Raw genomic sequence first — 110,375 nt, 5'->3', positions numbered from 1 at the left:
GCCCGCAGCCCAGGACGCCGACGGTGGGCCCGCCGGCGGCCACGGCCCCGCGGTGGGCGGCGCCGTCGGTCCCCAGGGCCAGGCCGGAGACCACCACCAGCCCCGCCCGGGCCAGCTCCCGGCCGAGTTCCTCGGCCAGCTCCCGCCCCGACGGCGAGGGACGGCGACTGCCCACGACGGCCACCCCGGGCCAGGCGAGATAATCGGGGTCGCCGACGACGAAGAGCGCCAGGGGCGGGTCGGTGGTCTGAAGCAGGGCCGGGGGATAGACATCGTCCGCCGGGGTCACCACGAGGTGGTCGGAGCGCTCCAGCCACGCCTCCGTCCGCTGGCGCAGCTCCAGGGGGACCGGCTCCACGAAGCGCTGGGCCCGGTGCCGGGAGAGACCGGCCTCCATGAGGGTGGGGATATCGGCCCCGGCCGCCGCCGTCGGCGAGCCCAGCTCCCGTACCATCGCCATCACCGTGCCGGGCCCGGCCGCCGGGCGCAGGGCCAGTTCCAGCCAGGCCCCGGCGTTCATGAGTCCGCGCCCCGTGCGGGGGCCACCGCGCGATCGCCGGCGACCACCGCCTCCTCGGCCCGGACCAGCAGGGCCAGGGCGAGGTCCTCGTCGGTCCGGTAGACCACCGCCCAGGCGATGGAACGCCCGGGCAGCACCACCTCCTCGCCACTCTCCGGGTCCCGCGTCGTTCCGCCCTCGCGGCGGAGGCGGTAGATCGAACCTCGACGCGCCCCCTCGCCGTGGAGAACCACCGTATCGTGAGTCCCCGCGTGGGCCAGCCGGCCCGGAATGGCGACCACCGTAAAATCGGCGCCGGCCGGGGCAGCGCGCAGACGGCGTGGGGGCTCCGGCTCGGTGACCGCCAGCACCCGCTCGCCACCCCGCACCGGGCGCCGGACCCGGTTCAGGCGCACGGTGGCCGGATCGCCGTCGGCTACCCGCCGGCCCTCCGCCACCGGCTGGAGCCAGTGGGCCAGGGTCCGGTCGCTCCCCGGATGGGTCACCGCCTGGCCGCGTGCGGCCAGACGGAGGCGACCGGCCGGCGTCCCGCCGCGGACGAAGACCCGCTGGCCCGGCGTCCCGACCATGAGCCGCTCGCCCTCCGTGGCCACGACCCGGGGGGCACGGGCCCACTCGTCCGGGCGCACCAGGCGGGCGTGGCGGAGGAAGGGCTCGAGGCGGTCGGGGTCCACCGCCGGGATGGCCGCCGGCAGCGGCTCCTCTCGCACGCGAGGCGAGAGCCGGGTCACCGGCAGTCCGCGCTCGATCGCCAGCTGGCCGTCGCGCAGGACCAGCGTATCCCCGGGAAAGATGAGGTGGGGGTTGGCGACCTGCTCGTTCTTCGCCCAGATCCCGGGCCAGCGCCAGGGATCCTCGAAGAAGCGGCTGGCGATGTCCCAGAGGGTGTCGCCCCGACGAACGGTATAGCGCCGGGGCGCATCGGCCGCCGGTCGCGGCGAACTCTTCCCGGTGACGTCCGTCGACGGCTCGGGGTCGGCTCCGGCGTCCGGGTCGGGCGGCGTGTGGCCGCAGGCAGTCAGCAGAAGGGCGGCCAGCAGGCCGAGAAGGGGGGTAGAAAGGGGCGCCATGGGTCCTCCGTGACCCCGCGGCAGTGGCCGCGGTTGGCTTGAATCCAGTATGATCGGGACCAATACTCATATCGCAACCCGGTGGCTCAACGCAACGCACTCATGGCCCTGTTACCCGTACTCCACTTCCCCGATCCCCGCCTGCGCACGGTCGCTGAACCCGTGACGGAGGTGGATGACGCCATCCGCCAGCTCATCGACGACCTCTTCGAGACCATGTACGAGGCCCCCGGGATCGGCCTGGCGGCCACCCAGGTGGATGTCCACAAGCGGGTCCTGGTCATCGATACCTCCGAGAGCCGGGATGACCCGAAGGCCTTCATCAATCCCGAGATCATCCAGCGCGACGGTATCGAAACCATGGAGGAGGGCTGCCTCTCCGTACCGGGGATCTACGAGAAGGTGGAGCGGGCCGACCACGTGCGCGTGCGCACCCTGGATCGCGACGGCCAGACCCGGGAGGAGGACCTGGAGGGGCTGACGGCGGTCTGTCTCCAGCACGAGATGGACCACCTGGAGGGGAAGCTCTTCGTCGACTACCTCTCCGAACTCAAGCGCAACCGCATCCGCAAGAAGCTCGAGAAGCACGCCCGGCAGACGCTCTAGCCGATGCGCATCCTCTTCGCCGGAACCCCCGACTTCGCCGTCGCCGCCCTGGACGCCCTGCTCGCCAGCGACCACGAGGTGGTGGCGGTCTACACCCAGCCGGATCGCCCCGCCGGCCGCGGCCGGCGGCCGACACCGCCGCCGGTGAAGGTCCGCGCCGAAGAGGCGGGGCTCCCGGTCCACCAGCCCGAGAGCCTGCGCGATGCCGACGAGCAGCAACGACTGGCCGAGCTGGGCGCCGACCTCGGCGTGGTGGCCGCCTACGGCCTGATCCTGCCGCGCGCGGTGCTGGAACTCCTGCCCCTGGGCTGGGTGAACCTCCACGCCTCGCGCCTGCCGCGCTGGCGCGGGGCCGCCCCCATCCAGCGCGCCATCCTCGCCGGCGACCGCGAGACCGGGGTGGACCTCATGCAGATGGGCCCGGGCCTGGACACCGGCCCGGTCCTGGCGGAGACCGTCCTGCCCATCGGCCCCCGGGAGACCGGCGGCGAGCTCCACGACCGCCTGGCCGCCGCCGGCGCCGAACTGCTGCGCACCCACCTGGACGACCTGGCCGCCGGCCGCCTGGCGGCGATGCCCCAGCCGGAGGCGGGGGTCACCTACGCCGAGCGCATCGACCCCGGCCAGGCGACCCTGGACTGGCAGCGCCCCGCCGTCGAGCTGGACCGGCTGGTGCGCGCCTTCCACCCCTGGCCGGTGGCCCGGACCACCGCCACCGACGGCTCCTCCCTCAAGGTCCACGCCGCCGAGCCGGTGGCCGAGGCGACCACGGCGGAACCGGGGACCGTCCTCGCCGTCGGCCCGGAGGGGATCGATGTGGCCACCGGCGACGGCGTGCTGCGCCTGACCCGGCTCCAGGCCGCCGGCGCCCGACCCATGGCCGCGGCCGACTTCCTCAACGGCCGGCGGGAGCTGGTCCCCCACGGCAGCCGCCTGGGGGCCTCATGAAGGATGCGCGGGCGGCAGCGGCCCGCGCCATCGCCGCGGTGATCCACCACGGCCGCTCCCTGGACGACGCCCTGGCGGCCCCCGAGGCCCTGCCGGCGGATCCCCGGGACCGCGGCCTGGCCCGCGCCATCGCCTACGGCGCCCTGCGCCACTACCCGGAGCTGGCCCTCTACCGCGATCGGCTGCTGGACAAACCCCTGCGCCGCAAGGAGGCCGACGTGGACGGCCTGCTTCTGGCCGGCCTCTACCAGATCGCCCACATGCGCATCCCCGACCACGCCGCCGTGGGCGCCACCGTCGCGGCGGTAAAGCCCCTGGGCCGGGCCCGCAGCCGGGGCCTGGTCAACGCCATCCTGCGCCGCTTCCAGCGCGAACGGGGCGAGCTGGAGGCGGCGGCCGCCGCCGATCGCGAGGCCGCCAGCCTCCACCCCGCCTGGCTGCTGGATCGCTTCAACCGGGACTGGGGGGAGGCGGCCGCGGCGGTCATCGCCGCCAACAACACCCCGGCGCCCATGACCCTGCGGGTGAACCGCCGGCGCACCGACCGTGACACCTGCGCCGCCGAGCTGGACGCCGCCGGCTTCGCCACCAGCCCGCATCCCCATGCCGCGGATGCCCTGGTCCTGGCAGAGCCGGCGGAGGTCACCGATCTCCCCGGCTTCACCGAGGGCCGCCTCTCGGTCCAGGATGCCGCTCCCCAGCTCGCCGCCGACCTGGTGGACCCGCAGCCCGGGCAGCGGATCCTGGATGCCTGCGCCGCCCCCGGCGGCAAGACCGCCCACCTGCTGGAGCGCTGCCCGGAGGCCGAAGTACTGGCGCTGGACCAGCACGCCGAGCGCCTGGAGCGCGTCCCCGAGGGGCTGGCACGGCTGGGCCTGACCGCGGAGACCCGCGTGGGCGACGGCGCCGACCCGGGCGCCTGGTGGGACGGCACCCCCTTCGACACCATCCTCATCGACGCCCCCTGCTCCGGCACCGGCGTCATCCGCCGCCACCCGGACATCAAGCTCCTGCGCCGGGAGACCGACATCGCCACTCTGGCCGCGCGCCAGGAGGCCCTCCTGGCCGGCCTCTGGCCCCTGCTCCGTCCCGGTGGCAGGCTGGTCTACGCCACCTGTTCGGTGCTCACCCAGGAGAACAGCGACCGCGTCTCGGCCTTCCTGGCGGCCCATCCCGAGGCGCGGGAGGCAACCCCGGCGGCCGCCTGGGGGGAAACCGCGGTGGCCGGGCGCCGCATCCGCCCCGGCGAGGCGGACATGGACGGGTTCTACTATGCGGTTATCGAACACACCCCTGGGTAGGCTGCTACTGGCCGCGCTGCTCTCGCTGGCGCCCCCGGCCGTGCTCGCCGAGCCCCTGGTCGGGGTCGAGGAGGCGCACGCGGAACTGGAGGGGGGCGTCTGGCTGCTGGATGCGGACCTCCACCTGGTCCCGTCGAAGACCATGCGCCAGGCCGTGGACAACGGGGCCCGCCTGGAGCTGCGGCTCGCCATCGAGGTCTACCAGGAGCGCGGCTGGTGGCCGGACAGCGCCGTGGCGGAGCTGACCCAGCGCTACACCCTGCGCTATCACCCCCTCACGCGCCGGGTGGTCACCACGGCGCACAACAGCGGCATCCGGCGCAGCTACGCCGACCTGGAGGATGCCCTGCGCGCCCTGGGCCGCCTGCAGCGCCTTCCGCTCCTCGACCACGCCCTGCTGGCCGACTGCGACCCCTGCTACGGCCGGCTCCGGGTGCAGCTCGGCGTGGCCTCGGTCCCCCTGCTGCTGCAGCCGGTCCACTGGTTCACCGACCACTGGCGCATCGAGAGCCCATGGTATCACTGGCCCATCGGGACCTGACCCCGCTGCGGCGGCTCCTCTCGCCGCCGCTGATCATCGCGCTCGCCCTGCTCCTCTCCCTGGGGGCGCTGCTGCTGGTCGCCCGGCACACCGGGGAGGGCGCCCACCCGGATCGGCTCAGCGCCCTGCTACTGGCGGTCAACGCCCTGGCCGCGGTGGTCCTGCTGGCGGTACTGACCGCCGGTGCGACCCGACTGGTACTCCACGTCCGCCGGGGCGAGCCCGGCTCCCGGCTCACCCTGCGCCTGGCTGCCCTGCTGGGCCTGCTGGCGGTTACCCCGGTGGTGGTGGTCTTCTTCTTCTCCTTGGGATTCATCGACCGCGCCCTGGGCAGCTGGATGGAGCCGCGGGTGGATACCGCCCTCGAGGAGGCGCTGGACGTCTCCCGCGCGGCGCTCACCGCCCGCACCGCGCGCCATCTGCGTGCCGGCAACCGCGCCGCACGGATCCTGGCCCTGACCCCCGGCGCCCGGCGCGCCCAGCGCCTGGATGAACTGCGCCGCCGCATGCGCGCGCGGGAGCTCTCCCTGCTCGCCGGGGACGGCCGCCTGGCCGCTGTCGCCCTGCCCGCGCGGGACGGCCTCTACCCGGAACCGATCCCCCGGGGTGCGGCCGCCCAGGCCCGCGCGGGGATCCCCTACCTGGCGCTGGAGCCGCGCAGTGGCGGGGGTCTGCAGGTCCGGCTGGTCCACGCACTGCCGGGTCCGGGGGAGGAGGTCCTCCAGGCGCTCTTCCCCCTCTCCGGCCGTCTGGGGGAGCTGGCCGACCGGGTCCAGACGGCGTGGCGCCACTACCGCGGGGCGACCTTCCTGCGGGAGCCCCTGCGCACCAGCTTCGTCACGACCCTGACCCTGGTGGTCCTCCTGGCGGGGCTGGCCGCCCTCTGGGCGGCCCTGCTGCTGGCGCGGCGGCTGGTGGCCCCCATTCGCGACCTGGCCGCGGGGACGCGCGCGGTAGCCGCCGGGGACTACACCAAGCAGCTGCCCATCCCCCGCCACGGCGACGAGATCGCCGGCCTGGTGGAGTCCTTCAACGAGATGACCCACCGGGTAGCGGAGTCCCGGGACAGCGCCCGGCGCAGCCAGCGGCGGGCGGAGACCGAGCGCGCCTACCTGGAGGCGGTCCTCGGGCGGCTCTCCTCCGGCGTCATCACCCTGGATCGCGAGGGCCGGCTGCTCACCGCCAACCGGGCCGCCACCAACCTGCTGGAGACCGCCCTCCGCCCCGCCCGGGGGCAGACCATCACCGCCATCGCCGGCCGCCATCCCCATCTGGAGCCGCTGGCCGAACGGCTGGCGGCCATCCTCGCCGGCGACCGGGACGAGTGGTCGGACGCGGTCACGCTGTTCACGCCGCGGGGCCGGCGCATCCTCACCCTCCACGGCAGCCGGCTGCCGGCGCCCACGGAAACCCCCGGCCACATCCTGGTCTTCGACGACGTCACCGCCCTGGTCCAGGCCCAGAAGGAGGCGGCCTGGGGCGAGGTGGCCCGCCGCCTGGCCCACGAGATCAAGAATCCCCTCACCCCCATCCGGCTGGCCGCCGACCGGCTGCGGATGAAGTGCGCCGAGGGGCCCCAGGCGGAACTGGTGGAGCGCTCGGCCAGTACCATCATCCATCAGGTGGAGGGGCTGGAGGAGATGGTCCGCGCCTTCGCCGACTACGCCCGCACGCCGCCGCTGGCCCCGCAGGCCCTGGATCTCAACGAGCTGGTCCGGGAGGTCCTGGAGCTCTTCCGCGGCGGCGAGATCCAGGTCCTGGTCAACCTCGACCCCGGTCGGCCCCGGGTCCACGCCGACCCCGACCGTCTGCGCCGGGTGCTGACCAACCTCCTGGAGAACGCCCGCACGGCGCTGGAGACCGCCGAGGGGTTGCGCCGGCTGTCAGTAACCACCCGCTGCCTGAGTGACACCGACCGCTGTCGCCAGGTCGAGTTGCGTATCCAGGACAGCGGCCCCGGCGTCCCTGCCGAGGACCGGGTAGCGGTGTTCGAGCCCTACCACACCAGCCGCGAGGGCGGGACCGGGCTGGGGCTGGCCATTGCCAAGAAGCTGGTGGAGGAGAACGGCGGGCGCATCCACATGGAGGGCTCGCCCCTCGGCGGGGCCTGCGTGGTGGTCACCCTGCCGGCGGACGGCGGCATGCCCTCCGCCGCTACGGAGGATGAGAACCCATGAGCACCCCCTACATCCTGGTGGTGGACGACGAGCCCGACATCCGCGAACTCGTCCGCGACATCCTCACCGACGAGGGCTTCGAGGTGAACACCGCCGCCAGCGGGGCCGAGGCCCGGGCCAGCCGCCAGCGCCGGCGACCGGGGCTCATCCTGCTGGACATCTGGATGCCCGATGTTGACGGCATCACCCTGCTGCGGGAATGGGCCGCCGAGGAGGCGGAGCCGCCGCCGGTGATCATGATCTCCGGCCACGCCACGGTGGAGTCGGCGGTGGAGGCGACCCGGCTGGGGGCCTGGGATTTCCTGGAAAAGCCCCTCTCCCTGGCCAAGCTCCTGCTCACCGTCCGGCGCGCCCTGGAGGCGGCGAGCCTGCGCCACGAGAACCAGCGCCTGCGCCGCTACGGCGAGCCCCTGGAGGAGCCGGTGGGGCGCGGCTCCGCCGGTGAGGCCCTGCGGGAAGAGGGCCGCCGGGTGGCGGCCGTGGAGGCGCCGGTCCTGCTCACCGGCGAGCCGGGGACCGGCAAGCGGACCCTGGCGCGCTACATCCACGGCCAGGGACCGCGAGCGGCGGGCCCCTTCGTGGAGATCTCCGCGGCCACGGTGGGCGGGGCAACGGCCGCGGAGACCATCTTCGGCCGCGAGACGGCGGAGGGTCCGCACTACGGCCTCCTGGAACGGGCCGCCGGTGGCACCCTCTTCCTGGCCCACGTGGATGAACTCAGCGCCGACGCCCAGGCGCAGCTCCTGGCTGCGCTGGAGACCGGCCGTTTCCGCCGCGTGGACGGCCAGGGGGAACAGCCCCTGAATGTCCGGATCATCGCCGGCAGTCAGCTGGGTGAACACGACCTCGCCCGCGGGGGCTACCTGCGCCGCGACCTCTACGACCACCTGGCCGGCCTGCCGCTCCATCTGCCGCCCCTGCGGGAACGCGCCGAGGACCTCCCGGAACTCACCGCCTTCTTCGCCGACCACATGGCCGCCGTGGAGGGGCTGCCCTTCCGCGAATTCGATGTCGCCGCCCAGAACCGGCTGCGCCAGCATCCCTGGCCGGGCAACCTGCGCGAACTGCGCAACCTGGTGCAGCGCCTGGCCATCGCCGGGGGCGAGACGGCGGTTACCGCCGCCGAGGTGGAGGCCGCGCTGGGCGGCGAGACGAATACGCCGACGGGCATCGACTTCGACCAGCCCCTGCGCGCCGCCCGGGAGGCCTTCGAGCGCGCCTACCTGGAGCACCACCTGAAACAGCAGGGGGGCCGCGTGGGGGAGGTGGCCCGGGTGGCCGGCCTGGAGCGGACCCACCTCTACCGCAAGCTTCGGGCCCTGGGGCTGCAAGGATCGCGCAAGGGATAGGCGCATGCTCGTGGACGGAGCCGGGCGAACCTTTGCAAGCCCCCGCCCCCGGCGTACCATTTGCGCACCCCTCGCAGGCGGCGGAGCACCATGAAGATCCTCATCCTGGGTGCCGGCCAGGTCGGCTCCTCCCTGGCCCAGAACCTGGCCTCCGAGGCCAACGACATCACCGTGGTGGATACCGACGACCTGGCGCTGGCCCAGCTCCAGGACCGGCTGGACATCCGGACCATCATCGGCCGCGCCTCCCATCCCCACGTTCTGCGCCGCGCCGGGGCGGAGGATGCCGACATGGTCATCGCCGTGACCAACTCCGACGAGACCAACATGGTCGCCTGCCAGGTGACCTGGACCCTCTTCCGCACCCCCACCAAGATCGGCCGGGTGCGCGAGGCGGAATACCTCGCCCACCCCGCCCTCTTCGGCAACGAGGCCCTGCCCATCGACGTCCGGATCAGCCCCGAGCAGCTGGTCACCGAGTACGTCCAGCGGCTCATCGAGCACCCCGGGGCGCTGCAGGTCCTGGACTTCGCCGGTGGCAAGGTGCAGCTGGTGGCGGTGAAGGCCTACTACGGCGGCCCCCTGGTGGGCCACGAGCTCTCCACCCTCAAGCAGCACATGCCGGGCGTGGAGACCCGGGTGGCGGCGATCTTCCGCCGTGGGCAGCCCATCATCCCTGAGGGCACCACCGTCATCGAGGCGGACGACGAGGTCTTCTTCATCGCCGCCCGGGGCGACATCCGCTCCGTGATGGGGGAGATGCGCCGGCTGGACAAGCCCAACAAGCGGGTGGTCATCGCCGGAGGCGGCAACATCGGCCGGCGGCTGGCCGGGGCGCTGGAGGACCGCTACCAGGTCAAGCTCATCGACCACAATCGGCGCCGCTCCAGCGACCTCGCCGAGGAGCTGGGCCGCTCCATCGTCCTGCTGGGCGATGCCGCCGACGAGGAGCTGCTGCTCGAGGAGAACATCGAGTACACCGACGTCTTCTGCGCCCTGACCAACGACGACGAGGCCAACATCCTCTCGGCGATGCTCGCCAAGCGGCTGGGGGCACGCAAGGTCATGGCGCTCATCAACCGCGCCTCCTACGTCGACCTGGTGGAGTCCGGCGAGATCGACATCGCCATCTCTCCCCAGCAGGCGACCATCGGCAGCCTTCTGGCCCATGTGCGCCGCGGCGACGTGGTGGTGGTCCACAGCCTGCGGCGCGGCGCGGCGGAGGCCATCGAGGCGGTCGCCCACGGCGACCCGCGCTCCTCCAAGGTGGTGGGCCGCCAGGTGGGCGAGCTGAAGCTGCCGCCGGGGACCACCATCGGCGCCATGGTCCGCGGGGAGCAGGTCCTGGTGGCCCACCACGACACCGTCATCGAGTCCGGCGACCACGTCATCCTCTTCCTGGTGGACAAGCGCAACATCCCCGAGGTGGAGCGGATGTTCCAGGTCCCGGTCACCTTCCTCTGACGCCGCCATGCAGCTACCCGCCATCCTGCGCATCCTGGGCCTGCTGGTCGCCCTGTTCAGCGTCACCCAGCTCCCGCCACTGGCGGTGGGGTTACTGGACGGCGGCCGGGGGGTCATGCCGTTCGCCGCCTCCTTCGGCATCATCCTCGGGCTGGGTATTCTCCTCTGGCTCCCGGTACGCCATCAGCGGCGGGAGCTGCGCACTCGCGACGGCTTCATGGTGGTCTCGCTCTTCTGGCTGGTGCTGTCGCTCTTCGGCGCCGTCCCCTTCATCCTCTGGGACGAGCCGGCCATCCCGGTGGCCGACGCCATCTTCGAGGCCACCTCGGGGCTGACCACCACCGGCTCCACGGTCCTGACCGGCCTGGACGACCTGGCGCTGTCGCTGCTCTTCTATCGTCAGCAGCTCCAGTGGCTGGGGGGCATGGGGATCATCGTCCTGGCGGTGGCCATCCTGCCCATGCTCGGCATCGGCGGGATGCAGCTCTACCGCGCCGAGCTCCCCGGTCCCATGAAGGACACCAAGCTCACCCCGCGGATCACCGAGACGGCCAAGGCGCTGTGGTACATCTACCTGGGCCTCACCGTGGCCTGCGCGCTGGCCTACTGGGCCGCCGGGATGTCGGGCTTCGATGCCGTGGCGCACAGCTTCTCCACCGTCGCCATCGGCGGCTTCTCCACCCACGACGCCAGCATCGGGTATTTCAACAGCCCCGCCATCGAGCTCATCGCCGTGGTCTTCATGCTCCTGGCCGGGGTGAACTTCGCCCTCCACTTCACCGCCTGGCGCAGCCGGTCGCCGGCAGGCTACCTGCAGGACCCGGAGTTCCGCGGCTTCATGGGCTACATGGGGCTGCTGGCGACCATCACCATCGGCTACCTCTACCTGGACGGGACCTTCGGCAGCGGCTTCGCCGCCTTCCACCACGGCCTCTTCCAGGCGGTCTCCATCGGCAGCACCGCCGGGTTTGCCACCGCCGACTTCGCCTACTGGCCGAGCTTCCTGCCGGTGCTGCTCATCTTCGCCAGCTTCATCGGCGGCAGCGGCGGCTCCACCGCCGGCGGCATGAAGGTGATGCGCTTCCTGCTGCTGCTGGTGCAGGGGATGCGGGAGCTCAAGCAGCTCGCCCACCCCAACGCCCAGCTCCCGGTAAAGCTCGGCGGGCGGCGGGTCTCACCCCAGGTGGTCAACGCGGTGTGGGGCTTCTTCTCCGCCTACGTGGCCAGCTTCGTCCTCATCATGCTCGCGCTCATGGCCACGGGGCTGGACCAGGTCACCGCCTTCTCCGCCGTGGCGGCGACGCTGAACAACCTTGGCCCCGGCCTGGGCGATGTGAGTGCCAACTTCGGCTCCATTAGCGATACTGCCAAGCTCATCCTGGCCTTCGCCATGGTCCTGGGACGGCTGGAGATCTTCAGCCTCCTGATCCTCTTCACCCCCTGGTTCTGGCGCCGCTGAGGCCGGGGGTTAACGCGCTGCTACCCCGGGGGGTCGGCCACGAGCACTCGATCCCGTCCCGCTTCCTTGGCGCGGTAGAGGACGGTATCCGCTCGCTGGAAGGCCGCCTCGGCGGTATCCCCGGTGGCCAGGGCGGTGAGGCCGCCGGAGATGGTGATGGGCACCCGCTCGCCGCGGTAGACGAACTGGAGGGCGGCCACCGACCGACGCAGTTCCTCGGCCAGGTCGGTGGCGTCGGCCAGCGGCGTATCGGGCATCAGGATCACGAACTCCTCACCGCCGTAGCGGGCCACGAAATCGGTGGCGCGCAGGCGCCGGACCAGCAGATCGGCAACGGCGCGAATGACCTTGTCGCCGGCGGTGTGGCCGTAGGTGTCGTTGATGGCCTTGAAGCTGTCGAGGTCCCAGACCGCCACGGCAACCTCGTGGCCCTGGCGCTGGAAGCGGGCGAGCTCCTGGTTCAGCCGCTCGTCCCAGGCCAGGCGGTTGTAGACGCCGGTGAGGGGATCCCGCAGGGCCTGTTCGCGCTCGCTGGCCAGCCGCTCGCGCAGCACCCCGGTGACCACCTCCAGGGACTCCATGCGGGCGTGGACCCGCTCCATCTCCCGTTCCATCTCGGAGCGGCGCGCATCGGCGCGGCTTCGGTACTCCTCCAGATGGTCATTGATGGCACTGAGCTGGTCGCTGACGGTGGTCTTGAGGGTCGGCAGGTCTTCCGCCTCCTGGACGCTGGTCTGCATCTGGCGGACCCGGTCGGAGACGGCGGCGTCCAGCTCCTGCTCGGCGGCAGCGGCCTCCTCCTCGCGCCCGGCCGCCTCGCGGATGTGGCTGTCCAGCTCCTGGAGGTGGTCGCTCACCTCCTGGAGGAAGCCGGCCATCTCCTCCTGCTCCTCGCTGAGGCGGGCGCGGGCGGTAGCGGCCAGGTCGGCCAGCTCCTCCAGAACGGCGGCGGCATCCACCGATCCCTCGCCCACGTCCTCCTGGAGGTTGGCGGCCCGCCGGGCCAGATCCGCCGGCAGGGTGAGTTCCGCCACCAGTCGGCTCAGGGCCTCCTGGACGGCCTGGTTGTCTCCAGCATCACGGCCGCGGAACAGGCGGGGCAGCCAGCCCCCGCGCTCCTGCCCCAGGGCGGCGGCGATCTCGTCCAGCAGCCCCACCAGCTCCGCCAGCTGTTCGTCCACGTTCCCCTCCGGGCCGGCCTCCTCCAGCCGCCGGGTCACGTTGCGCGCGCGACGCCGCAGGCCGCTGGGGAGATCCAGGGCGCGCAACAGGCGCTCCAGGGCCCGGAGGGGAAGCGGGATGGTGGCGTTCTCCCGGCGAAGATCCTCCAGAGCGGTGATGGCCCCGGCGATCTCCTTGAGTATGGGTTCGAGATCCTCCGGTGCGGTGCCGTCGAGCACCGCCCCGCGCAGCCGTTCCAACTGGCGGGCCAGCTCGGGGTGGCGCGTATCGCCGGCGTGGGTCAGCCGGACCAGGGCGTGGCGCAGCTGTTTTTCCGTCTCGGCATGCTCCGCGTCCTGTGCCTCCAGCTGCTGCAGGGCGCGACTGTAGCGCTGCTGGAGGGTGCGCACATCCTCCGGCAGCTCCTCGGGGGCGGCGCGGCGCTCATCGCTCATAGGCTCACCAGTCCGATCTCTTCGGGGACGCGCACGTCCATGCTGATGGGGAGGTGGTCGGAGTAGGAATGACTCAGAACCTCGGCCCGGGTTACGGCCAGCTCCTCGGTAACGAGGATGTGGTCGATATTGCGCTGGGGCTGCCAGCTGGGGAAGGTGGCGAAGGCCTCCAGGGGCTCGCGCAGATTCGTGCGCCGGAAGAGCTCGCGCAGTTCCGGGCTGTCCGGGGCGCAGTTCATGTCCCCCATGACCACGGCGTGGGGATACTCGGCGATGATCTCGGCCACCCGGGCGAGCTGGCTCTGGCGCGCCCGCCGGGAGAGGGAGAGGTGGATGTTCAGGACCACCAGGGCGTGCTCACGCCGGCCGTAGCGCGCCAGGGTGACCCCGCGCCCGGGGATGAGGCCGGGCAGGCCGTACTCGCGCAGCTCGGCGGGGGCGACCCGGGAGAGGAGGCCGGAGGCGTGCTGGGCGAAGCGGCCGATGCGACGGTTCACGCGGTGGTGCCAGTAGGGGAAGCCGGCCTGGGTCGCCAGGTACTCGGTGAGGTTGACGAAGTTCGACCGCAGGCTGCCGGCATCCACCTCCTGGAGGCCGACGATGTCGTAGCCGCGCAGCACCTGCGCCACCCGATCCAGGTTCTCGAACCGGTTGGCGTGGGGCAGGACGTGCTTCCAGGAGTTGGTCAGGTACTGCCGGGCGCGCCGCGTCCGGATCCCCACCTGGATGTTGTAGGAGAGCAGCCGTAGGATGCTGCCACCGGATGCCGTCTCCCGCGCGCCGCCCAGCGTGACCGCGGTGTCGCTCATGATGCCCCTGTGCCCGCGTGGATATCACTCCATCCTACACCCGGTTTCCGGAGACGGGAATCGCGCCCCGATCGGGCTAGAGGGGGCAGACCATCTCCCCGAGCTTCTCGGTGAGCTTGAGGTTCTCCGAGTAGTCCACCGGGCAGTCGATGACGCTGACGCCGCCATCCGCCAGGGCCTCGCGCAGGGTGGGCAGCAGGTCCTCGGTGCGCTCGATGCGGTAGCCGTGGGCGCCGAAGGACTGGGCGAAGGTGACGAGATCCGGGTTGTTGAAGTCCACCGCCGAGGTCCGACCGTAGGCGTTCAGCTGCTTCCACTCGATGAGGCCGTAGCCGGCATCGTTCCAGACCAGGACCACCATGGAGATCCCCTGGCGCACGGCGGTCTCCAGCTCCTGGGCGTTCATGAGGAAGCCGGCATCCCCGGTGACCGCCACCACGTTGACCCCGGGGCGGGCCAGGCGGGCCCCCACGGCGCCGGGCAGGGCGATGCCCATGGCGGCGAAACCGTTGGAGATGAGGCAGGTATTGGGCCGCTCGGCGCGGAACATCCGGGCCATCCACATCTTGTGGGCGCCGACGTCGCAGATGGCGATGTCGTCGAGCTGCATGGCGGTGCGCAGGTCCCAGATGATTTTCTGCGGTTTCACCGGGAAACGGCTGTCCTCGGCGTGCTCGTTCATGTCCTCGATGAGGGCGCGCCGCAGGGGGCGGGCGAACTGGCCGGCACGCGGCGTGGCGGCCTCGGCGATGCGCTGGAGGCTGTGGGTGATATCGCCCACCACGCCGACATCCACGGAATAGAAGGCGTCCACCTCCGCCGGGGTGTTGTCGATGTGGACGAGGCGGTTGCTGCGCGTGGGATTCCACAGGTAGGGGTGGTACTCCACCAGGTCGTAGCCGATGCAGAGCACCAGATCAGCCTGGTCGAAGCCGCAGGAGACGTAGTCCTTGGCCTGCAGCCCGGCGGAGCCCAGCGCCATGGGGTGCTTGAAGGGGATGGCCCCCTTGGCCATGAAGGTGTTCGCCACCGGGATGTTCATGGCCTCGGCGAACTCCGCCAGCGCCTCGCAGGCGCCGGAACGGATGACGCCGTTGCCGGCCAGGATGATGGGATTGTTCGCCGCCGAGATGGCGGCCGCCGCGGCCTCCACCCGGTCCCCCGGCGGCTCCGGCGCCACCGGCTGGCGCACGGTCAGGGGCTCGTCCTCGATGGGCATCTCGGCAATGTTCTCGGGGAACTCGATGAAGCAGGCGCCGGTCTTCTCCGACTGGGCCAGCTTGAAGGCCTTGCGCACCACCTCGGTGGTAATGGCCGGGGTTAGCAGCCGCGAGCTGTACTTGGTGACCGGGCGGAAGAGGTTCTGGAGGTCCAGGACCTGGTGGGACTCCTTGTGCAGCCGGTTGGTGGAGGCCTGGCCGGCAATGGCCACCAGCGGCGCGTGGTCCATGTTGGCGTCGGCAACACCGGTGATGAGGTTGGTAGCCCCCGGCCCCAGGGTGGCCAGGCAGACCCCGGCGCGACCGGTGAGCCGGCCGTACACATCGGCCATGAAGGCCGCGCCCTGCTCGTGGCGGACGGTGATGAACTGGATGTCGGAGTCCACCAGGGCGTCCATGACGTCCAGGTTCTCCTCGCCGGGGAGGCCGAAGATGTACTCGACCCCCTCGTTCTCGAGGCAGCGAACGAACAGCTCGGCGGTCTTCACGGTTCCCTTCCTCCCCGCCCTACGGGCGACTCTTCTCGATGAGGTAGTCCATCACCTCCAGCATGGCCTCCCGGCTGCCGGCGCGCGAGGGGCTGGTGCGGTAGCGGCCATCGATGATGATGGCCGGGACTCCGTCGGCCCCGGAACCCCGGGCAATGCGCTGGGCCCGGCGCATCTTGGTGTTCACGCCGAAGCCCCCCATGGTCCGCCGGAACTCGGCCGGCTCCACCCCGTAATCGGCGTAGAAGGCGGCGAGGTCGTCCCGCCCGTGGAGGTGATCCCCCTGCTCGTGGACGCGACGGAAGAAGGCGGCGTGGGCCTCGTCCGCGACGCCGTAAAGCTCGGCGGCATAGTAGGCGCGGGCGTGGCGGGCCCACTCCTCGTTGAAGGGGGCGGGGATGCGCTCGAAGCGCACGGCCTCGCCCTTGCGATCCAGCCAGGCCTGCAGCGGCTCCTCCAGGTGGTAGCAGTGGGGGCAGCCGTACCAGAAGAGCTCCAGCACCTCCACGCGCTCGCCGCCACCGTCGGTGACCGGCTCGTCCAGGACGACGTAGTCGATGCCCTCGGCGGGCTCGGCCGCCACCGGCAGGGCAAGGACCAGGCCGGCCAGCGCCAGGATCAGCGTAGCGGCGATGCGGGTGAATGACTCCATGCAACAACCTCCTCGGGGTGGACGCGGACTGCCGGCTTCATGGTGCCCCAGCTCGCGTCGCGTTTCCACGGCCGTTTTTTCCGCCCGCGGCGTGGGGTATGCTGAGCGCCGTTCATTAACCCGCCGGAGGCGCCATGACCCAGCAGAACCCCGTGGAGCTCGCCGAGTTCCTCAACCAGCAGGCCCTGTGCGAGTCCATGACCATCAAGGAGGTCCAGACGCTGCTGGAGTACACCGAACTGGTGACGCTGCAGCGGGACGAGGTCATCGCCGACGTCGGCGAGGTGGGCGAGGCCCTCTACTTCATCGTCCAGGGCGAGGCGGCGCTGCTCTCCGTCTCCGGGACCGAGAGCTTCGAAGTGGGCCGCATCGGCGAGGGCGAGATGATGGGGGAGATGTCCTTCTTCGACCGCCAGCCCCGCTCCATCCGCATGGAGGCTCGCGCCGAGGGGACTCGCGTGCTGCGCCTGCCCCGGGTGATGTACTCCCGCCTGCGGCTGGAGCACCCCTTCATCGCCGTGAACCTCCTGGAGCACGCCATCGTCAGCCTGGACCACCTCTTCCGCCAGGTCTCCACCGACGTCGCCACCTTCAACGAGTACTTCTACGGTATCGGCCGCCGTTGAGGCGGCCCGAGCGGCGGCGGGGCGCCCGCCCCGCCGCCCGGGCTACAGCTCGCCGTAGGAGTGGAGGCCGGCCAGGAACATGTTCACTCCCAGGAAGGCGAAGAGGGTGATGAACAGGCCGATGATGGACCACCACGCCAGCGGCCGGCCCCGCCAGCCCTTGGTAAAGCGCATGTGGAGCCAGGCGGCGTAGTTGAGCCAGACGATGAGCGCCCAGGTCTCCTTGGGGTCCCACGACCAGTAGCCGCCCCACGCTTCCGCCGCCCAGACGGCGCCGAGGATGGTGGCGATGGTGAAGAAGGCGAAGCCCAGGGCGATGGACTTGTACATGACGTCGTCCATCATCTCCAGCGACGGCATCTGGGAGAGGATGGGCCCCTGCCCGCCGCGCTGGCGCAGACTGTCCACGATGAGGTAGGCCACGCCCACCATGGCCGCCAGGGCGAAGGCGCCGTAGCCGATGAAGTTCGCCGGCACGTGGATCTTCATCCAGTAGCTCTGCAGGGCCGGCACCAGCGGCTCGATCTCGTGGGCGCCCTTGTCGAAGTGGTACCAGAGCAGGAAGGCGATGGCCGCCGAGACCACCAGCATCACGAAGCCGCCCAGGGCACGGGTGGCGTAGCGCCGCTCGTAGTGCAGGTAGATGATGGCGGTGATCACCGCAAAGAGGATGAAGACCTCGTAGAGGTTGGAGACCGGGATGTACCCGATGTCCGGCCCCATGAGGTGGGACTCCCGCCAGCGCACCATCAGGCCGGTGAGGCCCATGGCGGTGCCGGACCAGACCATGGCGGAGCCGGTCTTCTCGGTGAAGGGCGACTTGGCAAAGAGCCCGATGAAGTAGGTCGCCGTGGCCAGCACGTAGAGGGCGCTCATCCACATGATGGCCGACTGGCTGCTGATGAGGTAGACGAGGAAGAAGTTCTCCTCCGCCGCCCCCAGGTCGCGACCGTAGAGTCCCACGGCGGACAAGGAGAGGGCGGCTACCGCCACCATCAGGAGGCCGAAGGCGGGCCAGTACCAGCCCAGCGGCACCAGAGCGATGGCGGTCCCGATGAGGATCGCCACCTCGTAGCCGTTCATGTACTCGCCCAGCGCGTAGAAGGCGGTGACGGCGCCGGCGATGACCAGCGCCAGCCAGACCCAGTCGAACAGGCCCTCGGGCCGCCAGGGCGACGGCTCCCGGCCGGGGTGGATGGCAGCTTCTTGGCTCACGGACATGGTTGGCCCCCTCAGGTGCGGTCGTCGGATCCGGGGTTCTCGACCCCCTGGATCCGGTCGGCCAGTTGCCGGAACTCCCCTGTGAAGTCCCGCGCGTTTCGATTGGTGCTGCCGGCCACGGTGACCTGACTACCGCCCTCGGCGGCCTCCACCCGTACCCAGACGCGGCGATGGGCCACGTAGAAGAGCAGGAAGATACCAGCGGTCAGCAGCGCACTGCCCAGATAGACGGTATTCTTGCCGGGGCTTCGCGCGATCTGCAACCCGGACGCCTGTAGGTGATCGAAGTCCTCCAGCTTGAGCAGGAAGGGCGAGCCGAAGAAGGGCAGGGCGGTCATGGCGTCCAGGGCATCCGCGTAGAAGGCGGCATCGGCCTCGGTCATGTCCTGGCGCGTGGGGCGACCCCGCTCCGCCAGGAGGTCGTTGTAGAGCTCGCGGACGACACCGTCGAGGACCCGCTGATAGAGCTGCCCCATGCGCCGCGCCTCCGCCTCGCTGCCGGCCATCTCCTCGACGTCGGCGAGCATCCCATCCAGGCCGCCACGGACGAAGGCGTCGACCATACCCACGGTGCTGCGGACGATGTTCTCGCGCCGGTCGCCCAGGGCATCCCCCATGTTCCGGTCCAGGAAGGTCTCGGCGGCGGCGCGCACGCGCTGGTCGTCCTGGAGGCGGTTGCGCAGCTCCACGAAGCGCTCCAGGCCGCCGGTCTCGGGGTCCACCGGGACGTGGAGCCAGCGCATGGGCTCGCCGGCGCGGGTGCGGACCCCGGTCATGTAGTAGGAGCGGCCGTTGAATTCCGCCGGCGCCATGTAGGTCTCGTACTCCCGCGCATTGCCCGATTCATCGCGGACGCGGTAGGTGACGCTGGGCCCGAAGTTGCGGAACTTGCTGTCGCTGTCCTCGGGGGCCGGCTCCACGTTGTAGAGGGAGAAGTCGTCGACCTCCAGGGTCCACCGCTGCTCCCCGGCGGTGATGGTCGCAGTATTGTTGACCTTCACGTTCACGTCGAAGGGCTCGCCGTCGCCCCCCATGAGCGGATAGCCGTCCAGCTCCAGTTGGGAGCCGCCGTCGGTGAAGCTCGACTGGTAGATGGCGTAGCCCTTGTGGATGAGCGGGTCGTTCACCGAGATGGTCTTGCGGATGGGCTCCTCCAGCTCCGGGTCGTGGAGGACCAGGTCGCTCTCGAAGGCCTTGGGCTGGCCCGACTCGTAGTGCTCCACCCGGAACTGCTCCAGCTCCACGTCAAAGGGCAGCTTCTGGACGAAGTAGCCGTTGCGCATGTTCAGGAAGACCAGGTCCGCCGATGCCCCCTCGGGGATGGTGACGTTGCCGCGGAAGGAGAGGTTGTCCGGCCCCAGGGTGGCGGCATCCGGCACCTGGGAGGCGGGGATATCCCGGGTCTCCAGCTCCACCCGTCCGGTCATGTCGGCCAGCTTCAGGGGCAGGTTGCCGTCAACCAGGGCGCCCACGCAGATGATGACGATGGAGACGTGGGAGAGGATGTAGCCCAGCCGGTTCCAGGAGCCGCGCATGGCGGCCACCACCACGTGGTCGCCGTGGTCCTTGGTCCGGGCCCGGTAGCCGGAGGCCTGGAGGATTCCCCGGGCCCGCTCGGTGACCGCCTCGGGGGACTCGTCCTCGTCAAAGGTCCGGCTGTTGTGCATCAGCCGCAGGGACTTGCCCTGGACGTCCATCCGGAAGTTGCGCATGTCGCGCACCATCTGCGGGGCGTTGCGGATGACGCAGACGCTCACCGAGACCAGCAAAAAGCCCATGATGGCCAGGAACCAGAGGGAGCTGTAGACATCGTAGAGGCCCATCACCCGGAAGACGTCGAACCAGAAGGGGCCGAACTTGATCTGATAGTCCTGCCAGGGCTGACCCTGCTGGAGCACCGTCCCGATCACGGAGGCGATGGCCACCACCATGAGCAGGGTAACGGCGAGGTTCATGGAGCCGAGGAACTCCAGCCAGACGGTGGAGAGCGACTTGCGGGGTCGGTTGGTCGAGGACATCCGGATAGCCGTTTGGGTTCTTGTGTCAGATCTCGTCAGACAGTGCCGACGATACGGAGTTGCATTCGCCGGGGGAAGGGGATCGAAAAAAGGGGCGACCCCAGCGGGGCCGCCCCTTTCCCTACCACCGGTGCGGCAGCGAGGGTCCTATTCGCTCAGGCCCTCGATGTAGGAGGCCACGGCCTCCATCTGCTGGGTGGACATCTTGTCGGCGATGTTCCGCATCATCTGCCCGGCATCATTGCGCCGCTCACCCGCCTTGAAGTCCTGAAGCTGGGTGACGGTGTAGGCGGCGTGCTGGCCGCCCAGGCGCGGGAAGTTGGCCGCCGGGTTGCCCTTGCCGGACGGGCCGTGGCAGGCCATGCAGGCGGGCACGCCGTCGGCCTCGGCGCCGGCGCGGTAGATCTGCCGGCCGAGGTCCACCAGCTCCTCGTCCGCCTCGCCGATGGTCATCTCGTTGCCGGAGAAGTAGGCGGCCAGGTCCTTCATGTCCTGGTCGTTCAGGCCGGCGACCATGCCGGCCATCTGGGCGTTGTACCGCACCTCGCCCGCCTTGAACTCCTTCAGCTGCTTGTAGAGGTAATCGGCATGCTGGCCGGCGATCTTGGGATACTGATCGCTGGCACTGTTGCCATCCGCCTGGTGGCAGGCGACACAGGTGGAGGACTTCTCCTTGCCGGCCTCGGGGTCGCCGTCAATGGCCTGGGCGCTGGTCGCGGCCCCCATGAGGAAGAGTGCTGCAATCGCTGTGTTTTTCATGATCTGTCCCCAACGTTGAAACCTGTTCCCGGCACCCCGGAAGCGCTTCCCGCCAACGGACCAGCCCGGCTATGATGGGCGGCCGCGACTCCTCCGGGCGGGTCAAAACCGCCGAAACCTTATCCCACCCCCGGGAACGGGTCAACCGAGCCCCCCGAGTGGAAATTGATCCAGCGCAAGGGAAGAATCGCCCCATGAGTCAGCCACCGCAGCCGCTCCACTTCGTGGTCAGCGCCCACCGCCTGAACCAGCTTCCCCCCGACGAGGGCCACGAGGTGGTGGTGGCCGGGCGCTCCAATGCCGGCAAGTCCAGCGCCCTCAATCGCCTCACCGGTCGCCGGGATATCGCCCGGGTCTCCAAGGCGCCGGGGCGGACCCAGCAGATCAACATCTTCGCCTGGGACCCCGAACGGCGCCTGGCCGACCTCCCCGGCTACGGCTACGCCAAGGTGCCGGAGAAGCTCCGGGCCCACTGGAACCAGACCCTGGGCCGCTATCTCGCGGAGCGAGCCTCCCTCGTCGGCCTGGTCCTGGTCATGGATATCCGCCGCGACCTGGCCGATGAGGAGCGCCAGCTCCTGGACTGGGCCGCCGGCGCCGAACTCCCCGTACTGGTGCTACTGAACAAGGCGGACAAGCTCGGCCGCGGCAAGCAGGGCCAGGCCCGCGCCGCCATGGAGCGGGTCCTGGCGGACTGGCCGGAGACCATGGCGCTGCCCTTCTCCGCCACCCACGGCCTGGGCGCGGAGGAGGCCCGGGCGACGGTGGGGGAGTGGCTGGACCTGGACATGGATCGCGCCCCCGGCGGCTGAGGGCCGGACAAAAAGAACCCCGCCTTCCGGGGAGGAGGAAGGCGGGGTAAGGACCGCCCGCAGGGGCGGTGGGGAGGACTTCCCGTCATCGGTGCTTGCCACCTTGCAGGGTGGGACCACCGCCGGTGACGGGAGTTCCGCGGACCCGCGAATCAGTGCGCCTCGCCCCAGTTGGCGCCGATGCCCACCTCCACCTCCAGCGGAACGGCCAGGTCGGCGGCGGCGGTCATGCGCTCGCGCAGACCGTCGGTGAGCGCCGACTCGGCGCCCTCGGCCACCTCCAGGATGAGTTCGTCGTGGACCTGGAGGACCATCCGGGCCACGGGAGCATCGGGCCCCTGCAGCCACGCCTCCACCTCGATCATGGCGCGCTTGATGATGTCAGCGGCGGTGCCCTGCATGGGGGCGTTGATGGCGGTGCGCTCGGCGTACTGGCGGCGCTGGGCGTTGCCGGCGTGGATCTCCGGCAGGTGCAGGCGGCGGCCGAAGACGGTCTCCACCCAGCCCTGGCTGCGCGCCCGCTCGCGGGTCTCGTCCATGTAGGTCCGGACGCCGGGGTAGCGCTCGAAGTAGCGATCCACGTAGGACTGCGCCTCGTCGCGCTCGATCCCCAGCTGGCGCGCCAGCCCCCAGGCAGACATGCCGTAGATGAGGCCGAAGTTGATGGCCTTGGCGGCGCGGCGCTGGTCCTCGCCCACCTGGTCGGGGGGGGTGTCGAAGACCTCGGCGGCGGTGGCGCGGTGGATGTCCTCGCCGGCGGCGAAGGCGCGCTTGAGCCCCTCGTCCCCGGAGAGGTGGGCCATGATCCGCAGCTCGATCTGGGAGTAATCGGCGGCCACCAGGCGGCAGCCCTCCGCGGCGATGAAGGCCTGGCGGATGCGCTTGCCGGTCTCGGAGCGCACCGGGATGTTCTGCAGGTTGGGGTCGGCGGAGGAGAGGCGGCCGGTGGCGGTCACGGCCTGGTGCAGGGAGGTGTGGATCCGCCCGGTCTCCGGATTGATGAGCTCCGGCAGCTTGTCGGTGTAGGTGGACTTGAGCTTGGCGTAGCCGCGGTGCTCCAGGATGAGCCGCGGCAGCTCCCAGCCGTCGTCGGCCAGCTCCTGGAGCACGGCCTCGGCGGTGGAGGGCTGCCCCTTGGGGGTGCGCTGCTTCACCGGCAGGCCCTGCTCCTCGAACAGGATGGTCTGGATCTGCTTGGGCGAGGCGAGGTTGAAGGACTGGCCGGCGGCGTCGTGGGCGGCACGCTCCAGCTCGCCCATGCGCTCGGCCAGCTCGGCGGAGATGGTCCCCAGCAGGTCGCGGTCGATGCGCACCCCCCGGCGCTCCATGCGGGCGAGCACCGGAACCAGCGGCATCTCGATGTCGCGGTAGAGGGCCGCCAGCCCCTTATCCCCCTGGAGCTCCGGCCACAGGCGGGCGTGGAGGTCGCGGGTAACCTCCACATCCTCGGCGGCGTAGGGGGCGGCGGTCTCCAGCGGCACCTGGTCGAAGGTGACCTGCTTCGCCCCCTTGCCGGCGACCGCCTCGAAGGAGGTGGTCCGCCGCCCCAGGTGCTTCAGCGCCAGGGTGTCCAGGTCGTGGCGACTGCCGGTGCTGTCCAGGACGTAGGACTCCAGCATGGTGTCGTGATCGACGCCGGCGAGCTCCACCCCGGCGCGGGCGAGGATGGAGAGGTCGTACTTGAGGTTGTGGCCCAGCTTGGGTCGGTCCGGGTCGGTGAGCACCGGGCGCAGGGCGTCCAGGACGGTCGCCCGATCCAGCTGGCCCTCGGGGCCCGGGTCGGCGTGGGCCACCGGGATGTAGGCGGCGCCGTCGCCGTCGGCCACCGCGATCCCCACCAGCGCCGCGCGCATGACCTCCAGGCTGGTGGTCTCGGTATCCAGGGTCACCACCCGGGCGGTCCGCAGCCGTTCCACCCAGGCATCCAGCGCCTCGCGGTCGCGCACCACCTCGGTCGCCGCCCGCTCCCCGGACTCCGGCTCCCCGGCCGGATCACCGTCGCCGTCGGCTTCCGGACCGCGCCCGCTCAGCAGGTCGGAGAGCCAGCCCTGGAACTCCAGGCGGCGATACCAGCTCTCCAGGGCATCGGGATCGGGGCTGGCGCGCTCCAGGTCGGCGGGAGCGCGGTCGAGCGCCACGTCATCCCGGACGGTGACCAGCTCGCGATTGCGCGGCAGCCGCTCCAGGGCGTCGCGCAGGTTCTCGCCGATCTTGCCCTTCATCTCCGGGGCGGCGGCGATGACGCCGTCCAGGTCACCGTACTCGTTGAGCCACTTCACCGCCGTCTTGGGGCCGACCTTCTCCACGCCGGGGATGTTGTCGGAGGTATCCCCCACCAGGGCGAGATAGTCGACGATGCGCTCCGGCGGCACGCCGAACTTCTCCAGCACCGCCTCGCGGTCGAGGACGGTGTCGTTCATGGTATTGACCAGGGTGATGTGGTCATTCACCAGCTGGGCCAGGTCCTTGTCCCCGGTGGAGATCAGCACCTCGGTGCCGTTGGCCGCGGCCCGCCGCGCCAGGGTGGCGATGACGTCGTCGGCCTCCACGCCGTCTTCCACCAGCCGGGGCAGACCCAGGGCGTCCACCAGCTGGTGGATGGCCTCCACCTGGCGGGAGAGTTCATCGGGCATGGGCGGCCGGTTGGCCTTGTAGTCGGCGTAGAGGTCGTCCCGGAAGGTCTTCCCGGGGGCATCGAAGACCACGGCCATCCGCTCGGGCTCGTACTCACGCAGCAGCCGCCGGAGCATGTTGATGACCCCGTAGGTGGCCCCGGTGGGCTCGCCGGCGGAGCTGGTCAGCGCCGGCATGGCGTGGAAGGCGCGATAGAGATAGGACGACCCGTCCACGAGGACGAGGGGCTTAGCGGCCATGGCGACTCCGGATGGTGGACTCGAGGGATTCCCCGGCGAGGATACCGCCGACGGGCCGGGGGTTGCCATCTCGGCCCGGGATCCCCGCTCGGCTGCGGTGGCGGGCAGGGGTGGGCCAAGGTGTCGCGCGGCAGGGACGCCGCGCGCAAGCCTACACGGATGTATTCACGGCATCCCTGGCCCACCCCTGCCCGCCACCGCAGCCGAGCCCCGACAGAAGCGCTCCCCCCGATACCGCCGCCCGGCCCACCTGTGCCAGAATGGCGGGCCCGAACCGAGGGACCCGAACGATGGCGGCGGACAAGCTCCACAAGATGGCCCACCCCGGCATGGCGCCGGTGGACGATACCCTGCTCAACCGCGAGTCCTGGAAGATCTTCCAGATCATGGCGGAGTTCGTGGAGGGCTTCGAGCGGCTGGCCCAGATCAAGCCCTCGGTGAGCATCTTCGGCTCCGCCCGGGCGAGCACCGATCACCCCTACTACCAGTCGGCGGAGGCCATCGCCCACGCCCTCTCCCAGGCCGGCTTCTCCGTGGTCAGCGGCGGCGGACCCGGGATCATGGAGGCGGCCAACAAGGGCGCCTACGAGGGCAAGTCCCCCTCCATCGGGCTCAACATCCAGCTGCCTCACGAGCCCTCGGGCAACGGCTATCAGGATATCAACCTCTCCTTCCGCCACTTCTTCTCGCGCAAGGTGATGTTCGTGAAGTACGCCGCCGCCTACGTGGTGCTGCCCGGCGGCTTCGGCACCCTGGACGAGCTGGCGGAGATCCTGACCCTGGTGCAGACCGGCAAGACCCGGCGCATCCCCATCATCCTGGTCCATCGGCCCTTCTGGGAGGGGCTGCTGGAGTGGTTCCGCGCCACCCTGGTGGGGGAGGGGATGATCAACCCCGAGGACATGGAGCTGGTGCACGTTCTGGACAAGCCCGAGGAGGTGGTGGATGCTATCTTCACCCATTACGAGCACCGCGGCTTCGAGCCCTCGGCCGAAGAACGCGAACGGCTCCTGGACCTCTAGGGATCCCATGCTGCGCATCCTCGCCATACTCCTGCTGGGCGGCCTCGCCCTGCCGGCCTCGGGACAGGAGGAGGACCCCCTGCCCATGCCCCGGGTCGAACCCGGGCCGCTACCGGAGCCGGAGGTCACCATCTCCCCGGACGGGCAGGGCGCGCGGGTGGAGGAGTACCGTATGGGCGGGGAGGTCCGGATGATCCGGATCGTGCCGCGCAACGGCCCCCCGTACTACCTCCTGGACAACGACGGCGACGGCGCCGTGGATACCCGGCGCAACGAGCTGGACGGCATCAACATCAACCAGTGGATCCTCTTTCGCTGGTAGAGGGGCAGGGCATGTCGGTCTACACCCGCGTGGAAACGGAAGAGCTGGCGGCATTCCTGGGGCGCTACGACCTCGGGGAGCTGGAGGATTTTCGCGGCATCTCCGCCGGCATCGAGAACACCAACTACTACGTGACCACCAGCCATCAGGAGCTGGTGCTGACGCTGTTCGAGCAGTTCGAGGAGGAGGAGCTGCCCTGGTTCCTGGAGCTGCTGGACTTCCTCGCCGGGCGCGGCGTGCCGGCGCCGGCGCCCCTGGCCGACCGCGAGGGGGCGCTGCTGCAGCGCTTCAAGGACCGGCCGGCGGCCCTGGTCCGGCGCCTCCACGGGGCCAGCGTCGACCACCCCGGCGTAGAGCACTGCCGCGCCATCGGCGCCGCCCTGGGCCACCTCCACACCGCCGGGCGGGACTTCCCCCGGGAGCGGCCCAATCCCCGCGGCCCCCACTGGTGGCGGGAGACCTCGCGGCGCCTGGAGGGGAAGCTCTCCGACGAGGATCGCCAGCTGCTGGACGCGGAGCTCCACTTCCAGTCGCTGTTCCGCTTCCAGGATATGCCCTCGGGCATCGTCCACGCCGATCTCTTCCGGGACAACGCCCTGTTCGAGGGGACCGAACTCACCGGGATCATCGACTTCTACTACGCCTGCAGCGACGTCCTCCTCTACGACGTCGCCATCACCGTGAATGACTGGTGCTCCGACGGCGAGGGCGCCCTGGACCCGGAGCGGGTGGAGGCCCTGCTGACGGCCTACGGCGAGCAGCGTCCCTTCAGCCCCATCGAGCGGGGCGCCTGGCCGGTAATGCTGCGGGCGGCGGCGCTACGCTTCTGGCTCTCCCGCCTCAATGACCTCCACTTCCCGCGGGCGGGGGAGCTCACCCACACCAAGGACCCGGACACCTTCAAGCGCATCCTTCAGCGCCGGATCCGCGAGGAACGCGCCCTGCGGCGCCTCTGGCCGGGGGCCAAGCGGGCCTGAAGGGGGCACGATGACCGGCGAGAGGCGACACTTCCCGCGGGCGGAGCGGCTGGTCGCCGCCCTGGAGGCGGTGAACGAGGCCGTGGGCCGGGCCGTGGCCTGGCTGCTGGTGGCCCTGGTGGGCGTGGTCGTCCTGGTGGTGGCGCTGCGCTACGGCTTCGATATCGGCTCCATCGCCCTGCAGGAGGCCGCCCTCTACCTCCACGCCTTCGCCTTCATGCTCGGGGTCGCCTACACCCTGCGCCACGACGGCCACGTCCGCGTGGACATCTTCTACCGCCGCCTCTCCCCGCGCGGCCGGGCCGCCGTCGAAATGGGCGGGACGCTGCTCCTGCTGCTGCCGCTCATGGGCTTCATCCTGATCGCCTCCTGGGGCTACGCCGCCGGTAGCTGGGCGCGGCTGGAGGGCTCCCCGGAACCCGGCGGGCTGCCCCTGGTCTTCCTCCTGAAATCGGCCATCCCCGCCATGGCGCTGCTGATGCTGCTGCAGGGGGCCGCCCTGGCCCTGCGCAGCGCCATCCTGCTGGCCGGCGGCCGGATGGCGGATGCCGAACCGGCACCGCGGGAGCTGTAGGCCGTGGGTGCGCTGGTCCTCTTCGCGGCGGTGGCCGCCATCCTGCTCACCGGCTACCCGGTGGCCTTCGCCCTGGGCGGCGGGGCGCTGCTGGTGGCCGGCATCGCCACGCTCACCGGCCACTTCGACCCCGTCCTGCTGGATACCCTGCCCAGCCGGATCTACGGGGTGATGACCAACCAGACCCTCATGGCGGTGCCGCTGTTCGTCTTCATGGGGGTGGTGCTGGAGCGCTCGCGCCTGGCCGAGGACCTGCTGGACACCATGGCGGGATTGTTCGGCAACCTGCGCGGCGGCATGGCCATCGCGGTAGTCCTGGTGGGGGCGCTCATGGGGGCGAGCACCGGCATCATCGGCGCCACGGTGGTGACCATGGGGCTGCTGGCCCTGCCCACCATGCTCGACCGCGGCCACGACCCGCGCACCGCCACCGGCACCATCTGCGCCTCGGGCACCCTGGGCCAGATCCTGCCGCCCTCCATCATCCTGGTCCTGCTGGGGGACGTGCTGGGCTCGGCCTACCAGAAGGCTCAGCTCGCCCAGGGCAACTACAGCCCCGACACGGTCTCGGTGGGTGATCTGTTCGCCGGCGCGCTGCTGCCGGGGCTGCTGCTGGTGGGGCTCTATATCGGCTATGTGCTGTGGCTGGCGTGGCGCCGGCCGGAGCGGGTGCCCGCCGCCGGTTCCGAGGCGCGACCGGGGATCGGCCGGGTGCTACGGGTCCTGGTGCCGCCGCTGGCGCTCATCGTGGCCGTCCTGGGCTCCATCCTCGGCGGCATCGCCACCCCCACCGAGGCGGCCGGGGTAGGCGCCATCGGGGCGCTGATCCTGGCGGCGGCGCGGCGGCGGCTGGGGGTCGAGCTCCTTCGGGGATCGGCACGCTCCACCCTGCAGGTGACCGCCATGGTCTTCCTCATCTTCATCGCCGCCTCGGTCTTCTCCCTGGTCTTCCGGGGGCTGGGCGGTGACGAGGCGGTGGAGTCCTTCCTCACCAACCTCCCCGGCGGCACGGCCACGGCAGTGCTGCTGGTGATGGTGGTGATGTTCCTGCTGGGCTTCATCCTGGATTTCATCGAGATCACCTACGTGGTGGTCCCGGTGGTGGCGCCGGCCCTGCTCATGATGGGCGTGGACCCGGTCTGGCTGGGGGTCCTCATCGCCATGAACCTGCAGACCTCGTTCCTCACGCCGCCCTTCGGCTTCGCCCTGTTCTACCTGCGCGGGGTGGCGCCGGAGTCGGTGCCCACCGGCGCCCTCTACCGCGGGGCGCTGCCCTTCATCGCCCTGCAGCTCGTTGCCCTGGCTATCCTCGCCGGCTGGCCGGAGCTGGCTACCTGGCTCCCGGAGCAGATCTACGGCTGAGGCGCCGCCCCGGGAATCCAGAGGGGACGGACGGCCCGGCACCCTGCTGCCAGGTACGCCGTGAAGACATCCCTGTCGGCTCGACGGCAGCATCCCTGCTGCCGACGACCTGGCAGCAGGGTGCCGGGCCGTCCGCCGGGCCTGTTCAGGAAGGGTCTTTGAGGCCCCGGGCGCCTCAGCCGGAACGGGCGTTGAGGTAGGCGCGCTCGGAGACGTCGTGCCAGGCCACCACCCGGTCCCGGAACTGGCGGTAGGAGTCGTGGATCCGGCCGGCGAGGTCGCTGGCGGCGGCGATATCCCCCACCACCTCCTCGCTGGTCTGCCGCAGCGCCGTCAGGGCGTCGTCGGGCAGGCGCCGGATATCCACCCCCTCGTCGCGCAGGGTCTCCAGGGCCTGATGGTTGCGCGCGGTGAACTCGGAGAGCAGATCCAGGTTGGCCGCCTGGCAGGCGGCGCGGACGATGGCCTTGAGGTCGTCGGAGAGCGCCGCGAAGGCCTCCTGGTTCACGAAGGCCTCCAGGGTGGTCCCCGGCTCGTGCCAGCCGGGGTAGTAGTAGTAGTCGGCGGCCTTGTGCAGGCCGAAGGCGAGGTCGTTCCAGGGGCCGACCCATTCGGTGGCGTCGATGGTCCCGCTCTGCAGGGCGGTGAAGATCTCGCCGCCGGGGAGGTTCACCGGGCTGCCGCCCACCCGCTCCAGGACCTCGCCGCCGAGGCCGGGGATCCGCATCTTCAGTCCCTTCAGGTCGGAGAGGTCGTTGATGGGGTGGTTGAACCAGCCGGCCATCTGGACGCCGGTGTTCGCCGCCGCCATGGGGACGAGGCCAAAGGGAGCGTAGGTCTCCTCCCAGAGCTCCATGCCGCCGCCGTGGTAGAGCCAGGCGTTCATCTCCTGGGCGGTGAAGCCGAAGGGGACGGCGGAGAAGAACTGGGCCGCCTCGCTCTTGCCCTTCCAGTAGTAGGCGGCGCCGTGGCCCATCTGGGCGGTATTATTCGAGACCGCCTCGAAGATCTCGAAGGCGGGGACCAGCTCCCCGGCGGCGTAGACGGTCACCTGGATGCGGCCACCGCTCATCTCCTGGATCCGGCGCGCCAGGTGTTCGGCCCCGGTCCCCATGCCGGGGAAGTTCTCCGGCCAGGTAGTGACCATGCGCCACTCGTGGGTCTGCCGGGTCTGCGCCGCGGGGGCGGCGCTGCCCTGCTCCTCCCGGCCGCAGGCGGCGAGACCGCCGCCGGCCAGGGCCGAGATCCCGAGATTGCGGACGAATGCGCGTCGATCCATGGTGCCTCTCCGTTGGTGGTCACTCACCCCGCCGGGGTGAGGTTGGCATGGCTGGCCACCAGCCACTTCAGGCCGGCGTCGTCGAAGTTCACGTGCAGGCGCGCCCGGGGGCCATCGCCCTCGCAGTCGATGATCACCCCCTCGCCGAAGGTGGGATGGTGGACGCGCTGGCCCAGGGTCACGCCCTCGCCCACCTCGGTGTCCGGCGCGGGTGCGGCCGCCGGGGCGCTGGGGGCGCGCCCCGGGCGCACCGACTCCACGTGCTCCTCCGGCAGCTCGGTGAGAAAGCGCGACGGCCGGGTATGGCCCTCGCGGCCGTGGAGGCGGCGGCTCTCGGCCCGAGTGAGGTAGAGTTCGGACATGGCGCGGGTCATGCCGACGTAGCAGAGGCGCCGCTCTTCCTCCAGACGGTTACCGTCCTCCAGCGCCATGCGGTGGGGGAAGAGCCCCTCCTCCATGCCGGCGATGAAGACCAGCGGGAACTCCAGCCCCTTGGCGCCGTGGAGGGTCATGAGGTGGACGCAGTCCTCCCCGGCGGCGGCCTGGGCCTCGCCGGCCTCCAGGGAGGCATGGGTGAGGAAGGCGCCCAGCAGGTCTTCGGTGTCCACGTCCCCGGGGTCCAGTTCGAAGGCGCGGGCGGCGCTGACCAGCTCGTCCAGGTTGTCCACCCGGGCCTGGCCGCGCTCGCCCTTCTCCTTCTGCAGGTAGTGATCGGCCAGGCCGCTGTGCTGGCGGGCGGTCTCCACCTGCTCGGCGAGGGAGAGGCCGTCGATGGCCTGCTCCAGCTCCTCGATGGTGGTGAGGAAGCGCTGGATGGCCTTGGTGGCCCGGGCGCCCAACTGCCCGTTGCCGGCGGCCTCCCAGGCCGTGGCCCAGAGGGTGAGGCCGCGTTCCCGGGCGATCTGGCGCAGGTTGTCCACGGTGCGCTCGCCGATCCCGCGGCTGGGGGTGTTCACCACCCGCTCGAAGGAGGGGTCGTCGTCGCGACTGGCCACCAGGCGCAGATAGGCGAGCAGGTCCTTGATCTCGGCCCGTTCGAAGAAGCGCGGCCCGCCGTGGATGCGGTAGGGGATCCCGCTGTGGACCAGGACCTCCTCCAGCACCCGGGAGAGGGCGTTGGAGCGATAGAGGATGGCGCACTCGTCCCGGCGGCCGCCGCCCTCTACCCACTGCTGGATCCGGCGGCCGATGAAGCGCGCCTCCTCGTTCTCGTTGAAGGCGTCGTAGATCCGCACCGGCTCGCCGTGGCCGGTCTCCGTCCACAGCTCCTTGCCCAGCCGCTCGGGATTGCGGGCGATGAGCTGGTTGGAGGCGCCCAGGATATGGCCGGTGGAGCGGTAGTTCTGCTCCAGGCGGACGGTGACCACGTCCGGGAACTCCTGGCTGTAGCGGCGGATGTTCTCCACCCGGGCGCCGCGCCAGCCGTAGATGGACTGGTCGTCGTCGCCCACCGCGAAGACGGTGCCGGAGTCGCCGGCGAGCAGCCGCAGCCAGGCGTACTGGATGGCGTTGGTGTCCTGGAACTCGTCCACCAGGATGTGGCGAAAGCGGCGCCGGTAGTGGTCGAGGATCCCCGGGTTGTCGCGCCAGAGCTCCCAGGCACGCAGCAGCAGCTCGGCGAAGTCCACCACGCCGGCGCGCCGGCAGGCCTCCTCGTAGGCGCGGTAGAGCTCCAGGAGGGTGCGGTGGTAGGGGTCGCCGCGGTGGTCGATATCCGCCGGGCGCTGGCCATCGTCCTTACGGGCGTTGATGAAGCCCTGGACCTGGCGGACGGGCCAGCTGGACTCGTCCAGCCCCTGCTCCTGGAGGACGCGCTTGACCAGCCGCTGCTGGTCGGCGGAATCCAGGATCTGGAAGTTCTTCGGCAGGTCCGCCTCGGCGTGGTGCTGGCGTAGCAGGCGGTGAGCGAGGCCGTGGAAGGTCCCCACCCACATCCCGGTGGCCGGCAGGCCCACCAGCGCCTCGATGCGCTCGCGCATCTCGCCGGCGGCCTTGTTGGTGAAGGTGACGGCCAGGATCCCGAAGGGGCTCACCCCTTCCGCCTGGATGAGCCAGGCGATGCGGTGGACCAGCACCCGGGTCTTGCCGCTGCCGGCGCCGGCCACCACCAGGGTATGTCCCGGGGGGCCGCCCACGGCCTCGCGCTGGGCGTCGTTGAGGGGGTCGAGTAGGGCGGTTACATCCATGCCGGCATGATACCGGAGAACGGCCTTGCCGCCACGCCGGTGGCGGACGAGAATGGTCGGCCAACCCTGCCGAGGCCCGTCGAAACGCGCATGCACATCCTTCTGGTGGAGGACGACCCGGACATCGCCGCCATCGCCCGCATGGCCCTGGAAGAGGTCGGCGGCCTGGCGGTCACCGTGGCTGCCGATGGCCGTTCCGGGGTGGAGGTCGCCCGGGAGGCGGCGCCGGACCTCGCGGTTCTCGATGACATGCTCCCCGACGGCGATGGCCCCGGCACCCTGGCGGCCCTGCGCGAGGTCCCGGGCCTGGAGGGGCTGCGGGCGGTCTACCTCACCGCCAATACCGGCGATACCGACCGCCTGAGCGGCCCGGGGGTGCTCGGGATCATCGACAAGCCCTTCGACCCCATGGGGCTCGCCGACCGGCTCCGGGACCTGGCCGGCCATGAGTGAGCGGCTGGAGGCGCTGGTGGCCGACTACCGGGCACGCCTGCCCGGACGGGTAGCGGCGCTGGAGGAGGCAGCCCGCCGACTGGCCGCTGGGGAGGAGGGCGCGCGAGGGGAGATCCGGGCCGAGGCCCACCGACTCAAGGGCTCCGGGGCCTCCTACGGCCTGGAGGCGTTGAGCCGGACGGCGGGGGCGCTGGAACGGGCGGCCCGGGAGGGCGACGCCGATGCCGTCGCCGCGGCGCTGCAGGATCTGCGGGCCGCGATCACTCCACCGTGACCGACTTGGCCAGGTTGCGCGGCTGATCCACGTCGGTGCCCTTGATCACCGCCACGTGGTAGGCGAGCAGCTGCAGCGGCACGGTGTAGACCACCGGGGCGATGAGTTCGTGGCTGTGCTCCAGGGGGAAGGTCCGCACCCCCTCACCATCATCCATGCCGGCGGCGGTATCGGCGAAGACCACCAGCCGGCCGCCCCGGGCGCGGACCTCCTGGAGGTTGGACTTGAGCTTCTCCAGCAGGTCGTCGTTGGGGGCGATGGCAATGACCGGCATCTCGCCGTCCACCAGGGCCAGGGGCCCGTGCTTGAGCTCTCCGGCGGGGTAGGCCTCGGCGTGGATGTAGGAGATCTCCTTGAGCTTCAGCGCCCCCTCCATGGCCACCGGGTAGAGCGGCCCGCGACCCAGGAAGAGGGAGTGGTGCTTGTCCGCGAAATCGGCGGCCAGGGCATCGATGGCGTCGTTGAGCTCCAGGGCCCGCTCGATCCGGCGCGGCAGCTCCTCCAGCGCGGCGACGTACTCCGCCTCGCGCTCGGCCGGTAGCCCGTTGCGCCGGGCGAGGGCAAGGGTCAGCAGGAGCAGGGCGGTGAGCTGGGTGGTGAAGGCCTTGGTGGAGGCGACGCCGATCTCCGGGCCCGCCCGGGTCATGAGCACCAGCTCCGACTCCCGTACCAGGGAGCTCTCCGGGACGTTGCAGATGGCCAGCGCCCGGCTTCCCACCCGCGCCTTGATGTCCCGCAGGGCGGCGAGGGTGTCGGCGGTCTCCCCGGACTGGGAGATGGTCACCACCAGGGTGTCCGGCCGGACCACCGGCCGCCGGTAGCGGAACTCGTTGGCTACCTCCACGCTGCAGGGCACGCCGGCCACCGCCTCCAGCCAGTACCGGGCGACCATGCCGGCGTGGTAGCTGGTACCGCAGGCGAGGATCTGGACCTCGCGCACGCCGTCGAGGACCTCCGCCGCGCCGTAGCCGAAGGCCTCCTCCAGCACCCGGCCGCCGGCCAGGCGGCCCTCCAGGGTGTCGGCCACCGCCCGGGGCTGTTCGAAGATCTCCTTGAGCATGAAGTGGCGGTAGTTGCCGCGCTCCACGGCACCAGGGGTCAGCGACGACTCCTGCTCCGGCCGGCTCACCCCTTGGCCCTCGACATCGAAGAGGCGATAGGCCTCCCGGGTGATATCCGCGAGGTCGCCCTCCTCGAGGTAGACGAAGCGGCGGGTCACCGGGAGCAGGGCGGCGACGTCGGAGGCGATGAAGTGCTCGCCGATACCGACACCGATGACCAGGGGGCTGCCGCGCCGCGCGGCCACCAGGCGGCCGGGCTCGTCGGCGCTGACCACCCCCAGGGCGTAGGCGCCCTCCAGGTCCGCCGTAGTCCGACGGACCGCCTCGGCCAGGTCGTTGCAGACCGCCAGGTGGCGATGGACCTGGTGGGCGATGACCTCGGTATCGGTCTGGGAGGTAAACCGGTAGCCGTCCACCTCCTGCTGCCGGCGGAGTTCGGCGTGGTTCTCGATGATGCCGTTGTGGACCACCGCCACCCGGCCCTCGCAGATATGCGGGTGGGCGTTGGCCTCGGAGGGGGCGCCGTGGGTCGCCCAGCGGGTATGGGCAATCCCGACATGACCGGTGAGGGGCTCGTCCTCCAGACGCTCGGCCAGGGCGGCGACCTTGCCCACGGCCCGCCGCCGGCCCAGGCCGTGCTCCCGGTCCAGGGCGACCAGCCCGGCGGAGTCGTAGCCGCGATATTCCAGCCTACGGAGCCCCTCCATGAGGATGGAGACCACATCACGCTCCGCTACCGCACCCACGATCCCGCACATCGATTCAGCCCTCCCGGCCGTCGTCCTTGCAAGGGCGGCGCCAGTCCTCGATGGTCCGCTGGCGCACCCGCGTAATGGTGAGCTGCCCGGCCGGGGCATCCCGGGTCAGGGTGGTCCCTGCACCCAGGGTCGCTCCGGCACCGATGGTGACCGGTGCCACTAGCTGGCAGTCCGACCCGATGAAGGCGTCGTCGCCGATGGTGGTGGTGTGCTTGTGGGCGCCGTCGTAGTTGCAGGTAATCGTCCCGGCGCCAATATTCACTCCCGCCCCCATCTCGGTATCCCCGATGTAGGCGAGGTGGTTCACCTTGGAGCCGCGCCCGATTCGGCTGGCCTTGGTCTCGACAAAGTTGCCCACTTTTGCGCCCTCGGCCAGTTCGCTGCCCGGGCGGATGCGGGCGAAGGGGCCGACACTGGCCCCGGCCCCCAGGCTGGCCCCCTCGATAATGGTATGGGGCTCGACTCGAACGCCATCGCCCAGACGGCAGTTCCGCAGCACCGCCCCCGGCCCGATGTAGACATCCCGGCCCAGCGCCACCTCTCCCTCGAGGACAACATCGATATCGATCTCGACATCGCCCGGGGTGGTCACCTCGCCCCGGATGTCGACCCGCGCGGGGTCGCGCAGCGTCACCCCGGCAAGCATCAGGGCTTCGGCCCGCCGCCGCCGGTAGGCCGCCTCGGCAGCCGCGAGCTGGACCCGGTTGTTCACCCCGGCCACCTCGTCCGGGTCGTGGGTGACGATCCCGGCCGCTGCCTGGCCCTCGTCGGCAGCCAGCGCCACCACGTCGGTGAGGTAGTACTCCCCCTGGGCGTTGTCCCGGGAGGTCGCCGCGAGCCAACGACGGAGAGCCTCCGCCGGACCGGCCAGCATGCCGGTATTCACCTCACCGATGGCGCGCTGGGTCTCCGTGGCGTCCTTCTCCTCCACGACCCCGACCACCGCACCGTGGTCATCCCGCAGGATCCGCCCGTAGCCGCCGGGGTGGGCGAGCTGGGTGGTGAGCACGGCGAGCCGCCCCTCCGCCGCGCCGGCCAGCCGCTCCAGGGTCGCCGCCGTTACCAGGGGCACGTCGCCGTAGAGGACCAGGACGGTGTGGTCATCCGGGATCCCGGGCAGGGCGCAACCGACTGCATGGCCGGTCCCCAGCTGTTCGGCCTGTTCGACCCAGCTGATATCGCGCCCTTCAAAGGCCTCCCGGACCGCCTCCCCGCCGTGGCCGTGGACGACATGGATCCCGACCGGATCCAGGCCGGCGGCAGCATCGATGGCATGGCCCAGCATGGAGGCCGGCCCCACCGGGTGGAGGACCTTGGGCAAGGATGACCGCATGCGGGTACCCTGGCCAGCAGCGAGAATGATTACGGAGAGCTTCTGGGACATGGTCATACCGCGTTTGTAATCCAGCGGAGGGATGAGGGCAATATTTCCGGGGGCCGGAAACAGAACAAGGGCAGTTACCTGCCCTTGTTCTGACCATCTGCTTGCAGCATACGCGTCTAGATGCCGGTGCGCTGCCGCAGCCGTTGAATGGTCTGGAGCTTCGCCACCGCTTCGGCCAGTTCGGCCTGGGCCGAGGCGTAGTCCAGCTCCGCCTTCTGATCCGCCATGGCCCGTTCGGCCCGATCCTTCGCCTTCTGGGCCTCGGCCTCGTCGAGGTCGCGGGCCCGGACGGCCGAATCGGCCAGGACGGTGGTGACGTGCGGCTGGACCTCGAGGACACCGCCGGAGACGAAGAAGGCCTGCTTTTCGCCCCCCTTCTCCACGGTGACCTCGCCCGGCCGCAGCCGCGTGAGCAGCGGGGTGTGGCGCGGCATGATGCCGACGTCCCCCCCGTCTGCTGGCGCCGTCACCATCTCCACCGTACCGGCGTAGATGGATTCCTCGGCGCTGACGATGTCGACGTGCATGGTCATGGCCATTTCCGGCCTCCCTTAGAGGTTCTTGGCCTTCTCGATGGCCTCGTCGATGGAGCCCACCATGTAGAAGGCCTGCTCGGGCAGATCGTCGTGCTCGCCCTCGACGATGCCCTTGAAGCCCCGGATGCTCTCGGCGAGGGAGACGTACTTCCCGGGCGCGCCGGTGAAGACCTCCGCCACGAAGAAGGGCTGGGAGAGGTAGCGCTGGATCTTGCGCGCCCGGGACACCGCCAGCTTGTCATCCTCGGAGAGCTCGTCCATGCCGAGGATGGCGATGATGTCCTTGAGCTCCTTGTACCGCTGCAGGACGTTCTGCACCTCGCGGGCGGTATCGTAGTGCTCCTGGCCCACCACCTGCGGGTCGAGCTGACGGCTGGTGGAGTCCAGCGGGTCCACCGCCGGGTAGATGCCCAGCTCCGCGATCTGGCGGGAGAGCACGACGGTGGCGTCCAGGTGGGCGAACACCGTGGCCGGGGCCGGGTCGGTGAGGTCGTCCGCCGGGACGTAGACCGCCTGCACGGAGGTAATGGAACCCTTCTGGGTGGAGGTGATGCGCTCCTGGAGCATGCCCATCTCCTCCGCCAGGGTCGGCTGGTAGCCCACCGCGGAGGGCATGCGGCCGAGAAGGGCCGAGACCTCGGTGCCGGCGAGGGTGTAACGGTAGATGTTGTCGATGAACATCAGCACGTCACGGCCCTCGTCACGGAAGTACTCCGCCATGGTCAGGCCGGTCAGCGCCACGCGCAGGCGGTTGCCCGGCGGCTCGTTCATCTGGCCGTAGACCAGCGCCACCTTGTCGAGGACGTTGGACTCCTTCATCTCGTGGTAGAAGTCGTTGCCCTCGCGGGTCCGCTCGCCGACGCCGGCGAAGACGGAGTAGCCGGAGTGCTCAATGGCGATGTTGCGGATGAGCTCCATCATGTTGACGGTCTTGCCCACGCCGGCGCCCCCGAAGAGGCCGACCTTGCCGCCCTTGGCGAAGGGGCAGAGGAGGTCGATGACCTTGATGCCGGTCTCCAGCAGCTCGGTGGAACCGGACTGCTCGTCGTAAGCCGGCGGCTCGCGGTGGATGCCCCAGCGCTCCTGGGCCTCCACCGGGCCTTCCTCGTCCACGGGCTCGCCCAGGACGTCCATGACGCGGCCCAGCGTGCCGGTCCCGACCGGGACCTGGATGGCCTCGCCGGTGTTGGTCACTTCCATGCCGCGCTTGAGGCCCTCGGTGGTGCCCAGGGCGATGGTGCGGACCACACCGTCACCGAGCTGCTGCTGGACCTCGAGGGTCAGCCCGGTCTCCGCCAGCTTGAGGGCGTCGAAGACCTTCGGGACGGAGCCGCGCTCGAACTCGATGTCGACCACGGCGCCGATGATTTGTACGACCTTACCAGTACTCATGTTGGGTACCCCTTGAATTCCGCTCCGATTCGGTGGCCCGGCGGTCAGACCGCGGCGGCGCCGGCGACGATCTCGGAGAGCTCCTGCGTAATGGCGGCCTGGCGGGCCTTGTTGTAGGCCAGCTGCAGGTCGTTGATGATGTCCCCGGCGTTGTCCGAGGCGGCCTTCATGGCGACCATCCGGGAGGCCATCTCCGACGCGACGTTCTCCACCACCGCCTGGAAGACCTGCGATTCGATGTAGCGGGTCAGCAGATCGTCCAGAACCGTGGCCGCGTCCGGCTCGTAGAGGTAGTCCCAGTGGTGCTGGAGCTCCTCGTCCTCGGCCGGCGGCAACGGCAGCAGCTGGATGATCTCCGGCTGCTGGGTCATGGTGTTCACGAACCGGTTCTGCGCCAGATAGAGCCGGTCGATCCGGCCCTCGTTGTAGGCATCCAGCATCACCTTCACGGTGCCGATGATGTCGGAGAGCCCCGGCTTGTCGCCCAGCCCGGTGGCCTCGGCGACGATGTTGGCGCCGAGCCGGTTGTAGAACTGCAGCCCCTTGCTGCCGATCACGGCGTGGTCGAGGCCGATGCCCTTCTCGTCCCACTCCCGCAGGTCCTTCACGGTCTTGCGGAAGAGATTGACATTGAGGCCGCCGCAAAGGCCGCGATCCGTGGTCACGGTAATATAGCCGGCCCGCTTCACCTCTTCCCGCTCCTCGAGGAACGGATGGCGATACTCGGGATGGGCGTTGGCCAGATGCCCGATCACCTGCCGCATCTTGTCGGAGTAGGGGCGGGTCGCCTCCATCCGATCCTGCGCCTTGCGCATCTTGGAGGCGGCCACCATCTCCATGGCCTTGGTGATCTTCTGGGTATTCTGGATGGACTTGATCTGAGTCCGTATCTCCTTAGCGCCCGCCATCGGTCTGCCCCCGGGTTACCAAGCGTGGTTGGCCTTGAAGTCGTCGAGGGCCTTGCGCAGGGCCGCGTCGACCTCATCGTCGTACTTGCCGGTCTCGTCCAGCTTCGCGACCAGGTCGGCATGCTGCGACTTCGCGTAGTCGTGCAGGGCGGCCTCGAAGTCCACGACCTTTTTGGTCTCCAGGTCGTCCAGATAGCCCTCGTTGGCCGCGAACAGCGAGAAGGCCATCAGCCCGACACCCAGCGGCTTGTACTGGTTCTGCTTCATCAGCTCCATGACGCGCTCACCGCGCTCGAGCTGCTTGCGGGTGTGCTGGTCCAGGTCCGAGGCGAACTGGGCGAAGGCCGCGAGCTCGCGGTACTGCGCCAGGGCCAGCCGGATGCCACCACCGAACTTCTTGATGATCTTGGTCTGAGCGGAGCCACCCACCCGGGAAACCGACAGGCCGGCGTTGATGGCCGGACGGATGCCCGAGTTGAAGAGGTCGCTCTCCAGGAAGATCTGACCGTCGGTGATGGAGATCACGTTGGTCGGAACGAAGGCAGAGACGTCGCCGGCCTGGGTCTCGATGATGGGCAGGGCGGTCAGGGAACCCGTCTTGCCCTTCACCTCGCCGTTGGTCTTCTGCTCGACGAAGTCCTCGTTGACCCGCGCCGCGCGCTCGAGAAGCCGGGAGTGCAGGTAGAACACATCACCCGGATAGGCCTCGCGGCCCGGGGGACGGCGCAGCAGCAGGGAGACCTGGCGATAGGCCCACGCCTGCTTGGTGAGGTCGTCATAGATGATGAGGGCATCCTCGCCCCGGTCCCGGAAGTACTCGCCCATGGCGCAACCGGCATACGGGGCGATGTACTGCATGGAGGCCGGGTCGGCGGCGGTGGCGGCGACCACGATGGTGTGCTCCATGGCGCCGTGCTCTTCGAGCTTGCTCACCACGTTGGCCACCGAGGAGGCCTTCTGGCCCACGGCGACGTAGATGCACTTAACGCCGGTGCCCTTCTGATTGATGATGGCGTCGACGCCGACGGCAGTCTTGCCGGTCTGGCGGTCGCCGATAATGAGCTCACGCTGGCCGCGGCCCACCGGCACCATGGCGTCGATGGCCTTGAGGCCGGTCTGCATCGGCTGGTCCACACCCTGGCGCGAGATGACGCCGGGGGCGATCTTCTCGATGGGCTCGTGGCTGGCGGCCTCCACCGGGCCTTTGCCGTCCACGGGCTGGCCCAGGGAGTTGACTACGCGACCGAGGAGGTTCTCGCCCACCGGCACATCGAGGATGCGGCCGGTCGCCTTGACGGTGTCGCCCTCGGCGATGTGCTCGAACGGGCCGAGGATAACGGCACCGACGGAGTCCCGCTCCAGATTGAGGGCCATACCGAAGGTCTCCCCCGGGAACTCCAGGACCTCGCCGGACATGATGTCGGCCAGGCCGTGGAGGCGGGCGATGCCGTCGGAGAGGCTGACCACGGTACCCTCGGTACGCGCCTCCGAGACGGATTCGAAGTTCTCGATCCGCTTCTTGATGAGATCGCTGATCTCGGAAGGATTCAGTTGCATGCTTGCATTCCTCTCGATTCGGTCCGGTTACTGCCGCAGGGACCCGGCGAGCCGCTCCAGGCGCCCCACTGCCGAGCCGTCGATGACCAGGTCGCCGGCCCGGACCACGGCGCCGCCCAGCAGCTCCTCGTCGGTCCGGCAGGTCAGCCGCACCTCACGGCCGAGCCGCTTCTTGAGGGCCTCGGCGAGCTTCGCCTGCTGGGCCTCGTCCAGCGGCCGGGCCGACACCACCTCGGCCTCGACCTCACCCTCGGCGCGGGAGCGCTCCTGCTCATAGAGGGCCGCGATATCCGGGAGGATGCTGAGGCGATCCCGTTCGGCGAGTAGCCGCAGCAGATTGCGGGCGTGGTCATCCAGGGTGTCCTTGCCGACCTCGCCGATGATCTCGACGAGCTGGTCGGGCTCCACCCCGGGGTTGTCGAACAGCGACGCCATCTCCGGGGCACTGGCGACCTGGCTCATGAGGTCGAGCATGCTGGACCACTGGTCCAGCGCGCCCTTCTCACGCGCCAGCTCCAGCAGCGCCTCGGCGTAGGGTCGGGCGATGGTGATGTTCTCGGCCATGGTCTGCCCCTAGATCTCGGTGACGAGGTCCGAGATGAGATCCTCGTGGGCGCTGGCGTCGATCTCGCGCTTGAGGATCCGGCTCGCACCCTGGGTGGAGAGCTCGGCCACGCGGCTGCGCAGCTGCTCCCGAGCCCGGTTGACCTCCTGCTCGATCTCCGCCTGAGCGGCGGCCTTCAGGCGGTCACCCTCTTCACGCGCCGAGTCCTTGGCCTCTTCCACGATCTCGTTGGAGCGCTTCTGGGCCTGGGCGATGATCTCGGCGGCCTGTTCCTTGGCCTGGGCCAGCTCCTCCTTGGCGCGCTGCTCGGCCAGCTCCTTTTCGTGCTGCCCCTTTTCGGCGGCAGCCAGGCCATCGGCGATGCGCTTCTGGCGCTGCTCCATCACATTGGTCAACGGTCCCCAAAGATACCGGTTCACGAACCAGATCAGGATGGCGAAGACCAGGATCTGAGCAAATAGCGTTGCAGTAACGTTCACGGCGTTGCTCCTCCCGCTGGGGGGTTTATCGGCGAGTCAACGAGCAGTCTCGTCCGACCTCAGCCGACGGCCGCAACGAAGGGGTTGGCGAAGATGAACCACATGGACAGACCGAGCACGATCATCGGGAAGGCCTCCATGAGGCCGCCGGTGAAGAGCATCTGACCCATGAGCTGGGCGCGCATCTCGGGCTGGCGGGCAATGCCCTCGATGTACTTGGAGCAGATCATGCCCCAGCCGAGGGCGGAACCCAGGCCGGCGGCGGCCAGGATGATGCCGACACCGATGGCGGTGGAAGCGATGATTTCGTTCATGGGACTTCTCCTTGGATGCGAATGGATGGTGTTCGAAATCGCGGTACGCCGGGGCGCCCTAGTGGTGCTCCAGATCCTGGCTCGCCATACCCAGGTAGACGGCCGTCAGCAGCATGAAGATGAAGGCCTGCAGGGTGATGACCAGGATATGGAAGATGGCCCAGAGGGTCCCCAGGGCAATCTGCGGGATCCAGGCGGCGCCGAAGCCGCCCAGGGACAGCAGGGCGATGAGCAGGAACAGCAGCTCGCCGGCGAACAGGTTGCCGAAGAGTCGCAGGGCGAGGCTGACCGGCTTGGCGACCTCTTCGATGGCGGTCATGACGACGTTCACCGGGAAGAGGTAGGGGCCGAAGGGGTGGGTCAGGAACATCTTGAGATACCCGACCAGCCCCTTGGACCGGAGATTGTAGATGATGATGAGCGCGAAGACGGTAAGCGCCAGCGCGAAGGTCGTATCCAGCTCGGTGGTCGGCACGACCTTGAGGTATTCCATACCGGCCAGGGTCGCGACCCAGGGAAGCAGGTCCACCGGGATGAGGTCCATGAAGTTCATCAGGAAGACCCACATGAAGATGGTCAGGGCCAGCGGGCCCACCAGCTTGTCCCGGTTGGGGAAGACGTCGCTCACCTGGCCGTCGACAAACTCGACGATGGCCTCGACCCAGTTCTGCAGGCCGGAGGGCGTATCCTGCTGCAGGCGCTTGCCGATAGCCCGGCCCATCCAGATCAGGATGGCAGCGAGGAGGACACTGAAGAAGACGGTATCGATCTTCAGGGTCCAGAAGCCCTCGCCTACCTGGAGGTTGTGGAGGTGGTGATTGATGTACTCGGTCGGAGACGGCGTTCCGGTGGCCACGACGCTTTTCTCCCCTCGTTTCTTAGAAAATCAGTCGGCCCGCGGCGGCGCGGTCTCTACGCGATTGAAGAGATAACCCATCTGGGCCACCGCAAAGCCGGTCAGTATGCCGAGGGGGTCCAGTTCCAGGACCCCCATGCCCAGCGCCAGTAGCGCCAGGGCCAGTACGAAGCGGGCGGCGAAGCCGATGTAGAGCTCCGCCAGCCCGCGGTTGGTGCTGCTGCCCAGCGCCTCCGTGGCGCGCAGCAGCCGCCAGCCGCTGATCAGGGTGGCCGCCAGGGTAATGCCGCCACCGTAGAGCGCGGCCATTGCCGGCTCGAGGCCGGCCTGCCACGCCCAGACCGCGGCGGCGGCCGCCGTCAGCGCTGCCTGTACACCCAGAAGACTCAGGAGGGAGCGCTGGAGGACGGTGGTTGCGAACTTCATGGACCCCTGTCGACCCGTCCGGACCCGTGCCGCACGGGAGCCGGACCGTTATTGAGGCGCGGAGTATAAAGACTCCCCCACAGGGGGTCAACGAAGGGCCGGGGCAAAGCCCCTACTTGATATGGGCCAGAATCCCCTCGAGTTCGTCCAGGGAGTTGTAGCGGATCTCGACCTTCCCCTTGCCCTGCTTGCCCTGGCTCACCTTGACCGGGGCGCCCAGGCGCTCGGAGAGGTCCTCCTGAAGGCGGCGGACATCGGGGTCTTCGCGCGCGGGCTCGGCCGGCTCCGTCGCCCCCTCCTGGAGGCGGCGGACGAGCTTCTCGGTCTCGCGCACGGTGAGCTCGCGCTCGGCCACGTCGCGGGCGGCGCGGACCTGCTCCGCCCCCTCCAGGGCGAGGAGGGCGCGGGCGTGACCCATCTCCAGGGCGCCCATCTCCACCAGCTCCCGGGCGCCCTCTTCCAGGCCCATGAGGCGCAGGAGATTGGTGACGGCCACCCGGGAGCGGCCCACCGCCTCGGCGACCTGGTGGTGGGTGAGCTCGAACTCCTCGATGAGGCGGTGGAGGGCGTGCGCCTCCTCGATGGGGTTGAGTTCCTCGCGCTGGATATTCTCGATGAGCGCGATGGCCAGGGCGGCCTGGTCCGGGACCTCGCGGATCACCGCCGGGATGGTGGCCAGTTCCGCCATCCCCGCGGCCCGCCAGCGCCGCTCGCCGGCGATGATCTCGTAATCGATGTCCCCCTCCTCGTCCACGGCGCGGACGACGATGGGCTGGACCACCCCCTGCATGCGGATGGAGTGGGCCAGTTCCTCCAGGGCATCCGGGTCCATGTCCCGCCGCGGCTGATAGCGGCCGCGGCGGATCCGCTCCACCGCGACCTCCGCCAGCTGGTCGCCGGCGGCGCGGTCCACCGTGGGGCTCGCGGCGGCGTCCGGGTCGGAGAGGAGGGCGTCGAGTCCGCGGCCGAGGCCGCGCTTGCGTGCGCTCATGGAAACGGGGTTCCTCCGTGAAGGATCGACTGGGGGTTCAGGCCGGCGCCGGATCGGGCTTGCCGGCGGATTCGTTGCGCAACAGCTCGCCGGCCAGGGCCAGGTAGGACTGTGCCCCGCGCGAGCCCTTGTCGTAGGCGAGCACCGGCAGGCCGTGGCTGGGCGCCTCCGCCAGGCGGACATTGCGCGGGATCACGGTCCGGTAGACCTTGCCGCCGAAGTGATCGGTGAGCTGGCGCGACACGTCGGTGGCCAGGCGGTTGCGCGGGTCGAACATGGTCCGCAGCAGCCCCTCCACCTCGAGGTCGGGATTGAGCTGGTCCTGGATCCGGCGGATGGTATCCAGCAGCGCCGACAGCCCCTCCAGGGCGTAGTACTCGCACTGCATGGGGATCATGACGGTGTCCGCCGCCACCAGGGCGTTCACCGTCAGCATGTTCAGGGCCGGCGGGCAGTCCACCAGGATATAGTCGTAGTCCGTTGCCGCCGCCAGGGCGGTACGCAGGCGCTGTTCGCGACCATCCGTCTCCAGCAGGCCCACCTCGGCGGCGGTGAGATCGGCATTGGCCGGCAGGAGGTCATATCCAGCGTCGCTGGGGATGAGGGCCTCGGCCAGATCGGTCTCGCCCAGCAGGACATCGTAAGTAGAGGCCGGGATGGCGCGCTTGTCCACACCCGAACCCATGGTGGCATTGCCCTGGGGATCCATGTCGATGAGCAGGACCTGCCGGTGAGTCGCCGCCAGGGAGGCGGCAAGGTTGACGCTGGTGGTGGTCTTGCCCACCCCGCCCTTCTGATTGGTCACGGCAATGGTCTTGGTCACGGCGTTCGTTCCCTCCCCGGGCGCTAGCGCCTGAGTATCACACACCGGGGCGGGCGACAACGATATGTCGCGCCCCGTCGATGCCTGGGACGGTCACCGGGTGGACCGCCTCCACGGCGACCCCCTCGGCCCCGGCCTCCGGCCAGACGCCCTTCCACGCCACCAGGCGGCCGGTGGGCGTCAGCAGCGGCGCCGCCAGCTCGACCAGCTCGGGCATGGAGGTCAGGGCCCGGGCGGTAACCACCTCCACGGGCTCGGCGGGTCGCCAGGCCTCCATGCGCGCCTGGAAGACCTCGACCCGCTCCAGCCCCAGGGCCCCCACCACCTGGTGGAGGAAGCGCGTCCGCTTGGCGGCGCTGTCCACCAGGGTGACGGGCCGGTCCGGCTCGGCGATGGCCAGGACCAGGCCGGGAAGGCCGGCGCCGGTGCCGAGATCCACCAGCGGCCCCTCTGGCAACCAGGGCCGACCGGCCAGGGAGTCCAGCAGGTGGTAGGCCACCATAGCCTCCGGATCCCGCACCGCCGTCAGGTTGTGGACCCGGTTCCAGCGCGCCAGCAGGTCGAGGTAAGTAAGTAACCGCTCTTGCGCTAGTTCCGGCAGTTCCTGCCCCAGTGCTGCCAGGCCGCGCCGGAGTTCCTCCGCTCTATTGTAACCTGCCGGTTGGCCCTTGGACATGTCACGCCCCCCAGCGATGGAGGTGGACCAGCAGCAGCGACAGCGCCGCCGGTGTCACGCCGTCGATCCGACCCGCCTGACCCAGGGTGGAGGGGCGGTGGCGACCGAGCTTCTCCGCCACCTCGGTGGAGAGGCCGGGCACGGCGCGGAAATCGAGCTCGTCGGGGATGGAACGGTGGGCGTGGCGCTCCTGGCGGGCATTCTCGGCCAGCTGGCGCTCGATGTAGCCGGCATACCGGGCCTGGACGGTGACCTGCTCGGCGACGTCGGCCCGCGCCGTCGGCTCTCCCGCGCCGGGGAGGCGATGGAGGGCGTAGTACTCGGTCTCCGGCCGGCGCAGGAGGTCAGCAAGGTGCTGATTCCGATCCAGGGGCTGGCCCAGGACCTCCCGGGCGAGCTCGTCCCCCACCTCGCCAGCCCGGATGGTGGTGGTCGCCAGCCGGTTCTGCTCCGCCTCGATGGTGTTCTGGCGCACCTGGAAGGCGGCGAAGCGGTGGTCATCCACCAGGCCCAGCTCCCGGCCGACGGGGGTCAGGCGCAGGTCGGCATTGTCCTCGCGCAGAAGCAGGCGGTACTCGGCCCGGCTGGTGAACATGCGGTAGGGCTCGCGGGTCCCCCGGGTAATGAGGTCATCCACCATGACGCCGAGGTAGGCCTCGTCGCGGCCCGGCGTCCAGGCGGGGAGGTCGGCGGCGGCCCGGGCGGCATTGAGGCCGGCCAGCAGGCCCTGGGCGCCGGCCTCCTCGTAGCCGGTAGTGCCGTTGATCTGGCCGGCCAGGTAGAGGCCCGGGAGCTCCCGCGACTCCAGGGAGGGGCGCAGGCCGCGGGGATCCAGAAAGTCGTACTCGATGGCGTAACCCGGCCGGGTGATCCGGGCGGCCTCGAAGCCGGGGAGGGTCTGCACCAGGGCCTGCTGGACGTCGAAGGGGAGGCTGGTGGAGATCCCGTTGGGATAGACCTCGTGGGTATCCAGCCCCTCGGGTTCCACGAAGATCTGGTGGGCATCGCGGTCGGCGAAGCGGACCACCTTGTCCTCGATGGAGGGGCAGTAGCGCGGTCCGTTGCTCTCGATGGCGCCGCTGAACATGGGCGAGCGTTCCAGGTTCGCGCGGATGAGCTCATGGGTCGCCGGCGTCGTGGTGGCGATGTGGCACGGCACCTGGCGGGGATGGTCCGAGGGGTCGCCCATGAAGGAGAAGACCGGTCGGGGCTCGTCACCCGGCTGGGGGGTGAGCCGGGCGAAGTCGATGGTCCGGCCGTCGATGCGCGGGGGCGTGCCGGTCTTCAGGCGATCCGCGGCCAGGCCCAGCTCGCGCAGGCGAGCGGCCAGGGCGTTGGCCGGGGCATCCCCGGCGCGCCCGCCCTCGCGCCGGGCCTCGCCCACGTGGATCCGTCCCCCCAGGAAGGTGCCGGTGGCCAGGACCACGGTCGGGGCGGAGAGGGTGAGCCCCAGGGTGGTTACAACCCCGGTGGCCCGGCCGCCTTCCACCTGGAGGTCGGCAACACCATCCTGGAAACAGGTCAGGTTCGGCTCCGCCTCCACGGCGGCCCGGATGGCGTGGCGATAGAGGGCGCGATCGGTCTGGGCGCGGGTCGCCCGGACCGCCGGCCCCTTGCGCCGGTTGAGCACGCGGAACTGGATCCCGGCGGCATCGGCCGCGCGGCCCATGGCGCCGCCCAGGGCGTCGATCTCGCGCACCAGGTGGCCCTTGCCGATGCCGCCGATGGCCGGGTTGCAGCTCATCTGGCCGATGGTGTCCAGGTTCTGGGTGACGAGCAGGGTCGGCGCCCCGGTGCGTGCGGCAGCCAGCGCGGCCTCGGTGCCGGCGTGGCCGCCGCCGATGACGATGACCCGGTAGTCGGGTGAGGTGTTGAGCATGGTCTTGGGGCTACCTACTTGCCGATGCAGAAGGTGGAGAAGATCCGACCCAGGAGGTCCTCGGTCCCGGTCGCGCCGGTGATCCGGCCCAGAGCGGCATGGGCCCGGGCCAGCTCGGCGGCCACCAGCTCCAGTTCGCCTTCGGCGGGATCCGGAGCGGCGTCGAGGGCCGTGAGCGCGCTCTCCAGCGCCTCCAGGTGGCGTCGACGGGCGGTAAAGCCGCCCTCCGGCGGGGCTTCGCCGCCCAGGTGGTGAACGATGACGGCCTCCAGCGCGTCCAGGCCCGCGCCGGTCACCGCGGAGAGGACCACGGAGCCGTCCGCCTGCTCACCGGCCTCCCGGCCACTCCGATCGGCCTGGGTGTGCAGCAGCACCAGCGGCGCACCGGGCCGCTCCTCCGGGCCCTCCGGCGCCTCGGGGTCGGCGGCATTCGCCAGCCAGAGTACCAGATCGGCCGTGGCCAGGGCCTCGCGCGCCCGGCGCATCCCCTCCTGCTCAATGGCGTCGCCCCCGGCGTGGAGGCCGGCGGTATCCACCAGCTCCACCGGAATCCCCCCGATGGCCAGGCGCTCGCGCAACAGGTCCCGGGTGGTCCCGGGGAGATCGGTGACGATGGCGCTGTCCCGACGGGCCAGGGCGTTCATCAGGCTGGATTTCCCCGCATTGGGCGGGCCTGCCAGGACCACCGTTGCCCCCTCGGCCAGTCGGCGACCCCGACCCCCTTCCTGGAGGAGGGTTCGAAGCTCCCCGCGGCGCTCATCCAGTTCAGTGGCAGCCGTGGACAACTCGGCGGCGATCTCGTCGTCGGGGAAGTCCAGCAGGGCCTCCACCCGGGCCCGCAGATCCAGCAGCCCCTCGGCCAGGGCCTCCACGCGGCGGGAGAGGACCCCCTCCAGGCTGTGGACGGCGGCGCGGGCGGCGGCCTCGGAGCCGGCGTCGATGAGGTCGGCCACGGCCTCCGCTTGGGCCAGGTCCATGCGGCCGTTGAGATAGGCGCGCTGGCTGAACTCGCCGGGTTCGGCCAGGCGCGCCCCCAGCTCCAAGGTCCGCGCCAGGAGGCGGTCCATCACCACCGGGCCGCCGTGGCCCTGGAACTCCACCACATCCTCGCCGGTGAAGGAGGCCGGACCGGGGAAATAGAGGAGGATCCCGTGGTCCAGGGCCGAGCCGTCGGCGGCCCGGAAGGCGGTGGTGGTCGCGTGGCGCGGCGCCGGCCGGCGGCCGGCCACAGCCTCGGCGATGGCCAAAGTCCCGGGCCCGGAGACCCGGATGATGCCGATACCGCCGCGCCCCGGCGGGGTGGCCGGGGCGGCGATGGTATCGACCCCGTCCACCACCGCGGTCATGGGGCTACTTCTCCGCGCCGCTCTCGATGCGGCGGGTGATCCACCACTGCTGGGCGATGGAGAGGACGTTATTGGTGGTCCAGTAGAGGACCAGCCCCGCCGGGAAGAAGGCGAAGAAGATGGTCAGCACAAAGGGCATGATCATCATCACCTTTTCCTGGACCGGGTCCATGGGCGCCGGGTTGAGCTTGAACTGCAACAGCATGGACGCGCCCATGATAATGGGCAGGATGAACCACGGGTCCGGCGAGGTGAGATCCTGGATCCAGCCGATCCAGGGGGCGTGGCGAAGCTCCACCGACTCCAGCAGCACCCAGTAGAGGGCAATGAAGACCGGGATCTGTACCAGGATGGGCAGGCACCCCCCCAGGGGATTGATCTTCTCGGTCTTGTAGAGGTCCATCATCGCCTGGTTCATGCGCTGGCGATCGTCGGCGTACTTCTCCTTGATCTCCTTGAGCCGCGGGGCCACCCGGCGCATGTGCGCCATGGAGCGGTAGCTCTTGGCCGACAGGTGGAAGAAGGCCAGCTTGATGAGCAGCGTCAAAAGGATAATGGACCAGCCCCAGTTACCGGTGAGGCCGTGGAAGAGATCCAGCAGCCAGTAGAGCGGCCGAGCCAGGATGGTCAGGAAGCCGTAATCCACCGTGAGATCGAGCTCCGGGGCCGCCTCCTCCAGCCGTTCCTGCTCCTTGGGACCAATGAAGTAACGATACTCGTAACCGGCCGTCTCGCCGGATCCGATGCTACGGACCGGGAAGGTATAGCCCAGGAGGAAGCGGCCGCTGTCCAGGGAGCGGGTATAAGCGGTGAGTTCGGCCTCCTCCGGCGCCAGGATGGCCGCCAGGAAGTAGTGCTCGATCATGGCCGCCCAGCCGCCCTGCATGGGCTGGCGTAGCGCCTGGTCGGCCATGTCGTCGAAGTCGATCTTGCGGTAGGGCTGGCGCTCGTCCGCGGCCTCGTTATAGCCGGAGAGGACGCCGCCGGTATAAGTGTACAGGAAGAAGGAGTCGCGCGTGTCCCGGCTGCGCTGGATCTGGCTGTAGAGCTGCCCCCGCCAGGCCTCCTCGGCGCGGTTGGCGACCTCGACGTCGACATCCACCTGGTAGGAGTCGCGGTGGAAGGTGTAGGTCTTGGTGACCGCCAGACCGTCCGGCCGCTCCCAGCGCAACGGGACCCGGACCGTGTCCTCGCCCTCCTCGAGGGCGTAGTCCTTGCGCTCGGCCTCGAAGTCGGAGCGGTGGTTGGGGACCTCGCCCTCGACCCCGCGGGCATTGATGAGCCCGTCCTGGAGGACGAAGTAGCGGCTGCGGCTGGTATCCAGCAGGCGGACCGGCTCGTCGGACTCCCGGGTGACGGTGTGCGCCAGCAGGTCGGCGCGACGGATGGCACCGCCCCGGGGGTCGATGGCGACCTCCAGGAGGTCGGTGCGCACGACGATCGGCCGGTCGCCGGAATCGGCGGGGGTTGCCGGTGCGTCGTCTCCCTCGGGGAGGGCGTCGCCACCGCCGTCATCGGCCAGGGCACTCGGGACCTCGTCGTTGCCGGAACTTCCCGCTTCGCCGCGTGCGCGTTCCTCGCCACCGTTGGTCCGGGACTCGGTGGCAACGGCCTCGTCGCCGTAGCGGAATTCCTGCCACTCCACCCAGAGGAGGACGAGTACCAGGGCGAGGGCCACCCAGAGGAGGGTCTTCTGCAGATCCATTCAGTCGGTCTCCCGCTCGGGAACAGGGTCCACCCCACCGGGGTGCCAGGGATGACAGCGGCCCAGCCGCCGGATGGCGAGCCAGCCGCCACGCAGCGCGCCATGGCGCTGGACGGCCTCCTCCGCATAGCAGGAGCAGGTCGGATGGAAACGGCAACGCGGCCCGAGCAGCGGGCTCACGAGGTAGCGGTAGATTCGGACGGCGAGGATGAGGATTGTCCGCATCGCTGGCGAAGCCTCTTCCAGTTCCGGGCGAGCGAGGCCCAGAGAGTGGCGTTGTCGGCGGCGGCCGCCGCCGGACGAGCCAGGACGACGACATCCAGGGGCGGCAGGGCGGCCTGCTCGGCCCGGAAGGATTCGCGGGCCAGCCGCTTGATCCGGTTGCGGCCCACCGCACGCAGCGTCACCTTGCGGCCGATGGCCAGACCGATTCGCGGCCAGCCGAGGCCGTTATCGGGGCGGGCCAGCAGGGTCAGATAGGCGTCGGAGCTGCGCGGCGGATCGGACTGCTGGAAGACCCGGCGGAAATCCGTGCCGTCGAGCAGTCGCTGCCGGCGCCGAAAGGGGCCGGTCGCCGTCAAACGGTGAGGCGCTTGCGCCCTTTGTCCCGCCGCGCCTTGAGCACCTTGCGCCCGGCCCGGGTCTTCATGCGCGCCCGGAAACCGTGGGTGCGCTTGCGCTTGATGTTGCTAGGCTGATACGTACGCTTCATGAGAGTCGTTCCCCGGAGGTCCCCCGCGCGAAGGCGCGGCTGGAAAAGGCAAGGGAATCTATCCAGTCACGCCGGTAGTGTCAAGAAAAGGAGGCCCGCGGAGGACCCTGGACAGGGTGTGGATAACTCCGCCACCGAGGGTTAGACTGCCTCGTTCCATCCCCGGCAGGCAGAGGTATCTCGGTGGCTTCGACGCTCTGGCAGCGCTGCCTGGAAAGGCTCGAACAGGAATTCGCGGATCAGGAATTCAATACCTGGATCCGGCCGCTCCAGGCTCGGGAGCGCAACGGGGGTCTGGAGCTGTGTGCGCCGAATCCCTTCGTTCAGGAGTGGGTGGAGAACCACGCCGTCGAGCGGATCCGGGAGGCGGTGCAACGGCTCGAAGGGGAGGGAGCGCCGGCGGTCTCCCTGGTGGTCGACACCCCGGGTGATAGCAGCGCCCCGACCGAGAACACGGTCCGCGAGGCGCCGGAGTCCTCGCGCTTCCGGGCGTCTCCCAGCCGGCTCAATCCGGCCTTCACCTTCGATACCTTCGTCGAGGGCAAGTCCAACCAGCTTGCCCGGGCAGCCTCCTTCCAGGTCGGCAGCAGTTCCGGCGCACCCTACAATCCGCTGTTCATCTACGGCGGGGTGGGCCTGGGCAAGACCCACCTCATGCACGCCGTTGGCAACCAGATCCGGGAACACCGCCCGGACGCCCGGGTGATCTACCTGCATTCGGAGCGCTTCGTCTCCGACATGATCAAGGCGCTCCAGCACGGCGTCATCGACGACTTCAAGAAGTTCTACCGATCGGTGGACGCCCTGCTCATCGACGATATCCAGTTCTTCGCCAACAAGGAGCGCTCCCAGGAGGAGTTCTTTCATACCTTCAATGCCCTCTTGGAGAGCGAGCAGCAGATCATCCTCAGCTGCGACCGCTATCCCAAGGAAGTCGAGGGGCTGGAAGAGCGGCTGCGCTCGCGCTTCGGCTGGGGGCTGACGGTGGCCATCGAACCGCCGGAGCTGGAGACCCGGGTCGCCATCCTCAAGAGCAAGGCCAGCCAGTCGGGGGCCGAGCTGCCGGACGAGGTAGCGTTCTTCATCGCCAAGCGGATCCGGTCCAACGTCCGCGAGCTCGAGGGGGCGCTGCGCCGCGTGGTGGCCAACGCCCATTTCACCGGCCACGCCATCGACCTGCCCTTTGCCAAGGAAGCCCTGAAGGACCTCCTGGCGCTGCAGGACAAACTGGTCACGGTGGACAACATCCAGAAGACCGTCGCCGGCTATTACAAGATCCGGATGGGCGATCTGCTCTCGAAGAAGCGCAGCCGTTCCATTGCCCGCCCGCGACAGCTGGCCATGGCGCTGGCAAAGGAACTCACCAGCCACAGCCTGCCGGAGATCGGGGATGCCTTCGGGGGCCGGGATCACACTACGGTGCTGTATGCCTGTCGCAAGGTGGAGGAGCTCCGGCAGAGCGATAACCGGCTCCACGAGGACTATCAGAACCTGTTGAGAACCCTGACGAGTTGAACCGGGAGAACTTGTGGATAAGCCAGTGGACCAGGATCGATGCCGAACGAGGCACAGGTTTTCCACAGGGAGTGGACGGTTGCGAAGCGCCTCTTATCCACCGCGTTTTCGCTTTCTAGCTGACTGACACAGAAAGGATTTTTCGGATCCATCCCCAAGGGATGGCCGCCCTTGTTATTACAACGGTTTTCTTTAAGAAACACAGATCACTACAACTGCATCGGGAGCGGATATGAAGTTCGGCATCCAGCGCGAAGCGCTCCTTCGACCACTCCAGGCCGTTGGCGGGGTGGTGGAACGCAAGCAGACCATGCCCATCCTCGCCAACATCCTGTTGACGGTCTCCCCGCGGAGTCTGGCACTCACGGGGACGGACCTTGAACTGGAACTGGTCACCCACGTGGCCCTGGACGAAGAGGCCGAGGAGGGGCGAGTCACGGTCCCCGCCCGCAAACTCACGGACATCGTGCGAGCACTGCCGGAGGGAGCGGAGATCCGGTTCCAGCAGGAGGGCGAGAAGATGGTCGTCCGGGCCGGGCGGAGCCGTTTTACCCTGGCGACCCTGCCGGCCTCGGAGTTCCCTGTCATGGAGACCCGCGAGGAAGCCACGAAGCTTCAGGTCCCCCAGGGCCACCTCAAGGGCCTGCTGGATCGCACCAGTTTCGCCATGGCACAGCAGGATGTCCGGTACTACCTCAACGGACTGCTCCTGGAGGTGGCGGACCACACCCTGCGAACCGTGGCCACCGATGGCCATCGGCTGGCGCTCTGCGAGAGCGGAACCGAGCACGATCCCGAAGGCGGGATCCAGGCCATCGTTCCGCGCAAGGCAGTCATGGAGCTGGTCAAGCTCCTGGGCGAGGACGAGGAACTGGTGGATATCGAGACCGGGGGCAACTATCTCCGGTTCCAGCTGGGTGACACCGGTTTTACGACCAAGCTCATCGATGGCCGCTTCCCGGACTACGAACAGGTCATCCCCAGCGGCAATCGCCACCATCTGAAGGCGGACCGGCGAATCCTGCGGGAGACGCTGCAACGAGCGGCGATCCTCTCCAACGAGAAATATCGCGGCATCCGGCTGCAGGTACGGGCCGGGGAGGTCGCCGCCATCGCGCACAATCCGGAGCAGGAGGAGGCCGAGGCCACGCTGGAGGTGGACTACGACGGGCCGGAGATGGAGATCGGCTTCAATGCCAGCTACCTCCTGGATGCCCTCGGGGCGCTGGATACCGAACAGGCACGGCTGCAACTGGCGGACAGCAACAGCAGCTGCCTCATCGACGGAGGGGAGGAGGGCGACTGCCGGTACGTGGTCATGCCCATGCGGATCTAGGGGATGGACCTCCGGCGACTCGTCCTCCGATCTGTCCGGAACCTGGCCGATCTCGACCTCGCGCTTGAGCCGGGGGTCAACTGGCTCATCGGCGCGAACGCCAGCGGCAAGACCAGCGTTCTCGAGGCGGTCCACATCCTGGGTCTTGCGCGCTCGTTCCGGGCTCGCTCATTGCGGCGCGTGGTAGAGGGTGGGAGTGGCCGGCTGACCGTCTACGGGGAGGTCCACTGGCGCAACGGCGAACACCGCATCGGGGTCGAGGGCGGCGAGGGGGTCTCCCGGCTCCGGCGAGATGGCGCGGATGCGGACGGGATCGCCGAACTCGCCGACTGCCTCCCACTTCAGCTCCTCAATCCGGATTCCCATCGATTGATCGAGGGGCCGCCGCCGGAGCGGCGGGCGCTGGTGGATTGGGGGGTGTTCCACGTGGAACCCGATTTCCTGCGCACCTGGCGGCGTTATCGGCGCGTCCTGGAGCAGCGGAACGCGGCACTTCGACAGGGGAGCGGGCCGGCCGTGGCCCGGGCCTGGGACCAGGATCTGGTGGCGCTCGGCGAGGCGGTGGATGCCGCCCGAAGGCGTTACCTCGACGATCTGGCACCGCGGGCGGTGGCCATGGCGGAGGAGCATTTCGGGCTCGCCGGGCTCGACCTCCACCTGCAGGCCGGCTGGGCGCGGGAACGTTCCCTGGCCGAGGCGTTGGAAGCGGGCTGGGAGGGCGATCGGCGTCAGGGCCATACCGGCGCCGGTCCCCATCGGGCGGAACTGGCGTTGCGCATCGGCGGCATTCCGGCGGCAGAGCGGGTTTCCCGGGGCCAGCAGAAGCTGCTGGCGGCGGCGCTCCGTCTGGCGCAGCTCGCCCTCTTCGGTGAACGTCTGGGGGAAGGGGCCCTCCTGCTGCTGGACGACCTGCCGGCCGAACTCGACGAAGAGCACCGGGGCAGGCTCCTTGATGCGGTCCGCGAGCTGGGGATCCAGGCCCTGGTAACGGCCACCGAGGGGGGGCTCGTTCCGCGCGGCGAGGGCGAAGCGCAGTTCCGCGTGGAACACGGGAAGGTACGCAGGGTGGTATAATGGCGGTAGCGTCCAGGGAGCAGACATGGCCGAATACGATTCCTCGAGCATCAAGGTCCTCAAGGGGCTAGACGCCGTCCGCAAGCGGCCCGGCATGTACATCGGCGACACCGATGACGGGACGGGGCTGCATCACATGGTCTTCGAGGTGGTGGATAACGCCATCGACGAGGCCCTGGGCGGCTACTGTTCCACCATCCAGGTCGCCATCCACGGTGACGGCGCCGTGACGGTTCGGGACGACGGCCGCGGGATCCCGGTGGACTGGCACGAGGAGGAGGGCCGCTCCGCCGCGGAGGTCATCATGACGGTCCTCCACGCCGGCGGGAAGTTCGACAACAACTCCTACAAGGTCTCCGGCGGCCTCCACGGCGTCGGGGTCTCGGTGGTCAACGCCCTCTCCGAGGAGCTGCGTCTGACCATCCGCCGCAACGGGCGGGTCTACGAACAGCTCTTCTCCATGGGCGAGCCGCAGTCCCCGCTCCAGGAGAAGGGGGAGACCGAGGGGAGCGGCACCGAGATCCGGTTCCTCCCCAGTCGCGAGGTCTTCGCCGACACCGAGTTCCACTACGATGTCCTGGCGCGCCGGTTGCGCGAGCTCTCCTTCCTGAACTCCGGGGTGCGGATCGAGCTCAAGGACGAGCGGGGCGAACCGCGCCACGACGTCTTCGAGTACCAGGGCGGCATTCGCGCCTTCGTCGAGCACCTCAACCAGAAGAAGCAGCCGCTGCACGGCGAGGTCTTCCACTTTACCGCCGATCGCGAGGGCATGACGGTGGAGGTGGCCATGCAGTGGAACGACTCCTACCAGGAGTCCATCTTCTGTTTCACCAACAACATCCCGCAGAAGGATGGCGGGACCCACCTCTCGGGTTTCCGGGCGGCGCTGACCCGGACCATGAACCAGTACATCGAACGCGAGGGCTATGCCGGCAAGGCCAAGGTGGCGCCCTCCGGGGATGATGCCCGGGAGGGGCTCACCGCTGTCATCTCGGTGAAGGTGCCGGACCCCAAGTTCTCCTCGCAGACGAAGGAAAAGCTGGTCTCCTCCGAGGTGAAGGGGCTGGTGGAATCCTGTCTCTCGGACAACCTCGCCGAGTTCCTGGATGAACATCCCAACGAGGCCAAGGCCATCGCCGGCAAGGTCATCGACGCCGCCCGGGCGCGGGATGCCGCCCGCAAGGCGCGGGAGATGACCCGCCGCAAGGGGGCGCTGGACGTGGCCGGCCTGCCCGGCAAGCTGGCCGACTGTCAGGAGAAGGACCCGGCCGAGTCGGAGCTCTACCTGGTGGAGGGTGACTCGGCCGGTGGGTCCGCCAAGCAGGGTCGCGATCGCCGCTACCAGGCCATCCTTCCGCTCAAGGGCAAGATTCTCAACGTGGAGAAGGCGCGCTTCGACAAGATGCTCTCCTCCGCCGAGGTGGCGACGCTCATCACCGCGCTGGGGACGGGGATCGGCCGGGAGGAGTTCAACGCCGACAACCTCCGCTACCACCGGATCATCATCATGACCGACGCGGACGTGGACGGCTCCCACATCCGGACGCTACTGCTGACCTTCTTCTACCGGCAGATGCCGGAGCTGGTGGAGCGTGGCCACGTCTATATCGCCCAGCCGCCGCTCTACAAGCTCAAGAAGGGCAAGCAGGAACAGTACGTCAAGGATGATCGGGAGCTTACCGATTACCTCCTGGGGGTGGCCCTGGATGGGGCCGCCCTGCACGTAAATCCGGAGGCGCCGGCGCTCACCGGACCGGGACTCGAGGAGCTGGCGCGGGACTACGCCGTCGTCATGGCGACCATCGAGCGCATGGGGCACCGCTACAACACCGAGGTGCTGGAGAAGATGGTCTACATGCCGTCGCTCGCCGAGGACCAGCGTCGGGACGAGGGCGAGGTGACCGGATGGTTCCGGGAGCTGGAGGATCGCCTCAATGCCGAGCGACCCGCTGGGCTTACCTACCGGTTCGAGGTGGCTGCCGACCCCGACCACGGGGAGTACGGCGCGGACCTGGTCATTACTCGCCATTCCAACGAAACCCGGCAGCGCTTCGACGGGGAATTCTTCAACTCCGGCGAATACCGGTCCATGCGCCGTCTCCACGATCGCCTGGAGGGGCTGCTCGGGGAGGGCGCCTACGTGCGGCGCGGGGACAGGATCCAGGCCGTTGCGAGCTTCAAGGAGGCCATGGACTGGTTGCTCGGGGAGGCCAAGCGGGGCCAGAGCATCCAGCGCTACAAGGGCCTGGGGGAGATGAACCCCGAGCAGCTCTGGGAGACCACCATGGATCCGGAGAGCCGGCGCATGCTGCAGGTGGGCATTGAGGACGCGGTGGCCGCCGACGAGATCTTCACCACCCTGATGGGTGACCAGGTGGAACCGCGCCGGGACTTCATCGAGGCCAATGCCCTCTCCGTAACCAACCTCGACGTCTGATCCGACGGCGCCATCGGCAATGGTCCACAGGGGCCCGGGGGCAACTCCGGGCCCCTTTCTTGTTGGCCACCCGTCCTGCCGGTTACCCGCGGTCGGCGGGATTTCCCGGGTCGGTTCGGAAAGACCGGGATCGAAAAGGCCCGGCGCAACGGCCGGGCCTTGAGGGCCCCGTCCCGGAGGACGGGGTCACGAGCAGGGAGGCGGCTCAGCCCTCGTTGTGGTAGGCGGTAACCCGCTCGACCTCGGTCCGCGAGCCCAGGACCACCGGCACCCGCTGGTGGATGTGCTCGGGCTTCATGGACAGGATCCGCTCCCGGCCGGTGGTGGAGGCGCCGCCGGCCTGTTCCACGATGAACGACATCGGGTTGGCCTCGTACATCAGGCGCAGCTTGCCGGCCTGGCCCTTGGCCATGGTCTTGGAGTCCAGGGGATACATGAAGATCCCGCCGCGGTTCAGGATGCGGTGGACCTCGGCGACCATGGAGGCCACCCAGCGCATGTTGAAGTCCTTGCCCAGCGGACCCTCCTTGCCCTGGAGGCACTCGTCGATGTACCGCTTCACCGGCGCCTCCCAGAAGCGCTGGTTGGACATGTTGATGGCGAACTCCTGGGTCTCCTCCGGGATGGTGACGTTCTCCTCGGTGAGGATGAACTCCCCGACGTTGGGGTCCAGGGTGAAGCGGTGCACGCCGTTACCGGTGGTCAGGACCATCTCGGTGGAGGGGCCGTAGAGGGCGTAGCCGGCGGCGACCTGGGTGGTGCCCTCCTGGAGGAAGTCATCGGCGGTGGGCTCCTCGATGCCTTCGGGGCAGCGCAGGATGGAGAAGATGGTGCCCACCGAGATGTTCACGTCGATGTTGGAGGAGCCGTCCAGCGGGTCGAACAGGAGCAGATACTTGCCGCGCGGGTACTCCTTGGGGAGGTTGTAGATGTCGTCCTCTTCCTCGGAGGCCATGGCGGCGACGTGGCCGCCCCACTGGTTGCGGGCGATCATGACCTCGTTGGAGAGGACGTCGAGCTTCTTCTGCTCCTCGCCCTGGACGTTCTCGGTCCCGGCGACGCCCAGGACATCCTCGGCCAGGCCGCCGTGGTTCACCCCGTTGGAGATGATCTTGCAGGCGGTGGCAATCTCGTTAAGGAGCCCCGTAAAGGCGCCGGTGGCCTCGACGTGCTGGTGCTCCTTCTCGATAATGAACTGCGTCAGCGTCGTTCCGATATGCATGTCGGTCCCCTTGCAGCGGAATGGGTGGTGCCCGGGCCGTGCGTCCGCCCGCCCGGGCCGGAAAAAGGCTGAACCCGGATTGTATCAGAGAGTTGCGGCGCCACCGATCCGGTGGTCGAACAGCCGCAGGGCCTGCGTGGACCGGCGCGGGCCCCAACGCCAACCTCCCAGGAGAACGAGATGCCCGCCAATGTCCTATACGGTCAGGCCGGTGGTGTCACCGCCGTGATCAACGCCTCCGCCCACGGGGTGATCCAGGGGGTTCGCCACCATCGCGACCATTTCGGGCGCATTTATGCCGCGCGGGAGGGCATCATCGGTGCCCTGCGGGAGGACCTGGTGGACCTGGAGCGGGAGGATGCCGCCTCCCTGGATGCCCTTCGCCACACCCCGGGAGGGGCATTCGGGGCCTGTCGGTACGACCTGGGGCCCCTGGAGAGCCACAAGCACCAGTACGAGCGGCTCATGGAGGTCTTTGCGGCCCACGATATCGGCTATTTCTTCTACAACGGTGGCGGTGGCTCCATGGTCACGGCGGAGAAGGTCCACGTGGCGGCGCAGCAGATGGGGTATCCGCTCACGGTGATGGGCATTCCCAAGACGATCGATAACGACCTGGCGGGGACGGATACCAGTCCGGGTTTCGGGTCGGCGGCGAAATACGTGGCCACCAGCGTGCGGGAGGCGGCCCTGGACGTCGCCTCCATGGCGGAGTCCTCCACCAAGGTCTTCATCATGGAGGTGATGGGTCGCCACGCGGGCTGGCTGGCAGCGGCCGGCGGCCTGGCTCAGGGGAGGCCGGATGATGCGCCCCAAATCGTGCTGTTTGCCGAACGCGCCTTTCATCGGCGGGCATTCATGGACCGCGTCCGGGAAATCGTGGAACGGGTCGGGTACTGCGTCGTCGTCGCCAGCGAAGGGCTTCGGGATGCCGATGGGCAGTTTCTCTCCGTGGCGGAGTCGAGCCACGTGGAGGACTGGATCCAGCTGGGCGGAGTCGCGCCGAATCTTGCGGAGATGGTACGGCGGGACCTGGACTTGAAGGTCCACTGGGCGTTGCCGGACTATCTGCAGCGGGCGGCGGCCCATATCGGCTCGGCTACCGATGTTGAACAGGCCGCCGCAGTGGGCGAGCGGGCGGTGGAGCTGGCGGTGGCCGGTGAGAACGGCCGGATGCCGGTGATACGCCGCGAATCGGATGAGCCGTATGAATGGTCCGTCGATTCGGTCGATCTTGCGCGCATCGCCGACGTGGAGACGACCGTTCCCGAGGCGTTTATCCGTGAGGATGGCTACCACATCACGGAGGCGGCCCGGCGGTATCTGGCACCCCTTATACGGGGTGAGGCGCGTCCGCCGTTCATTAACGGCCTGCCCGACTATGCCCGCCTGGGGATGTTCCCCGTGGAACGTCGCCTCCCGCCCTACGAACTCGACGAGCAGGTGGCGCCGCAGAAGGGCGGCAAGCCGGCCTAGGCGGGGTCGGATCCGGGCTCGTCCTCGCGATCCACGAGGTCGGGGCGATGGTCCTCCACCCAGATACGGGCCTCCTCATTGATGGCCTCCGCCTCCCGGTCCCGGGATGCCAACGGCGGGCCGATCCGGACGCGGATAGTGCCCGACCGCTTGAGGAAGGAGCCCTTGGGCCAGCACTGCCCCGCATCGTGGGCCACCGGCACTACCGGGTAGCCGCTGGAGGCCGCCAGCGCCGCGCCACCGATTCCCCACTTGCGCTGTTCCCCCGGCTTCAGTCGGGTTCCCTCCGGGAATACCACTACCCACCGGCCAGCGGCCAGTCGATCCCGGCCCTGGCGGATGATGCTGGCGATGGCCTTGCGGCCGCTACCCCGCTCGATGGCGATGGGCTCCAGGGCCTTGAGCCCCCAGCCGAAGAAGGGAATGGCCAGCAACTCCCGCTTGAGCACCCAGGTCTGGGGCCGAAAAAGGGACTGGAGGAAGATGGTCTCCCAGGTGGACTGGTGGTTGGCGAAGACCAGGCAGGGGGTGTCGGGGATGTTCTCGCGGCCCTCCACCTCCCAGCGGACGCCGCAGGTCCAGCGCAGCCAGTGGACCATGAGCCGCGACCAGAGGCTGATGAGGGCGAAGCGCCGCTCGAAGCGCGGCCGGATGACCAGCAGGATCACGGCCAGCAAGCCGAAGGGGATGGTGGTCAGCCACATCCCCAGGGCAAAGAGCGTCGAGCGCAGGACCACCAAGGGCCTACTCCTGAACCCGGGAGGGGTCGGCGACCTGGAGGAAGAGCCGGCGGAGTTCGGCCAGCAGGGCGAGGCGGTTAGCGCGCACGGCCTCGTCGTCGGCCATGACCATCACGTGGTCGAAGAAGCCATCCACCGCCTCGCGCAGCCCCGCCAGGGCATCCAGGGCACCGGCATAATCGCGCCACGCGGCCAGCCCGGCCACCTGTTCCCGCCGCTCTCCCAGGGCCGTGAAGAGGTCCCGTTCCGCCTCCTCGGTGAAGAGCGCCGGGTCGGGGAGAGCGAGGTCGTTGGCGTCGACCCCGGCCTTGCGCAGGATGTTGGCGATACGCTTGTTGGCACCCACCAGGGCCTCGGCCTCCTCCCGCTCCAGGAACGCCGCCATGGCGCGGACCCGGGCGTCGAAGTCCAGCGGCACCGGCAGGGCCACCGAACGCACGGCCTCGAAGGCGTCGTGGGTGACGCCCCGGTCCTGGTAGTAGACCCGGAGACGCTCCAGGATGAAGGCGATGGTCTCGCCCTCCGTGGCGGGATCGATGCCGTCCGCGCCCAGCTGTTCCCGGTAGGCGCCAGCGGCCCGGTCCACCAGGTCGCCGAGGTCGAGGTCCAGTTCGCCTTCGATGCAGATCCGGAGCACGCCCAGGGCGGCCCGGCGCAGACCGAAGGGGTCCTTGCTGCCGGTGGGGGGCTGGCCGATGCCGAAGAGCCCGGTGATGACATCGAGGCGGTCCGCCAGGGCGAGGGCACGGCCGGTGGTGGTCGCCGGGAGCTCGTCGCCGGCGAAGCGCGGGCGGTACTGCTCCTCCAGGGCGGCGGGGATGTCGTCCCCTTCGCCGTCATGGGCGGCGTAGTAACGGCCCATGGTGCCCTGCAGCTCGGGGAACTCGCCCACCATCTCGGTGAGCAGGTCGCACTTGGCCAGCTCCGCGGCCCGGCGGGCGTTATCCGGCTCGCCGCCGATGGCGGTCGCGATGTGGCCGGCCAGGGGCTGCAGGCGCCGGGTCCGGTCGAGCTGGGTGCCCAGGCGGTGTTCGAAGACGATACCCCCGAGGTGGGGCAGTCGGCCGGCAAGGGGGGTACGCCGGTCGTGGTCCCAGAAGAATTCGGTGTCCTCCAGGCGGGGCCGGATCACCCGTTCGTTGCCGGCACGGACCTCGTCGGGCTGCCGGCTGGCGATGTTGGCCACCGTCACGAAGGCGGGCAGCAGGGCGTCGTTGTCGTCGACCACCGGGAAGTACTTCTGGTGACCCTGCATGGAGGCCATCAGGGCCTCGTGGGGGATCGCCAGGAAACGCTCATCAAACGATCCCGCCAGGGCCACCGGCCATTCCACCATGGCCGTGACCTCCTCCAGTAGTGCCTCCTCGATCCAGGCGCGGCCGCCGGAGCTCCGGGCCTGCTCCTCGACCTGGGACCGGATCCGCTCCCGGCGGTCATCGAAATCGGCCACCACCCAGCCCTGGCTCTCCAGGGGGCCGGGGTAGCTCGCGGCATCCGGGATGGTCACCGGCTCCGGGTGGTGGAAGCGGTGGCCGCGGCTGTTCGCGTTGGCGTCGGCCTCCAGCAGGCGTGCGGGGACGACCTCGTTGCCGAGCAGGACGACTAGCCAGTGCACCGGCCGGACGAAGGCGGCCTCGGAGTCGCCCCAGCGCATGCGGCGGGGGATGGGCAGGCCCTCCACGGCGCGCTCCAGCGCCGCCGGGATCAGTTCGGCGGCCGGCCGGCCGGGCTCTGTGTGGCGGTACACCAGCCAGCTACCCTTGTCCGTCTCCATGCGTTCGAGGTCCGCGACGGCCACGCCGCAGGAGCCGGCGAAGCCGGTGGCGGCTTTCGTGGGATTGCCGTCGGCATCGAAGGCCGCATCCACCGCCGGCCCGCGGCGCTCCTGGGACTGATCGTCCTGGGCGCGGCGGACGTCGCGGATGCGGGCGGCCAGGCGGCGCGGGGCGGCGAAGATCTCCACCTCTCCCGGCTCCAGGCGCGCCTCGTCCAGCTCCCGGTGCAGCCCGTCGCCCAGGGCGCGGGCGAGCCGGCGCAGGGCCCCCGGGGGTAGCTCTTCGGTCCCGATCTCCACCAGCAGGTCGGCGCGTTCGCTCATGCCGCACCTCCCTTGCTGTCGTCGTCACAGCGGTCACCGTCACACAGGGGGAAGCCGGCGGCCTCGCGGGAGGCGTAGAAGGCCTCCGCCACGGCGCGGGAGAGGCCCCGTACCCGCAGGATGTAACGCTGGCGCTCGGTCACGGAGATGGCCTGGCGGGCATCCAGCAGGTTGAAGTTGTGGGAGGCGCGCAGGGCCTGTTCGTAGGCGGGCAGCGGCAGCCCCGCCTCCACCAGGCGCTGGCTCTCGCTCTCGCAGGTGTCGAAGGCCTCGAACAGCCGTTCCACGTTGGCCTCCTCAAAGTTGTAGTGGGACTGCTCCACCTCGTTCTGGTGGTAGACGTCGCCGTAACGGACCCGCCCTTGCGGGCCGTGGGTCCAGGTCAGGTCGTAGACGCTCTCCACGCCCTGGAGGTACATGGCGATCCGCTCCAGGCCGTAGGTGAGCTCTCCGGTCACCGGGCGGCACTCCAGGCCACCCACCTGCTGGAAATAGGTGAACTGGGTGACCTCCATGCCGTTCAGCCAGACCTCCCAGCCCAGGCCCCAGGCGCCTAGGGTGGGCGACTCCCAGTTGTCCTCGACGAAGCGGATGTCGTGGACCAGCGGGTCGATCCCCAGGGCGCGCAGGGAGCCGATGTAGAGCTCCTGGATCTCCAGGGGCGAGGGCTTCAGGACTACCTGGAACTGGTAGTAGTGCTGGAGCCGGTTGGGGTTCTCGCCGTAGCGGCCGTCGGTGGGCCGCCGGGAGGGCTGGACGTAGGCCGCCCGCCACGGCTCCGGGCCGATGGCGCGGAGGAAGGTGGCCGGATGGAAAGTGCCGGCCCCCATCTCCATGTCGTAGGGCTGCAGGACAACGCAGCCCTGCTCGGACCAGTAATCCTGGAGAGCCAGGATGAGGCCCTGGAAGGTGGTGGGATCGCGCTGCATGGGTCCCCGCTGGAAACCGTTGAATGGAGCCGGGATTATACCGCCCCGCCCGGGTGGCTGCGAACCGCGCTATGTTCCCGGGGGTTCGCGATAAAACCGCGCGCAGCCAGTGGTTTACAGGCACTGCATCGGCGCGGGCCCATACCGTGCCGACCGGCGGGGGGTTATAATGCGCCCATGAACGAGACAGCCGAAGCGATTACTCATGCCCCCGCGACTGCCGGCGGCCGCGCTCCGCGGGCCGTGGCGCTCATCTCCGGCGGCCTGGACTCCATGCTCGCGGTCCGCGTGCTCCAGGAGCAGGGCGTCCACGTCGAGGGGATCAACTTCTTCACGGGGTTCTGCGTGGAGGGCCATACCCACGCCATCCGCAACAAGGATCGGGATCGGCCCAAGCGTAACAATGCGCTCTGGGTGGCGGAGCAGCTGGGTATCAAGCTCCACATCGTCGATATCGCCGAGGAGTACAAGGACGTTGTCCTCAATCCGCGCCACGGCTACGGCAAGAATCTGAATCCCTGCCTCGACTGCAAGGGCTTCATGGTGGGCAAGGCGCGGGAGTGGATGGAGGCGAACGATTTCGACTTCATCGTCACCGGCGAGGTCATCGGCCAGCGTCCCATGTCCCAGCGCAAGGACACCATGCCCATCATCGCCGAGGAGTCCGGGGCGGACGATCGACTCCTGCGCCCCCTGTGTGCGCAGAACCTGCCGGCGACACTGCCGGAGCGCGAGGGCTGGGTGGACCGCGAGCAGCTGCACGGGATCACCGGCCGCTCCCGGAAGGAGCAGATGCGCCTGGCGGAGGGCTTCGGCCTCGATGATTATGCCTCGCCGGCCGGCGGCTGCTGCTTCCTCACCGACGAGAACTACTCCCGCCGGCTCAACGACCTCTGGCAGGGGCGGGGTGAGCGCGACTACGAGCTGGACGACATCATGCTGCTCAAGGTCGGCCGCCATGTGCGACCGAGCTCCTCGTTCAAGCTCCTGATCAGCCGGGACCAGGGGGAGGGCCAGTTCCTCCGCGGCTATCGCCGCAACCACGCCTGGCTGGAGACGGTGAGCCACGGCGGGCCGCTGGCTCTGGTGGACGGCGAGCCCACGGCGGAGGACTGGGAGCTCGCGGCCCGCCTGGTCGCCCGCTACAGTCAGGGGCGTACTGCCGAGGCGGTGGAGGTCGCCATCACCGACCGGAATGGTTCCACGTGGAACACCACCGTCGCCCCCATGGAACCGGGCTCCATCCCGGAGGAGTGGCTGCTGTGAGCGCCTACGAGCTGGACGCCACCGGGACCCTCTGCCCCGTCCCGGTGATCCGGGTGCAGGATCGCCTCGCCGAGCTGTCGCCGGGGGAGGTACTGACGGTCCACGCCAGCGATCCCGGGGCGACCCACGACATCCCGGCCTGGTGCCGAGTGCACGGGCACACTGTGCAAGAGTGCAAAGAGGATGACGGGGGCGTACGCGTGGTTATCGAGGTTGGCCATGGATGATCCCGCTGCTGCCGGTGACGCCCGTTACCGCGCCTCCCGCCGGGTAACCCTGGTTGGCGCTGCGGCCAATGGGGTTATGGCGGTAGGCAAGATCGCGGCCGGGGTGGCGGCCCATTCCCAGGCCCTGGTGGCAGACGGGATCCATTCCCTCTCCGACCTCTTTACCGATGCCCTGGTCCTGTTCGGCGCCCACCAGGGCAACCGCGCCGCCGATGCCGACCACCCCTATGGCCATGCCCGCTTCGAGACCGCCGTAACCCTGGCTCTTGGCGGTACCCTCATCGCGGTCGCCGCCGGGCTGGCCTGGGATGCCATCAGTCGCCTCTTCCAGCCCGAGGCCCTGTTCGTCCCGGGCCCGCTGGCACTCTGGGCGGCCGTGGGCTCCGTATTGATCAATGAGGGGCTCTATCAGTACACCGCCGTGGTGGCGCGCCGGGTCCGTTCTCCCATGCTGCGCGCCAATGCCTGGCACCATCGGAGTGATGCCGTCTCCTCCCTGGTAGTCATCGTCGGGGTGGCCGGGACCATGGCAGGCCTGGACTATCTCGACGCGGTAGCCGCCGTCATCGTTGGCGTCATGGTGGGGAAGGTCGGATGGGACCTGCTTCGGCGCTCCATGCGCGAACTGGTGGATACTGGACTGGAAGATGAACGGCTCGCCCTCATCCGGCGTACTATCCAGGAGGTGGACGGGGTGGAAGATCTCCATTTCCTGCGCACCCGGCGCATGGGCCCCGATGCCCTGGTCGATGTCCACGTCCTGGTGGCGCCGCGGATCAGCATCTCCGAGGGGCACCACATCGCGGAGCGGGTGGTTAACCACCTCAAGGAGGAGGTCGACGAGGTCAACGATGTCCTGGTCCATATCGATCCCGAGGACGACCAGACCAGTGCCCCCAGCGTCCATCTGCCGTCCCGGGCCGAACTCCTGCCGAGGCTGGAGGCTGCCTGGGCGGATACGCAGGCCGGTCCGGTGCGTACCGGCCTGACCTTCCATTACCTGGATGGCCGGATCGAACTGGAGCTGCGGTTGCCACGGAGCCTGCTGGCGGACGGCACCGATGCCGAAGCCCTGCGCAACGAGGTCGCGGTCGCCCTGGCCGAGCCCGTCCCCGAGGTGGGGAGTGTGCGGCTCACCTTCGAATAGGGCATCATGGAGCCAAGCCCCAAAGTGGTGCCCGATCATGGTGCATACGCACCGAATCAGTGCGGCCGAGACTCGCTTCATCCCCTCCTGCGTCGCCAAGCCCCTGATCGTCCGCGATCCGGTAGCTGGCACGGACCCTGCTTACTCCAGGGGCAGAGCGGGCCCTCCCGCCACCCAGATACCCCACTCGAGACACGATGAGGAGGCGCAATAGCCATGGCTGACCAGGCCCTCAAGATGATGCAGGACTACGGCGTGAAGTTTGTCGACCTGCGCTTCACCGATACCCTCGGCAAGGAGCAGCACGTGACCATGCCGGCCAGCGAGATCGAGGCCGACGACTTCTCCGAAGGCAAGATGTTCGACGGCTCCTCCATCCAGGGCTGGAAGGGGATCAACGAGTCGGACATGATCCTCATGCCCGACGCCAGCACCGCGGTGATGGATCCCTTTACCGACGAGCCCACCATGAACCTGCGCTGCGACATCGTGGAGCCCTCCACCATGCAGGGCTACGAGCGCGACCCGCGCTCCGTCGCCAAGCGCGCCGAGGCCTACATCCAGTCCACCGGCGTTGGCGACACCGCCCTGTTCGGCCCGGAGCCGGAGTTTTTCGTCCTGGATGACGTCCGCTGGGGCGTGGACATGTCCGGCGCCTTCTATCGCGTGGACTCCGAAGAGGCGGAGTGGAACTCCGAGACCGTCTTCTCCAGCGGCAACATCGGCCACCGCCCGAGCATCAAGGGCGGCTACTTCCCGGTCCCGCCGGTGGACTCCCTGCACAACCTGCGCGGTGCCATGTGCCTCGCCCTGGAGGAGATGGGCCAGAGTGTCGAGGTTCACCACCACGAGGTGGCCACCGCCGGCCAGTGCGAGATCGGCACCAAGTTCAACACCATGGTGAAGAAGGCCGACGAGACCCAGATCCTCAAGTACTGCGTCCACAACGTCGCCCACGCCTACGGCAAGACGGCCACCTTCATGCCGAAGCCCCTGGTGGGGGACAACGGCTCCGGGATGCACGTCCACATGTCCCTCATGAAGGACGGGGTCAACATCTTCTCCGGGAACGAGTACGCGGGCCTCTCCGAGAACGCCCTCTATTACATCGGCGGGGTCATCAAGCACGCCCGGGCGCTCAACGCCTTCACTAACGCCTCCACCAACAGCTACAAGCGGCTGGTGCCAGGCTTCGAGGCGCCGGTGATGCTCGCCTACTCGGCGCGCAACCGCTCCGCCTCCATCCGCATCCCCCACGTGGCCAATCCCAAGGGGCGCCGGGTCGAGGTCCGCTTCCCGGACCCCACCGCCAACCCCTATCTCTCCTTCGCGGCGCTGGCCATGGCGGGCATGGACGGGATCCTCAACAAGATCCACCCCGGCGATGCCATGGACAAGAACCTCTATGACCTCCCGCCGGAGGAGGCCGAGGACATCCCGACCGTTGCGACCTCCCTGGAGCAGGCGCTGGAGGCGCTGCAGAACGACAAGGACTTCCTGATGCAGGGCGGCGTCTTCACCGAGGACATGCTGCAGGGCTACATCGACCTGAAGATGGAAGAGGTCACCCGGCTGCGCATGTCCACCCACCCGGTGGAATTCGACATGTACTACAGCCTCTAGTGCTGTGAGCGGCGTCCCCCCGGTGGGGGGGCGCTCTCCCCGGGGTCGGCGAGGCCGGCCCCCGGGAGAGCGTGGAAAGGGGGGCCGGGAGTCCGGCCCATTCCTCTGCAAACGGCCAGTGGAAACGGCGCCCGGGAGGGAACCCGGGGGGAGAGGCAGGGATGGATATCAAGAGACCGAGGACTCTGGTGAGCATCGCCGCCCTGGCAGGGCTGGTGGTCTCGGCCGCCGCCACCGGCGGCGAGGTCGTGCTCCGGGAGCGTCCCGACGGCACGCAGGTAATCACCGATGCCCCCGGCACGGGCGGCAACCCGGACCAGGCCGGGGAGGAGAGGCCGGAATCGGCCGGCCCTGGCAGTGGGGGCTCGAGCGAGCCCGGATCGGACCGGGCCGGCCCGGACCTGACGTCGGGCCGCCCGCCTAGTGGCGGGACCGGGGGGTCACCGGCGGCGGTCCCGAACTACACGGTGGCCATCCGGAGCCCGGCCGCCGATGCCGTGATCTGGGCCGACGATGCCCGCCTGGCGGTGAGCGTGGCCGTGGAGCCGACGCTCGCCGCCGGGGACCGCCTCCGGGTCCGGCTCGGGGAGCACGCCCGGGCCACGGCCGACGGTTCCGGTGAGTTGGAGCTGTTCCCGGTCCACCGGGGTAGTTACCCCCTCCGGGCCGCGGTCGTCGATCCGGCGGGGAAGGTCCTCGCCGAGTCACCGCCCCGGACGATTCACGTGAAACAACACTCCCGGCTGCGTTCCGGGACGGCGGACTGACCGGCCTCCGGCCGGAGGAGGGGTCGTGACCACCACCGGCCAGCAGATCCTGGACAACCTCCATACCGCCGTCTGCCTCTTCGATGGCGACATGCGGCTGCTGCAGACCAACCCGGCGGGGGAGGCACTCCTGGGCGCCAGCGCCCCCCGGCTGGCCGGACGCTCCGCCACCAGCCTCTTCGGCTCGGAGCGCATCGTCACTGCCATGTACGCCGCCCTGGACAGTGGCCACCCCCACACCGAGCGGGAGTGCACCCTTCAGCCCGACGCCGAGCGGCGGGTCACGGCCGATATCACCGCCATCCCGCTCAGCGAGGGCGATGGCCCCCCGGAGCTGCTGGTGGAGATCGCCCAGGTGGACCGCCAGTTGCGGATCGCCCGGGAGGAGGGCCTCATCGCCCAGCAGGAGGCCACCCGGGCGCTGGTCCGCGGTCTGGCCCACGAGATCAAGAATCCCCTGGGCGGGTTGCGCGGGGCCGCCCAGCTCCTGGCGCGCGAGATCGAGGACCCCGACCTGCGGGAGTACACCGAGGTCATCACCCACGAGGCGGACCGCCTGCGGAACCTGGTGGATCGGATGCTGGGGCCCGACAACCTGCCCGCCCGGGAGCCGGTGAACATCCACGAGGTGACCGAGCGGGTCCGGACCCTGGTCGCCGCCGAGGCGCCCCCGGGGATCCGGCTGGTACGGGATTACGATCCCTCCCTGCCGGAGCTGGAGGGCGACCGCGACATGCTCATCCAGGCCGTGCTCAACATCACCCGGAATGCCGTGCAGGCGCTGGGGGAGGAGGGGACCATCAGCCTGCGCACGCGGGCCCAGCGCCAGTTCACCATCGGCCACCGCCGCCACCGCCTGGTCCTCTCCCTGGAGATCGTCGATGACGGGCCCGGCATCCCGCCGGAGATGCTCGACCGGATCTTCTATCCCATGGTGACCGGCCGTTCCGAGGGCAGTGGCCTGGGGCTCTCCATCGCCCAGTCCCTGGTCAATCGCCACGACGGGCTCATCGAATGTACCAGCCGGCCCGGGGAGACCCGGTTTACCCTGCTGCTACCGGTCCACGGAGGTGAATCCGGCCATGACTGACGCCCCGATCTGGGTCATCGACGACGACCGCTCCATCCGCTGGGTCCTGGAGCGGGCACTGCAGGGCGCCGGCTTCCGGGTGGAGGCCTTCACCGACGCCGACGGCATCCTGGACCGGCTGGCCGCCGCCACCGGCGAGGAGCGCCCGGCGGCCATCCTCACCGACATTCGCATGCCCGGCCTGGACGGCCTGGGCCTGCTCGGTCGGATCGGCGAGCGCTGGCCGAACCTGCCGGTGATCATCATGACCGCCCACTCCGACCTCGACTCCGCGGTCTCCGCCTACGAGGGCGGCGCCTTCGAGTACCTGCCCAAGCCCTTCGATGTGGATGAGGCGGTGGAGCTCGTCCAGCGCGCCGCCGCGGTCGGGGAAGAGAGCGCGGAGACCGGCGAGGTACCCGGGCCCCTGCCGGAGATCATCGGCGAGGCCCCGGCCATGCAGGAGGTCTATCGCGCCATCGGGCGGCTCTCGCGGTCCCACATCACGGTCCTTATCAACGGGGAATCGGGCACCGGGAAGGAGCTCGTGGCGCACGCCCTGCATCGCCACAGCCCGCGGGCGGACCACCCCTTCATCGCCCTGAACATGGCCGCCATCCCCCGGGACCTGCTGGAGTCCGAACTCTTCGGCCACGAACGGGGCGCCTTCACCGGTGCCCAGTCCGCCCGGGCCGGGCGCTTCGAGCAGGCCGACGGCGGCACCCTCTTCCTGGACGAGATCGGCGACATGCCGTCGGAGTTGCAGACCCGCCTTCTGCGCGTGCTGGCCGACGGCGAGTTCTACCGGGTGGGTGGGCGCGACCCGCGCCGGGTGGATGTCCGGATCATCGCCGCGACCCACCAGAATCTGGAACAGCTGGTGGCCGAGGGCCGCTTCCGGGAGGACCTCTTCCACCGCCTCAACGTCATCCGCGTGCATCTGCCGAGCCTGCGGGAGCGCCGGGAGGACATCCCGTTGCTGGTCCGCCACTTCCTGGACCGGGCCGCCGCGGAGCTGGAGGTGGAGCCCAAGCGCGCCGCCCCGGAGACCGAGGCCTGGCTGGCGGGGCTACCCTGGCCCGGCAATGTACGCCAGCTGGAGAATACCTGCCGCTGGCTCACGGTGATGTCCCCGGGGCAGGTGATCCAGGTAGAGGATCTCCCCCGGGAGCTGCGGCAGGAGTCCCCCGCCGCGACCACGGCCGAGGACGGCGCGGAGTGGACGGAGCGCCTGGCGAGCTGGGCCGCGCAGCGGCTCTCCCGGGGTGACGAGGGCATCCTCACCGAGGCCGAGGCGGACCTGGAACGGGTCCTGATCCGGGCGGCACTCGCCCACACCGCCGGTCGCCGCCAGGAGGCGGCGCGTCTCCTGGGCTGGGGGCGCAACACCCTGACCCGGAAGATCCGGGACCTGGGCATGACCGAGGCCGATACGGACTGAGGCCGGCGTGTTTCACGTGATACTCCATACGCCGGAGATCCCGCCCAATACCGGGAACGTCATCCGGCTCTGCGCCAATACGGGCTCGACCCTCCACCTGGTGGAGCCCCTGGGCTTCGCCGTGGACGACGCCCGCCTGCGCCGGGCGGGGCTGGACTACCATGAGCGCACGGCGGTGCAGGTCCACCCCGACTGGGCGCACTGCCGGGCTGCCCTGGGTGGGGCCCGCCTCTTTGCCTACTCCAAACGGGGTGAACACTGGCATACCGAGGCGGCCCTGGAGCCGGGGGATGCGCTGCTGTTCGGTTGCGAGACCGCCGGACTGCCGCCGGCGCTGCTGGAGAGCCTGCCGCCGGAGCGGCGGCTGCGCCTGCCCATGGTCCCGGGCAACCGCAGCCTCAATCTGGGGAATTCGGTGGCGGTGGCCGTCTACGAGGGCTGGCGCCAGAACGGCTTCGCCGGCGGGGCCTGACGCCCCGGCTCAGGATTCCGGCTTGGGCTCCCGGGCCAGGAGCTGCTCCACCGCCTCCCGCGGCGGCACCCCCTCGAACAGCACCCGGTAGACCTGCTCGGTGATCGGCATCTCCACTCCGGCCTCGTGGGCCCGGGCGAGCACGGCCCGCGTCGTGGGCTCTCCCTCCACCACCTGCCCGATGGCGGACCGGGCCTCGTCCGCCGAGCCGCCCCGGCCCAGGGCGAGCCCGAAGCGTCGATTGCGCGACTGGTCGTCGGTACAGGTGAGGACCAGGTCACCCATGCCGGCCAGGCCGGTGAAGGTTTCCGCCCGGCCGCCCAGGGCCATCCCGAGCCGCGTGGTCTCGGCCAGGCCCCGGGTGATGAGCGCCGCCCGGGTGTTCGCCCCCAGTCCCAGGCCATCCGCGATGCCGGTGGCGATGGCCAGGATGTTCTTCACTGCACCGCCCAGCTCCACCCCGATGAGGTCGTCGCTGGTATAGGCGCGGAAGGCGTCGTGGTGGAGTCGTTCCACCCAGGCCCCGGCCAGGTCGGGATCATTGGCTGCCACCGTCACGGCGGTGGGCCGGCCCGCCCCCACCTCGGCGGCGAAGGTCGGCCCGGAGATCACGGCCATGGAGACCCCGCCCAGGGATTCGGCCGCCTCCTCGTGGAGGAGCCGGCGGCTGTCCGGATCCAGCCCCTTGGTGGCCCAGGCCAGCGGACTCCCCGCCGGCAGGAAGGGGTGGAGGTCCGCCACCGTCCGCGAGAAGGCGTGGCTGGGCACCGCCACGAGTACCCCGGCGCTATCGACGACGGCCGATGCCAGGGAGTCCGTGACCTCCAGGCCATCCGGGAAGGGGATCCCGGGGAGGTAGCCGAGGTTTTCCCGGTCCCGGGCCAGGCGCGCCACCGCCTCGGGGCGGTGGCCCCGGAGCCGTACCGGGTGGCCACCCCGCGCCAGGTGGATGGCCAGGGCGGTACCCCAGGAGCCGGCCCCGATGACCGCCAGGGGCGCGTTCATCGCCGTCATCCGTTGGACTCACCCTCGGCGCGGTTGCGCTGCTGCTCGTAGAGGGCCTCGAAGTTCACCGGCGCCAGCAGGAACTGGGGGAAGCCCGCGCGGGTGACCAGGTCGGAGATGACCTCGCGCACGTAGGGGAAGAGGAGGTTGGGGCAGTAGCTCCCCAGCAGGCGGTCCAGCGCGCCCTCGGAGGCCCCCTCGATACTGAACAGCCCGGCCTGCTCCACCTCGATGAGGAAGGCGGTGGTCTCTTCGCGAGTGGCATTGACGGTGACGCGCACGGTCACCTCGTAGAGCGGCTCCTCGCCGACCTGGCGACCGCGGCTGGAGAGGTCGACGTTCACCTCCGGCTGCCAGCTCTCGCGGAAGACCTCCGGCGTGTTGGGGCTCTCCACCGAGGCGTCCTTGAGGTAGATGCGCTGGAGGGTGAGCTGGATGCCGTTACCGGCATCGGTCTGGTTCTCGGCCATGCTGTGTTCCGTCCGGGCTGTTGAATGGGGGGCCATTCTAGCCCAGGCGGGCGGCCCGGGGCAGCCGCCCGCAACCGCGTAGCGGTGGCTATTGCTCCAGCCGCGGATCCAGCTCGTTGCGTCGCTCCAGGTCGTGGAGCTCGTCGCAACCGCCGATGTGTTCGCCATCGATGAAGATCTGCGGCACCGAGGTGGCGCCACCGGCGCGCTCCACCATCTCGGAACGGCGCTGCGGCTCCGCATCCACGCGGATATCGTCGTATTCGACGCCCTTTTTCTTCAGCAGGTGGCGGGCGCGAACGCAGAAGGGACACATGCGCGTCCCGTACATCTCGACATGGGCCATGGTCTACCCCTTCTTCTTGCGATCCTTCCCGCGCGCCAGCGGCAGGCCCGCCTGCTGCCACGCAGTGATGCCGCCCTGGAGATTGTGGACGGCGGAAAAGCCCTGCTTGCGCAGCTTGCCGCAGGCCTGGGCCGATCGTGATCCGGAGCGGCAGTAGCAGATGATCGGTGTCTCCCGGTCCTCGCCCAGCTCGGAGAGCCGGTCATCGAGCTGCCCCAGCGGGATGGTGATGGCCCCCCGCAGGGTGCCGCCCTTGACCTCGGAGGGCTCGCGCACGTCCAGGATCCGGGCATCCTCGTGGTTGATGAGCCGGGTGGCCTCCTGGGGGCTGACGCTGCCGGAGCTGCCGCCCATGGTCTGATGGAGGAGCAGCCCCAGGATCACCACCAGGGCCGCGAAGAGCATCCAGTTCTCGTAGAGGAAGGTGCCGAACTCCGCCATGCCCTAGAACCCCGACTGGCTCGGCAGGCCGGCCTTCTTGAGCATCTTGTCCAGCGGACAGAAGCGGGTGAAGCCGCTCTGAAAGAGGTTCAGCCCCACGAAGGCGGTGAGCCACAGCCAGTGGACGCTGTGGAAGATCGGGCTGCCCGATGCCCCCAGGCCCACGGAGAGGAGGATGACGAGCCCGGCGAAGATGCGGACGACGCGTTCGGTGTTCATGGGAGACCCTCCCGGGTTTGTATTTCAGCGTTCGCTAATATACCGCACCGCCTACATGGTGCAGAAGACCTCGCGCATCATCCCGATGAGCCGGAGGGTGCGCGGATCCCCGACGCGGTAATAGACGCGGTTGGCATCCTTGCGCGCGGAGAGGATCCCCTTGTCCCGCAGGATGGCCAGGTGCTGGGAGATGTTGCTCTGGGAGGTCCCCACGTGCTCCACGATCTCCTGGACACTGACCTCGCTGCTGCCGAGGGTGCAGAGGATCTTCAACCGCAGCGGGTGGGACATCGCCTTGAGCGAACGGGCGGCGCGGTCGATGTCCTCGTCCCCGGTGATCAGGATGTCATCCTGGTCGCCGGGGGTCTCGTCTTCCGGATCGGAGAGATTCTGTTGGTTCATGCTCCAGCCTCGCGACTTGTTATATCGGCCGTAATCGGGAACGGCTGCCTTTATAATCGAAACACTATACAATAATGGCCGCCATGTAACGCCCCCCCCCGACGGGGCCGATCCACCGACGACGAATGCGGGTACGTCTATGCCAGCGAGACCACGCCCCCTGGTGCTGACCATCCTCGACGGCTGGGGTTATCGCGAAGAGCCGGCCGACAACGCCATTGCGGCGGCACGTACCCCCAACTGGGATCGCCTCTGGGGCGGTTTCCCCCACACCCTGATCCGCGGCTCCGGCGCCGAGGTCGGCCTGCCGGCGGACCAGATGGGGAACTCCGAGGTGGGCCACCTCAACCTCGGTGCCGGCCGCGTGGTCTACCAGGAATACACCCGGGTCTCCCGTGCCATCGAGACCGGCTCCTTCTTCGAGAACCACACCCTGGTGGAGCCGGTGGAACAGGCCGCGGCCAACGGCAGGGCCGTGCACATTCTCGGCCTGCTCTCCCCCGGTGGGGTCCACTCCCACGAGGACCATATCCACGCCATGATCCGGCTGGCCGTGGACCATGGCGCCCGGGTCTACGTCCACGCCTTCACCGACGGCCGGGATACCGCCCCGCGCAGTGCCATCGAATCCATCGACCGACTCCAGGCCCGCCTGGACGAGTACGGCGGCGGTCGCGTGGCCAGTATCATCGGCCGCTACTACCCCATGGATCGCGACCACCGCTGGTCCCGGGTGAAGACCGCCTACGACGTCATCGTGGATGGCCGGGCCGACTATACCGCCACGGATCCGCGCGCCGGGATCGAGGCCGCCTACGAGCGCGGCGAATCGGACGAGTTCATCAGCGCCATGGCCATCCCCGAGGCCGACGGCCAGCCGGTACGCATCGAGGATGGCGATGCCGTCATCTTCATGAATTACCGCTCCGATCGCGCCCGCCAGATCACCCGCGCCTTCGTGGAGCCCGGTTTCGACGGCTTCGAGCGCGACCGGGTGCCGCATCCGGCCGCCTTCGTGACCCTGACCGAGTACAGCGCCGATTTCGACGTCCCGGTAGCCTTTCCGCCCCACCGCCTGCACAACGGCTTCGGCGAATACGTCGCCGGCCTCGGACTGCGCCAGCTCCGCATCGCCGAGACGGAGAAGTACGCCCACGTGACCTTCTTCTTCAACGGCGGCGTGGAGGAGCCCTACGAGGGGGAGGAACGGATCCTGGTCCCGTCGCCCTCGGTGGCCACCTACGACGAGCAGCCGGCGATGAACGCCCCGGAGGTGACCCGGCAGCTCATCAACGCCGTGGAGAGCGGGGATTACGACGTCCTCATCTGCAACTTCGCCAACCCCGACATGGTCGGCCACTCCGGCGACTTCGCCGCTACTGTCGCCGCCATCGAGGCGCTGGACGGCTGCCTCGGCCAGCTGGAGACCGCCGTGCGCGGCGTCGGCGGCGAGATGCTGGTCACCGCCGACCATGGCAATGCCGAGGTCATGCGCAATCCCGAGACCGGCCAGGCCCACACCGCCCATACCTCCAACCCGGTCCCCTTCATCTACGTCGGACCGCGCCCGGTCACCATGGAGAGCGGGGGTGCCCTCTCCGATGTCGCCCCGACCATGCTCACACTCATGGGCCTGGCGCAGCCCGAGGAGATGACCGGCCGACCGTTGGTGAGCCTGGCCGAAGAGGCGGGCTGACACCCGGTGCGCTGGGCACTCGCCGGCCTTGCCCTGGTCGCCTTCCCGGCCCTGGCGGGGGAAGACCTCTCCCGGGAGGATCTGGAGGCGCTGCGGGAGCGCATCGAGACCGCCCGGGAGCGGGCCGAGGCCGTGGCCGGCCGCAAGGAGGCCGCGGAATCGGATCTGGTCGAGGCCGAACGCGCCCTGACCGAGGCCGCCCGCGAACTCAACCGCACCGCTACCGCCCTGAGAGAGACCCGCGACCGCCTGGGCGCCCTGCGCGCCCGCCGTGACGCCATTCGCGCCGACCTCGACGACGAACGCACCGCCCTGGCCACCGAGGTCCGCACCCTCTACATGGCCGGGGGCGATTCGGCCCTGCGGCTCCTGCTCAGCCAGGGCGATCCCCGCGCCGTCGGCCGCACTCTGGTCTGGGGGGACTACCTCGCCCGGGCCCGCCAGTCCCGCATCGGCGCCTACGGGGAGAGTCTGGCCGAGCTGGACGACCTGGCCCAGCGCATTGCCGACCGGGAGCAGGAGCTGAAACGTCGACAGGCCGATGTCCGGAAGCGGCGGGACGCCCTTGCCGCCCGGCAGGCGGAGTATCGCCGTACGGTGGCGCGCCTGAACGACCGGCTGACGAGCCGGAGGGACGAGGTCGCCGCGCTGGAGGACCGCGAGGAGCGCCTGGAGGAGCTGCTGGGCCAGCTCGATGACCCCGAACGCCCCGGCGAAACCCGGGACCTGGGCCCCCTGCGGGGCGATCTTCCCTGGCCGGCGCGCGGCCCCTTGCGGGCCGCTTTCGGCTCCGAGCGCCAGTCGGGGCTGACCTGGAAGGGGATCTTCATCGCCCGGGACGCCGGGGCCGAGGTGGGGGCCATCGCCCCCGGCCGGGTGGTCTTCGCCGACTGGATGCGCGGTTACGGCCAGCTCCTCATCCTCGACCACGGCCACGGTTTCATGAGCCTCTACGGCCACAATCGGGCCCTGCTGGTGGGCCTGGGCGACTGGGTGGAGACCGGCGAGACCCTGGCCCGGATCGGGGAGAGCGGCCCCTACGAGGAGAGCGGCCTCTATTTCGAGCTGCGGCGGGAGGGGCGCCCCCGGGATCCCATCGCCTGGCTGGGGCCGCGCTGACCGCCGTTGCCTCCCGCGGTAGCCGGGGCGGGAACCATCCTGTACCCTTGTTACCCAAAGGATCTGCGTATCGCGATTGCGGAAAAAGAGCCCCATGGCCGCGAAAAAGACTTCACTCATATTGAGCCTCGGCGTTGCCGTCGGCATTGCCATCAGCCTCGGCCACGGCGTCCTCGCCCAGCGAGGCCCGGTCCAGGCGGTTAGCGAGGACTCGCAACTACCCCTGGAGCAGCTCCGGACCTTCTCCGAGGTCTTCGCCCGGGTAAAGGGCAGCTACGTGGAAGAGGTCGGTGACGACGAGCTGCTGGAGAACGCCGTCCGCGGCATGCTCTCCGGGCTCGATCCGCACTCCGCCTACTTGGACGCCGATGACTTCCAGAAGCTCCAGGAGGGGACCCAGGGCGAATTCGGTGGCCTGGGCATCGAGGTCACCATGGAGGATGGCCTGGTCAAGGTCATCGCCCCCATCGACGACACCCCGGCCGAGCGGGCCGGGGTCCGCGCCGGCGACCTCATCGTCCGTATCGACTCCGCGCCGGTGAAGGAGATGAATCTGGGCGAGGCCGTGGAGAAGATGCGCGGCGAGCCGGGGAGCGAGATCGAGCTCACCATCCTCCGCGAGGGGCGCGACCAGCCGCTGGAGATCACCATCGAGCGGGCCATCATCCAGGTGGACAGCGTCAAGTCGCGGCTGCTGGAGGAGGGCTACGGCTACGTCCGGATCTCCAACTTCCAGTCGCGCACCGGCGAGGACGTCGTCAACGCCGTGGAATCCCTGCGCGAGGAGAACGAGGGGGCGCTGGACGGCCTGGTCCTGGACCTGCGCAACAACCCGGGCGGTGTCCTCAATGCCGCCGTGGACGTCTCCGACGCCTTTCTGAACGAGGGCCGGATCGTCTATACCAAGGGCCGGGTGGAGGATGCCCAGATGAGTTTCTCCGCCGAAGAGGGCGATGTCCTCGAAGGGGCCCCCATGGTGATCCTGACCAACGGCGGTTCCGCCTCCGCCTCGGAGATCGTGGCCGGCGCCCTCCAGGACCATCGCCGCGCCCTGATCATGGGGCAGCAGACCTTCGGCAAGGGTTCGGTCCAGACCGTCCTTCCCCTGGGCGGCTCCACGGCGGTGAAGCTCACTACCGCGCGCTACTACACTCCCGACGGCCGCTCCATCCAGGCCGAGGGCATCAAGCCCGACGTGAGCCTGGAGAACCTGCGCCTGACCACGGCCGAGGAGCGCGGCCGCCGCCTGCGTGAGGCCGACCTGGCCGGCCACCTGCAGAACGGCAGCAAGCCCGAGGAAGGCGGGGCCGAGGAAGGCGGGGCCGAGGAAGGCAACGGCGGCGAGGAAGCGAGCGCGGCCGAGGAGCCGGAAGGCGATCGCGACTACGCCATCTTCGAGGCCCTGAATCTGCTCAAGGGCGTCCGGCTGCTTCAGGGCGGGAACTGATCCGCCCGGCTCGGGCCCCACCATCGGACGACCACGCACTGCGAGGGAGGTAGGGCATGAGTAGCGTCCTCGTTCCCCTGGCCGAGGGCTTCGAAGAGCTCGAGGCCATCACCATCGTCGACATCCTCCGCCGCGGCCAGGTGGAGGTGACCACCGCGGGCGTCGAGCCCGGGCCGGTCACCGCCAGCCGCGGCAGCATCATCATCCCCGACGCCGAACTGGACGAGGTCCTGGAGTCGACCTTCGACCTCATCGCCCTGCCCGGCGGCCTGCCGGGCGCCGACCACCTGCGCGATGACGACCGGGTCCAGCGCCTCCTGCGCGACCAGGCCGCGGCGGGCCGCCCCGTGGCCGCCATCTGCGCCGGTCCCAAGGCGCTCGCCGCCGCCGGCCTCCTGGCGGGGCGGCGGGTAACCAGCTTCCCCGGCGCCCTGGACGGCGTGGACCAGCCCGGCCTGGAATACGTCGAGTACCCCGTGGTGGCCGATGGCCCGGTGACCGGGGTCGACGGCACCGGCCCGGTGATCACCTCCCGCGGCCCGGGCACCGCCATGGACTTCGCCCTCACCCTGCTGGAACTACTCGAGGGCCGGGACGTCCGCGAGCGCGTGGAGGCCGCCCTCCAGCGGCCCTGAGCGGCGGCCTCCGGCCGCCAACGGGGTTCGCGGTCCCGGGCGGACCGGTCTAGACTGGGGTCGACCTTCAGCCAAGGACCGGAAGCCCCATGGGACCCCACTACCTCGACCGCCTCTTCAAGCCCAACGCCATCGCCGTCTTCGGCGCCAGCGAGCGCCCCGGCTCCCTGGGGGAGCGGGTCTTCCGCAACCTCATCGAGGGCGGTTTCGAGGGCGACCTCTATCCCATCAATCCCAAACGGGAGACGGTGCAGGAGCGCACCGCCTATCCCGACCTCGACGGCATCCACGAGACCGTGGATATGGCCGTGGTGGCCACCCCGGCGGCCTCGGTGCCGGCGATCATCCGCCACTGCGGCGAGAACGGGGTCCGTGTCGCGGTGGTCCTCTCCGCCGGCTTCGGCGAGGGTGATGGTCGCGGGCGCGACCTCCAGGAGGACCTGGAGGAGGAGGCGCGCCGTTACGGGGTGCGCATCGTCGGCCCAAACTGCCTCGGCGTCATGCGCCCCTGCCTGGGGCTGAACGCCACCTTCTCCATGAACATCGGCCTGGAGGGGGACCTGGCCCTGGTCTCCCAGTCCGGCGCGCTGTGCACCGCCATCCTGGACTGGGCGGAGGCGCGCGGGGTGGGCTTCTCCGCCATGGTCTCGGTGGGGGATGCCGTGGATGTCGGCTTCGGCGACCTCCTGGACTTCCTCGCCCTGGATCCCAAGACGCGGAGCATCCTCCTCTACGTGGAGGGGGTACAGGATTCCCGGCGTTTCCTCTCCGGCCTGCGCGCCGCGGCGCGCATGAAGCCGGTGATCGTGGTCAAGGCGGGCCGCCACGAGGCCGGCTCCCGCGCGGCCGTCTCCCATACCGGCGCCCTGGTGGGGGGCGACGACGTCTTCGACGCCGCCCTGCGCCGGGCGGGCGCGGTGCGCGCCGAGACCATCGACGAGCTCTTCTCCGCCGCCCAGATCCTCTCCAGCGGTTACCGCGCCCGCGGGACCCGGCTGGGGATCCTCACCAACGGCGGCGGCCCCGGGGTCATGGCCACCGACCGCGCCTCGGAACTCGGCCTGGAGCTGCCGCCGCCGGCGGAGAAGACCGCTACCGCGCTGGACGAGCAGCTCCCCGGCCACTGGTCCCACGGCAATCCCGTGGACATCCTCGGGGATGCCAGCGGCGAGCGCTATGCCGCCGCGGTGGAGAGCTACCTCGCCGATCCCGATATCGACGGCCTGCTGGTGATGCTGACCCCCCAGGCCATGACCGAGCCCCTGGCCTCGGCCCGGGCCGTCACCGCCGCCGCCGAGGCCAACCGGCGGAAGCCGGTCCTCGCCTGCTGGATGGGCGAGGCCCACGTCCAGCCGGCCTGGGAGCACTTTGCCGAACACCAGGTTCCCTACTTCCCCACGCCGGAGGCCTCGGTCCAGGGCTTCGCCTACCTGGCCCACTACCACCGCAACCAGGAGCTGTTGCTCCAGGTGCCGGAGCCGGCCAGCCGGGAGGATGCCCCCGATGCCGAGGGGGCGCGGCTCATCATCGAGGGGGCCCTGGCCGAGGGGCGGCGGACCCTGGGGATCACCGAGTCCAAGGCCATCCTGCGCGCCTTCGGGATCCCGGTGCAGTCCACCACCCTGGCGCGCAGCGCCAACGAGGCGCTCATCACCGCAGAGAGCGTCGGCTTCCCGGTGGCCATGAAGATCGCCTCCGCCGGGATCACCCACAAGTCCGACGTCGGAGGGGTGCGGCTGAACATCGATAGTGCCGCTGCGGTGCGCAGCGCCTACAACGAGATGACCGCCGAGGCGGCCCGACGGGTGCCGGAGGCGCGCATCGACGGTGTCACCATCGAGCCCATGTTCGCCCGGCGCAACGGCCGCGAACTCATGATCGGTGTGATCCGCGACCCCGTCTTCGGCCCCGTGATCAGCTTCGGCGCCGGCGGCACCGCCGTGGAGATCCACCGCGACCGGGCCGTGGCCCTGCCGCCCCTGAACGGCTACATCATCCGGGACCTCATCGAGCGGACCCGGGCGCGGCGGATGCTGGACGAGTTCCGCGACCGGCCCCCGGTGGACCGGGCGGCCCTGGAGCACGCTCTGGGCCGGATCTCCGAGCTGGTCTGCGAGCTGCCCTGGGTGCGGGAGATGGACATCAACCCCCTCATCGCCGACGAGGAGGGGGTCATCGCGGTGGATGCGCGGATCGTGGTGGAGCACCCGGCCCCCGCGCTCACGCCCTACGGCCACATGGCCATCCACCCCTATCCCGGGGAGCTCACCGAGCACTGGCAGCTCCCTGACGGGACCGACGTCACCATCCGCCCCATCCGGCCGGAGGATGCCGAGATGGAGCAGGCCTTCGTCCACAACCTCTCGGAGCAGTCGCGCTACTTCCGGTTCATGGAGACCCTGCAGGAGCTCTCCCCGGAGATGCTGGTCCGCTTTACCCAGATCGATTACGACCGCGAGATGGCCTTTGTCGCCGTCACCGACGACGGCCAGGGGGGTGAGCTGGAGCTGGGGGTCACCCGGTACGCCCTGGGCCCCGACGGGGATACCGGGGAGTTCGCCGTGGTGGTCGCCGACGAGTGGCGCCGGCGCGGACTGGGTGCGCGCCTTCTCACCATCCTCATGCAGACCGCCCGGGCCCGCGGCCTGCGGGCCCTGGAGGGGGAGGTGCTATCCGCCAATACCGGCATGCTGGGGCTGGCCCGCAGCCTGGGCTTCACCGTGCGCAATACCGACGACCCGGAACTCAAACGGGTGACCCGCCTCCTCGGCGGCAGCCACTAGCGGCTCCGCGCCCCGGGCCGTCAGCCCGGGAGTACCGCCAGGAGACCCGCGGCGATCCCGGCGCCGATGGCCGCCCCGGCGAGGACGTCACTGGGGTAGTGAAGACCCAGGACGACCCGGGAGGCGGCGACGAGGCCGGCGAAGGGCCAGACCACCCAGCCCAGATCCGGGAAGTGAGCGCTTGCTGTCCACGAAAAGGCCACCGCATGGAGGGTATGGCCGGAGGGGAAGCTGAAGCGGTCCAGCGGTGCCGTCCCCAGACGGATCTGCGGATGGCGGTGGCAGGGGCGAACCCGGACCAGGCGCGGCTTTACCGCCTTGTAGACCAGCAGGCAGACCACGGCCACGGCTGCCATGTGCAGACTGGCCACGACCCCGGCCCGTCCGGCCAGGGGCAGCGCGGCCATGAGGGTGTACCAGGCAATGCCGTCCCCGGCGCGGCTGATGGCGGCGAAGAAACGGCGCACGACATCCGCCGCGCAGGCGCGATTGATACTGGCGCAGAGCCATTCCTCCCGGGCATCCATGCGCCGGAACCAGGGGTGGACCTTCAGTTCACTCATGCCGCCCTTCCGTCGCTACTGTTGATGGCCGCCCCGAGGCGGACCTCGAATTCCTCGATAACGGCCTCCCAGCCGATCCCCTGCGCCGTCTCGCGCGCGGCCTGGCCCATCCGGGCCCGCGCCCCGGGGTCGGCGGCCAGCTCGGCCGCCGCCGTGTTGAAACCGGTATCGTCCTCCGGTTCGACCAGCCGTCCGTTGACCCCGTCGCGCAGGTAGCGGCCCGCGGCTGCCCGGTTGAAGGCGACCACGGCCAGGCCGGAGGCCATGGCCTCGGTGACGACGTTGCCGAAGGTCTCGGTCCGGCTGGGGAAGACGAAGAGATCGCCGCTGGCATAGTGGCGCGCCAGGTCGCCACCGGTTCGTGGCCCGGTGAGGATGAGCTCCGGCAGTGCCGTCGCGAGCCGCTCGGTGGCCGGCCCGTTCCCGACCACCACCAGAGCGCACTCCGGCACCCGCTGGCGGATGGCCCGGAAGGCGCTGATGAGCCCCTCGATATTCTTTTCCGGCGCAATCCGGCCGACATGGAGCGCCACCGGCGTCTCCGGCCCCGCCCCCCACTCGGCTCGCAGCGCCTGGCTGCGCCGACGGGGGTCGAAGAGCTCGGTATCCACGCCTCGCCCCAGCAGGGCCAGCCGCTGGAAGCCGCGCTGGATGAGCCGCTCGCGGCCCTCAGCCGAGGGGACCAGCGTGGTGGTCGCCCGGTTGTGGAAGCGTCGGAGGTAGGCCTCCACGGGGCGGCGCAGCAGCCCCATGTGGTAATGGCCGCTGTAGGCATCGAAATTGGTGTGGAAGCCGGCGACCACCGGGATCCCCAGGCGCCGCGCCTGGCGCAGCGCGCTGTGGCCCAGGGGCCCCTCGGTGGCGATATAGATGACATCCGGGCGCGCCTCGGCCCACCGCCGTCGCAGTTCCCGTCCGGCGGGCAGCCCCAGCCGGACCCCGGGGTAGCCCGGCAGGCCCATCCCCGGGACCAGCAGCTCGGCCGGCCCGTGGCTGTCTGTGCCCCCCTGGTGGCGGGGCCGAACGACCCCCACCCGGTGCCCCCGGGCGCGCAGGCCGTTCACCAGGGTCTCCAGGGTCCGGGCAACGCCATTAATCTCGGGGGCCCAGGTCTCGGTGATGAGTTCCACCCGGAGGCTGTGCGCGACTTCGGTCATGGCGCCAGTCTCGGCCCGAATCGTGACGCCGGGATGACGACGGGGTTACCACCGAGTGACGCTGCCGCTTGAAGCGGGGCCGTGACGGCCGCATCCTTGGAGTAGGGGGCCGCGGCTCGTGGCCCACCCGAGACCCCTAAAAGGAAGGAGGCACCCTATGTCCATGGTCTGGGTACTTGTCGCCGATGCATCCCGCGCCCGCGTTTTTGCCGCCGAGAACCGGGTTGCCGGTGAGCTCGAGGAGGTCACCGACCACCTCCACCCGGAGTCCCGCCTGCACAATCGGGATCTGGTGAGTGACCGGCCCGGCCGGGCCGCGGATCGCAGTACCGAGGCCCGCAGTTCCGTCGAGGAGGAGGGTGCGCCCAAGGATCACGAGGCCGCGAACTTCGCCCGGGAGCTGGCGGGGATGCTGGCCGAGGCGGCCGGGAAGGGGCGGTTCGAGCACCTGGTCCTGTGCGCGCCGCCCACCTTCATGGGCGAGCTGCGGGACAAGCTGGATGCATCGGTGCGCCAGCGGGTCTCCCTGGAGGTGACCAAGGACCTGACGCGCTCCCATCGCGGCGCCGATGTCCGGACACACCTGCCCGACTACCTCTATTGAGGCAGACATCATCGGACGATTTCGGCGGTGATTCCGGAGGAACCCCGAAGGGTCGGCGGCGCGGAGGCGATGGATCCGCACCGCCGTGAAGGCTGGTGGCCGGGGACAGAGTCGAACTGCCGACACCGCGATTTTCAGTCGCGTGCTCTACCAGCTGAGCTACCCGGCCATGAAGGCGAGTATTTAACCGGCTCGGGCCGTTTGCGTCAATCCCCGCAGGGCGCTGTGCCCGCCCGAACCGGTGTCTCCCCTACTGTTCCGGGGGGACGTACCCCTCCGGCGTGGCCGACCCCTCGCCGAAGAAGAACTTCTCCATCTCCTTCTCCAGGAACTGCCGATGCTTGGGATCCACCGGGGAGAGGCGATTCTCGTTGATAAGCATGGTCTGGTGCGACAGCCACTCCTGCCACGCCTCCTTGGAGACATTCTCGTAGAGCCGCTGTCCCATCTCGCCGGGGTAGGGCGGGCGGTCCAGCCCCTCCGCCTCGCGGCCCAGCCGCACGCAATGCACCATTCGGGTCATGTCTCCACCTCGTTGTCTGTCTCGATTCGCGCCAGCAGCGTCGCCACCGGTGCGGGTACGCCGGGGCGCTCCATGGTGGCGACGTTATACCAGATGCCTTCCTCCCCATCCATGACGCCGCCGGCAGGGGAATTCAACCCCGCGGACTCCTGCAGGCGCGCCGGAACCGGGTTGATGGTGAGGTCGAAGTGGGAAAAGGCGTGCTCCAGCGGCTCCCAGGGGGGCTCGGGTCGGACGGTCAATCCCAGGGCGCGGGCGGCCTCCTCTTCGGCCCCCGGCTCCGCCTCCGGCAGGGACCAGAGCCCGCCCCAGATCCCGGTGGGCGGGCGGCGGGTGAGCAGGACCCGCCCGGCGCCGTCGCGGATGAGCAGCATGGTGGTCTCACGCCGACGCCGCTGTTCACGCCCGGTGCGCGGGCGGCCGTGGGGCAGCTCGGCGGTGCGCCCCTCCGCCCGGGCGTGGCAGTCCCCCGCGAAGGGGCAGTCGTCGCAGGCGGGCCGGGCGCGGGTGCAGAGGGTGGCCCCCAGGTCCATGATGGCCTGGGTATAGTCCGCCGCCCGGTAATCCGGGGTGTGGGCCTCGGCGAGCTGCCACAGCTGGCGCGCCGTGGCGGTGGCGTTGGGCCACCCCTCCACCGCGTACAGGCGCGCCAGCACCCGTTTGACGTTGCCGTCCAGGATCGCCGCCGGCCGGTCGAAGGCCTGGGCGGCGATGGCGTTGGCGGTGGAGGGGCCGATCCCCGGCAGGGCGGCGAGCTGCTCCGGCTCCCGGGGGAAGCGACCGCCGTACTGGTCGCGGATCACCCGGGCGGCGGCGTGGAGGTTGCGGGCACGGGCGTAGTAGCCCAGTCCCGCCCAGCGCTCCAGCACCGCCGCCTGATCGGCGTCGGCCAGGCTGGTCACGTCGGGGAAGGCGGCCATGAAGGCCTCGAAGTAGGGGATCACCGTCGCCACCCGGGTCTGCTGGAGCATCACCTCGGCCACCCAGACCCGGTAAGCGGTGCGCGGGTGCTGCCACGGCAGGTCGTGGCGACCGTGCTCGTCGAACCAGGCCAGAAGCCGTCGGGCGAAGTCCGGCACGCGATCGCTGATCCTCTCCCCGGTCATGGCTAGAAGCCCAGGAGATCGCGCGCCCGGTCCTCGAGCTCCTGCTTTTCCTGCTCCAGCCGTTCCTCGGCCTCCTCCATGCGCTGGTCGGCCTTCTCCCGGGCCTCCCGTTCCGTCTCCTCCTGCAACTGCTTCTCGGCCTCTTCCAGCCGCTTCTCGGCGCGTTCGCGCTCCTCCTGCAGGCGCTGTTCGGCGCGCTCCTTCTCCCGTTCCAGGGCCTTGCGTGCCTCCTCGGCCGCCTTCTGTCGCAGGGCCGCGGCCAGCTCCACGTCGACCTCCGGGGCGCCCAGGTAGCCGCCCAGGTGGACGGGGACGGCGAGGTCGGTGAGATCGTCCAGCGGTTTGCCGTCCTGGCCCTCCAGCGTCTTCACCACGGCCGCGCGGATGCGGTAATCCAGCGCCTCGGAGACCAGGTCGAGGCTGCCGGCGCCGCTCACCCGCAGGCCGGGGGATTGGAGGGCCAGGTCGTCGTTGCGCGCCACGCCCTGGTCCACCTGGATGGTGGCGGTGAGGGCGGTGAAATCCGTCTGGCTGGGGCGGTGCTCCGGCGGCTCCCGATCCTGGAGCCGGGCGAAGGCGCGGCCCAGCCACTCGGCGAGATTCACGCCCTGGATGGCGCCATCCTGGAAGCGGAGGTTGATCTCCCCATCAAGGTCGCGGCGCAGCTCGCGGAAGGTCGCGCCCCGGCCGGCCAGATCCAGGGAGAGGTCGGTGCGCCCGCTGACGCGGGATTCGTCCATGAGGTCCTCGAGCAGCGGCCCCGCCTGGAAGCCCTCCAGCCGGGTGGCAAGCTCCACGCCCAGGGCGTCGCCGCGACCGTCCAGGGTGGCGCGGGTGGCGAGGGTGCCCCGGTAGAGCCGGGCGGCGAGGGGGTCGATGGTGACCCGGCCGGCGTCGGCGGTGACCCCCAGCTCGATGGCCTCCACCAGCAGGCCGGCGGCCCGCAGCTCGCCGATCCGGAGCTCGCCCTCGGCGTCCACCAGCCGCAATGGCTCCACGGGCAGGGGGAAGTCGGGGATGACGCGCGGCGGGGGTCCGTCGGCCCGGCCCCCATCCCCGGTGTCCGCTCCGCCGCTCCCGTCTCCGGACCCGGTTGCCGGCGCCTCCCCCTCCGGAGCGGGGGGGAGGTAGCGGTCCAGGTCCATCCGATCCAGGTCGAGGTCGAAGCGGATATCCGGTCGCGGCTCCAGGGACGCCAGGCCGGCGGAGCCGCTAAGGACGGAGTCGTCCACGGTGAGCGCCAGGTCGTCGGCGAAGAAGCGGTCCAGGCCGCCCCGGAAGTCCAGCTCCAGGGCGATCCGCTCGAGGACCTCTTCGTCGGCGGTCTCCGGCAGGGCGATGCCCAGCTGCCGCGAAATGACGCGGGGATTGGCCCCCTTCAGCTCCAGGCCACCGCCGTAGGCCGGCTCCCCGAGGATGGATTCCGCGCGGAGATTGCCGGTGAGTTCGGCCCCCAGCGCCGTGAGGCGGAGGTTGCCCAGACTGGCCGTCTGCTGGCCCAGGTCGAAGCCGAAGTCGGTCCCCAGCCCGGCCCCGGCCAGGGCCGCGGTATCGATGCCCGGCTGCGCGGGCAGGAGGCCCATCAGGTCCGCCGGGTTGCGCAGCTCGTAGTCCAGCTGCCCCTCGCCGCGCGGGTCGCCGGTGAGGGCCTGGATGTCGGCATCCAGCCCGATCCGGGAGCCGGCGGCATGGAGGACCAGGCCGCGGGTCTGCAGGAGATCCTCGGCGAGGTCGGCGCGCAGGCGCCGCAGCTCCAGCTTGGCGCTCTGTTCCTGGCCGGGCACGGCCGCGCCGCGGGCATCCAGGTGGAGAGTGAGGTCTCGGACGCTCACCCGGGGGATGGCCAGCTCCGGCGTGATCGTGGCATCCAGGCGTACATCGGCGGAGACCGCCGGCTGGCTGGCACTGACCACGGCGCGCAGGGCCAGGGGTACCGGCTGTCCGCCGGCCAGGGAACCCAGGCGGATATTGGTCTCCCGCAGCCGGTATTCGGTGCCCGCCGCCCGATCCTCGAAGGTCACCCGGGCATCGCTGACCTCCAGTCCGCCCAGTGCCAGCGCGGCCAGGGGATCCCCGGTCGCTTCGGGGGTCGCCTCGGGCTTCGCTTCGGAAGTGCCCTCCGGCGGGGCCGGTTCCGCCTCGGCTTCCGGGCCGCTTTCCGGTCCCTCGGCGGGCGCGCCGGCCAGGTCGTCCCAGTTGGTGGTCCCGTCCGCGGCCTGCGCGAGGTTCAGGCGCAGCCCGTCCAGGACCAGGGTGTCCACCTCGGCCCGCCCGCGGAAGAGGGGCAGCACCCGGACCTGGACCTGGGCGCGCCGGATGCGGGCGAAGGGTTCGGGGCCGAAGCCCTCGGCGTTCCCCAGCTCCACCGCGCCGATCTCCACCCCCAGCCAGGGGAAGTAGGAGAGGCCGATGCTGCCCTCGATGGTCAGTTCCCGCCCGGTAGCCTCCTTCGCCGCTGCCTCGATCTGCTCGCGGTAGTCGTCCGGGTCAATGACCAGGGGCAGGATCACCGCGGCGGCGATGAGCAGCGCGACCAGGGCGGCGAGCCCGATGAGGAGGTAGCGGAGGAGCTTGCGCATGGGGTGTTCCTGTTGGCGTTTTGGATTCGCGGTTCGGGATTCGTAGAATAGGCGCTGTGAGCCGGATCATCACGATCCGCCCTCCCACAATCAAGCGACAGGGATGTCCATGACCGTCAAGCTGTTCGAAGCGGGCGAGCACCGCTGTATCGCCTTCGAGGACCTGGTCCGTTGTGACGACCGGGTCAGCGGCCCCAGCGAGAGCTGCGATTCCGTCCAGGCCAACCAGTTCCTGGTGGTGGACAACGGCCGGGCGGCCCTCATCGCCCCCGGGGGCACCCTCCCCTACAACCGCCTGTTCATGGAGGTGAGCCAGCACTTCTTCGTGAAGCACCTGGACTACGTCATCGCCTCCCACCAGGACCCGGACATCGTCGCCTCCCTGAACAAGTGGATGGTGGCCACGGATGCCCAGGTCATCGTCCCCGCCATCTGGGCGCGCTTCATCCCCCACTTCGCCAATCCCGGGCGGACCGAGGGGCGGCTCATACCCATTCCCGACGGCGGCATGGACATCCGGCTGGGGGAGTCGGTTCTCAAGGCGCTACCGGCGCACTTCCTCCACAGCGAGGGTAACTTCCACTTCTACGATCCCGTAAGCCGCATCCTCTTCTCCGGCGACGTGGGGGCCGCCATGGTGGACCCCGAGGACCTGGCCGAGCCGGTGAGCGACTTCGAGGCCCACCGCCAGTACATGGAGCCCTTCCACCGGCGCTACATGAACAGCAATCGCGCCTGTCGCTTCTGGGTGAACATGGTGCGGGGGCTGGACGTGGAGGCCATCGTGCCGCAGCACGGGCCGCACTTCCGCGGGCGGAAGATGGTCAACCGCTTCCTGGACTGGTTCGAGGAGCTGGAGTGCGGCGTGGACCTGATGACCCAGGCGGATTATCAGGTCCCGTAGCGCGGGGGGGGATAATCTGGAGCGGGTGATGGGAATCGAACCCACGTCGCCAGAATGGGAATCTGGAGCTCTACCATTGAGCTACACCCGCTTGAAGCCCGTATTCTCCCGCTACCCGTGAGCGGTGTCAAAGCGGCTCGTCGTTGCCCGGGAGGTCTTCCAGATCCATCTCGGGCTGGTCGTGGTCATCCTCTGGCGCCTCGGTGTCGGCGGCGCGGGGCATGCTCCCGCCGAAGCAGGCGGCGATGCGGGCGCCGTAGGCCTCCAGCACGGCCTGGCGGCGGACCTTGAAGGTGGGCGTGAGCATGCCGTTCTCCACCGTCCATTCATCCTCGGTGAGCACGACCACCTCCTCCACCGGGACCGTCCGCTCCATACCCATCAAGTGGCCGTTGATCCGGCGCAGGGTCCACTCCCGGCGCGCCTCCTCCCCCTCGCCCTGCATCTCCGCCTGGGAGACGCTGCCGTAGAGGTGGGTGTCCACCACCACGATGGCCATGGCGTGGTCCATGCCGTGGCCGAAGACCACGGCGTGGAGGAAGACCGGGTCGGTAACGATGGCCATCTCCATGAGTTCCGGGAAGCCCTCGCGGCCGTCCCGGAGCTGCAGGGGATTGTCGCGCCGATGGCGCATATGGAGATGGTTCTCGCTGAACTCGAAGATGTCTCCGGTCTGGAGCCACTCCCCGCTCCAGGGCTCAATATCGGCGGAGGCCCCGGTGTATCCGTCCATCACGCTGTCTCCCCAGACGGTCAGTTCGCCGCTGGAGGTGAGCTTGAGGTGATAGGTGAACAGTCCTCCCCCCACGGAGTCCGGGTCGTTGTCGCCCACCTCGTTCACGGCCACCAGGCCGCCGGCCTCGGTGATGTGGTAGCCCTGGAGTGGCTGGATCCCGATACCGACGAACTGGCGCGCCAGGGGCTCGGGCAGCGGCGTCCCGCTGACCAGGACCCGTCGCAGCCGCCGGCCGAAGATCTTTGGCCGGAGATTGCGCAGCGCCATCTTCTTGAAGAAGGGGGAGAGCAGGGCCAGGAGGCTGAAGGGGCGGCGCTTGTTCTCCACCTCGAAGTTGGCCCAGCCGGCCAGGATCCCGGCGCGATAGAGGAAGCGATCCATGGTGGAGGCCTCGCGGATGGTGCGCTCCAGCTCCCGGTTGAGCATGTTCAGCACCTGGGGCTCGCTGACCATCATGGTGGGCACCACCCGGGTCACGTCCCGCGGGAGGCTGCGGATCCCGCGGGAGAAGGCGACGATGGCGCCGGCCAGCATGGGGACGTAGACCCCGCAGATGCGCTCCAGGATGCTGGCCAGGGGCAGGTGGGAGAGGAACTGGTCGGAGCGGCGGACTCCCATCTTGCGCGCGGCATCCCGGGCATTGGTCAGCAGGCTCACGTGGTTGAGTATCACGCCCTTGGGCCGGCCGCTGGTCCCGGGGGTGTAGACGATGGTCGCCGGCGCCCGGGGATCGCCCCAGCGCTCCACCAGCGGTCCCGCCTCGGCCGGAAGCCAGTAGCGCGCGGCGAACAGGCGACGGTCGGCGGAGTCGATGATCGCCTCGCCGCTCTCGCTCTCCCGCGGATGGAGGATGAGGACCCGTTCCAGATCACCGAGCTGGTCCCGGACCGGGTCCAGGGCCTCCCAGACCGACTCCTCGTCGAGGACGACCAGGCGGACCCCGGCGTCGCGCAGGATGAAGGCCACGTTCTCCGGGGTGTCGTGGAGATAGATGGGGACCACCACCAGCTCCAGGGCCATGGCGGCCTGCTCGGCGATGATCCACTCCTTGCAGTTGCGCGCCATGATGGCGACGCGATCCCCCGGGTCCAGCCCCTCACGGCTGAATCCGGACTTCCAGCGGGTCACCTCCAGGCCCAGTCCGGCCCAGGAGAAGCTGCGCCACTGCCGGATCTGCCGGTCGTACTCCTTGAAGGCGACATCCGAGGGCGCCTTCTTTACCCAGTTGAAGAAGAGGCCGTCCAGGGTGCGGGTAGCCTCCGCCTTGACTACTACCGGTTCCTCTTCGCCGGGGGAGGCCTGAACCTTCTTTTTCGCCATGGTCTGCCCTGCATCCTGCCTGGCTGCCCTTTATAGCAGGATCGGCCCGGGGCCGGATAGCTGGCGGCTGGTCCCGAACGGACCAGACCTGCCGGCGGTCGGCCCGTTTCTTTCCATTCCCCGGTGGATGACCGGTTTCCCGGCCCCGCCGGGCCTGGTGTAGAATCGGTACATCATCCCACCCGGTGGACGAGAGCCATGGAGATCACCGTCAACGGCGAGGCGCGCGAGGTCGAGCCCGGCACCACCGTCGGCCAGCTCATCGAGGTGATGGGGCTGGCGGACCGGCGGCTGGCGGTGGAGGTCAACCGCGAGATCGTCCCGCGCTCCGCCTGTCCCGGCCACGAACTCGAGGCCGGTGACCGGGTGGAGATCGTCCACGCCATCGGCGGCGGCGCCGCCCGCCCCGGAGAGTCCGCATGACCGCAGATCGCGCCGACCACCCCCTGGCCATCGCCGGCCGCGAGTTCAGCTCGCGCCTGCTTACCGGCACCGGCAAGTATGCCGACCTGGAGCAGACCCGCCGCGCCACCGAGGCGGCGGGGGCGGAGATCGTCACCGTCGCCATCCGCCGCTCCAACATCGGCCAGAAGCCGGACGAGCCGAGCCTGCTGGAGGTGCTGCCGCCGGACCGTTACACCCTGCTGCCCAACACCGCCGGCTGCTACTCCGCCGAGGATGCCGTGCGTACCTGCCGGCTGGCGCGGGAGCTGCTGGACGGCCACACCCTGGTCAAGCTGGAGGTCCTGGGCGACGAGCGCACCCTCTATCCCGACATCCCCGAGACCATCCGCGCCGCCGAGCAGCTCATCGACGAGGGCTTCGAGGTCATGGTCTACACCACCGACGACCCGGTGATGGCGCGGCGGTTCGAGGAGATGGGCTGCGTGGCCGTGATGCCGCTGGCCGCCCCCATCGGCTCCGGCCTGGGGATCCAGAACCGGTACAACATCCACGCCATCGTCGAGGGCGCCAGCGTGCCGGTGCTCGTGGATGCCGGCGTGGGCACCGCCTCCGATGCGGCCGTGGCCATGGAGCTCGGCTGCGACGGCGTGCTCATGAACTCCGCCATCGCCGGGGCCAGCGATCCCGTCCTCATGGCCTCGGCCATGCGCAAGGCGGTGGAGGCCGGTCGCGAGGCCTTCCGCGCCGGGCGGATCCCGCGCAAGGCCTACGGCTCCGCCTCCTCGCCCATCGACGGCACCTTCTTCTAGATGACGGGCGAGGGGCAGGGCGGTGAACACCACCGCCCGGTGCGCAGCTTCGTTCGCCGCCAGGGCCGGCTGACCCGCGGCCAGCGTCGTGCCCTGGACCGCCTGGGCCCCGACTGGGTCCTGGCCCTGCCCGATTCGCCCCTGGATCTGGACGCCCTCTTCGGCCGGCAGGCCCCGCGGGTGCTGGATATCGGCTTCGGCATGGGGGAGGCGCTGGCGGAGCAGGCGGCGGCCCACCCCGAGCGCGACTACCTGGGCGTGGAGGTCTATCCCCCCGGCGTGGGGCGCATGCTCCAGTCCATCCAGGAGCAGGGGCTCACCAACGTCCGGCTGCTCAACGAGGATGTCATGGAGGTCCTGGACCGGGCGCTGGCCCCGGCCAGCCTGGACTACGTCCACCTCTACTTCCCCGATCCCTGGCCCAAGAAGCGCCACCACAAGCGCCGGCTCGTGCAGCCGCCCTTCCCGGAGAAGGTCGCCCGGGCGCTGCGCCCCGGCGGTCGCCTGCACCTGGCCACCGACTGGGCCCCCTACGCCGAGTGGATGGTGGAGGTCATGGAGGCCGAGCCGGCCTTCGCCAACGAGACCGGCCCCGGCGCCTTCGCCGAGCGCCCCGGGGACCGGCCGCTCACCCGCTTCGAGCAGCGCGGTGAGCGGCTGGGCCACGAGGTCTTCGACCTGCTCTACCGGCGGGCCGGGTAGCTCGGGCCCCCACCAGACCGGCCTGTTCTCGAGGTTACGGACTGGCGCTTCGCGCCATCCGGAACGACGCGGATTCGTTGTCGTTCCCGCGCAGGCGGGAACCTCGAGGACCTTGCCACCCGCGCCCGAACCACCTCTGCTGCCCACCGACTCGCCCCGAGCCGACAGCATCGGTACACTGCCCCCATGTTTCCGGACGACCTCGTGCAGCTGCTGCTGATGCTGCTCCCCTTCGTCGTCGGCGCGATCATCGCGCTGGCCGGTGTCATGGTGGGGGCGCTCTTCTACCATCGACTGCAGGCGCGGCGGGAGCGCCAGCGCTACCTGCGCGCCCAGGTCTCCGACCTGGTGGCCCAGGCCTACGAGGTGGAGTACTGGCTGCGCCAGCTCCGCTCCGCCCGGCTGCTCAACGGCCCGCCGCTGGAAGCCCCCAATCCCATGAAGCACGTGCGCACCATCGCCCAGCTGCATGTCCCGGAGCTGCGGCCGGAGGTGCGCAAGCTCGCCCGGGCGGTGGACGAGTTCGAGGAGTGGGTCAATGAGGGCGTCACCGAGAAGCGCAATACCCGCCAGGTCTCCGACGAGACCCTGGGCCGCTACGCCGAGGTCCACCGCGGCGTCCTTGACGCCATCACCGAGATCGCCAATCGCGGCCAGGACCTGATCCGGGAACCGTAGCCCGCCACCGGAGGAGATGCCATGAAGTGCGCCGTACTGCGCAGCGAGCGCCGTCAGGAGACCTACCTTTACGTCCCGCTGGATGACGAGGGCGAGCCCGACCTGGAGCAGGTCCCGGCGGCGCTCACCGACCACCTTGGCCGGCTGGAGACCGCCCTGGCGGAGCTGGACCTCGCCGGCCGCGAGCGGCTGGCCCGCGCCGATCCGAAGGCAGTGACCGAGGCGCTGGCGGAGAAGGGCTATTACCTCCAGACGCCGCCGCCCATCACCGAACTCATGGACCGCGCCGGGGAGGTCGCCGGCAAGGGCGACGAGTGACGGCGGCGGATGAGAGACGTCGCCCCGGCTCTGGGGTAGAATGCCCGATTCCCGATTTTCCGCACCACCCTTGAAACTCCGAACCAGGAAACGCTGAAACAGGGGGGCAACATGTCCGAAAAGCATCCCATCGTCGCGGTGACCGGCTCCTCCGGCGCCGGCACCACCACCGTCAAGCGTGCCTTCGAGCACATCTTTCACCGGGAAGACATCAAGCCGGCCGTCATCGAGGGGGACTCGTACCACCGCTACGAGCGCCAGGAGATGAAGCAGAAGATGGCCGAGGCCGAGAAGAACGGCGAGACCTTCAGCCACTTCGGCCCCGAGGCCAACGTCTTCGACAAGTTGGAGGAGACCTTCTCCAGCTACGCCCAGTCGGGTTCCTGCCAGCGCCGCTACTACCTCCACAGCGACGAGGAGGCGGCCGAGCACAACCAGCGCCTGGGCATCGACAAGGCGCCGGGCGAGTTTACCCCCTGGGAGGAGGTCGAGGCCGGGACCGACGCGCTCTTCTACGAGGGCCTGCACGGCCTGGTGAAGACCGATGATGGCGTCGACGTCTCCCAGCACGTGGACCTGGGCGTGGGCGTGGTGCCCATCGTCAACCTGGAGTGGATCCAGAAGATCCACCGGGACAACGCCGAGCGCGGCTACTCCGCCGAGGCCACCGTGGACACCATCCTCCGGCGGATGCCCGACTACATCAACTACATCACGCCGCAGTTCTCGCGCACCCACGTGAACTTCCAGCGCGTGCCCACCGTGGACACCTCCAACCCCTTTATCGCCCGGGACGTCCCCACCCCGGACGAGTCCATGGTGGTCTGCCGCTTCCGCGATCCGGAGACCCAGGACTTCCCCTATCTCCTGAACATGATCAACGGTTCCTTCATGTCGCGGCCCAACACCCTGGTGGTGCCGGGCGGCAAGATGGGCTTCGCCATGGAGCTCATCCTGACCCCCATGCTGCACGACATGATCCAGCGTAAGCGCAAGAAGGGCTGAGGCCCGACGAACGCCCCGCCTCGGCGGGGCCTCGCAAAGACGCCCGCACGGTTCGCCCGGCGGGCGTTTTTCGTGCGGGCCTAGCTCCCGCCCCGGGAGCTGCCCGCGCTGTCGCCGGTACCGCTCGGCTCGTACTCCACCCCGTGCTGGTGCAGGTAATCCCGGATCATCTGCCGGACTACCTGGGACGGCGTCAGGTCCTGTTCGGCGCACAGCTGCTCGAAGGCCCGCTTCTTCGCCGGATCGATGAGCAGGGTAAGGCGCGCGGTCTTCTTCTCCATCGGCATTCTCCAGTGTTATTAACATTGAATGTTAATAACACCCTCTCCCGCCCGCAATGCCGAGGATTGCCGGGTATTACATTAAATGTTAATGTCATTAACATACTTCCGGGCAATCCCCCCACTGCATGTCACGCCAACGATCGCCCCTCCCTCTGCCCAGCATCGCCACCGGCCTGCGCTTTGCCTGGCGGGAGGGGTACGGCCTCGCGGACCTGCGCCGGGATGCGATGGCGGGGCTGACCATCGGGACGGTGGCCGTGCCGCTGTCCATGGCCCTGGCCATCGCCACCGGCGTACCGCCTCAGCACGGCCTCTACACGGCCATCGTTGCCGGCGCCATCATCGCCCTGACCGGCGGCTCCCGGTTCAACGTCTCGGGGCCGACGGCGGCCTTCGTCGTGATCCTCTTCCCCATCGTCCAGGCGTACGGTCTGGGTGGCCTGCTACTGGCGACGATGATGGCCGGGGTCTTCCTCGTTGCCCTGGGCGCCACAGGCATGGGGCGCCTGGTCCAGTTCGTGCCCTACCCGGTGGTGCTCGGCTTCACGGCGGGGATCGCGGTGGTCATTGCCGTCCTGCAGGTCCCCGATTTCCTGGGGCTCGAGACCGGCCAGCTCGGCGAGCACTTCATCGAGAACGTGGGGGCAATCGTTACCTCGTTACCCACCCTCGACCCGCTGGAGCTGGGTGTGGGCCTCTTCGCCCTGGCCGTCATGCTCCTGTGGCCGCGCCTCAATACGCCCGTTCCCGCGCCCCTGGTGGGGCTCGTCGTTGGTGCCATCGCGGCGTACGCGGCCAACCGCTGGCTGGGTGGCCCGGGTGCCGACCTCGCCGTGGATACCATCGCGTCCCGCTTTTCCTGGGAGGCGAACGGCGAGACGGGTAGCGGGATCCCGCCGATCCCCCCGACCTTCATGGCGCCCTGGCGCCTGCCGGGTCCTGACGGGACCCCGCTGGAGATCGACTTTGCCCTGATCCGGGAACTCCTCGGACCGGCCCTGGCCATTGCCACCCTGGGCGCCATCGAGTCGCTGCTGTGTGCCGTGGTGGCCGACGGCCTGACCCGGACCCGCCACGACTCCAACGCGGAGCTGATCGGCCAGGGCCTGGGGAATGTCGCCGCTCCCCTGTTCGGCGGCATCACGGCTACGGCGGCCATCGCCCGGACGGCGACGAATATCCGCAGCGGGGCGCGCTCGCCGGTGGCGGCCCTGGTCCACGCCCTGGTGGTCCTGCTGGCGGTGGTGGCGTTCGCCGGACTCCTCGGCCTGGTGCCGCTGACGGCCCTCGCCGCCCTCCTGTTCATCGTCGCCTGGAACATGAGCGAGGCCCGCCACTTCGTGCAGACCCTGCGATCCGCGCCGCCCGGGGATGTGGCCATCCTGGTGATCTGTTTCGGCCTCACCGTGCTCTTCGACATGGTCGCGGCGGTCGCCGTCGGTATCGGTCTGGCGGCGGCGCTGTTCATCCGGCGAATGGCGCTGCTCACCGGGACCGAGCCGGTGGAGGGTGCCGATCATCCGGCGGTGGAGGGGCTCCCGGAGGAGGTGGCGGTCTACGACATCAACGGCCCGATGTTCTTCGGGGCCGCGGAGAAGGCGCTCACCTCCCTGCACCTGGTGGACCGCAACGTCCGGACGGTCATCGTCGACATGCACGATGTGCCGAGCATGGACGGCACGGCCATCGTCGCCCTGCAGTCGCTGGTGACCGATATGCGCCATGACGGCGTGGGCCTGATCCTGGTGGGCCTGCCGGCGCGGATCATCGCCAAGCTGCGCCGCGCCGGTATCCACAAGGTCGCCGGCTCGCTGACGCACTGCCGCGACCTGGAGCAGGCCAGGCAGGTGGCGCTGCGGTGGCAGCGTGAGCGGACGGTCAACCCGTCGGGCTAGCCGCCGAGGGCCACCACCCAGCCGGCCAGGAGGCCGGCGATGAAGGGCAGGGGGAGGGAGGCGGCCAGTCGGCGCAGGGTCAGGGGCCAGCCCAGCAGCGGCGCTTCGAAGATGAGCAGCCGATGGACCGCCAGCACCGACCAGCCGGTGATGAGCGCCACCAGCTGTGCCCGGCCGGCGCCGGCCCCCTCCAGCACGATGACCAGGGGGAAGGCGACCACCGGCCCGCCGGGGAGGATCCCGCCGAAGAGGCTGGCGATGGCGATCCCGGTCAGCCCCGACTCCGGCCCCAGCCAGTCGCTCACCGGCCCGGCGGGGACCAGGGGCGCGGCCAGGGAGGCCGCGACCACGGCCAGGGGCACGCGGACCAGTAGCCAGCGCAGCTGCTGCCAGCCCGCCGCCGCGGCCTCGCGGTGCTGGGCGGCCCCGCCACGGCGCTGGGCCAGGAAGGCCAGGATCCCCAGCACCGTGAAGACGCTGATGAAGGCGATGGCGATCACGTCGACCCCCGCTTGCGGGCCGGGTCCAGGCGGTCGGCCAGGATCCCGGCGACCAGGGGAAGGACCAGGGAGGCGGCCAGGCGCAGGAGGACGAAGTCGGCGCCCAGCAGCGGGATCTCCCAGACCAGCGCCCGCTGGATCCCCAGTACCGACCAGGAGGTGAGGTAGGCCACGCAGACGCCGAAGCCGGCGCCGGACTCCCACAGTGCGACCACCAGCGGGAAGGCGGCGAAGGGCCCGCCCGGGGTGAGGGCGCCGGCCATCGCCGCCAGGGTCAGCCCGCGCAGGCCGGAGCCGCGCCCCAGCCACCGCTCCATGGCATCCCGGGGCACCATGGTCTGCACGTAGCCGGAGATGAGTACCGCCGTGACCAAGATGGGGGCGATGAACAGCAGAAGCTCACCGGCCTCCCGCAGGGCACCCCCAACCGCCGGCCAGCCGTCGCGCTCCGCCAGCGTCCAGGCGGCCAGCGCCGCCACGCCGGCGAAGATGCCGTTGGTGGGATTGAAGACGACCCGCCAGCGGCTCTCGCGCCGGGTATCGCTCTCCCCGTCGTGCTGCGATTCGGTCTTCATGGCCCTCCTGACCCGGCCCGGCGACGGGCTACAATGGACTCACCATCCACCCATTATGGAAGACGAGGTATCCCCATGCGCCTCTGGCAACAGGGACTGCTCCACGCCTCCCGCTGGGCGGTGAAGGCCGCCCGCGAGGGGATCACGGTGCCCATCCCCCGCCGGATCCTCGCCCGACTGGCGGAGCGCGCGGACGACCCCTCCCTGGCCGATCTGCGCCTGGCGGTCCGCGACGGCGCGATCCTGGAGGTCACCGGGCGGAAAAAGGCCGGGGTCTGGGTCGACTTCCGGGCCCGTTTCCGCGTGGAGGCCCCGGCCGCCGGTGACCCGCCGCGCGCCCTGGTCCTGCGCCCCGAAGAGGTGCAGCCCTTCCTCGCCAAGGGGCCCATGCTCGCCGCCCTGGGCCAGCAGGCCGGGGCGCGGCGCGACGGCGATCGCGTGCGCATCGATCTGGACGAGGTCCTCCAGGGCCACGAGTGGCGGAAGAAGGTCCCCGACGCCCTGCGCGAGCGCCTGCGGATCGGCGGCGTGGAGAGCGCGGACGGCCAGCTGAAGCTCCGGCTGCAGATCTCCGCCGGCCGGCAGCGGCTGGCGGAGGAGTGAACGCCCGCTAGAGATTGATCCCGGCGTCCTCGATCTCCGGCAGCGCCGGCGATTCCCCGGCCGCCACCGCCCGCAGCCAGCGCAGCTCCTCGGCCCAGCCGGCCTCCCCGGCCGGGGTCTCCAGGAAGCCCGGGATATCCCGGGTACGGGGATCGGTGACCAGCCGGCGGAAGGCGTCTGCCCCGATATAACCCCGGCCGATGAGCTCGTGGCGGTCCTTGCGGGAGTCAAAGGGGACCTTGGAGTCGTTGAGGTGGAAGGCCACCAGCCGGTCCATCCCCAGCTCGCGGTGGAACTCCTCCCACATGGCCTCCCAGCCCTCCTCGGTATGCAGGGCGTAGCCGGCGGCGAAGGCGTGGGCGGTATCGATGCAGACGGCGAAGCGATCCGGCTCGAAGACCCGCTCGAGGATGGCGCGCAGCTCGGCGAAGCTCTTGCCCAGGGTGCTGCCCTGGCCGGCGACGTTCTCCAGCACCAGGGTCACGTCCCGCTTGTCCGGGTGGTTGGCGCAGACCTCGTCCAGCACCCCGGCGATATTGTCCAGCCCCGCCTCCTCGCCGGCGCCGGTGTGCGCCCCGGGGTGGAAGTTCAGGTACTCGATCCCCAGCTGGTGGCAGCGCTCCATCTCCGCCTCCAGCGCCCCCACGGTCTTGGCGCGCTTGTCCGGGTCCGGCGTGCCGGGATTCAGCAGATAGGAGGCGTGGCTCATCACCGCGCCGATGCCGTCGGCTGACCGGTGCTCGCGAAAGGCCTTCGCCTCCGCGTTGGTCACCGGCTTCGCCTTCCACTGACGCTGGTTACGGGTAAAGACCTGGATGCAGTCCGCACCGATGGCCTTGCCCCGATCCGGGGCGTTCTCGATGCCGCCAGCGGCGGAGACGTGGGCACCAAGCTGCATGGGGAACCTCCGTTGGATGTCCCCCTATTCTGACATACGCGACCCCGCGGAATGAGGGTGCGCTCCACAGGGTGGGGCTAAACGGCTGGCAGGCGAGGCATGGCACCCTGGCGTTCTCCCGAGGTTATGAGTAGAACGGTCCGCAAGCCCTCCGAATGGCACTTACCAGGAGTGTTCTCGCGGGTGGGAAAGCGAGTGGACCAAAACCGCAACGCAGGAGAGCGTTACGTGCGCAAGGACTTCGAAACCCCGGTGATCATCTACGAGGAAGCGGGCAGGGCCGTGGAGGTTCGGCTGGATCCGGATCAGGAGACCGTCTGGCTGTCGCTCAATCAATTGGGCGAAGTTTTCGGCCGCGACAAGTCCGTGATATCGCGCCACCTGAAGAACATCTTTGAGAGCAACGAACTGGAGCGGGGGTCAGTTGTTGCAAAAAGTGCAACAACTGCCGCCGACGGAAAGACTTACCAGGTGGGTACTACAACCTTTGAACGCTTTTTGACACCGGGGCCCTTACGAATGGCAGGGCCTCGGTGACTCGGTAGGGCTCGGCTGGCAACCGGACCTACCCCGGCGCCCCATCCACCCGCGGGCGCAGGAGCATGGGGGCGAGGCCGGCCAGCAGCAGGCCGAAAGCCGCCAGCCACAGGGCCTGGGCCGTGGCCATGGCCGGCACCCAGAGCTCGGGCGTGGCCAGCGGCGCGACCACCCGCACCAGGGCGGCGAGGCCAACCAGACCGAAGGCCAGCGCCGGCCAGCGGGGCGGGGCCAGGACGTCCCGGCCAGTGTGGCCCAGGGTCACGCGGACCATCATGCCGGCGGTCATGGTGGCGATGGCGCCGGCGCCGAAGGCATGCAGGGCCGGGGAGAGCGGCCAGCCCAGGGCGATCCCGGCGGCGTGGAGGGCGAGGCCGGCGATGATCCAGGCATAGCCGGCGTAGAGGACGGCCAGCAGCGGATGGGCCAGGATCCCGGGTCGGAACCAGCGCCCCCAGCGCAGGGCGTGGAGGAGCGCCAGTGCCCCGGCCGCCACGGCGGTGGCCTCGCCCCGGAGGGAGAGGATGGCCAGCACCCAGTAGACCACCATCAGCGCCAGGAGGGCCCGATCGAGCCGGGGGTGGTCCGCCGGCTCGTAGTCGCTCCCCAGGGCGCGCCGGGAGAAGAAGACCAGTACCCGCTGGACCACCACCAGCATCAGGGCGATGACCAGCAGCAGGCCGGAGACCAGCCCGGCCTGCTGCAGGGCCGGCATCCCGCCCAGCGCCCCGGTCAGCCAGAGGCCATGGCTGGCCCCAATCAGCGCCACCTTGGCCAGGACGCCGCTCTGTTGCCGGAGCTGGCCGGCCGCGATCACCGGCCGGGCGAGGGTGATTACCAACCCGATCAGGAAGGCCAGATCGGCCACGCCCGAGACCATCAGGCCCCACCCATCCAGCGCGGCGGTCAGGCGGCCCACCAGCCACAGCCCGGCCAGGGCCGCCAGCGGCCACCCCGTGGCCGTCTCCCGGCCGGTCCAGTTGCGCACCGCCGTGAGCAGGAAGCCGGCCACCATCGCCGGGGCGTACCCGAAGACCATCTCCCGCGCGTGCCAGCCGGTGGCCCCGCCGGGGAAGCCGGCCAGCAGACCGGGGTCGCGGTGGAGCAGCCACGCCCAGACGCCCATGGCGACCACGGCTTGGAGCAGCGCCAGGAGGAAGAAGGGGCGAAAGCCCAGGGCGAACAGGACGGGGAGTGGGTTCGACATGAGGTCAGTCTCTACCTGGATGGCGGCGAAGGACTTGATACGAGTCAAGTGGCCGGTTTCAGACCGTTCCCGATCAAGACCGCGCCGGTCATCGGTGGATTCCCGGGACCGGCTGGCGTGAAATGAGCGAACAATGACGACAATCGGGAGGAGTCATGAGCCAGCCAGCCCGCAACCCTCTGCGCCGCCTCATCGGCCCGGGCACCACGCGCCTGGGGCCGGCGGAGATCGCCGTCTCCCTGGCCGGTGCCCTGGTGGGCATCGCCGCGGTCCACGCCGTGAGCACCGCCATCCTGGGGCCGGAGGCGGCCCTGTTCATGGTGGCCTCCATGGGCGCGGCGGCGGTGCTCCTCTTCGGCGTGCCCCACGGCGCGCTCTCCCAGCCCTGGCCGGCCATCGGCGGCCAGGTGATCTCGGCGGCGGTGGGGGTGACCGCCGCCACCTGGATCCCGGACCCGGCGCTGGCGGCCGGGGTGGCCGTGGGCGGGGCCATCGCCGCCATGCAGATCGCCCGCTGCATCCACCCGCCCGGCGGGGCGACGGCGCTCATCGCCGTCATCGGCGGGGCAGAGGTCCACGCCCTGGGCTACGGCTACATCGTGGCCCCGGTGCTGCTGAACACCCTCATCCTCTTCACCATCGCCGTCGCCGCCAACTACCCCTTCGTCTGGCGCCGCTACCCCATCGGGCTGGCGCCGCCGGCCCAGGACCCGCCAGCGGCCCCCCTGGGCCATAACGACCTGACCGAGGCGGTGCGCGATCTCCACGTGGTGGTGGACATTACCCCGGACGAGCTGGATGCCCTGGCCCGCCGCGCGGTGGCCCGGGCCGCCGAGGACGAGGGAGGGACGCTGCCGGTGGGTCGCCGCCGGGTGGAGGCCGAGGCCGGCGAGGGCCTGACCATCCGCAAGCGCCACGGCGAGGGCGAGGAGGCCGGCGGCCGGGTGACCCTGAACGTCGTCGAGGGCGACGACGGCGGTGACAGCCGGTCCTGAACCGTGGCCTAATCCCTCCCGGGGAGTCAGGGAGGGCGGCATGCTTACAACCATCGACACCCGGGAGCTGGAACCGGGGATGTTCATCCACGACCTGAAGATGTCGTGGCTGAAGCACCCCTTCCTGCGCAGCCAGTTCCTGCTACGTAGCCAGGATGATATCGACCGGATCCGGGCCCTGGGGATCCGCGAGGTGGTCGTCGACACCGATCGGGCCGAGCGCCTGCCGGAGAACCCGGAGGAGCAGCGCGAGGAGACCGCGCGCCTCCAGGCCGAGCTGGACGCCCACCAGGCAGCCCACCCCCGGACGGACATCCTCCGCCAGCGCCGGGTGGAGGTGGACGAGGAGCTGGCGGCGGCGCGGCCGGTGCGGGAAGAGGCCACCGGCGTGGTGGAGAAGGTCATGCAGGATGTCCGGCTGGGTCGGCAGGTGGACCTGGCCCGGGTGGAGCCGGTGGCCGAGCGGATCATGGAGAGCATCTTCCGCAACCCCAACGCGCTGCTGAGCCTCGGCCAGATCCGCCGGGTGGACCACTACACCTTCGAGCACTCCATCTCCGTGGCCGTGCTCCTGGTCACCTACGCCCGGGCGCAGGAGCCGGACCCGGAGATCATCTACCAGCTCGGCCTCGGCGGCCTGCTCCACGACATCGGCAAGGCGCGCGTGCCCGAGGCCATCCTCACCAAGCCCGGCGCGCTGACCGAGAAGGAATACCAGGTCATGCAGGGCCACGTGACCCTGGGGCTGGAGATGGTGGGCGATCTGCCCGACCTGCCGGCCCCCACCCTGGAGGTCATCGCCCAGCACCACGAGCGGTGGGACGGCAGCGGCTACCCCAACGGCCTGCGCGAGGACGAGATCGGCCCCTACGGCCAGATGGCGGCGGTGGTGGATGTCTACGACGCCATCACCTCCGACCGCTGCTACCATCGCGGCGAGCACCCGACCCTGGTCCTGCGCCGCATGCTGGAATGGAGCCGCAGCCACTTCCGCGAGGAGGTGGTCCACCACTTCATCCAGTGCGTGGGAATCTATCCCGCCGGCACCCTGGTGCGCATGGAGAGCGGGCGGCTGGCGGTGGTCCTCGACCCCGGCGAGAAGATCCTCTATCCCACCGTGAAGGTCTTCTTCAACACCCATACCCACAGCCTGATCAAGCCGGAGGTCATCGACCTGGCCAATCCCGGCTTCCACGAGGACCACATCGCCGCCTACGAAGACCCCCGCAAGTGGGACTTCGACCTCAATCGGCTGCTGGGCTGAGGTACCCCCTCACTGGAGCCCCAGCCAGGCCTCGAAGTCGGCCCGGAACATGGGCCGGCCGGTGAAGAAGCCCTGGGCCCGCCCGCAGCCCAGCTCCCGGCACTTGTCCCGCTGCAGCTCGGTCTCGATGCCCTCGGCCACGGTATCCAGCCCGAGCTTGCCGGCCAGGGTCACCGAGGCGCCGACGATGGCCTCGCCCCAGGCATGGCCCAATCCCTGGATGAAGTGCTTGTCGATCTTGAGCTCGTCCACCGGGAGGTCCGCCAGGTAGGCCAGGGAGGAGTGGCCGGTGCCGAAGTCGTCCACGGAGATGCGGCTGCCCCGGCTGCGGAAGGCGGCCAGGGTGTTGATGCCCCGGTTGGGCTCCTCGATGATCCCGCTCTCGGTGACCTCGAAGCGGACCTGCTGCGGGTCCATGTTGGCGAAGCGGAAGTGGGCCATGAGGCGGTCCTGGAGGTCGGGATCGCGGAACAGGCCGGGGCTGAGGTTGATGGAGACGTCCCCGCCGAATCCGCGCTCCCGCCAGCTCGCCAGGTCCGCCAGCGCTTCCGCCACCACGGCCTCCGTGAGCGGGCCGATGAGGTGGCTCTGTTCGGCGAAGGGCATGAAGTCCCCCGGCGGGATGAGGCCCTCGCGGGGATGTTCCCAGCGGCAGAGCGCCTCTACGCCCGTGCACTCGCCGGTGGTCAGGTCCACCTGGGGCTGGTAGGCGACGCAGATCTCGTCGCCGTGCTCCAGCGCCTCGCCCAGGTCCACCAGCCGGCGGAAGCGCTGGCGGTCCCGCCGGTCCCAGCTGGTGTCGAAGATGGCGTAGCCACTGCGGGTCGTCCGCGCCTGGTGGGTGGCGAAGACCGCCGCGCGGACCCACTGGTCCAGGGTGTCGGCGTGGTGGGGGAAGTGGCCGACCCCCACCTGCGCCTCCAGCCGGTAGGGCGCCCCCTGCACCTCCAGCGGCTCCCGGCAGGCGTCCAGCAGGGCTCGCGCCACCCGGACCGCGCGCTGGTAGGGGATGTCCTGCAGCACCAGGGTAAACCGCCCCTGCATGATGTGATAGGGGCGTACACCCTCCGGGGCGGCGGCCTCCAGTCGCTCGCCGATGGCGCGCACCACCTCGTCGCGCTCCCGCGGCCCGAAGGTCCGCAGGGCGAAGTCGACGTTGTCGATATCCACCACCAGCAGGACCAGCGAGCCGCCCGTCGCCAGCGCCTGCTCCGCCAGCGGCTCGGTCTCGCGATAGAAGGCCTCGCGGTTGGCCAGCCCCGTCCGCGCGTCCCGGCGGATCGCCTCCGGCGAGGATTCGTCGGCCGCCATGGGCACCTCCCTGTGCATCCCGCTGAATGGAACAAACCTGACCAAATGACAGTTCAGGACCGGTCCGGTGTCAATGCGGCCGGCCCATTTCCGGCCGCTTGGTCCGGGGCCTGGCGGGCTCCCCTGTCGGGGAAGACCCGGGGTGCGTATCATTTCCGGCACCTGTCGCTAGCGAGATCGCGTGATGCGCCACCTCCTTGGCCCCATCTTCGGCCTGGAACTGGTCTTCGTCCTCCTCTGGAACTCCGGCTTCATCGGCGCCGAATACGGCCTGCCCTACGCCGGCCCCTGGACCCTGCTCTTCTGGCGCTACGTGGCGCTGGCCCTGCTGCTGGGCGGCTGGCTGGTGATCCGCCAGCGCATGACGTGGCCGGGCAACCGGGCGGTGAGCCATACCGCGCTGGTGGGCATCCTCGCCCACGGCGTCTGGCTGGGCTGCGTGCTGGTGGCGCTGGACATGGGCGTGCCGGCCGGCATCGTCGCCCTGGTCACGGCGCTGCAGCCGCTGCTCACCGGGGCGCTGGCTGGGCCGGTGCTCGGCGAGCACTCCGATCTGCGGCAGTGGATCGGGCTGGTCCTCGGCTTCGCCGGCGTGGTCATCGCCGTGGGGGCGCGCCTCTCCGGCGACGCCGTGACCCCGGCGCTGGGCTACCTCATCCCCTTCGGCTCCGTGGTGGCCATCACCATCGCCAGCCTCATGCAGCGCCACTGGGCGCGGGCCGGTACCTCCGAACCCCAGCCCCTGGATATCACGCTCTTCTACCAGAGCGTGGCCACCGCCCTGGCGCTGCTGCCCCTGGCCTGGCTGGTGGAGGACTTCGCCACCGACTGGACCGCCCCCTTCCTGGGCACCATGGCCTGGCTCATCGTCGCCGTCTCCCTGGGCGCCTACTGGTCCATGTGGCGCCTGCTGGGCCGGGACGAGGCCACCCGCGTGGCCAGCCTCTTCTACCTCAGCCCCCCGGTGACCATGGTCATGGCCTGGGCCGCCTTCGGCGACGGCCTCATCGCCACCGACATCCTCGGACTGGTCGTGGCCGGCCTGGGCGTGATGCTCGTCTACCGGGTGGGGTTCCGGCTGCGGCAGTCGTAACGGAATTCGTCGTCGCAGGCTTCGTCAGCGGCCAAGCTAGGCTTTTTGGCGCTCAACTACAAAAATTCCGCAAATAGTGTAGGGGAACAGTTAATGCGGAATCCAGTTGCTGGTGATAACAGGCTGCGGCAAATATGTCGCGCGTTTGTTCGATTCGCCGAACATTGGTTTGTGAAGAATTTTCTTCGTCCTGTGTTTTTTCTGATGCCGCCAAGCCTTGTTACATGGGCGACCATGAGAGAGGGGGTGCAATCAGAAATCACCCGGTTGTTTGGCAGTGAGGTTGCAGGATTTTTAGATGACTCCGCTCTGCTTGTTTTGATTGGCGCCTATTTGTATATAGTAATACTAAAAAGTATTTATGGCGCAATTGAGAATTACTCAAAACCGGGGAGGGAGCTTGGGCGAGACGATGTCCTTGCCATTTTGCACTCTGTCAACGTTGTTGTGGGCGACAAAATGAAGCGCTTTTGTAGAACCCTTGATTCGATCGGCAGACGCGAAGAAGTAAGTGCGCAGGATGTGTTTCAAAGTATCACGCAGCCCGATCAACAAATTGGACTCTTGGTGTCAGCTGTCCATGGCGCTTTTGATTTTATTGATAATACAGGCGCTTACTTCCGCGTGGGGCTCTTGACTGTTGAGGAGGGAAAGCCGATTGAATGGGCTCAATTCTACCCTCCTGAGCGACCACCAAGGGCATCCGAAAGCGACCTGGCACACCCAGGAAGCACTGTGATGAACAGCATTAGAAGCAAAAGGACAGTAATAGTCGAGGATATCAATAAGGAAGTTAAAAAAAGAAAAAAACAAGATAGGCGGTATCTAAAATTACACAATAGGGATGATGAACAGGGCTCACAGCTGTGCTATCCTGTTGTGGATCCGTCCACGAGAGAAGTCGTGCTTGTCCTAACCATTGCGGGAGACAAACAATGTTGCCTGCGAGAAAAGCATCTTGAGTTATATGAGTGGATTATCGACCATTACTCGGTTCGCCTTACGCTTGAGCACCGCTTGTACCTCTTAAGGGAGAAAACCTTATGAGCCACGAACAAAGTAAAAATAATATAAAAACAGAGAAAGAGTTCAAGTTCGCACTGGATCAGCAGGCAAAGAAAAGCGCCAGCCAATTGTCTGAACAGTCATTGCGCAAAGCTGTGAAAGATGATGCGCAGTTGTTTAATAAAAACAAAATGCCAAAAAGTTAATTTTGCGGTATAAAGTGTCAAGTCCCTGACAATTGGTCACTTGAACCGCGCCGCAACACCGAAGCCGTCAACGCCGGCAAAAAGGTAACCGTCACCGTCGCCGCCCCGAGTAGGCCGAACAGGACGATGGCGCCCACGCCGCGGTAGAGTTCGGTGCCCTCGCCGGGGATGAAGACCAGGGGCGAGAGGCCGAAGATCGTGGTCAGGGTGGTCATGGCGATGGGGCGCAGGCGCGTTCCCACCGCGTCCACCACCGCATCCCGGGCCGAGGCGGCCCCCTCCGCCAGGTTCCGGCGCGCCCCACCACCAGGATGGGACCGTTCACCACGGTGCCCGTGAGGATCAGGAAGCCGAGCATGGTGATCATGTCGAAGGGCTGATGGATGGGCTGCAGGCCCAGCAGTGGCAGCAGCGATCCCACTCCGTTCATCAGCGCCAGCGCCTCCCGGGCATCCCGGACCTTCCGATGGCGTGGCCGAAAGGCAGCGAAAGTGCCACGATGACCGCATGCCGAGGCGATTCACGTCCGCCAATCCCGCGCGCTGGGCGCTGCTGCTGGCGATTACCCTGGCCGGGCCTGCCGTTGCCGCCGACCGTGTCTGCTGCCGGGCCCTCCCGGTAGCCGGGGCGGAGCTCCATTCCCGCTTTGCCGCCAGTCTCTATGCCGGCCTGATGGTGGGGACCAGCGAGCGCCACGGCATGCACGTGGTCCGTGGCGGCTTTGCCGAGGCCGGCTACGGCCTCAACGGGGAGGGCCAACGGTTCACGCTGGGCTTCACCGAGAATGTCTCCCTCTACCGGGTGTTCAAGCTCGGACTCTCGCGGCTGGACTACCGCGATCGGGACTATACCGGGCTGACCCTCCAGCACGCACCGCGCGGGCCGATCTACTACCGCCTGGGTGCCTACGGCGGTGAGGCGGGTGGGGTGGGCACCCTGGCGGTGGGGGTCGGCTGGTGATGGCGGTGGCGTGGACCGAGCGGGTGCGGGAGGCGGGCTGGTTCGCCCTGATGGTCCTGGTCCACCCCCTGCACGCGGCCCTGACCTGGATGGCGCTGGTGGAGGGCGGTCTCGCCGAGCGGGTGGCCATCAACGTCTACCAGGTGCCGCCCCTGGCGCTGCTCAAGGGCATGCTCCTCATCGCCCTGTTCCGCTACGGCCTGTTCCGGCTGCTGGCCCGCCTGGTAGCCGGGCCGCGCAACGGGCTGGGGGCCACCTTCCTGCGCAACCACCGCTGGCTCCTGCCCTGCCTGCCCATCCCCTGGCTGCTCCTCCATCCCATCGAGCTGAACGTCTTCGGCTTCATCTACTTCCCCACCCTGATCCTGGCCGTCCTGCTCTTCGGCACGCTGGGCCTGGTCCTCAACCTGCGCACGCTCTGGCGGCACCGCGCCTTGCGGTCGTCATGGGCCACCCACCGCTAGAAGGGCTGCGGCTACCGGGTCCGGCCCCGATCCGGATTCTTGTACCCGAATCGCTTTATTGGGGCCCGGCCAGCCCCCGGTGGCTGTCAAGGAAGTTGGCACCTCGGCTCATGCGGCCTCTACTACCGGCTCTGGGTTCAAATGGACCGCCCCGATGGGGGTCCAGTCGCGTATCGGTCGGCTGCCCCAGCGCTCCGGCTTTGCGGCCCTGGCCTGCTGATAGCGGTGCTGCCGGCGCGCCAGGAGGCCTTCATCCCGGCCCCGATGCCGCTCGGCCGGCGTGACGTACCGGATGGCGCTGTGCCGGTGCTCCTGGTTGTACCAGGTCACGAAGTCCAGGACCCACTGTCGGGCGGCCTCCAGGTCGGCAAAGCCGTCCGGCGGATAGGTCGGCCGGTACTTCGCCGTCCGGAACAGCGCC

108 protein-coding genes, 2 tRNA genes and 1 pseudogene (1 of these 111 running past the window's edge) are annotated in these 110,375 nt (G+C 69.6%); 53 read left to right on the top strand and 58 right to left on the bottom strand.

Going from position 1 to position 110,375, the window contains the following annotated elements; translation table 11 throughout:
- A protein-coding gene (gene dprA, locus BM272_RS07295) for a DNA-processing protein DprA (protein WP_093428118.1) crosses the window boundary here: on the bottom strand, window positions 1-520 show its 5' portion. It extends 605 nt beyond the left edge of the window; only the first 520 of its 1,125 coding nucleotides appear in the window; the start codon lies at window positions 518-520; the stop codon falls past the left edge of the window.
- Entirely contained in the window at window positions 517-1,590 is a 1,074-nt protein-coding gene (locus BM272_RS07290; protein WP_093428117.1) for a LysM peptidoglycan-binding domain-containing protein, read from the bottom strand. Before BM272_RS07290 ends, dprA begins: the two co-directional genes overlap by 4 nt.
- Before the next feature lie 102 nt (window positions 1,591-1,692).
- Here BM272_RS07290 and def point away from each other — a divergent pair, with 102 nt between their 5' ends.
- The 8 genes from def to BM272_RS07250 all read left to right on the top strand — a co-directional run bounded on the left by def (window position 1,693) and on the right by BM272_RS07250 (window position 11,435).
- Window positions 1,693-2,196, top strand: coding sequence for a peptide deformylase (def, locus tag BM272_RS07285; RefSeq protein WP_093428116.1), 504 nt, complete (start codon window positions 1,693-1,695; stop codon window positions 2,194-2,196).
- A 3-nt stretch (window positions 2,197-2,199) separates the two neighbouring features.
- The gene (fmt, locus tag BM272_RS07280) at window positions 2,200-3,144 is read left to right on the top strand and encodes a methionyl-tRNA formyltransferase (RefSeq protein ID WP_093428115.1); all 945 of its coding nucleotides are present in this window, start codon (window positions 2,200-2,202) and stop codon (window positions 3,142-3,144) included.
- Window positions 3,141-4,445, top strand: coding sequence for a 16S rRNA (cytosine(967)-C(5))-methyltransferase RsmB (gene rsmB, locus BM272_RS07275; RefSeq protein ID WP_093428114.1), 1,305 nt, complete (start codon window positions 3,141-3,143; stop codon window positions 4,443-4,445). Before fmt ends, rsmB begins: the two co-directional genes overlap by 4 nt.
- Window positions 4,417-4,986 carry a DUF4390 domain-containing protein gene (locus BM272_RS07270; RefSeq protein ID WP_093428113.1) on the top strand — a complete coding sequence of 190 codons (570 nt, stop codon included), beginning with the start codon at window positions 4,417-4,419 and terminating at the stop codon, window positions 4,984-4,986. Before rsmB ends, BM272_RS07270 begins: the two co-directional genes overlap by 29 nt.
- The gene (locus BM272_RS07265) at window positions 4,959-7,163 is read left to right on the top strand and encodes a sensor histidine kinase (protein ID WP_093428112.1); all 2,205 of its coding nucleotides are present in this window, start codon (window positions 4,959-4,961) and stop codon (window positions 7,161-7,163) included. The genes BM272_RS07270 and BM272_RS07265 overlap by 28 nt, the downstream gene beginning before the upstream one ends.
- Complete coding sequence (locus BM272_RS07260) at window positions 7,160-8,512, top strand: sigma-54-dependent transcriptional regulator (RefSeq protein WP_093428111.1); 1,353 nt, start codon at window positions 7,160-7,162, stop codon at window positions 8,510-8,512. Before BM272_RS07265 ends, BM272_RS07260 begins: the two co-directional genes overlap by 4 nt.
- Window positions 8,513-8,602: 90 nt before the next feature.
- On the top strand, window positions 8,603-9,976 hold the full coding sequence (trkA, locus tag BM272_RS07255; protein ID WP_093428110.1) for a Trk system potassium transporter TrkA: 1,374 nt from the start codon (window positions 8,603-8,605) through the stop codon (window positions 9,974-9,976).
- A 7-nt stretch (window positions 9,977-9,983) separates the two neighbouring features.
- Window positions 9,984-11,435, top strand: coding sequence for a TrkH family potassium uptake protein (locus BM272_RS07250; RefSeq protein ID WP_093428109.1), 1,452 nt, complete (start codon window positions 9,984-9,986; stop codon window positions 11,433-11,435).
- A 20-nt stretch (window positions 11,436-11,455) separates the two neighbouring features.
- Here BM272_RS07250 and BM272_RS07245 read toward each other — a convergent pair whose 3' ends face one another.
- From BM272_RS07245 to BM272_RS07230, 4 genes are all read right to left on the bottom strand, one after another.
- Entirely contained in the window at window positions 11,456-13,051 is a 1,596-nt protein-coding gene (locus BM272_RS07245) for a GGDEF domain-containing protein (RefSeq protein WP_093428108.1), read from the bottom strand.
- Window positions 13,048-13,860, bottom strand: coding sequence for an endonuclease/exonuclease/phosphatase family protein (locus BM272_RS07240; protein WP_093428107.1), 813 nt, complete (start codon window positions 13,858-13,860; stop codon window positions 13,048-13,050). The genes BM272_RS07245 and BM272_RS07240 overlap by 4 nt, the downstream gene beginning before the upstream one ends.
- 76 nt (window positions 13,861-13,936) lie before the next feature.
- Window positions 13,937-15,568, bottom strand: a complete 1,632-nt coding sequence (locus BM272_RS07235; RefSeq protein ID WP_093428106.1) for an acetolactate synthase large subunit — start codon at window positions 15,566-15,568, stop codon at window positions 13,937-13,939.
- Between the two features lie 19 nt (window positions 15,569-15,587).
- Window positions 15,588-16,220: a thiol:disulfide interchange protein DsbA/DsbL gene (locus BM272_RS07230; RefSeq protein ID WP_093428105.1), complete on the bottom strand. Its 633-nt coding sequence runs from the start codon at window positions 16,218-16,220 to the stop codon at window positions 15,588-15,590.
- Between the two features lie 134 nt (window positions 16,221-16,354).
- On the opposite strand from BM272_RS07230, the gene BM272_RS07225 reads away from it, so the two are divergent.
- Complete coding sequence (locus BM272_RS07225; protein ID WP_093428104.1) at window positions 16,355-16,846, top strand: Crp/Fnr family transcriptional regulator; 492 nt, start codon at window positions 16,355-16,357, stop codon at window positions 16,844-16,846.
- A 42-nt stretch (window positions 16,847-16,888) separates the two neighbouring features.
- On the opposite strand, the gene ccsB is transcribed toward BM272_RS07225, so the two are convergent.
- The 3 genes from ccsB to BM272_RS07210 form a co-directional block, all read right to left on the bottom strand.
- A complete protein-coding gene (gene ccsB, locus BM272_RS07220) occupies window positions 16,889-18,067 on the bottom strand; it encodes a c-type cytochrome biogenesis protein CcsB (protein ID WP_093428103.1) in 1,179 nt (392 codons plus the stop codon).
- 11 nt (window positions 18,068-18,078) lie between these two features.
- Window positions 18,079-20,085: a cytochrome c biogenesis protein ResB gene (locus BM272_RS07215; protein ID WP_093428102.1), complete on the bottom strand. Its 2,007-nt coding sequence runs from the start codon at window positions 20,083-20,085 to the stop codon at window positions 18,079-18,081.
- Window positions 20,086-20,232: 147 nt separating this feature from the next.
- On the bottom strand, window positions 20,233-20,844 hold the full coding sequence (locus BM272_RS07210) for a c-type cytochrome (protein ID WP_093428101.1): 612 nt from the start codon (window positions 20,842-20,844) through the stop codon (window positions 20,233-20,235).
- Window positions 20,845-21,038: 194 nt separating this feature from the next.
- On the opposite strand from BM272_RS07210, the gene yihA reads away from it, so the two are divergent.
- Window positions 21,039-21,656, top strand: coding sequence for a ribosome biogenesis GTP-binding protein YihA/YsxC (gene yihA, locus BM272_RS07205; protein ID WP_093428100.1), 618 nt, complete (start codon window positions 21,039-21,041; stop codon window positions 21,654-21,656).
- Window positions 21,657-21,808: 152 nt separating this feature from the next.
- On the opposite strand, the gene polA is transcribed toward yihA, so the two are convergent.
- Window positions 21,809-24,529: a DNA polymerase I gene (gene polA / locus BM272_RS07200; protein WP_093428099.1), complete on the bottom strand. Its 2,721-nt coding sequence runs from the start codon at window positions 24,527-24,529 to the stop codon at window positions 21,809-21,811.
- 290 nt (window positions 24,530-24,819) lie between these two features.
- Between polA and BM272_RS07195 the strand changes: the two genes are divergently transcribed.
- The 5 genes from BM272_RS07195 to BM272_RS07175 are packed head-to-tail and all read left to right on the top strand — an operon-like array spanning window position 24,820 to window position 28,786.
- Window positions 24,820-25,551 carry an LOG family protein gene (locus BM272_RS07195; RefSeq protein ID WP_093428098.1) on the top strand — a complete coding sequence of 244 codons (732 nt, stop codon included), beginning with the start codon at window positions 24,820-24,822 and terminating at the stop codon, window positions 25,549-25,551.
- Between the two features lie 7 nt (window positions 25,552-25,558).
- On the top strand, window positions 25,559-25,873 hold the full coding sequence (locus BM272_RS07190; protein ID WP_093428097.1) for a DUF2782 domain-containing protein: 315 nt from the start codon (window positions 25,559-25,561) through the stop codon (window positions 25,871-25,873).
- Between the two features lie 11 nt (window positions 25,874-25,884).
- The gene (locus BM272_RS07185; RefSeq protein WP_093428096.1) at window positions 25,885-26,850 is read left to right on the top strand and encodes a homoserine kinase; all 966 of its coding nucleotides are present in this window, start codon (window positions 25,885-25,887) and stop codon (window positions 26,848-26,850) included.
- A 10-nt stretch (window positions 26,851-26,860) separates the two neighbouring features.
- On the top strand, window positions 26,861-27,424 hold the full coding sequence (locus BM272_RS07180; RefSeq protein ID WP_093428095.1) for a TRAP transporter small permease subunit: 564 nt from the start codon (window positions 26,861-26,863) through the stop codon (window positions 27,422-27,424).
- Between the two features lie 3 nt (window positions 27,425-27,427).
- Window positions 27,428-28,786 (top strand): TRAP transporter large permease, encoded by a 1,359-nt coding sequence (locus BM272_RS07175; RefSeq protein WP_093428094.1) that lies wholly within the window; start codon window positions 27,428-27,430, stop codon window positions 28,784-28,786.
- A gap of 175 nt (window positions 28,787-28,961) precedes the next feature.
- On the opposite strand, the gene BM272_RS07170 is transcribed toward BM272_RS07175, so the two are convergent.
- Together BM272_RS07170 and uvrD are read right to left on the bottom strand one after the other, a co-directional pair.
- The gene (locus BM272_RS07170; RefSeq protein ID WP_093428093.1) at window positions 28,962-30,065 is read right to left on the bottom strand and encodes a TRAP transporter substrate-binding protein; all 1,104 of its coding nucleotides are present in this window, start codon (window positions 30,063-30,065) and stop codon (window positions 28,962-28,964) included.
- Window positions 30,066-30,088: 23 nt separating this feature from the next.
- A complete protein-coding gene (gene uvrD / locus BM272_RS07165; RefSeq protein ID WP_093428092.1) occupies window positions 30,089-32,251 on the bottom strand; it encodes a DNA helicase II in 2,163 nt (720 codons plus the stop codon).
- A gap of 90 nt (window positions 32,252-32,341) precedes the next feature.
- On the opposite strand from uvrD, the gene BM272_RS07160 reads away from it, so the two are divergent.
- Complete coding sequence (locus tag BM272_RS07160) at window positions 32,342-32,704, top strand: response regulator (protein ID WP_093428091.1); 363 nt, start codon at window positions 32,342-32,344, stop codon at window positions 32,702-32,704.
- Window positions 32,697-32,978 (top strand): Hpt domain-containing protein, encoded by a 282-nt coding sequence (locus tag BM272_RS07155; protein WP_093428090.1) that lies wholly within the window; start codon window positions 32,697-32,699, stop codon window positions 32,976-32,978. The genes BM272_RS07160 and BM272_RS07155 overlap by 8 nt, the downstream gene beginning before the upstream one ends.
- On the opposite strand, the gene glmS is transcribed toward BM272_RS07155, so the two are convergent.
- The 20 genes from glmS to rpmH all read right to left on the bottom strand — a co-directional run bounded on the left by glmS (window position 32,965) and on the right by rpmH (window position 51,346).
- Window positions 32,965-34,797, bottom strand: coding sequence for a glutamine--fructose-6-phosphate transaminase (isomerizing) (glmS, locus tag BM272_RS07150; RefSeq protein WP_093428089.1), 1,833 nt, complete (start codon window positions 34,795-34,797; stop codon window positions 32,965-32,967). The two genes, BM272_RS07155 and glmS, sit on opposite strands and share 14 nt — an antisense overlap.
- 4 nt (window positions 34,798-34,801) lie before the next feature.
- Window positions 34,802-36,181, bottom strand: coding sequence for a bifunctional UDP-N-acetylglucosamine diphosphorylase/glucosamine-1-phosphate N-acetyltransferase GlmU (gene glmU / locus BM272_RS07145; protein ID WP_093428209.1), 1,380 nt, complete (start codon window positions 36,179-36,181; stop codon window positions 34,802-34,804).
- Between the two features lie 116 nt (window positions 36,182-36,297).
- Window positions 36,298-36,720: a F0F1 ATP synthase subunit epsilon gene (locus BM272_RS07140; RefSeq protein ID WP_093428088.1), complete on the bottom strand. Its 423-nt coding sequence runs from the start codon at window positions 36,718-36,720 to the stop codon at window positions 36,298-36,300.
- Window positions 36,721-36,732: 12 nt separating this feature from the next.
- Window positions 36,733-38,109: a F0F1 ATP synthase subunit beta gene (atpD, locus tag BM272_RS07135; RefSeq protein WP_093428087.1), complete on the bottom strand. Its 1,377-nt coding sequence runs from the start codon at window positions 38,107-38,109 to the stop codon at window positions 36,733-36,735.
- A gap of 44 nt (window positions 38,110-38,153) precedes the next feature.
- Window positions 38,154-39,017, bottom strand: coding sequence for a F0F1 ATP synthase subunit gamma (atpG, locus tag BM272_RS07130; protein ID WP_093428086.1), 864 nt, complete (start codon window positions 39,015-39,017; stop codon window positions 38,154-38,156).
- Between the two features lie 15 nt (window positions 39,018-39,032).
- On the bottom strand, window positions 39,033-40,574 hold the full coding sequence (gene atpA, locus BM272_RS07125; protein WP_093428085.1) for a F0F1 ATP synthase subunit alpha: 1,542 nt from the start codon (window positions 40,572-40,574) through the stop codon (window positions 39,033-39,035).
- 27 nt (window positions 40,575-40,601) lie between these two features.
- Window positions 40,602-41,138 carry a F0F1 ATP synthase subunit delta gene (locus tag BM272_RS07120; protein WP_093428084.1) on the bottom strand — a complete coding sequence of 179 codons (537 nt, stop codon included), beginning with the start codon at window positions 41,136-41,138 and terminating at the stop codon, window positions 40,602-40,604.
- A 9-nt stretch (window positions 41,139-41,147) separates the two neighbouring features.
- A complete protein-coding gene (locus BM272_RS07115) occupies window positions 41,148-41,618 on the bottom strand; it encodes a F0F1 ATP synthase subunit B (RefSeq protein ID WP_093428083.1) in 471 nt (156 codons plus the stop codon).
- 59 nt (window positions 41,619-41,677) lie between these two features.
- Window positions 41,678-41,932: a F0F1 ATP synthase subunit C gene (gene atpE / locus BM272_RS07110; RefSeq protein ID WP_093428082.1), complete on the bottom strand. Its 255-nt coding sequence runs from the start codon at window positions 41,930-41,932 to the stop codon at window positions 41,678-41,680.
- 58 nt (window positions 41,933-41,990) lie between these two features.
- Window positions 41,991-42,788, bottom strand: coding sequence for a F0F1 ATP synthase subunit A (gene atpB, locus BM272_RS07105; RefSeq protein ID WP_093428081.1), 798 nt, complete (start codon window positions 42,786-42,788; stop codon window positions 41,991-41,993).
- A gap of 30 nt (window positions 42,789-42,818) precedes the next feature.
- A complete protein-coding gene (locus tag BM272_RS07100; protein WP_093428080.1) occupies window positions 42,819-43,214 on the bottom strand; it encodes an ATP synthase subunit I in 396 nt (131 codons plus the stop codon).
- A 112-nt stretch (window positions 43,215-43,326) separates the two neighbouring features.
- Window positions 43,327-44,205, bottom strand: a complete 879-nt coding sequence (locus BM272_RS07095) for a ParB/RepB/Spo0J family partition protein (protein ID WP_093428079.1) — start codon at window positions 44,203-44,205, stop codon at window positions 43,327-43,329.
- 37 nt (window positions 44,206-44,242) lie between these two features.
- Window positions 44,243-45,028 (bottom strand): ParA family protein, encoded by a 786-nt coding sequence (locus tag BM272_RS07090; protein WP_093428078.1) that lies wholly within the window; start codon window positions 45,026-45,028, stop codon window positions 44,243-44,245.
- A 37-nt stretch (window positions 45,029-45,065) separates the two neighbouring features.
- Window positions 45,066-45,704 carry a 16S rRNA (guanine(527)-N(7))-methyltransferase RsmG gene (gene rsmG / locus BM272_RS07085; RefSeq protein ID WP_093428077.1) on the bottom strand — a complete coding sequence of 213 codons (639 nt, stop codon included), beginning with the start codon at window positions 45,702-45,704 and terminating at the stop codon, window positions 45,066-45,068.
- 1 nt (window position 45,705) lies between these two features.
- The gene (gene mnmG / locus BM272_RS07080) at window positions 45,706-47,583 is read right to left on the bottom strand and encodes a tRNA uridine-5-carboxymethylaminomethyl(34) synthesis enzyme MnmG (RefSeq protein ID WP_093428076.1); all 1,878 of its coding nucleotides are present in this window, start codon (window positions 47,581-47,583) and stop codon (window positions 45,706-45,708) included.
- Window positions 47,584-47,597: 14 nt separating this feature from the next.
- Window positions 47,598-48,929, bottom strand: coding sequence for a tRNA uridine-5-carboxymethylaminomethyl(34) synthesis GTPase MnmE (gene mnmE, locus BM272_RS07075; RefSeq protein ID WP_093428075.1), 1,332 nt, complete (start codon window positions 48,927-48,929; stop codon window positions 47,598-47,600).
- A gap of 4 nt (window positions 48,930-48,933) precedes the next feature.
- Window positions 48,934-50,634, bottom strand: a complete 1,701-nt coding sequence (gene yidC / locus BM272_RS07070) for a membrane protein insertase YidC (RefSeq protein ID WP_093428074.1) — start codon at window positions 50,632-50,634, stop codon at window positions 48,934-48,936.
- Window positions 50,635-50,859: a membrane protein insertion efficiency factor YidD gene (gene yidD, locus BM272_RS07065; RefSeq protein WP_093428073.1), complete on the bottom strand. Its 225-nt coding sequence runs from the start codon at window positions 50,857-50,859 to the stop codon at window positions 50,635-50,637.
- A complete protein-coding gene (gene rnpA, locus BM272_RS07060; RefSeq protein WP_093428072.1) occupies window positions 50,811-51,215 on the bottom strand; it encodes a ribonuclease P protein component in 405 nt (134 codons plus the stop codon). The genes yidD and rnpA overlap by 49 nt, the downstream gene beginning before the upstream one ends.
- Window positions 51,212-51,346 carry a 50S ribosomal protein L34 gene (rpmH, locus tag BM272_RS07055; protein ID WP_093428071.1) on the bottom strand — a complete coding sequence of 45 codons (135 nt, stop codon included), beginning with the start codon at window positions 51,344-51,346 and terminating at the stop codon, window positions 51,212-51,214. The genes rnpA and rpmH overlap by 4 nt, the downstream gene beginning before the upstream one ends.
- Window positions 51,347-51,529: 183 nt before the next feature.
- On the opposite strand from rpmH, the gene dnaA reads away from it, so the two are divergent.
- The 4 genes from dnaA (at window position 51,530) to gyrB (ending at window position 57,708) form a co-directional block, all read left to right on the top strand.
- The gene (gene dnaA, locus BM272_RS07050; protein ID WP_093428070.1) at window positions 51,530-52,861 is read left to right on the top strand and encodes a chromosomal replication initiator protein DnaA; all 1,332 of its coding nucleotides are present in this window, start codon (window positions 51,530-51,532) and stop codon (window positions 52,859-52,861) included.
- Between the two features lie 232 nt (window positions 52,862-53,093).
- A complete protein-coding gene (gene dnaN, locus BM272_RS07045; protein ID WP_093428069.1) occupies window positions 53,094-54,197 on the top strand; it encodes a DNA polymerase III subunit beta in 1,104 nt (367 codons plus the stop codon).
- Between the two features lie 3 nt (window positions 54,198-54,200).
- Window positions 54,201-55,271, top strand: a complete 1,071-nt coding sequence (recF, locus tag BM272_RS07040; protein ID WP_093428068.1) for a DNA replication/repair protein RecF — start codon at window positions 54,201-54,203, stop codon at window positions 55,269-55,271.
- A 25-nt stretch (window positions 55,272-55,296) separates the two neighbouring features.
- Window positions 55,297-57,708, top strand: a complete 2,412-nt coding sequence (gene gyrB, locus BM272_RS07035; RefSeq protein WP_093428067.1) for a DNA topoisomerase (ATP-hydrolyzing) subunit B — start codon at window positions 55,297-55,299, stop codon at window positions 57,706-57,708.
- Window positions 57,709-57,913: 205 nt separating this feature from the next.
- On the opposite strand, the gene BM272_RS07030 is transcribed toward gyrB, so the two are convergent.
- Complete coding sequence (locus tag BM272_RS07030; protein ID WP_093428066.1) at window positions 57,914-58,930, bottom strand: class 1 fructose-bisphosphatase; 1,017 nt, start codon at window positions 58,928-58,930, stop codon at window positions 57,914-57,916.
- Window positions 58,931-59,110: 180 nt separating this feature from the next.
- Here BM272_RS07030 and BM272_RS07025 point away from each other — a divergent pair, with 180 nt between their 5' ends.
- Window positions 59,111-60,406, top strand: a complete 1,296-nt coding sequence (locus BM272_RS07025) for a 6-phosphofructokinase (RefSeq protein WP_093428065.1) — start codon at window positions 59,111-59,113, stop codon at window positions 60,404-60,406.
- Here BM272_RS07025 and BM272_RS07020 read toward each other — a convergent pair.
- Genes BM272_RS07020 through glyQ form a run of 3 tightly spaced genes read right to left on the bottom strand, consistent with a single transcriptional unit; the run spans window position 60,403 to window position 64,173 of the window.
- Entirely contained in the window at window positions 60,403-61,143 is a 741-nt protein-coding gene (locus tag BM272_RS07020) for a lysophospholipid acyltransferase family protein (RefSeq protein ID WP_240308061.1), read from the bottom strand. The genes BM272_RS07025 and BM272_RS07020 overlap by 4 nt on opposite strands.
- 7 nt (window positions 61,144-61,150) lie before the next feature.
- Window positions 61,151-63,244, bottom strand: coding sequence for a glycine--tRNA ligase subunit beta (gene glyS, locus BM272_RS07015; RefSeq protein WP_093428063.1), 2,094 nt, complete (start codon window positions 63,242-63,244; stop codon window positions 61,151-61,153).
- Window positions 63,241-64,173, bottom strand: a complete 933-nt coding sequence (glyQ, locus tag BM272_RS07010; RefSeq protein WP_093428062.1) for a glycine--tRNA ligase subunit alpha — start codon at window positions 64,171-64,173, stop codon at window positions 63,241-63,243. Before glyQ ends, glyS begins: the two co-directional genes overlap by 4 nt.
- 177 nt (window positions 64,174-64,350) lie before the next feature.
- Here glyQ and BM272_RS07005 point away from each other — a divergent pair, with 177 nt between their 5' ends.
- The 8 genes from BM272_RS07005 (at window position 64,351) to BM272_RS06970 (ending at window position 72,185) form a co-directional block, all read left to right on the top strand.
- Window positions 64,351-65,439 (top strand): tRNA (5-methylaminomethyl-2-thiouridylate)-methyltransferase, encoded by a 1,089-nt coding sequence (locus BM272_RS07005; RefSeq protein ID WP_093428061.1) that lies wholly within the window; start codon window positions 64,351-64,353, stop codon window positions 65,437-65,439.
- Window positions 65,436-65,666 (top strand): sulfurtransferase TusA family protein, encoded by a 231-nt coding sequence (locus tag BM272_RS07000; RefSeq protein WP_093428060.1) that lies wholly within the window; start codon window positions 65,436-65,438, stop codon window positions 65,664-65,666. Before BM272_RS07005 ends, BM272_RS07000 begins: the two co-directional genes overlap by 4 nt.
- Entirely contained in the window at window positions 65,659-66,813 is a 1,155-nt protein-coding gene (locus BM272_RS06995) for a cation diffusion facilitator family transporter (protein ID WP_093428059.1), read from the top strand. The genes BM272_RS07000 and BM272_RS06995 overlap by 8 nt, the downstream gene beginning before the upstream one ends.
- Before the next feature lie 216 nt (window positions 66,814-67,029).
- Window positions 67,030-68,436, top strand: coding sequence for a glutamate--ammonia ligase (gene glnA / locus BM272_RS06990; protein ID WP_093428058.1), 1,407 nt, complete (start codon window positions 67,030-67,032; stop codon window positions 68,434-68,436).
- 161 nt (window positions 68,437-68,597) lie between these two features.
- Window positions 68,598-69,203, top strand: a complete 606-nt coding sequence (locus BM272_RS06985) for a hypothetical protein (protein WP_093428057.1) — start codon at window positions 68,598-68,600, stop codon at window positions 69,201-69,203.
- A gap of 25 nt (window positions 69,204-69,228) precedes the next feature.
- Window positions 69,229-70,293 (top strand): nitrogen regulation protein NR(II), encoded by a 1,065-nt coding sequence (gene glnL / locus BM272_RS06980; protein ID WP_093428056.1) that lies wholly within the window; start codon window positions 69,229-69,231, stop codon window positions 70,291-70,293.
- Complete coding sequence (gene ntrC / locus BM272_RS06975; RefSeq protein ID WP_093428055.1) at window positions 70,286-71,713, top strand: nitrogen regulation protein NR(I); 1,428 nt, start codon at window positions 70,286-70,288, stop codon at window positions 71,711-71,713. The genes glnL and ntrC overlap by 8 nt, the downstream gene beginning before the upstream one ends.
- Before the next feature lie 7 nt (window positions 71,714-71,720).
- Window positions 71,721-72,185 (top strand): tRNA (cytidine(34)-2'-O)-methyltransferase, encoded by a 465-nt coding sequence (locus BM272_RS06970; protein ID WP_093428054.1) that lies wholly within the window; start codon window positions 71,721-71,723, stop codon window positions 72,183-72,185.
- A 9-nt stretch (window positions 72,186-72,194) separates the two neighbouring features.
- Here BM272_RS06970 and BM272_RS06965 read toward each other — a convergent pair whose 3' ends face one another.
- From BM272_RS06965 to BM272_RS06940, 6 genes are all read right to left on the bottom strand, one after another.
- Window positions 72,195-73,190, bottom strand: coding sequence for an NAD(P)H-dependent glycerol-3-phosphate dehydrogenase (locus BM272_RS06965; RefSeq protein ID WP_093428053.1), 996 nt, complete (start codon window positions 73,188-73,190; stop codon window positions 72,195-72,197).
- 5 nt (window positions 73,191-73,195) lie between these two features.
- Window positions 73,196-73,660, bottom strand: a complete 465-nt coding sequence (secB, locus tag BM272_RS06960; protein ID WP_093428052.1) for a protein-export chaperone SecB — start codon at window positions 73,658-73,660, stop codon at window positions 73,196-73,198.
- Between the two features lie 88 nt (window positions 73,661-73,748).
- Window positions 73,749-74,006 carry a glutaredoxin 3 gene (grxC, locus tag BM272_RS06955; protein ID WP_093428051.1) on the bottom strand — a complete coding sequence of 86 codons (258 nt, stop codon included), beginning with the start codon at window positions 74,004-74,006 and terminating at the stop codon, window positions 73,749-73,751.
- Window positions 74,007-74,009: 3 nt separating this feature from the next.
- The gene (locus BM272_RS06950; protein WP_093428050.1) at window positions 74,010-74,447 is read right to left on the bottom strand and encodes a rhodanese-like domain-containing protein; all 438 of its coding nucleotides are present in this window, start codon (window positions 74,445-74,447) and stop codon (window positions 74,010-74,012) included.
- Between the two features lie 3 nt (window positions 74,448-74,450).
- Window positions 74,451-74,666, bottom strand: a complete 216-nt coding sequence (locus BM272_RS06945) for a YgaP family membrane protein (RefSeq protein WP_093428049.1) — start codon at window positions 74,664-74,666, stop codon at window positions 74,451-74,453.
- A gap of 51 nt (window positions 74,667-74,717) precedes the next feature.
- A complete protein-coding gene (locus BM272_RS06940) occupies window positions 74,718-75,068 on the bottom strand; it encodes an ArsR/SmtB family transcription factor (protein ID WP_093428048.1) in 351 nt (116 codons plus the stop codon).
- A gap of 139 nt (window positions 75,069-75,207) precedes the next feature.
- Here BM272_RS06940 and gpmI point away from each other — a divergent pair, with 139 nt between their 5' ends.
- The 5 genes from gpmI (at window position 75,208) to BM272_RS06915 (ending at window position 82,748) form a co-directional block, all read left to right on the top strand.
- Window positions 75,208-76,764 carry a 2,3-bisphosphoglycerate-independent phosphoglycerate mutase gene (gene gpmI, locus BM272_RS06935; RefSeq protein ID WP_093428047.1) on the top strand — a complete coding sequence of 519 codons (1,557 nt, stop codon included), beginning with the start codon at window positions 75,208-75,210 and terminating at the stop codon, window positions 76,762-76,764.
- 6 nt (window positions 76,765-76,770) lie between these two features.
- Window positions 76,771-77,883, top strand: coding sequence for a murein hydrolase activator EnvC family protein (locus BM272_RS06930; protein WP_093428046.1), 1,113 nt, complete (start codon window positions 76,771-76,773; stop codon window positions 77,881-77,883).
- Window positions 77,884-77,977: 94 nt separating this feature from the next.
- The gene (locus tag BM272_RS06925) at window positions 77,978-79,330 is read left to right on the top strand and encodes a S41 family peptidase (protein WP_093428045.1); all 1,353 of its coding nucleotides are present in this window, start codon (window positions 77,978-77,980) and stop codon (window positions 79,328-79,330) included.
- Between the two features lie 56 nt (window positions 79,331-79,386).
- Window positions 79,387-79,965 carry a DJ-1 family glyoxalase III gene (locus tag BM272_RS06920; protein WP_093428044.1) on the top strand — a complete coding sequence of 193 codons (579 nt, stop codon included), beginning with the start codon at window positions 79,387-79,389 and terminating at the stop codon, window positions 79,963-79,965.
- Window positions 79,966-80,054: 89 nt separating this feature from the next.
- Window positions 80,055-82,748, top strand: coding sequence for a bifunctional acetate--CoA ligase family protein/GNAT family N-acetyltransferase (locus BM272_RS06915; protein ID WP_093428043.1), 2,694 nt, complete (start codon window positions 80,055-80,057; stop codon window positions 82,746-82,748).
- A gap of 20 nt (window positions 82,749-82,768) precedes the next feature.
- Here BM272_RS06915 and BM272_RS06910 read toward each other — a convergent pair whose 3' ends face one another.
- Entirely contained in the window at window positions 82,769-83,311 is a 543-nt protein-coding gene (locus BM272_RS06910; RefSeq protein WP_240308055.1) for a phosphatase PAP2 family protein, read from the bottom strand.
- Window positions 83,308-84,468, bottom strand: coding sequence for a glycosyltransferase family 4 protein (locus BM272_RS06905; protein WP_093428042.1), 1,161 nt, complete (start codon window positions 84,466-84,468; stop codon window positions 83,308-83,310). Before BM272_RS06905 ends, BM272_RS06910 begins: the two co-directional genes overlap by 4 nt.
- A gap of 157 nt (window positions 84,469-84,625) precedes the next feature.
- Here BM272_RS06905 and BM272_RS06900 point away from each other — a divergent pair, with 157 nt between their 5' ends.
- On the top strand, window positions 84,626-85,072 hold the full coding sequence (locus BM272_RS06900) for a host attachment protein (RefSeq protein ID WP_093428041.1): 447 nt from the start codon (window positions 84,626-84,628) through the stop codon (window positions 85,070-85,072).
- A gap of 93 nt (window positions 85,073-85,165) precedes the next feature.
- On the opposite strand, the gene BM272_RS06895 is transcribed toward BM272_RS06900, so the two are convergent.
- From BM272_RS06895 to BM272_RS06880, 4 genes are all read right to left on the bottom strand, one after another.
- Window positions 85,166-85,241, bottom strand: a tRNA-Phe gene (locus BM272_RS06895).
- Between the two features lie 81 nt (window positions 85,242-85,322).
- The gene (locus BM272_RS06890) at window positions 85,323-85,595 is read right to left on the bottom strand and encodes an oxidative damage protection protein (protein WP_093428040.1); all 273 of its coding nucleotides are present in this window, start codon (window positions 85,593-85,595) and stop codon (window positions 85,323-85,325) included.
- On the bottom strand, window positions 85,592-86,701 hold the full coding sequence (gene mutY, locus BM272_RS06885) for an A/G-specific adenine glycosylase (protein WP_093428039.1): 1,110 nt from the start codon (window positions 86,699-86,701) through the stop codon (window positions 85,592-85,594). Before mutY ends, BM272_RS06890 begins: the two co-directional genes overlap by 4 nt.
- Before the next feature lie 2 nt (window positions 86,702-86,703).
- Complete coding sequence (locus BM272_RS06880; RefSeq protein WP_093428038.1) at window positions 86,704-89,280, bottom strand: AsmA family protein; 2,577 nt, start codon at window positions 89,278-89,280, stop codon at window positions 86,704-86,706.
- Between the two features lie 109 nt (window positions 89,281-89,389).
- On the opposite strand from BM272_RS06880, the gene BM272_RS06875 reads away from it, so the two are divergent.
- Complete coding sequence (locus BM272_RS06875) at window positions 89,390-90,184, top strand: oxygen-binding di-iron domain-containing protein (RefSeq protein WP_093428037.1); 795 nt, start codon at window positions 89,390-89,392, stop codon at window positions 90,182-90,184.
- A gap of 17 nt (window positions 90,185-90,201) precedes the next feature.
- Here BM272_RS06875 and BM272_RS06870 read toward each other — a convergent pair.
- Both BM272_RS06870 and BM272_RS06865 read right to left on the bottom strand, forming a co-directional pair.
- Window positions 90,202-90,275 (bottom strand) — tRNA-Gly (locus BM272_RS06870).
- Between the two features lie 36 nt (window positions 90,276-90,311).
- Window positions 90,312-92,240 carry an AMP-dependent synthetase/ligase gene (locus tag BM272_RS06865; RefSeq protein WP_093428036.1) on the bottom strand — a complete coding sequence of 643 codons (1,929 nt, stop codon included), beginning with the start codon at window positions 92,238-92,240 and terminating at the stop codon, window positions 90,312-90,314.
- A 198-nt stretch (window positions 92,241-92,438) separates the two neighbouring features.
- On the opposite strand from BM272_RS06865, the gene thiS reads away from it, so the two are divergent.
- The 6 genes from thiS to BM272_RS06835 all read left to right on the top strand — a co-directional run bounded on the left by thiS (window position 92,439) and on the right by BM272_RS06835 (window position 96,157).
- Window positions 92,439-92,663 carry a sulfur carrier protein ThiS gene (thiS, locus tag BM272_RS06860; protein WP_093428035.1) on the top strand — a complete coding sequence of 75 codons (225 nt, stop codon included), beginning with the start codon at window positions 92,439-92,441 and terminating at the stop codon, window positions 92,661-92,663.
- Complete coding sequence (locus BM272_RS06855) at window positions 92,660-93,454, top strand: thiazole synthase (RefSeq protein ID WP_093428034.1); 795 nt, start codon at window positions 92,660-92,662, stop codon at window positions 93,452-93,454. Before thiS ends, BM272_RS06855 begins: the two co-directional genes overlap by 4 nt.
- On the top strand, window positions 93,455-94,156 hold the full coding sequence (trmB, locus tag BM272_RS06850; RefSeq protein WP_093428033.1) for a tRNA (guanosine(46)-N7)-methyltransferase TrmB: 702 nt from the start codon (window positions 93,455-93,457) through the stop codon (window positions 94,154-94,156).
- Window positions 94,157-94,360: 204 nt separating this feature from the next.
- On the top strand, window positions 94,361-94,834 hold the full coding sequence (locus tag BM272_RS06845) for a hypothetical protein (RefSeq protein ID WP_143613202.1): 474 nt from the start codon (window positions 94,361-94,363) through the stop codon (window positions 94,832-94,834).
- 21 nt (window positions 94,835-94,855) lie between these two features.
- Window positions 94,856-95,152, top strand: a complete 297-nt coding sequence (locus tag BM272_RS06840; protein ID WP_093428031.1) for a YcgL domain-containing protein — start codon at window positions 94,856-94,858, stop codon at window positions 95,150-95,152.
- Between the two features lie 111 nt (window positions 95,153-95,263).
- A complete protein-coding gene (locus tag BM272_RS06835; RefSeq protein WP_093428030.1) occupies window positions 95,264-96,157 on the top strand; it encodes a phosphoribulokinase in 894 nt (297 codons plus the stop codon).
- Between the two features lie 80 nt (window positions 96,158-96,237).
- On the opposite strand, the gene BM272_RS06830 is transcribed toward BM272_RS06835, so the two are convergent.
- Window positions 96,238-96,438: a ribbon-helix-helix domain-containing protein gene (locus BM272_RS06830; protein ID WP_093428029.1), complete on the bottom strand. Its 201-nt coding sequence runs from the start codon at window positions 96,436-96,438 to the stop codon at window positions 96,238-96,240.
- A 128-nt stretch (window positions 96,439-96,566) separates the two neighbouring features.
- Between BM272_RS06830 and dauA the strand changes: the two genes are divergently transcribed.
- Window positions 96,567-98,336: a C4-dicarboxylic acid transporter DauA gene (gene dauA, locus BM272_RS06825; RefSeq protein WP_093428028.1), complete on the top strand. Its 1,770-nt coding sequence runs from the start codon at window positions 96,567-96,569 to the stop codon at window positions 98,334-98,336.
- Here dauA and BM272_RS06820 read toward each other — a convergent pair.
- On the bottom strand, window positions 98,333-98,836 hold the full coding sequence (locus BM272_RS06820) for a hypothetical protein (RefSeq protein ID WP_240308054.1): 504 nt from the start codon (window positions 98,834-98,836) through the stop codon (window positions 98,333-98,335). The two genes, dauA and BM272_RS06820, sit on opposite strands and share 4 nt — an antisense overlap.
- A complete protein-coding gene (locus tag BM272_RS06815) occupies window positions 98,833-99,411 on the bottom strand; it encodes a permease (RefSeq protein WP_093428027.1) in 579 nt (192 codons plus the stop codon). Before BM272_RS06815 ends, BM272_RS06820 begins: the two co-directional genes overlap by 4 nt.
- A 75-nt stretch (window positions 99,412-99,486) precedes the next feature.
- Here BM272_RS06815 and BM272_RS06810 point away from each other — a divergent pair, with 75 nt between their 5' ends.
- Window positions 99,487-100,014 carry a hypothetical protein gene (locus tag BM272_RS06810; protein WP_093428026.1) on the top strand — a complete coding sequence of 176 codons (528 nt, stop codon included), beginning with the start codon at window positions 99,487-99,489 and terminating at the stop codon, window positions 100,012-100,014.
- 7 nt (window positions 100,015-100,021) lie between these two features.
- On the opposite strand, the gene BM272_RS06805 is transcribed toward BM272_RS06810, so the two are convergent.
- Window positions 100,022-100,912 carry a deoxyribonuclease IV gene (locus BM272_RS06805; protein ID WP_093428025.1) on the bottom strand — a complete coding sequence of 297 codons (891 nt, stop codon included), beginning with the start codon at window positions 100,910-100,912 and terminating at the stop codon, window positions 100,022-100,024.
- Between the two features lie 228 nt (window positions 100,913-101,140).
- On the opposite strand from BM272_RS06805, the gene BM272_RS06800 reads away from it, so the two are divergent.
- Window positions 101,141-101,449 carry a virulence RhuM family protein gene (locus tag BM272_RS06800; RefSeq protein WP_240308053.1) on the top strand — a complete coding sequence of 103 codons (309 nt, stop codon included), beginning with the start codon at window positions 101,141-101,143 and terminating at the stop codon, window positions 101,447-101,449.
- Window positions 101,450-101,477: 28 nt separating this feature from the next.
- On the opposite strand, the gene BM272_RS06795 is transcribed toward BM272_RS06800, so the two are convergent.
- Window positions 101,478-102,704 (bottom strand): NnrS family protein, encoded by a 1,227-nt coding sequence (locus tag BM272_RS06795; protein WP_093428024.1) that lies wholly within the window; start codon window positions 102,702-102,704, stop codon window positions 101,478-101,480.
- Between the two features lie 107 nt (window positions 102,705-102,811).
- Between BM272_RS06795 and BM272_RS13875 the strand changes: the two genes are divergently transcribed.
- Together BM272_RS13875 and BM272_RS06785 are read left to right on the top strand one after the other, a co-directional pair.
- Entirely contained in the window at window positions 102,812-103,651 is an 840-nt protein-coding gene (locus BM272_RS13875; RefSeq protein ID WP_205407772.1) for an HPP family protein, read from the top strand.
- Window positions 103,652-103,691: 40 nt separating this feature from the next.
- Window positions 103,692-104,915, top strand: coding sequence for an HD-GYP domain-containing protein (locus BM272_RS06785; protein WP_093428023.1), 1,224 nt, complete (start codon window positions 103,692-103,694; stop codon window positions 104,913-104,915).
- A 9-nt stretch (window positions 104,916-104,924) separates the two neighbouring features.
- Here BM272_RS06785 and BM272_RS06780 read toward each other — a convergent pair whose 3' ends face one another.
- Window positions 104,925-106,226: a putative bifunctional diguanylate cyclase/phosphodiesterase gene (locus tag BM272_RS06780; protein WP_159433036.1), complete on the bottom strand. Its 1,302-nt coding sequence runs from the start codon at window positions 106,224-106,226 to the stop codon at window positions 104,925-104,927.
- Window positions 106,227-106,410: 184 nt separating this feature from the next.
- Here BM272_RS06780 and BM272_RS06775 point away from each other — a divergent pair, with 184 nt between their 5' ends.
- From BM272_RS06775 to BM272_RS13765, 3 genes are read left to right on the top strand one after another with little or no spacing between them, the layout of a single operon-like run.
- On the top strand, window positions 106,411-107,319 hold the full coding sequence (locus BM272_RS06775) for a DMT family transporter (RefSeq protein ID WP_093428021.1): 909 nt from the start codon (window positions 106,411-106,413) through the stop codon (window positions 107,317-107,319).
- A 45-nt stretch (window positions 107,320-107,364) separates the two neighbouring features.
- A complete protein-coding gene (locus BM272_RS13555) occupies window positions 107,365-108,366 on the top strand; it encodes a hypothetical protein (protein ID WP_143613200.1) in 1,002 nt (333 codons plus the stop codon).
- On the top strand, window positions 108,363-108,530 hold the full coding sequence (locus BM272_RS13765) for a hypothetical protein (protein ID WP_159433035.1): 168 nt from the start codon (window positions 108,363-108,365) through the stop codon (window positions 108,528-108,530). Before BM272_RS13555 ends, BM272_RS13765 begins: the two co-directional genes overlap by 4 nt.
- Before the next feature lie 17 nt (window positions 108,531-108,547).
- On the opposite strand, the pseudogene BM272_RS14230 reads toward BM272_RS13765, so the two are convergent.
- A pseudogene (locus BM272_RS14230) lies at window positions 108,548-108,969 on the bottom strand (efflux RND transporter permease subunit); the annotation flags it as partial.
- A 68-nt stretch (window positions 108,970-109,037) separates the two neighbouring features.
- On the opposite strand from BM272_RS14230, the gene BM272_RS06765 reads away from it, so the two are divergent.
- Complete coding sequence (locus BM272_RS06765) at window positions 109,038-109,490, top strand: hypothetical protein (protein ID WP_093428020.1); 453 nt, start codon at window positions 109,038-109,040, stop codon at window positions 109,488-109,490.
- Window positions 109,487-109,954, top strand: a complete 468-nt coding sequence (locus BM272_RS06760; protein WP_159433034.1) for a hypothetical protein — start codon at window positions 109,487-109,489, stop codon at window positions 109,952-109,954. Before BM272_RS06765 ends, BM272_RS06760 begins: the two co-directional genes overlap by 4 nt.
- Window positions 109,955-110,062: 108 nt before the next feature.
- Here BM272_RS06760 and BM272_RS06755 read toward each other — a convergent pair.
- A partial coding sequence (locus BM272_RS06755) for an integrase core domain-containing protein (RefSeq protein ID WP_143613198.1) occupies window positions 110,063-110,375 on the bottom strand: 313 nt, incomplete at its 5' end.

Source organism: Thiohalospira halophila DSM 15071, assembly GCF_900112605.1.
In the GTDB taxonomy this organism is placed as follows: Bacteria; Pseudomonadota; Gammaproteobacteria; order Thiohalospirales; family Thiohalospiraceae; genus Thiohalospira; species Thiohalospira halophila.
The sequence above is the reverse complement of the archived record's forward strand: the minus strand, read 5'-3'. Positions and strand labels throughout refer to the sequence as shown.

What these genes read in the sequence shown, in the direction of transcription:
- BM272_RS07290 (WP_093428117.1), bottom strand. Translation starts at nt 1,590, where the DNA reads ATGGCGCCCCTTTCTACCCCCCTTCTCGGCCTGCTGGCCGCCCTTCTG.
- def (WP_093428116.1), top strand. Translation starts at nt 1,693, where the DNA reads ATGGCCCTGTTACCCGTACTCCACTTCCCCGATCCCCGCCTGCGCACG.
- fmt (WP_093428115.1), top strand. Translation starts at nt 2,200, where the DNA reads ATGCGCATCCTCTTCGCCGGAACCCCCGACTTCGCCGTCGCCGCCCTG.
- rsmB (WP_093428114.1), top strand. Translation starts at nt 3,141, where the DNA reads ATGAAGGATGCGCGGGCGGCAGCGGCCCGCGCCATCGCCGCGGTGATC.
- BM272_RS07270 (WP_093428113.1), top strand. Translation starts at nt 4,417, where the DNA reads ATGCGGTTATCGAACACACCCCTGGGTAGGCTGCTACTGGCCGCGCTG.
- BM272_RS07265 (WP_093428112.1), top strand. Translation starts at nt 4,959, where the DNA reads ATGGTATCACTGGCCCATCGGGACCTGACCCCGCTGCGGCGGCTCCTC.
- BM272_RS07260 (WP_093428111.1), top strand. Translation starts at nt 7,160, where the DNA reads ATGAGCACCCCCTACATCCTGGTGGTGGACGACGAGCCCGACATCCGC.
- trkA (WP_093428110.1), top strand. Translation starts at nt 8,603, where the DNA reads ATGAAGATCCTCATCCTGGGTGCCGGCCAGGTCGGCTCCTCCCTGGCC.
- BM272_RS07250 (WP_093428109.1), top strand. Translation starts at nt 9,984, where the DNA reads ATGCAGCTACCCGCCATCCTGCGCATCCTGGGCCTGCTGGTCGCCCTG.
- BM272_RS07245 (WP_093428108.1), bottom strand. Translation starts at nt 13,051, where the DNA reads ATGAGCGATGAGCGCCGCGCCGCCCCCGAGGAGCTGCCGGAGGATGTG.
- BM272_RS07240 (WP_093428107.1), bottom strand. Translation starts at nt 13,860, where the DNA reads ATGAGCGACACCGCGGTCACGCTGGGCGGCGCGCGGGAGACGGCATCC.
- BM272_RS07230 (WP_093428105.1), bottom strand. Translation starts at nt 16,220, where the DNA reads ATGGAGTCATTCACCCGCATCGCCGCTACGCTGATCCTGGCGCTGGCC.
- BM272_RS07225 (WP_093428104.1), top strand. Translation starts at nt 16,355, where the DNA reads ATGACCCAGCAGAACCCCGTGGAGCTCGCCGAGTTCCTCAACCAGCAG.
- ccsB (WP_093428103.1), bottom strand. Translation starts at nt 18,067, where the DNA reads ATGTCCGTGAGCCAAGAAGCTGCCATCCACCCCGGCCGGGAGCCGTCG.
- BM272_RS07215 (WP_093428102.1), bottom strand. Translation starts at nt 20,085, where the DNA reads ATGTCCTCGACCAACCGACCCCGCAAGTCGCTCTCCACCGTCTGGCTG.
- BM272_RS07210 (WP_093428101.1), bottom strand. Translation starts at nt 20,844, where the DNA reads ATGAAAAACACAGCGATTGCAGCACTCTTCCTCATGGGGGCCGCGACC.
- yihA (WP_093428100.1), top strand. Translation starts at nt 21,039, where the DNA reads ATGAGTCAGCCACCGCAGCCGCTCCACTTCGTGGTCAGCGCCCACCGC.
- polA (WP_093428099.1), bottom strand. Translation starts at nt 24,529, where the DNA reads ATGGCCGCTAAGCCCCTCGTCCTCGTGGACGGGTCGTCCTATCTCTAT.
- BM272_RS07195 (WP_093428098.1), top strand. Translation starts at nt 24,820, where the DNA reads ATGGCGGCGGACAAGCTCCACAAGATGGCCCACCCCGGCATGGCGCCG.
- BM272_RS07190 (WP_093428097.1), top strand. Translation starts at nt 25,559, where the DNA reads ATGCTGCGCATCCTCGCCATACTCCTGCTGGGCGGCCTCGCCCTGCCG.
- BM272_RS07185 (WP_093428096.1), top strand. Translation starts at nt 25,885, where the DNA reads ATGTCGGTCTACACCCGCGTGGAAACGGAAGAGCTGGCGGCATTCCTG.
- BM272_RS07180 (WP_093428095.1), top strand. Translation starts at nt 26,861, where the DNA reads ATGACCGGCGAGAGGCGACACTTCCCGCGGGCGGAGCGGCTGGTCGCC.
- BM272_RS07170 (WP_093428093.1), bottom strand. Translation starts at nt 30,065, where the DNA reads ATGGATCGACGCGCATTCGTCCGCAATCTCGGGATCTCGGCCCTGGCC.
- uvrD (WP_093428092.1), bottom strand. Translation starts at nt 32,251, where the DNA reads ATGGATGTAACCGCCCTACTCGACCCCCTCAACGACGCCCAGCGCGAG.
- BM272_RS07160 (WP_093428091.1), top strand. Translation starts at nt 32,342, where the DNA reads ATGCACATCCTTCTGGTGGAGGACGACCCGGACATCGCCGCCATCGCC.
- BM272_RS07155 (WP_093428090.1), top strand. Translation starts at nt 32,697, where the DNA reads ATGAGTGAGCGGCTGGAGGCGCTGGTGGCCGACTACCGGGCACGCCTG.
- glmS (WP_093428089.1), bottom strand. Translation starts at nt 34,797, where the DNA reads ATGTGCGGGATCGTGGGTGCGGTAGCGGAGCGTGATGTGGTCTCCATC.
- glmU (WP_093428209.1), bottom strand. Translation starts at nt 36,181, where the DNA reads ATGTCCCAGAAGCTCTCCGTAATCATTCTCGCTGCTGGCCAGGGTACC.
- BM272_RS07140 (WP_093428088.1), bottom strand. Translation starts at nt 36,720, where the DNA reads ATGGCCATGACCATGCACGTCGACATCGTCAGCGCCGAGGAATCCATC.
- atpD (WP_093428087.1), bottom strand. Translation starts at nt 38,109, where the DNA reads ATGAGTACTGGTAAGGTCGTACAAATCATCGGCGCCGTGGTCGACATC.
- atpG (WP_093428086.1), bottom strand. Translation starts at nt 39,017, where the DNA reads ATGGCGGGCGCTAAGGAGATACGGACTCAGATCAAGTCCATCCAGAAT.
- atpA (WP_093428085.1), bottom strand. Translation starts at nt 40,574, where the DNA reads ATGCAACTGAATCCTTCCGAGATCAGCGATCTCATCAAGAAGCGGATC.
- BM272_RS07120 (WP_093428084.1), bottom strand. Translation starts at nt 41,138, where the DNA reads ATGGCCGAGAACATCACCATCGCCCGACCCTACGCCGAGGCGCTGCTG.
- atpE (WP_093428082.1), bottom strand. Translation starts at nt 41,932, where the DNA reads ATGAACGAAATCATCGCTTCCACCGCCATCGGTGTCGGCATCATCCTG.
- BM272_RS07100 (WP_093428080.1), bottom strand. Translation starts at nt 43,214, where the DNA reads ATGAAGTTCGCAACCACCGTCCTCCAGCGCTCCCTCCTGAGTCTTCTG.
- BM272_RS07095 (WP_093428079.1), bottom strand. Translation starts at nt 44,205, where the DNA reads ATGAGCGCACGCAAGCGCGGCCTCGGCCGCGGACTCGACGCCCTCCTC.
- rsmG (WP_093428077.1), bottom strand. Translation starts at nt 45,704, where the DNA reads ATGTCCAAGGGCCAACCGGCAGGTTACAATAGAGCGGAGGAACTCCGG.
- mnmG (WP_093428076.1), bottom strand. Translation starts at nt 47,583, where the DNA reads ATGCTCAACACCTCACCCGACTACCGGGTCATCGTCATCGGCGGCGGC.
- mnmE (WP_093428075.1), bottom strand. Translation starts at nt 48,929, where the DNA reads ATGACCGCGGTGGTGGACGGGGTCGATACCATCGCCGCCCCGGCCACC.
- yidC (WP_093428074.1), bottom strand. Translation starts at nt 50,634, where the DNA reads ATGGATCTGCAGAAGACCCTCCTCTGGGTGGCCCTCGCCCTGGTACTC.
- yidD (WP_093428073.1), bottom strand. Translation starts at nt 50,859, where the DNA reads ATGCGGACAATCCTCATCCTCGCCGTCCGAATCTACCGCTACCTCGTG.
- rpmH (WP_093428071.1), bottom strand. Translation starts at nt 51,346, where the DNA reads ATGAAGCGTACGTATCAGCCTAGCAACATCAAGCGCAAGCGCACCCAC.
- dnaN (WP_093428069.1), top strand. Translation starts at nt 53,094, where the DNA reads ATGAAGTTCGGCATCCAGCGCGAAGCGCTCCTTCGACCACTCCAGGCC.
- recF (WP_093428068.1), top strand. Translation starts at nt 54,201, where the DNA reads ATGGACCTCCGGCGACTCGTCCTCCGATCTGTCCGGAACCTGGCCGAT.
- gyrB (WP_093428067.1), top strand. Translation starts at nt 55,297, where the DNA reads ATGGCCGAATACGATTCCTCGAGCATCAAGGTCCTCAAGGGGCTAGAC.
- BM272_RS07030 (WP_093428066.1), bottom strand. Translation starts at nt 58,930, where the DNA reads ATGCATATCGGAACGACGCTGACGCAGTTCATTATCGAGAAGGAGCAC.
- BM272_RS07025 (WP_093428065.1), top strand. Translation starts at nt 59,111, where the DNA reads ATGCCCGCCAATGTCCTATACGGTCAGGCCGGTGGTGTCACCGCCGTG.
- glyS (WP_093428063.1), bottom strand. Translation starts at nt 63,244, where the DNA reads ATGAGCGAACGCGCCGACCTGCTGGTGGAGATCGGGACCGAAGAGCTA.
- glyQ (WP_093428062.1), bottom strand. Translation starts at nt 64,173, where the DNA reads ATGCAGCGCGATCCCACCACCTTCCAGGGCCTCATCCTGGCTCTCCAG.
- BM272_RS07005 (WP_093428061.1), top strand. Translation starts at nt 64,351, where the DNA reads ATGAACGAGACAGCCGAAGCGATTACTCATGCCCCCGCGACTGCCGGC.
- BM272_RS06995 (WP_093428059.1), top strand. Translation starts at nt 65,659, where the DNA reads ATGGATGATCCCGCTGCTGCCGGTGACGCCCGTTACCGCGCCTCCCGC.
- glnA (WP_093428058.1), top strand. Translation starts at nt 67,030, where the DNA reads ATGGCTGACCAGGCCCTCAAGATGATGCAGGACTACGGCGTGAAGTTT.
- BM272_RS06985 (WP_093428057.1), top strand. Translation starts at nt 68,598, where the DNA reads ATGGATATCAAGAGACCGAGGACTCTGGTGAGCATCGCCGCCCTGGCA.
- ntrC (WP_093428055.1), top strand. Translation starts at nt 70,286, where the DNA reads ATGACTGACGCCCCGATCTGGGTCATCGACGACGACCGCTCCATCCGC.
- BM272_RS06965 (WP_093428053.1), bottom strand. Translation starts at nt 73,190, where the DNA reads ATGAACGCGCCCCTGGCGGTCATCGGGGCCGGCTCCTGGGGTACCGCC.
- secB (WP_093428052.1), bottom strand. Translation starts at nt 73,660, where the DNA reads ATGGCCGAGAACCAGACCGATGCCGGTAACGGCATCCAGCTCACCCTC.
- grxC (WP_093428051.1), bottom strand. Translation starts at nt 74,006, where the DNA reads ATGGCCCATGTCGAGATGTACGGGACGCGCATGTGTCCCTTCTGCGTT.
- BM272_RS06950 (WP_093428050.1), bottom strand. Translation starts at nt 74,447, where the DNA reads ATGGCGGAGTTCGGCACCTTCCTCTACGAGAACTGGATGCTCTTCGCG.
- BM272_RS06945 (WP_093428049.1), bottom strand. Translation starts at nt 74,666, where the DNA reads ATGAACACCGAACGCGTCGTCCGCATCTTCGCCGGGCTCGTCATCCTC.
- BM272_RS06940 (WP_093428048.1), bottom strand. Translation starts at nt 75,068, where the DNA reads ATGAACCAACAGAATCTCTCCGATCCGGAAGACGAGACCCCCGGCGAC.
- gpmI (WP_093428047.1), top strand. Translation starts at nt 75,208, where the DNA reads ATGCCAGCGAGACCACGCCCCCTGGTGCTGACCATCCTCGACGGCTGG.
- BM272_RS06925 (WP_093428045.1), top strand. Translation starts at nt 77,978, where the DNA reads ATGGCCGCGAAAAAGACTTCACTCATATTGAGCCTCGGCGTTGCCGTC.
- BM272_RS06920 (WP_093428044.1), top strand. Translation starts at nt 79,387, where the DNA reads ATGAGTAGCGTCCTCGTTCCCCTGGCCGAGGGCTTCGAAGAGCTCGAG.
- BM272_RS06915 (WP_093428043.1), top strand. Translation starts at nt 80,055, where the DNA reads ATGGGACCCCACTACCTCGACCGCCTCTTCAAGCCCAACGCCATCGCC.
- BM272_RS06910 (WP_240308055.1), bottom strand. Translation starts at nt 83,311, where the DNA reads ATGAGTGAACTGAAGGTCCACCCCTGGTTCCGGCGCATGGATGCCCGG.
- BM272_RS06905 (WP_093428042.1), bottom strand. Translation starts at nt 84,468, where the DNA reads ATGACCGAAGTCGCGCACAGCCTCCGGGTGGAACTCATCACCGAGACC.
- BM272_RS06900 (WP_093428041.1), top strand. Translation starts at nt 84,626, where the DNA reads ATGTCCATGGTCTGGGTACTTGTCGCCGATGCATCCCGCGCCCGCGTT.
- BM272_RS06890 (WP_093428040.1), bottom strand. Translation starts at nt 85,595, where the DNA reads ATGACCCGAATGGTGCATTGCGTGCGGCTGGGCCGCGAGGCGGAGGGG.
- mutY (WP_093428039.1), bottom strand. Translation starts at nt 86,701, where the DNA reads ATGACCGGGGAGAGGATCAGCGATCGCGTGCCGGACTTCGCCCGACGG.
- BM272_RS06880 (WP_093428038.1), bottom strand. Translation starts at nt 89,280, where the DNA reads ATGCGCAAGCTCCTCCGCTACCTCCTCATCGGGCTCGCCGCCCTGGTC.
- BM272_RS06875 (WP_093428037.1), top strand. Translation starts at nt 89,390, where the DNA reads ATGACCGTCAAGCTGTTCGAAGCGGGCGAGCACCGCTGTATCGCCTTC.
- BM272_RS06865 (WP_093428036.1), bottom strand. Translation starts at nt 92,240, where the DNA reads ATGGCGAAAAAGAAGGTTCAGGCCTCCCCCGGCGAAGAGGAACCGGTA.
- thiS (WP_093428035.1), top strand. Translation starts at nt 92,439, where the DNA reads ATGGAGATCACCGTCAACGGCGAGGCGCGCGAGGTCGAGCCCGGCACC.
- BM272_RS06855 (WP_093428034.1), top strand. Translation starts at nt 92,660, where the DNA reads ATGACCGCAGATCGCGCCGACCACCCCCTGGCCATCGCCGGCCGCGAG.
- trmB (WP_093428033.1), top strand. Translation starts at nt 93,455, where the DNA reads ATGACGGGCGAGGGGCAGGGCGGTGAACACCACCGCCCGGTGCGCAGC.
- BM272_RS06840 (WP_093428031.1), top strand. Translation starts at nt 94,856, where the DNA reads ATGAAGTGCGCCGTACTGCGCAGCGAGCGCCGTCAGGAGACCTACCTT.
- BM272_RS06835 (WP_093428030.1), top strand. Translation starts at nt 95,264, where the DNA reads ATGTCCGAAAAGCATCCCATCGTCGCGGTGACCGGCTCCTCCGGCGCC.
- BM272_RS06830 (WP_093428029.1), bottom strand. Translation starts at nt 96,438, where the DNA reads ATGGAGAAGAAGACCGCGCGCCTTACCCTGCTCATCGATCCGGCGAAG.
- dauA (WP_093428028.1), top strand. Translation starts at nt 96,567, where the DNA reads ATGTCACGCCAACGATCGCCCCTCCCTCTGCCCAGCATCGCCACCGGC.
- BM272_RS06815 (WP_093428027.1), bottom strand. Translation starts at nt 99,411, where the DNA reads ATGAAGACCGAATCGCAGCACGACGGGGAGAGCGATACCCGGCGCGAG.
- BM272_RS06810 (WP_093428026.1), top strand. Translation starts at nt 99,487, where the DNA reads ATGCGCCTCTGGCAACAGGGACTGCTCCACGCCTCCCGCTGGGCGGTG.
- BM272_RS06805 (WP_093428025.1), bottom strand. Translation starts at nt 100,912, where the DNA reads ATGCAGCTTGGTGCCCACGTCTCCGCCGCTGGCGGCATCGAGAACGCC.
- BM272_RS13875 (WP_205407772.1), top strand. Translation starts at nt 102,812, where the DNA reads ATGAGCCAGCCAGCCCGCAACCCTCTGCGCCGCCTCATCGGCCCGGGC.
- BM272_RS06785 (WP_093428023.1), top strand. Translation starts at nt 103,692, where the DNA reads ATGCTTACAACCATCGACACCCGGGAGCTGGAACCGGGGATGTTCATC.
- BM272_RS06780 (WP_159433036.1), bottom strand. Translation starts at nt 106,226, where the DNA reads ATGGCGGCCGACGAATCCTCGCCGGAGGCGATCCGCCGGGACGCGCGG.
- BM272_RS06775 (WP_093428021.1), top strand. Translation starts at nt 106,411, where the DNA reads ATGCGCCACCTCCTTGGCCCCATCTTCGGCCTGGAACTGGTCTTCGTC.
- BM272_RS13765 (WP_159433035.1), top strand. Translation starts at nt 108,363, where the DNA reads ATGAGCCACGAACAAAGTAAAAATAATATAAAAACAGAGAAAGAGTTC.
- BM272_RS06765 (WP_093428020.1), top strand. Translation starts at nt 109,038, where the DNA reads ATGCCGAGGCGATTCACGTCCGCCAATCCCGCGCGCTGGGCGCTGCTG.